Annotated in this window: 71 protein-coding genes (2 of these 71 only partly in view); 21 read left to right on the top strand and 50 right to left on the bottom strand. The window is 48.0% G+C overall.

The window, feature by feature from the left end:
- Together BLS44_RS02865 and BLS44_RS02860 are read right to left on the bottom strand one after the other, a co-directional pair.
- Nucleotides 1–2,056: the 5' portion of a SusC/RagA family TonB-linked outer membrane protein gene (locus BLS44_RS02865; RefSeq protein ID WP_090388482.1), read on the bottom strand. It extends 986 nt beyond the left edge of the window; only the first 2,056 of its 3,042 coding nucleotides appear in the window; the start codon lies at nucleotides 2,054–2,056; the stop codon falls past the left edge of the window.
- Nucleotides 2,057–2,787: 731 nt separating this feature from the next.
- Nucleotides 2,788–3,798 carry a LacI family DNA-binding transcriptional regulator gene (locus BLS44_RS02860; RefSeq protein ID WP_090388481.1) on the bottom strand — a complete coding sequence of 337 codons (1,011 nt, stop codon included), beginning with the start codon at nucleotides 3,796–3,798 and terminating at the stop codon, nucleotides 2,788–2,790.
- 218 nt (nucleotides 3,799–4,016) lie between these two features.
- On the opposite strand from BLS44_RS02860, the gene BLS44_RS02855 reads away from it, so the two are divergent.
- Nucleotides 4,017–4,868, top strand: coding sequence for a DUF5602 domain-containing protein (locus BLS44_RS02855; RefSeq protein ID WP_090388480.1), 852 nt, complete (start codon nucleotides 4,017–4,019; stop codon nucleotides 4,866–4,868).
- 1,490 nt (nucleotides 4,869–6,358) lie between these two features.
- Here BLS44_RS02855 and BLS44_RS02850 read toward each other — a convergent pair.
- From BLS44_RS02850 to BLS44_RS02840, 3 genes are all read right to left on the bottom strand, one after another.
- Entirely contained in the window at nucleotides 6,359–7,087 is a 729-nt protein-coding gene (locus BLS44_RS02850; protein ID WP_090388479.1) for a LytR/AlgR family response regulator transcription factor, read from the bottom strand.
- 369 nt (nucleotides 7,088–7,456) lie between these two features.
- Nucleotides 7,457–7,777, bottom strand: coding sequence for a thioredoxin (gene trxA, locus BLS44_RS02845; protein WP_090388478.1), 321 nt, complete (start codon nucleotides 7,775–7,777; stop codon nucleotides 7,457–7,459).
- Nucleotides 7,778–7,921: 144 nt separating this feature from the next.
- On the bottom strand, nucleotides 7,922–9,181 hold the full coding sequence (locus BLS44_RS02840) for a nucleoside permease (RefSeq protein WP_090388477.1): 1,260 nt from the start codon (nucleotides 9,179–9,181) through the stop codon (nucleotides 7,922–7,924).
- 244 nt (nucleotides 9,182–9,425) lie between these two features.
- On the opposite strand from BLS44_RS02840, the gene mqnE reads away from it, so the two are divergent.
- Together mqnE and BLS44_RS02830 are read left to right on the top strand one after the other, a co-directional pair.
- Nucleotides 9,426–10,565, top strand: coding sequence for an aminofutalosine synthase MqnE (gene mqnE / locus BLS44_RS02835; RefSeq protein WP_090388476.1), 1,140 nt, complete (start codon nucleotides 9,426–9,428; stop codon nucleotides 10,563–10,565).
- Between the two features lie 421 nt (nucleotides 10,566–10,986).
- Nucleotides 10,987–11,421 (top strand): CBS domain-containing protein, encoded by a 435-nt coding sequence (locus BLS44_RS02830; RefSeq protein WP_090388475.1) that lies wholly within the window; start codon nucleotides 10,987–10,989, stop codon nucleotides 11,419–11,421.
- 69 nt (nucleotides 11,422–11,490) lie between these two features.
- Here the strand turns inward: BLS44_RS02830 and BLS44_RS02825 are convergent, their stop codons facing one another.
- On the bottom strand, nucleotides 11,491–12,903 hold the full coding sequence (locus BLS44_RS02825) for an alpha-amylase family glycosyl hydrolase (RefSeq protein ID WP_090388474.1): 1,413 nt from the start codon (nucleotides 12,901–12,903) through the stop codon (nucleotides 11,491–11,493).
- A gap of 320 nt (nucleotides 12,904–13,223) precedes the next feature.
- Between BLS44_RS02825 and gcvP the strand changes: the two genes are divergently transcribed.
- Nucleotides 13,224–16,148 (top strand): aminomethyl-transferring glycine dehydrogenase, encoded by a 2,925-nt coding sequence (gene gcvP / locus BLS44_RS02820; RefSeq protein WP_090388473.1) that lies wholly within the window; start codon nucleotides 13,224–13,226, stop codon nucleotides 16,146–16,148.
- A 272-nt stretch (nucleotides 16,149–16,420) separates the two neighbouring features.
- On the opposite strand, the gene infC is transcribed toward gcvP, so the two are convergent.
- Together infC and era are read right to left on the bottom strand one after the other, a co-directional pair.
- Nucleotides 16,421–17,050, bottom strand: coding sequence for a translation initiation factor IF-3 (gene infC, locus BLS44_RS02815; protein ID WP_090388472.1), 630 nt, complete (start codon nucleotides 17,048–17,050; stop codon nucleotides 16,421–16,423).
- Between the two features lie 165 nt (nucleotides 17,051–17,215).
- The gene (gene era, locus BLS44_RS02810; protein ID WP_090388471.1) at nucleotides 17,216–18,088 is read right to left on the bottom strand and encodes a GTPase Era; all 873 of its coding nucleotides are present in this window, start codon (nucleotides 18,086–18,088) and stop codon (nucleotides 17,216–17,218) included.
- Between the two features lie 311 nt (nucleotides 18,089–18,399).
- On the opposite strand from era, the gene BLS44_RS02805 reads away from it, so the two are divergent.
- Entirely contained in the window at nucleotides 18,400–19,785 is a 1,386-nt protein-coding gene (locus BLS44_RS02805; protein ID WP_090388470.1) for an RNA-binding domain-containing protein, read from the top strand.
- 1,008 nt (nucleotides 19,786–20,793) lie between these two features.
- Here BLS44_RS02805 and BLS44_RS02800 read toward each other — a convergent pair.
- The 12 genes from BLS44_RS02800 to BLS44_RS02730 all read right to left on the bottom strand — a co-directional run bounded on the left by BLS44_RS02800 (nucleotide 20,794) and on the right by BLS44_RS02730 (nucleotide 44,972).
- A complete protein-coding gene (locus BLS44_RS02800; RefSeq protein WP_090388469.1) occupies nucleotides 20,794–23,106 on the bottom strand; it encodes an alpha-L-rhamnosidase-related protein in 2,313 nt (770 codons plus the stop codon).
- Between the two features lies 1 nt (nucleotide 23,107).
- A complete protein-coding gene (locus BLS44_RS02795; protein ID WP_090388468.1) occupies nucleotides 23,108–24,853 on the bottom strand; it encodes a glycoside hydrolase family protein in 1,746 nt (581 codons plus the stop codon).
- A gap of 44 nt (nucleotides 24,854–24,897) precedes the next feature.
- Entirely contained in the window at nucleotides 24,898–27,099 is a 2,202-nt protein-coding gene (locus BLS44_RS02790; RefSeq protein WP_090388467.1) for a hypothetical protein, read from the bottom strand.
- Between the two features lie 85 nt (nucleotides 27,100–27,184).
- Entirely contained in the window at nucleotides 27,185–28,978 is a 1,794-nt protein-coding gene (locus tag BLS44_RS02785; RefSeq protein ID WP_218127678.1) for a RagB/SusD family nutrient uptake outer membrane protein, read from the bottom strand.
- Nucleotides 28,979–29,018: 40 nt separating this feature from the next.
- Complete coding sequence (locus tag BLS44_RS02780) at nucleotides 29,019–32,111, bottom strand: SusC/RagA family TonB-linked outer membrane protein (RefSeq protein WP_090388466.1); 3,093 nt, start codon at nucleotides 32,109–32,111, stop codon at nucleotides 29,019–29,021.
- 36 nt (nucleotides 32,112–32,147) lie between these two features.
- Nucleotides 32,148–34,064, bottom strand: a complete 1,917-nt coding sequence (locus tag BLS44_RS02775; RefSeq protein WP_090388629.1) for a RagB/SusD family nutrient uptake outer membrane protein — start codon at nucleotides 34,062–34,064, stop codon at nucleotides 32,148–32,150.
- Nucleotides 34,065–34,171: 107 nt separating this feature from the next.
- A complete protein-coding gene (locus BLS44_RS02770) occupies nucleotides 34,172–37,618 on the bottom strand; it encodes a TonB-dependent receptor (protein ID WP_218127677.1) in 3,447 nt (1,148 codons plus the stop codon).
- A 190-nt stretch (nucleotides 37,619–37,808) separates the two neighbouring features.
- Complete coding sequence (locus BLS44_RS02765; protein WP_176954288.1) at nucleotides 37,809–39,008, bottom strand: FecR family protein; 1,200 nt, start codon at nucleotides 39,006–39,008, stop codon at nucleotides 37,809–37,811.
- A gap of 74 nt (nucleotides 39,009–39,082) precedes the next feature.
- Complete coding sequence (locus tag BLS44_RS02760) at nucleotides 39,083–39,628, bottom strand: RNA polymerase sigma-70 factor (protein WP_262492840.1); 546 nt, start codon at nucleotides 39,626–39,628, stop codon at nucleotides 39,083–39,085.
- Between the two features lie 1,508 nt (nucleotides 39,629–41,136).
- Nucleotides 41,137–42,531, bottom strand: coding sequence for an FGGY-family carbohydrate kinase (locus BLS44_RS02740; RefSeq protein WP_090388461.1), 1,395 nt, complete (start codon nucleotides 42,529–42,531; stop codon nucleotides 41,137–41,139).
- A 98-nt stretch (nucleotides 42,532–42,629) separates the two neighbouring features.
- Nucleotides 42,630–43,601, bottom strand: a complete 972-nt coding sequence (locus BLS44_RS02735) for a sugar phosphate isomerase/epimerase family protein (protein WP_090388460.1) — start codon at nucleotides 43,599–43,601, stop codon at nucleotides 42,630–42,632.
- A 45-nt stretch (nucleotides 43,602–43,646) separates the two neighbouring features.
- Nucleotides 43,647–44,972 carry a class II aldolase/adducin family protein gene (locus BLS44_RS02730; RefSeq protein ID WP_090388459.1) on the bottom strand — a complete coding sequence of 442 codons (1,326 nt, stop codon included), beginning with the start codon at nucleotides 44,970–44,972 and terminating at the stop codon, nucleotides 43,647–43,649.
- A 319-nt stretch (nucleotides 44,973–45,291) separates the two neighbouring features.
- On the opposite strand from BLS44_RS02730, the gene BLS44_RS26425 reads away from it, so the two are divergent.
- The gene (locus BLS44_RS26425) at nucleotides 45,292–45,663 is read left to right on the top strand and encodes a hypothetical protein (RefSeq protein WP_090388458.1); all 372 of its coding nucleotides are present in this window, start codon (nucleotides 45,292–45,294) and stop codon (nucleotides 45,661–45,663) included.
- Here BLS44_RS26425 and BLS44_RS02720 read toward each other — a convergent pair.
- From BLS44_RS02720 to BLS44_RS02640, 17 genes are all read right to left on the bottom strand, one after another.
- Nucleotides 45,634–46,920, bottom strand: coding sequence for an alpha/beta hydrolase (locus BLS44_RS02720; RefSeq protein WP_090388457.1), 1,287 nt, complete (start codon nucleotides 46,918–46,920; stop codon nucleotides 45,634–45,636). The two genes, BLS44_RS26425 and BLS44_RS02720, sit on opposite strands and share 30 nt — an antisense overlap.
- Entirely contained in the window at nucleotides 46,913–48,115 is a 1,203-nt protein-coding gene (locus BLS44_RS02715; protein ID WP_090388627.1) for an SGNH/GDSL hydrolase family protein, read from the bottom strand. The genes BLS44_RS02720 and BLS44_RS02715 overlap by 8 nt, the downstream gene beginning before the upstream one ends.
- 203 nt (nucleotides 48,116–48,318) lie before the next feature.
- Nucleotides 48,319–51,078, bottom strand: a complete 2,760-nt coding sequence (locus BLS44_RS02710; protein ID WP_176954286.1) for an alpha-L-rhamnosidase — start codon at nucleotides 51,076–51,078, stop codon at nucleotides 48,319–48,321.
- A gap of 39 nt (nucleotides 51,079–51,117) precedes the next feature.
- Nucleotides 51,118–52,896 carry a hypothetical protein gene (locus BLS44_RS02705; protein ID WP_090388455.1) on the bottom strand — a complete coding sequence of 593 codons (1,779 nt, stop codon included), beginning with the start codon at nucleotides 52,894–52,896 and terminating at the stop codon, nucleotides 51,118–51,120.
- Nucleotides 52,897–52,915: 19 nt separating this feature from the next.
- Nucleotides 52,916–53,854, bottom strand: a complete 939-nt coding sequence (locus tag BLS44_RS02700) for a hypothetical protein (RefSeq protein ID WP_090388454.1) — start codon at nucleotides 53,852–53,854, stop codon at nucleotides 52,916–52,918.
- Between the two features lie 24 nt (nucleotides 53,855–53,878).
- Entirely contained in the window at nucleotides 53,879–56,602 is a 2,724-nt protein-coding gene (locus tag BLS44_RS02695; protein WP_090388453.1) for an alpha-L-rhamnosidase, read from the bottom strand.
- Nucleotides 56,603–56,614: 12 nt separating this feature from the next.
- Nucleotides 56,615–58,381: a RagB/SusD family nutrient uptake outer membrane protein gene (locus tag BLS44_RS02690; protein ID WP_218127676.1), complete on the bottom strand. Its 1,767-nt coding sequence runs from the start codon at nucleotides 58,379–58,381 to the stop codon at nucleotides 56,615–56,617.
- A gap of 26 nt (nucleotides 58,382–58,407) precedes the next feature.
- Nucleotides 58,408–61,353, bottom strand: a complete 2,946-nt coding sequence (locus BLS44_RS02685; protein ID WP_090388452.1) for a SusC/RagA family TonB-linked outer membrane protein — start codon at nucleotides 61,351–61,353, stop codon at nucleotides 58,408–58,410.
- Between the two features lie 41 nt (nucleotides 61,354–61,394).
- Entirely contained in the window at nucleotides 61,395–63,206 is a 1,812-nt protein-coding gene (locus tag BLS44_RS02680) for a RagB/SusD family nutrient uptake outer membrane protein (protein ID WP_090388451.1), read from the bottom strand.
- A 20-nt stretch (nucleotides 63,207–63,226) separates the two neighbouring features.
- Nucleotides 63,227–66,415 (bottom strand): SusC/RagA family TonB-linked outer membrane protein, encoded by a 3,189-nt coding sequence (locus tag BLS44_RS02675; protein ID WP_090388450.1) that lies wholly within the window; start codon nucleotides 66,413–66,415, stop codon nucleotides 63,227–63,229.
- Nucleotides 66,416–66,923: 508 nt separating this feature from the next.
- Nucleotides 66,924–67,496: a hypothetical protein gene (locus BLS44_RS02670; RefSeq protein WP_143019637.1), complete on the bottom strand. Its 573-nt coding sequence runs from the start codon at nucleotides 67,494–67,496 to the stop codon at nucleotides 66,924–66,926.
- 9 nt (nucleotides 67,497–67,505) lie between these two features.
- Nucleotides 67,506–68,234: a hypothetical protein gene (locus tag BLS44_RS02665; RefSeq protein WP_143019636.1), complete on the bottom strand. Its 729-nt coding sequence runs from the start codon at nucleotides 68,232–68,234 to the stop codon at nucleotides 67,506–67,508.
- A gap of 11 nt (nucleotides 68,235–68,245) precedes the next feature.
- Nucleotides 68,246–68,581, bottom strand: a complete 336-nt coding sequence (locus BLS44_RS02660; protein WP_090388447.1) for a hypothetical protein — start codon at nucleotides 68,579–68,581, stop codon at nucleotides 68,246–68,248.
- 480 nt (nucleotides 68,582–69,061) lie between these two features.
- Nucleotides 69,062–70,444, bottom strand: a complete 1,383-nt coding sequence (locus BLS44_RS02655) for a c-type cytochrome domain-containing protein (protein ID WP_090388446.1) — start codon at nucleotides 70,442–70,444, stop codon at nucleotides 69,062–69,064.
- A 12-nt stretch (nucleotides 70,445–70,456) separates the two neighbouring features.
- Nucleotides 70,457–70,657 carry a hypothetical protein gene (locus BLS44_RS02650; RefSeq protein WP_176954285.1) on the bottom strand — a complete coding sequence of 67 codons (201 nt, stop codon included), beginning with the start codon at nucleotides 70,655–70,657 and terminating at the stop codon, nucleotides 70,457–70,459.
- A 25-nt stretch (nucleotides 70,658–70,682) separates the two neighbouring features.
- The gene (locus BLS44_RS02645) at nucleotides 70,683–72,152 is read right to left on the bottom strand and encodes a DUF1501 domain-containing protein (protein WP_090388445.1); all 1,470 of its coding nucleotides are present in this window, start codon (nucleotides 72,150–72,152) and stop codon (nucleotides 70,683–70,685) included.
- A 3-nt stretch (nucleotides 72,153–72,155) separates the two neighbouring features.
- Entirely contained in the window at nucleotides 72,156–75,365 is a 3,210-nt protein-coding gene (locus BLS44_RS02640) for a DUF1553 domain-containing protein (RefSeq protein ID WP_090388444.1), read from the bottom strand.
- Between the two features lie 969 nt (nucleotides 75,366–76,334).
- On the opposite strand from BLS44_RS02640, the gene BLS44_RS02625 reads away from it, so the two are divergent.
- Nucleotides 76,335–77,693 carry a Gfo/Idh/MocA family protein gene (locus BLS44_RS02625; RefSeq protein WP_090388441.1) on the top strand — a complete coding sequence of 453 codons (1,359 nt, stop codon included), beginning with the start codon at nucleotides 76,335–76,337 and terminating at the stop codon, nucleotides 77,691–77,693.
- Nucleotides 77,694–78,159: 466 nt separating this feature from the next.
- Here the strand turns inward: BLS44_RS02625 and BLS44_RS02620 are convergent, their stop codons facing one another.
- The 6 genes from BLS44_RS02620 to BLS44_RS02595 form a co-directional block, all read right to left on the bottom strand.
- The gene (locus BLS44_RS02620; RefSeq protein WP_090388440.1) at nucleotides 78,160–78,807 is read right to left on the bottom strand and encodes an MgtC/SapB family protein; all 648 of its coding nucleotides are present in this window, start codon (nucleotides 78,805–78,807) and stop codon (nucleotides 78,160–78,162) included.
- A 78-nt stretch (nucleotides 78,808–78,885) separates the two neighbouring features.
- On the bottom strand, nucleotides 78,886–81,408 hold the full coding sequence (locus BLS44_RS02615) for a DNA gyrase/topoisomerase IV subunit A (protein WP_090388439.1): 2,523 nt from the start codon (nucleotides 81,406–81,408) through the stop codon (nucleotides 78,886–78,888).
- On the bottom strand, nucleotides 81,395–81,763 hold the full coding sequence (locus BLS44_RS02610; protein WP_090388625.1) for a DUF4260 domain-containing protein: 369 nt from the start codon (nucleotides 81,761–81,763) through the stop codon (nucleotides 81,395–81,397). The genes BLS44_RS02615 and BLS44_RS02610 overlap by 14 nt, the downstream gene beginning before the upstream one ends.
- Before the next feature lie 13 nt (nucleotides 81,764–81,776).
- Nucleotides 81,777–82,628 (bottom strand): DUF1835 domain-containing protein, encoded by an 852-nt coding sequence (locus tag BLS44_RS02605; RefSeq protein WP_090388438.1) that lies wholly within the window; start codon nucleotides 82,626–82,628, stop codon nucleotides 81,777–81,779.
- A gap of 114 nt (nucleotides 82,629–82,742) precedes the next feature.
- Nucleotides 82,743–83,903, bottom strand: a complete 1,161-nt coding sequence (dnaJ, locus tag BLS44_RS02600; protein ID WP_090388437.1) for a molecular chaperone DnaJ — start codon at nucleotides 83,901–83,903, stop codon at nucleotides 82,743–82,745.
- Between the two features lies 1 nt (nucleotide 83,904).
- Nucleotides 83,905–84,459, bottom strand: coding sequence for a nucleotide exchange factor GrpE (locus BLS44_RS02595; RefSeq protein ID WP_090388436.1), 555 nt, complete (start codon nucleotides 84,457–84,459; stop codon nucleotides 83,905–83,907).
- Between the two features lie 200 nt (nucleotides 84,460–84,659).
- Here BLS44_RS02595 and BLS44_RS02590 point away from each other — a divergent pair, with 200 nt between their 5' ends.
- The 6 genes from BLS44_RS02590 (at nucleotide 84,660) to recN (ending at nucleotide 94,632) form a co-directional block, all read left to right on the top strand.
- Nucleotides 84,660–87,056 (top strand): hypothetical protein, encoded by a 2,397-nt coding sequence (locus tag BLS44_RS02590; protein WP_090388435.1) that lies wholly within the window; start codon nucleotides 84,660–84,662, stop codon nucleotides 87,054–87,056.
- A 112-nt stretch (nucleotides 87,057–87,168) separates the two neighbouring features.
- Entirely contained in the window at nucleotides 87,169–89,547 is a 2,379-nt protein-coding gene (locus tag BLS44_RS02585; RefSeq protein ID WP_090388434.1) for a hypothetical protein, read from the top strand.
- 263 nt (nucleotides 89,548–89,810) lie between these two features.
- The gene (gene tnpA / locus BLS44_RS02580) at nucleotides 89,811–90,272 is read left to right on the top strand and encodes an IS200/IS605 family transposase (RefSeq protein WP_090388433.1); all 462 of its coding nucleotides are present in this window, start codon (nucleotides 89,811–89,813) and stop codon (nucleotides 90,270–90,272) included.
- Between the two features lie 702 nt (nucleotides 90,273–90,974).
- A complete protein-coding gene (locus BLS44_RS02575; protein ID WP_090388624.1) occupies nucleotides 90,975–92,069 on the top strand; it encodes a Nif3-like dinuclear metal center hexameric protein in 1,095 nt (364 codons plus the stop codon).
- A gap of 50 nt (nucleotides 92,070–92,119) precedes the next feature.
- A complete protein-coding gene (locus BLS44_RS02570) occupies nucleotides 92,120–92,875 on the top strand; it encodes a zinc ribbon domain-containing protein (RefSeq protein ID WP_090388432.1) in 756 nt (251 codons plus the stop codon).
- Nucleotides 92,876–92,976: 101 nt separating this feature from the next.
- Nucleotides 92,977–94,632: a DNA repair protein RecN gene (gene recN / locus BLS44_RS02565; protein WP_090388431.1), complete on the top strand. Its 1,656-nt coding sequence runs from the start codon at nucleotides 92,977–92,979 to the stop codon at nucleotides 94,630–94,632.
- A 387-nt stretch (nucleotides 94,633–95,019) separates the two neighbouring features.
- On the opposite strand, the gene BLS44_RS02560 is transcribed toward recN, so the two are convergent.
- Nucleotides 95,020–95,628, bottom strand: coding sequence for a 4'-phosphopantetheinyl transferase family protein (locus BLS44_RS02560; protein ID WP_090388430.1), 609 nt, complete (start codon nucleotides 95,626–95,628; stop codon nucleotides 95,020–95,022).
- A gap of 168 nt (nucleotides 95,629–95,796) precedes the next feature.
- On the opposite strand from BLS44_RS02560, the gene dcd reads away from it, so the two are divergent.
- From dcd to BLS44_RS02540, 4 genes are all read left to right on the top strand, one after another.
- Nucleotides 95,797–96,333 (top strand): dCTP deaminase, encoded by a 537-nt coding sequence (dcd, locus tag BLS44_RS02555; protein ID WP_090388429.1) that lies wholly within the window; start codon nucleotides 95,797–95,799, stop codon nucleotides 96,331–96,333.
- Between the two features lie 116 nt (nucleotides 96,334–96,449).
- Nucleotides 96,450–97,772: a dihydrolipoamide acetyltransferase family protein gene (locus tag BLS44_RS02550; protein ID WP_090388428.1), complete on the top strand. Its 1,323-nt coding sequence runs from the start codon at nucleotides 96,450–96,452 to the stop codon at nucleotides 97,770–97,772.
- Nucleotides 97,773–98,011: 239 nt separating this feature from the next.
- Nucleotides 98,012–98,851 carry a glycoside hydrolase family 16 protein gene (locus BLS44_RS02545; protein ID WP_245729076.1) on the top strand — a complete coding sequence of 280 codons (840 nt, stop codon included), beginning with the start codon at nucleotides 98,012–98,014 and terminating at the stop codon, nucleotides 98,849–98,851.
- A gap of 75 nt (nucleotides 98,852–98,926) precedes the next feature.
- Nucleotides 98,927–101,152, top strand: a complete 2,226-nt coding sequence (locus BLS44_RS02540) for an alpha-L-fucosidase (protein ID WP_090388622.1) — start codon at nucleotides 98,927–98,929, stop codon at nucleotides 101,150–101,152.
- A 225-nt stretch (nucleotides 101,153–101,377) separates the two neighbouring features.
- Here the strand turns inward: BLS44_RS02540 and BLS44_RS02535 are convergent, their stop codons facing one another.
- The 5 genes from BLS44_RS02535 to BLS44_RS02515 all read right to left on the bottom strand — a co-directional run bounded on the left by BLS44_RS02535 (nucleotide 101,378) and on the right by BLS44_RS02515 (nucleotide 108,357).
- Nucleotides 101,378–102,142: an SDR family oxidoreductase gene (locus BLS44_RS02535; protein WP_090388427.1), complete on the bottom strand. Its 765-nt coding sequence runs from the start codon at nucleotides 102,140–102,142 to the stop codon at nucleotides 101,378–101,380.
- Nucleotides 102,143–102,237: 95 nt separating this feature from the next.
- On the bottom strand, nucleotides 102,238–103,176 hold the full coding sequence (locus BLS44_RS02530; protein ID WP_090388426.1) for a helix-turn-helix domain-containing protein: 939 nt from the start codon (nucleotides 103,174–103,176) through the stop codon (nucleotides 102,238–102,240).
- 84 nt (nucleotides 103,177–103,260) lie between these two features.
- Nucleotides 103,261–103,650 carry a VOC family protein gene (locus BLS44_RS02525; protein WP_090388425.1) on the bottom strand — a complete coding sequence of 130 codons (390 nt, stop codon included), beginning with the start codon at nucleotides 103,648–103,650 and terminating at the stop codon, nucleotides 103,261–103,263.
- A 110-nt stretch (nucleotides 103,651–103,760) separates the two neighbouring features.
- On the bottom strand, nucleotides 103,761–104,165 hold the full coding sequence (locus tag BLS44_RS02520; RefSeq protein WP_090388424.1) for a VOC family protein: 405 nt from the start codon (nucleotides 104,163–104,165) through the stop codon (nucleotides 103,761–103,763).
- A gap of 436 nt (nucleotides 104,166–104,601) precedes the next feature.
- On the bottom strand, nucleotides 104,602–108,357 hold the full coding sequence (locus tag BLS44_RS02515) for a DUF3857 domain-containing protein (protein ID WP_090388423.1): 3,756 nt from the start codon (nucleotides 108,355–108,357) through the stop codon (nucleotides 104,602–104,604).
- A gap of 399 nt (nucleotides 108,358–108,756) precedes the next feature.
- Here BLS44_RS02515 and BLS44_RS02510 point away from each other — a divergent pair, with 399 nt between their 5' ends.
- The 3 genes from BLS44_RS02510 (at nucleotide 108,757) to BLS44_RS02500 (ending at nucleotide 114,266) form a co-directional block, all read left to right on the top strand.
- Nucleotides 108,757–109,332 carry an alpha/beta fold hydrolase gene (locus tag BLS44_RS02510; RefSeq protein ID WP_317039696.1) on the top strand — a complete coding sequence of 192 codons (576 nt, stop codon included), beginning with the start codon at nucleotides 108,757–108,759 and terminating at the stop codon, nucleotides 109,330–109,332.
- Nucleotides 109,333–109,463: 131 nt separating this feature from the next.
- Nucleotides 109,464–111,641, top strand: a complete 2,178-nt coding sequence (locus BLS44_RS02505) for a 2OG-Fe(II) oxygenase (RefSeq protein ID WP_090388421.1) — start codon at nucleotides 109,464–109,466, stop codon at nucleotides 111,639–111,641.
- Nucleotides 111,642–112,118: 477 nt separating this feature from the next.
- Nucleotides 112,119–114,266, top strand: coding sequence for a UvrD-helicase domain-containing protein (locus BLS44_RS02500; protein ID WP_090388621.1), 2,148 nt, complete (start codon nucleotides 112,119–112,121; stop codon nucleotides 114,264–114,266).
- Here BLS44_RS02500 and BLS44_RS02495 read toward each other — a convergent pair.
- A complete protein-coding gene (locus tag BLS44_RS02495) occupies nucleotides 114,186–114,671 on the bottom strand; it encodes a virulence RhuM family protein (RefSeq protein WP_090388420.1) in 486 nt (161 codons plus the stop codon). The two genes, BLS44_RS02500 and BLS44_RS02495, sit on opposite strands and share 81 nt — an antisense overlap.
- A 396-nt stretch (nucleotides 114,672–115,067) precedes the next feature.
- Here BLS44_RS02495 and BLS44_RS02490 point away from each other — a divergent pair, with 396 nt between their 5' ends.
- Nucleotides 115,068–115,343: the 5' portion of a VOC family protein gene (locus BLS44_RS02490; RefSeq protein ID WP_090388419.1), read on the top strand. It continues 162 nt past the right edge of the window; the window shows 276 of its 438 coding nt (coding positions 1–276); the start codon lies at nucleotides 115,068–115,070; the stop codon falls past the right edge of the window.

Genomic DNA, 115,343 nt, shown 5'->3' with positions numbered 1-115,343 from the left:
AGGTTACTCCGGGGTTGCCAATGGCGCCCTGCGCCCACCCGTTTGCCTGTGTCGGATTATTTCCGGTGCCAAACCAATATTGACCCGCTCCGGCCCAGGATGTAAACCAGAGGAACCGCTCGCTTCCCACCTGGTCATTACCCACTTCACCATAAGAGGCCCTGAGTTTTAAAAGATTGATAAAGCTTAGAGCACTATTGTTATCAATAAATTTCTCCTGGGAAATCACCCATCCCCCGGATATGGATGGGAAGAGCCCATACCTGCTTTCCGGTGGAAAGTTTTCCGATCCCATATAGGACCCGTTCAGCTCCAGCATGTACCGGGAATCATAGTTATATTGACCTCTGAACAGGTAGGTCTGAAATGCATAAGGGATCGCAGATCCTGATCTCCTTAGCCTCCGGTTCCAGTTTCCCATTGCGGTAATATTGTGTTTCCCATACTGCCGGAACCAGTTAACCGCACCTTCTACAAAGCTGATACGCTCCAGTCCGCCACCCGAGAAGCTTCCATTGGGATCGATCCTGGAATCGCTGCCAACCTGCACATACCGGTCTATCGTACCGTCCTCCTTGTATACAGGATAGAATACGGCATACCCTTTACCATAACTTACACTCGGGGTAGCTGTATTGTCGTAGGAATAAGACAATTTAACACTGAGGTTCTTTGTCAGAACATCCAGTTTCTGTACGGCAGACAAAGTACCCTGGATGGTATTGTTGAGATAGATCCGGTACCCCCTCCTGGACACTTCCCCCAATAAGTTGGAAGTATAGGTACCGTTCCCAAACAACGAGCTATCCGGGTTTGTGATCGGGTAAATGGGAGGCATTCGGTTCATAATATTCATGATCGTTGCGGCGGAGGTATTGGGATCGGACCGGTTTGTCTGAATACCGGCCAGGTTCAGGCTTACCAGCAGGTCCTTGGTAACATCCACATCCACATTGGCCCGCAGGTTAAACCGTTTCATCACATTATTGGAATTATATCCCTGATCATTTTCCCTGGTATGCTTATAGTTCCCTTCCTGTATATTTAAACCTGCAGACAAAAAATATCGTGCAATATTATTTCCGCCGGAGATGTTTAAGTTGGCATTTCCCACCTGCGACGGTTGTATCAGGAATTTGTAATAATCCGTATTATACCCGGTGCCGTTTTTATAGGATTCCAGTTGTGCATCCGTAAATGCCGGCTGATTACCATCATTCATGAGCGCTTCATTTTTCAGCCGCGCATAATCATAAGAGCCCAGGAATTCAGGGATCTTTGTAGGTTCCTGTTTCCCATAAGTAGTCCTGAAACTCATCTGGGGAGCGCTCCTTTTTCCCCGTTTGGTTGTTACCATTACCACCCCGTTGGCGCCGCGCATACCAAATACAGCAGTGGAAGCCGCATCTTTTAATATGCTAAATGATTCGATATCATTCGGGTCAATATAATCCATGCTCCGTTCTACCCCATCCACAACCACTATCGGGCGGGCATTACCTAAAGTAGCGATCCCCCGGATATAAAGCGCGGAGGCATCAACCCCCGGTTCCCCGCTTCGTTGTGTGGTTATGAGACCCGGAAGCCGGCCCGCCAGCGCATTGGTCAGGTTCGATACCGGGCTTTGCAACAGGTCCTTCGTGGTGATCGTAGATACCGATCCGGTCATGGTAACCCTTTTTTGCTTACCATAACCCACCACTACAATTTCGTTGATCGTACCTTGCTGGCCGATCATTACCACATCCAGTTTTTCATTAACCCCCGGTTTGATTTTCTGTAATTCATACCCTACGTGTGAAAATTGAAGCGTATCGCCTATCGGCACAGCAATGGCATACTGGCCCTGTTCATCGGCGATCACCATGGTAGTGCCGTTGCTGCTGCTCACGGTTACCCCGGGCAGTGGCTGCCGGTTTTCATCCATAATGGTACCGGAAACGTGCATGGTTTCCTGCGTGGCAACCTGTCCGAATACGCTTTGCGATAGAAGCGCGCACAGCAGTAGCAATGCAGCTCCCACACCGTGCAGTCGTTTAGCATTTTGTTCTTTCATACTTTAGTTTAAAATTATTAAGCAACCGATTTCCCTAAGATCCTTTCATTTGCAATCCCAGCAGTCAATGGCCTCATAAGCCATGGGGCTACCCCAACCTGCTTCACTGCAAAAACGTTTTAGTTTCCCCGCCCACCGAGGCCCTCACGTCCCGCGTTTTTCCTGTATCAACTGTATTTCCAATTAAAAAATCCAAGCAATTTAACAAGCTTCCGTTCCCCGCAGCGTTTCATGTACAATACATCCCATCACCAGGTACTATCCAGCCTTAACGGAACCGGGTTATTCCCCCGGTTTGGACCCGGCATCAAAATCAGCATACCAATCACTCAGGTTTTGACTGTTACATCATCTGCTGCAATCATTAAAACGAAGTTATGCTTAATCGTTTAATTTTACAAATTAAATTCATTTGCACTATATTTTATACTCCTTCTCAAAATGAAAACAACCCGGAGCCCTGTTCCCCTATGAGGGTAAAAGCATTCGTGATCCACATCCTGATTTTACCTGGTGGGGCAATCCGTGCGCTGTAACGATTTGTGCATACCGGAAGTAACAGCAATACTCTTTTATGATCAAAGCAACCCGTCCACAAACACCGAAAGCTTATAACAGCCGCTCATCCGAAGGGCCCTCCTACCGGCTCTTTTCCCCCACAACCGGGCCGCACCGCTAAATCGTTTTTGCAATTTAAAATTAGGGCGTTCAAATTAATTAACAAAATTTTTTTAAACGGAACTCCGCAAAATAAGTTCAGGGGCTATCAAAGCGCCTTCTTCCGGCGTTTTTTTTGTTTGCCCGCCCATCTGGTCCAGTAATAACCGCATGGCCTGGGCCGCGATCTCCTGCACCGGCTGGCTGATCACAGAAATGGAAGGAGATGAAAACCGGAACAGGTCCGTATCATCAAAGCTGAATACCGCCACCTGCTCCGGTATGGATATATCAAGGTCCTTTAACGCCTTAATACCGAACATACCCAAATAGTTGGTCGCAAAAATGATGGCATCGATCTCCGGATGTTTCTGCAGGAAGTTCCGGATCCTCGGTTCATACTGGGCTTTGTCCTGGTAATAAGGAAGCCGCAGGAGCCATTTTTTCTGAAAAAGCCCTCGGTCGCGCATCACTTCCACAAAAGCCCGTTCCCGCTCTTTCATCTGTATCTGGTCCATCGCTACATTGACGAAGGCGATGTTTTTCCTGTGTTTTCCAATAAGACACTCTGTAGCCTTACTGACACCACCGTAGTTATCGACAAGCGCAAACGGAATTTCCTCACCCGGAAAATAACGATCGATCAGCACCAGTGGCTTGCGGCTCTTCCTTAAAGCCTGCACGCCGGTTTTCATACCAATAGACGGAGTGATCAAAAATCCGTCGACCTGCTTCACCAGCAGCTGGATCAGGTCGTTCCCCCTGCTGTCATTGTTTTCCGTACTGCCATACACTACCCGGTAGCCTACTTTGGCGGCAACTTTTTCTACCGATTTGGCCATCGACGCGAAAAACGAGTTGGCAATATCCTCCACGATCAAACCGATCACATGCGTTTTTCCCGTTCGGAGGCTTGCCGCTGCACGGTTGGGTATATAGCCTGTTTTTTTGATGATGGCCCGGATGTGCTTCACCATTTCATCGCTGATGCGCATTTCCTGGTGTTTACCGTTTACCACAAAGGAAACAGTAGACGGCGCAACACCGGCAAGCCGTGCAATATCTTTAATCGATAAATGTTTCACTACAGATGATCAAAAAGTTTGATGTTGGGAAATACCCCGTCAACCCGATTTATGATCGATAAAATTAGTTGTTTTTATCGGTTGCTTTTATACCGTTTAAAATTTTTTGTCCGGCTGCTTCCTGAATCACAATTCAGACCGCCTATTCAACACTTCATACAGCAATGTCTGCCAGGCAATAATAATTGGTGTAACCTTTACACATAAAAAAATATATTATGACAAAACTGCTTTTACCCGTAATGGCGGCGGGGCTGCTGCTGAGCTCCTGCGCAAAAGACGCCGGGAAATTAAACGACCAGGCTTCCGGTATTTCTTCCAGGATGGCGGCAGATCTTCTGGCGGGTTCCGCCACCGGAAATTCAAAAGACAAGATCTACAGCGGGCCCGAAGTTTCTTTTAAGAAAGGAAAGATTACCACCCTGTACCAGGTAGACAACATGGAGCGCCCGGTACGCCTTGCTATCAGCATTAATAATGCTGCATGGAACAGCCTCGATATGGCCGCTCCCGGAAACAGCGGGCATGATCCGATGAACAGCGTTATCCTGAAATTTCATCCCAAGGTTGATGCTAAAATTTTCAACCACGCTGAAGTTGACTGGAACCCCCATGGTCATGAGCCGGAACAAATTTATGGGCTGCCACATTTTGATTTCCACTTTTACAATATGAGTGTGGCCGATGTAGAAGCAATCCCCCCGTTTGATGTGGATCCCTCAAAATTCCTCAATGTTCCTGCCCCTGCATACCTCCCTCTTTTCTATTTTAATCCCGGCGGTGGCGTACCGCAAATGGGCTGCCACTGGTTAGACGGAACATCCCCGGAGCTGAACGGCGGTATTTTTGGCCAGACATTTATTTACGGGACTTATAACGGCAGAGTCACGTTCCTGGAGCCCATGATCACCAGGGCATTCCTGGAAGCCAATCCCGCATTCACAAGACCCATTCCCCAGCCGGCAAAAGTGGCCATTACCGGGTACTACCCCACTACCCTGCGGCTGCAGAAAACAGATGATGCGTACCTAATAATACTCGAAGACTTCCAGTACCGGGAAGCGAGTTAGCGGAACCCCGAAGTGGCCGTTTCAAAAGCCTTTATTTTGTCCTGCCATCCCGGGCTATCGCATGCCCGTCAAGAGAAAAAGCGGGTCTATTGCCATAAAATGTAGTATGAATAAGCCTTTGGAAGCTAAAAAGACCTGATCTTTTAATAGCAGGCGCAGCGCGCCGCAAATAATGGTAACAAGAACTCCCGGGGACTTACCCGTAGCCGCAGTGCGGCGGGAATCTTTTCGGGGGAGGCTTATATTACCGGTGCGCTGCACCGCTGCTCCGTCTCCTGTTCGGTACTAATAAGCGCAACGCTGCGCTGCAGCTTTGGCCTTTAACCACTATTCCTAAAATTAACCTGACGCACATGCGGACGATCGGGACTCAAAACCGAATGCTAAAGCTGATCGGCAAAGGGGGTGTTTCTGGTCTACTGTTTAAAGTTTGATGTCAGATCTGTTTTACGCTTGGTGTAATGTCCCGCCCCGGTAACTATCGCATACGCGTCAGGATAAAAAACAGGGCTATCGTCATAAAATGTAGTATGAATAAGCCTTTGGAGGCCGAAAGGGACCTGATCTTTTGATAGCAGGCGCAGCGCGCCGCAAATAATGGTAACAAGCACTTCCAGGGACTTACCCGTAGCCGCAGCGCGGCGGGAATCTTTTCGGGGGAGACTTATAGTACCGGTGCGCTGCACCTCTGGTCCATCTCCTGTTCGTTGCTAATAAGCGCAACGCTGCGCTGCAGCTTTGGCCTTTAACTACTATTCCTAAAATTAACCTGACGCACATGCGATGGTTATCGGGAGCGCTTCAAGATAAAAAACAGGTTTATTGCCATAAAATGTAGTATGAATAAGCCTTTGGAGGCCGAAAAATTTTGGCCGGGATTCCTAAAATTAACCTGACGCGCATGCGATGGCTATCGGGAGCGCGCAAGATAAAAAACAGGTCTATGCCATAAAATGTAGTATGAATAAGCCTTGGGAGGCCGAAAGAGACCTGATCTTTTGGTAGCAGGCGCAGCGCGCCGCAAATAATGGTAACCAGAACTCCCGGGGACTTACCCGTAGCCGCAGCGCGGCGGGAATCTTTTCGGGGGAGACTTATATTACCGGTGCGCTGCACCGCTGGTCCATCTCCTGTCCGTTGCTAATAAGCGCAACGCTGCGCTGCAGCTTTGGCCTTAGTGCACTTGGACTTACCCGTAGCCGCAGCGCGGCGGGAATCTTTTCGGGGGAGGCTTATAGTACCGGTGCGCTGCACCTCCATTCCATCTCCTGTTCGTTGCTAATAAAAGCAACGCTGCGCTGCAGCTTTGGCCTTTAACCACTATTCCTAAAATTAACCTGACGCGCATGCGGACGATCGGGATGGTTTGGGCATCTAAAGTTAGTGATCTGTCAATAAATGCTGATCTCCTGCAGCGGACAGAACGACAATGCGCTATAAGCCACTTTTGAAACAGCCCCTTTTTCTACTCCTTCTATAAGGACCAGCGCTCACTGACCGATCCATCTCTTGAATGCTTTTACTTTTTCCCTGCTTACGAGCAGGTCCTTATTAAAGGCAGGCATCAACTGCAGGCTGAGCCGGCTGCCGGGGAACGGCTCCATTTCCCGTACGGCCCCCGCTGCAACCAGCCAGGCACGGTTGATCCTGAAAAAAGAAGCAGGATCCAGCATAGCGCCAATTTCTTCCAATGTATAATCAACAATGAACTTTTTATTTTCAAAGGTCTTTAAAAAAGTAGCCCGCCTGTCCACGTAAAAATAGGCGATATCCGTAGTTTCGATAGTCGTCCTCCGCGTTCCGGACTTTACCAGGAAGCGCCTGCGGCCCGTATTGCCTCCTGCCTGGTCCTGCATGCCGGCCATCTGGCGGAAAACATTGACTGAGGTAAGGGCCAGGTTTTCAGAAAACGTATTTGCCGTTTCGGGTTTCGCCAGGACCGGCGTCACAGGCATATGAGGTACTTCAAAAGCGCAAAGAATATGTTCATGGTAGGAAGTGGTAAAAACCACAGGGCTTTTAAACGCCTCAAGGCACTGGCCCTTCGCCAGCTTTATATCCATAAATATAAGGTCGGGCGCCGGGTGCCCCCTCAGCCATTCCACGCTTTCCGGAATACTTTTCAGGACCGCCATAATTTCAATGCTGCGGTCCACCGAAAGCAGCCTGGACAATCTTTTAATAGCAAAATTTTCGTCTTCTATTATAACCGTTGTCATTCCCGGCGGGTTTTACAAATGGGATCACCCCGGACATACACCTGCTGCCGCAGGCCCTGTACCTTTCCAATACTTACACCTTTACAGTAAACAGCCGCTGGATAGATTGCTACAGTTAATTTCCGGCCTGCCTGATCGTTGAACCCGGTTTGCAGCGGCCCGTAAAGTTCAAGTCAACATAGTAAGGGATTACCTTACAAAGCTAGTAAAATCTCCGGCGCCAACCAACAGACGCAATATTGAACCGCGGGGGAAGCAGCGCTCTGTAAGCATTTTTCTATACGCCCTGCAACCGCTTACCTGCTCAGCAACAAAAAGCTCCGTGATGAAAACCATCACGGAGCTATAATTCGGTACCAGTCGTTATAATTAATTCAGGTGGGATTCAATTTTCTTTACAAAATTGCCCTTGGGCTGTGCGCCAACCAGCTTATCTACCACCTGGCCGTTTTTAATGAACAGGATGGCAGGAATGGAGGTAATTCCATAGTTCATGGATACCTGGGGATTCACATCCACATTCACCTTCCCGATATTCACTTTCCCTTCGTATTCTTTGGACAATTCTTCAATTACCGGTCCGATCGCACGGCAGGGACCGCACCACTCTGCCCAGAAATCCACCACGGTTAATTTATCAGAGTCCAGCACCTCTGTTTGAAAGTTGGAATCATTAAATTCTTTTGCCATTTCAAATATTTTAGTTGATTAATTGTTTAAAACGAATAACAAATTTAGTTCCCATTTAAATAACAGGCAATATTGACAAAAAGTTGTGCAGAAAATGTCAATACAGGCAACCATCCTGACAAATAACCACTAACAGCCGTTCATTTAGTGTGCAACAAGGCGTTCTGCCGCCGCTGGATTATGCTTGTGTTTGAACAATACCGCAAACAAAACTGCTACAACCAGTGAGTAGGCCGCAAAGCTCAGCCAAATGGAATGCCAGTCCATAGCTCCGCCGGGAGCCGTAAAAAATTTCTGGATCACAATACCGCTGATCACACTTCCCAAAACAGCCCCGATCCCGTTTGTCATCATCATGAAAATACCCTGCGCACTTGCCCTGATGGAAGGACTGCTCTGCGTTTCCACGAACAATGAGCCCGAGATATTGAAAAAGTCAAAGGCCATTCCATAGATAATGCAGGAGAGAATGATCATCCAAAGTCCACCGGCCGGATCGCCATAGGCAAACAGTCCAAACCGCAATACCCAGGCGATCATACTGATGAGCATCACCTGTTTGATCCCGAACTTTTTCAGAAAAAAAGGAATGGCAAGGATAAACAGGGTTTCCGAGATCTGGGATATCGACATAATAATGGCCGGGTATTTTACCGCAATGGTATCCTTATACTTATCGATTTTGGCAAAATCGTGCAGAAAGGTATCGCCGTAGGCATTGGTCAGCTGCAGCGCCGCGCCCAACAACATGGAAAAAATAAAAAACAATGCCATCTTCCGGTTGCGGAACAGGGAAAACATATCCTTCCCCATCCGGGCACCGGCCTCTCTGTTGGACTGGCCTTTTAGCGGCGGCGGACATTTGGGCAATGTAAAAGAATACACTGCCAGTAAAAAAGAGGCGCCCGCAGCTACATAAAACTGGCCTGCTGTTTTCTCCAGGTGCAGGAGGCTGACCGTCCACATTGCTGCAATAAACCCGATCGTTCCCCATACCCGGATGGGCGGAAAATCTTTTACCACATCCCGGCCTGTATTCTTTAACGAGGTATAAGAAACAGTGTTGGCCAGGGAAATGGTAGGCATGTAAAAAAGCATATTGATCAGCATTACCGGGAACATGGTTACCGGGCTGTCGACCAGGGGCACCAGCATCAGCACCAATCCCCCCATCAGGTGGCATAGCCCCAGTAATTTTTCAGCGTTGATCACCCTGTCTGCAAGCATTCCCATTACCGTTGGCATAAAAAGCGCAGAAATACCCATGGTGGAAAAGATGGCGCCAAACTCACCACCCGACCATTTCTTGGTCTGGAACCAGTACGCACCGATCGTGATGAGCCAGGCCCCCCATATAAAAAATTGCAGGAAGCTCAGGACCGTCAATCTGAATTTTAAACTCATAGTAAACTTTAGTTTATTCCCTTGTAATACAGCAATTGAAGATAACTATTAAACCCGAAGTTTTATCAAAATCTGCTTTACAAGTTTCCCCTGTGCCGAATGTCCGGGGCACCGGAACACAGAAGATACAACCAGCACCTCCGCGGCCGTTTCTGCGCCCTTTGCACATCCCCGCTATACAGGGGCAAACCTGTTTCTGTGCTTCTGTAGCAACAAAGCGCTAAATTTGCAAAAAATAAGCAGTATGGCAGCAGTGTTAGAGACATCTATTTTACCTGGAGACCCCGATCTGAAAAACATCGCTCAAAAAGTTTACAACGACCAGCGCATTACCGACGAAGAAGCCCTTCTCCTGTTTGAAAAAGGCAGCCTGGGCTTTGTTGGTTCCCTGGCCAATTTTGTACGTGAAAAATTACATGGTGACATCACCTATTTTAACCGGAATTTTCATATTGAGCCGACCAATGCCTGCATCTATACCTGCAATTTCTGCAGCTACAGCCGGTTATACGCACACCGGGATGAAGCCTGGGAGCTGGGCCTGGAGCAAATGATGGATATTGTAAAAAAATATGATGGAGAACCCGTAACGGAAGTACATATCGTAGGCGGGGTACATCCTAAAATGAACCTCGAATTTTTTGCAGAACTGCTCCGGAAGATCAAAGCGCATCGCCCGGATCTTCATATAAAAGGCTTTACCGCGGTTGAACTGGATTATATGTTCCGGAAGGCAAAAAAAACAGCAGAGGAAGGATTGTTCTATCTTAAAGAAGCCGGACTCGAAAGCCTGCCTGGCGGCGGCGCCGAGATCTTTGCAGAGGACATCCGGAAACAGATATGCCCCGACAAAGTAGACTCAGACGGCTGGCTGCATATACACGGAACGGCACACAGGCTGGGCATGCATACCAATGCCACGATGCTCTACGGCCATATCGAAAGCTTTGCCGACCGGGTAGACCATATGCGCCGTTTAAGGGAACTGCAGGACCAAACGAAGGGCTTCAACACCTTCATCCCGCTCAAGTTCCGCAACAAGGATAACGACATGAGCCATGTACCGGAATCAACCCTGGTGGAAGACATGCGCCTGTATGCCATTGCCCGTATCTATATGGACAATTTTCCGCATCTGAAAGCCTACTGGCCCATGCTGGGCCGGCAAAATGCCCAGATGTCCCTGTCCTTTGGCGTAAACGACCTGGATGGGACCATCGACGATACCACGAAGATCTACTCTATGGCCGGTGCCGAAGAGCAGACCCCTTCCATGTCTACACAGGACCTCGTGGTGCTCATCAAACAAGCCCGGCGCCAACCGGTGGAAAGAGGTACTTTGTACAATGTGATCAAGGATTATGGTGCGGAGGAGCTGGTTTGAGGATCGAGAATTGACGGCGCAGATCCGGCGTTGCTGTGACCAGCTTTTGTGCCAGGAGCTGTCCGGCCTCCCTTCTTATATACTAAAACCCCTCAGCTAACCTCCTATTCAGGGGCAACCGCATCTGATTGCTGCGCTGATCAGCTCCGGAGAAGCGCTGTGTTTATTGCAAATATGCCGTTTTGATCAGCCAGCCTCATTTGAAATTCCGTGTTTGTCGGGTCCTGGCAATTTTTACGCGGCTCCTGCAGGAGCCGGTCTTTTTTCTGTTTAATACCTTGCAGCAAAGGCAGTGTACTTGCAGTGCCTGATAAGGATCCCGGTTCCGCCCTTTGCATTCAATGGGGAGGCTGTTACCCTGACCTCCGATTAGGTTTTCTGCATTATTTTCAATATATTGCTGATCTAAATCATTGCTATTATGGCTAAGGTTTCCAATATTCTTGCCCGTAAGGGGCACGACACAATCAGCATTGCTCCCACTACCTCTGTTTACCAGGCGCTGGAATTAATGGCCGATAAAAATATTGGGGCCCTGGTTGTGAAAAAGGGAGAAAACTACCTGGGGATCATTACCGAGCGCGACTATTCCCGCAAAGTGATCCTGAAAGGGAAACATTCTTCCGATACCACAGTGGAAGAGATCATGTCTACCGACCTGCCCCATATTTCCCCCGAAGATTCGGTAGAGCATTGCATGGAACTGATGAGCGACAAGAACATCCGGTATCTTCCGGTATTCATCAACCTGCAGCTGGCAGGTATTATCTCTATCAGCGATGTGGTAAAAGAAACCATCCTGCAACAAAAAGAAACGATCAGCCATCTACAGGATTATATACACAGCAACGGCTGACAGCCGGTAGCAATCGGCTGCCAGTATTGTTGCGGCTAAAGACTAAGGGCAGATAACCGGATGCCAGCCTTACTTCGCATAGACAAAATACCCGTATGGCTGCACGTCAAAACCTTTTGCAGCAGAAAAGTCGCGGGAAGCTCCGGAAAAAACATCGTTGAACGAACCGGTTAAATGAGCATCCGTGATATCAACATGCAGGTTTGATGCATCAGAAAAATTCAGCACCACCAGCACTTCCTTCGCGCCATTTTTACGCAGATAAGCGAATACTTTATCATCGGCCGTGGTGGTGAGCTTATACGTGGTTACAGCAGGATCGCCTCCCCGCAATGCGGGGTTTGCCGCATGCAGCTGCAGCAATACTTTATAAAAATCGTGCATTTGCAGGCCGTTTATCTGCCGCACATCCTTTGCAGGCCAGGGAATAGGATCACGGTCAAAAAACTTCAGCCGTTTCTCCTTCAAAGGGATCTCCTGGCCACTATATACCAGCGGAACGCCGTTCCAGGTACAGCTAAACACGGCCAGCGCGGGCGCCAGGGCTCCATATTTTTCGTATTCGGTACCATTCCAGCTGTTTTCATCATGATTGGAGGTAAACCAGGCACGCATACTGGAGTCACCGATAACATTGTATTGCTGCAGCAGTTCGTATAAATCGGACAGCGGTTGTTTCTTTTTAAAAAATTCTTCTGTTTTATGCATCCATTTCCAGGAGTAGCTGGCATCAAAGACGGAGCCATAGTCCGGGTTCTCCAACTCATCAAACTCGCCCAGCCAGAACAAAGGTTTCACCGCATCCAGCTGTGGCCGTGCCTCTTTCCAGAAATCCAGCTCTACCCAGGAAGCCAGGTCACAGCGGAACCCATCAATATCCGCCTTTGTGATCCAGAACTTCATTGCATCGATCATTGCCCGGCGCAGTTCCGGGTTGCTATAATCCAGTTCAATGATATCATCCATACCACTGGCAATCTTAAAAGTACCCGTAGCACTATCCTTCAGGTAGTAATCCGGGTGCGTCTTCGTCCATACATGGTCCCATCCGGTGTGGTTGGCAACCCAGTCGATGATCACTTTAAAGCCCATTTCATGGGCCTGCTTTACCAGTTGCTGAAAGTCCTGCAGGGTGCCAAACTCCGGGTTGATAGCCGTGTAATCGGAACAGGCATAATAGCTGCCCAGCGTTCCTTTCATCTTTTCTTTTGCGATAGGCGTAATGGGCATGAACCACAGTGTAGCCACCCCCATGTCCTTCAAACGGGGCAGGGCTGCCGCAAAGGCGTTAAATGTTCCTTCCGGCGTGTATTGCCGCAGGTTTACTTCATAAATATTTGTCGTATGTTTCCAATCTGTAGTGGTCATTGCCGTTGTTTTTGATTTTTCTTCCGATCCTTTCTTATTTTCTGCCGCCCGGGGCATCAGTTTACAGGCCCCGCCTATCAAGAGCAACGTTGCGAATAGGTACCATCGGCTCATGTTACTTCTTTTGATTGAAGATAACTGATTTTTTGAGATTTGGATCCTGTTCCCCGTTGCAGGGCCTAACATTTTTATCGCCGGGTGCGCAACCGTTTGAATCCGATCCTCCCGCTTTTGAAAATTTGCAATAAAACACTTGCTTTAATAAATGAAAAAAAACAAATAAGATCAATAGTTAAACAGCCCATAAAAAAAGGATGCTTTGCAGGCAAGCTACCCATCCGGCCCGCTCCGGGTCCGCAACCGCAATCCATTTTTTTTCACAAAATGCGTGTACCTTTGCACACCTCAATTATACTTAATACCTCAGAAGTTATATGAATATTTTAGACGTTCAATCTACAGAATTTTTAGGCCGCCATATTGGCCCCAATGGGAAAGAAACGGAAAAAATGCTTGCTCAAACAGGCCTTGCCAGTATGGATGCTCTCACGGCGCAAACCGTTCCTTCCGGCATCCGGATGCAGCAGCGTCTGAACATTCCCAAACCTATGAGTGAAAATGAGTACCTGCGCCATATTAAAAATGTGTCGTTGAAAAACAAGATCTTTCACAACTATATCGGCCAGGGGTATTATGGAACGATTACACCATCCGTTATCCTGCGCAATATTTTTGAGAACCCGGGATGGTATACCCAATATACCCCTTACCAGGCAGAGATCTCCCAGGGGCGGCTGGAAAGTCTGTTAAACTTTCAGACGGTTGTCAGCGACCTGACGGCCCTTCCGCTGGCCAATGCCTCCCTGCTGGATGAAGCAACAGCTGCGGCTGAAGCCATGGGCATGTTCTTTCACCTGAAAAACCGTTCTGAGAATATCGGAAAGCCTAGGTTCTTTATTGATACGGAGCTCTTTCCCCAAACCAAGGATGTGCTGTACACCCGTGCGAAACCCTTTGGTATTGAGATCGTAGAGGGCGACTATAAGACTACCCCTATAACGGAGGCGTTTTTTGGAGCACTGGTACAGTATCCTAATAATAAGGGTAGCATCGAAGACTACCGGGCCTTTATTGAAACGGTGCATACAGCCGGCGGCTACGTGGCCATGGCTACGGACCTCCTGGCATTAACCCTGTTAACCCCTCCCGGAGAACTGGGCGCAGATGTGGCGGTTGGCGCAGCGCAGCGTTTTGGTGTTCCGCTGGGGTATGGCGGTCCGCATGCTGCCTTTATGACCGCTGCAGATGAATTCAAACGCACCATCCCGGGGCGTATCATCGGCATCAGCGAAGACGCAAACGGCAACAGGGCCCTGCGCATGGCACTGCAGACAAGGGAGCAACATATCAAACGCGAAAAAGCGACCTCCAATATTTGTACTGCCCAGGCACTGCTGGCCAATATGGCGGCTATGTACGCCGTATATCATGGTCCGCAGGGACTTAAAACCATTGCAGAACGGATAGCCATCTACACCCAGATCGTGGGGGAAGCCATCGAAGCGCGGGGTTTTAAGCTGGTAAGCGATCAATACTTTGATACCATTGTGGTACAGGTACCCCATACGGCATCCATCATCGAAAAAGCAGAGCAGCAAAAAATAAACCTCCGGCAGATCGATCATCAGCATATCGGTATTTCCCTTGATGAAACCGTTATCATCGAGGATCTTTACGACCTGATCAATTGTTTTGAGAACGATTCTGATCCCGTTTCCTTCTCGTTAAGCGCAGGGGAAACCCTACGCCATATACCCGAATCCCTTTCCAGGAGCTCGGCGTATCTGACGCACCCGGTGTTTAACACCTATCACAGCGAAAGCAAGATGATGCGTTATATCAAATACCTGGAGAACAAAGATCTTTCGCTGAACACTTCAATGATCTCTTTGGGAAGCTGCACGATGAAGCTGAATGCCGCTACCGAAATGATCCCGCTGAGCTGGGCACACTGGGCCAATATTCACCCCTTTGCACCCGCCGGTCAGGCAGGAGGGTATAAACAGATCGTTGATGAGCTGAGCCAGTACCTGTGTCAGATCACTGCTTTTGATGCCTGCAGCCTGCAGCCCAACAGTGGTGCGCAGGGCGAATATGCGGGCCTGTTAACCATAAAAGCCTATCACGAGGCCCAGGGGAACCCGCAGCGGGATGTGATGCTGATCCCTATTTCGGCGCACGGTACCAACCCTGCCTCGGCAGTAATGGCCGGCATGAAAGTAGTAGTGGTAAAGGCATTAGAGAACGGTTATATTGATGTGGAGGATCTTAAGGCAAAAGCGCAGCAATACCAGGATACACTGGCCGGGATCATGATCACTTACCCAAGCACTTACGGGGTTTATGAGGAAACCGTAAAAGAGATCACGCAGATCATACACGAGAACGGCGGCCAGGTTTATATGGATGGAGCTAATATGAATGCCCAGGTAGGGCTTACTGCTCCGGGCCTGATCGGCGCCGATGTCTGCCACCTTAACCTGCACAAGACCTTTGCGATACCGCATGGCGGCGGTGGCCCCGGCATGGGGCCCATTTGTGTAAAGGAGCACCTGACCCGGCACCTGCCCGGCCATGTATCCCTGCATAAGGCCAAGACCATTGCGCTGAACGGCAACGGGCAAAACCATCAGCCGGAACACGCCGTGATCCACGAAGGCGCTGTATCGGCCGCACCCTACGGCTCTGCGTCCATCCTGCTGATCTCCTACGCCTATATCCGGATGCTGGGAGCCGAAGGATTAAAAGCGGCAACCGAGTATGCAATTCTTAATGCCAATTATATGCGGGCACGCCTGGCAGAGGATTTCGATATTTTATATACCAACGATAATGACCTGTGTGCCCACGAATTTATTGTAGACCTGCGGCCCTTTAAAAAAACAGCCCAGGTAGAAGCCGAGGACATAGCAAAAAGACTGATGGACTACGGGTTTCATGCACCTACGATGAGTTTCCCTGTTCCGGGAACGATCATGATTGAGCCCACCGAAAGCGAAGACAAGGCCGAGCTGGACCGCTTTTGCGATGCACTGCAGCAGATCCGCAGGGAAATACAAAAAATAGAATCAGGAGTATGGGATGTTAAGGACAACCCGCTAAAGAACGCTCCGCATACCCAGCAGGCTGTTATCACCAGCAACTGGTCTCATAGCTACTCCAGGGAAGAAGCCGCATTTCCCCTGCCGTACGTAGGACATAATAAATTCTGGCCTTCCGTTGCCCGCGTCAACAATACGCTGGGCGACCGGAACCTTATTTGCACCTGCGAACCTGTGGAGGCATATATGGAGGCTTAGGCTTTCAACATCCGAAAATAATACAAGGCTGTTTCAGGATCCATCCGGAACAGCCCTTTTTTTGCTGATCAAGCACGTTCAATAAATTTTATGCAATAGCCTCGCCTATATCCATCCGGATGCTGGGAGCCGAAGGACCAGGGAAGTTATGCGTGTAGCAATCAGCGCAGGCAACCCTGAATTTGGGAAAACAGCTCCTGTCAGGACAAAAAAAATCGCAAAAGCCCCATTGCAGGAACGGGGCTCTTACGATAAAAACAATTAAAAAATCCTTATTTCTTTTTTGCCGGTTTGGGGGCGATCATCGCCAACATACGGCGCCCTTCCAGTTTGGGCAAATTTTCGAGGGTTCCGAAATCGGCCAGCCGTTCTGCAAACTTCAGCAACAGCAGCTGTCCGCGGTCCTGGAACTGGATCGCCCTTCCTTTGAACTGTACATAGGCTTTCACCTTATTGCCATCCTTCAGAAAGCCTTCCGCGTGCTTGGCCTTAAAATCAAAATCGTGCTCATCCGTATTGGGCGTAAAACGGATCTCTTTGATCTCAGTAGCCTTGCTTTTGGCTTTCAGCTCTTTTTCCTTTTTCTTTTTATCGTATAAAAACTTGTTATAATCGATGATACGGCAAACGGGCGGGTCCACTTTCGGTGAGATCTCCACCAGGTCCAGTTCCATATCCTGGGCCATTTTCAGTGCTTCCTGGGTAGGGTAAATGCCCTGCTCTACATTGTCGCCAACGAGCCTTACCTGGGGAACGCGAATGAATTGATTGATGCGGTGTTCTGCTTCCTTTTGCGGTTGAAACCGCCCTTTGAAGAAGCCTTTAGGTCTGTTACTATTGCCGCCTCCCGGCCGGAATCCTGTGCCAGGCGGTCTGTAGGCGGGTTTTTGTGGTACTGCCATTTAACTTTTTAAATTCTCCCCGCTGCTCCACCCGTGAAGCAACGCAAATTTTGTTTTTCGAATGAGCCTTACGGGCAAGGCGAAAAAATATTTAATAACAAATATGATAAAATATTGTCAGTCCTGCAATTTTATTTTTTGGGGATTCTTTAACCTTTAGGCAGATCAGGAGCCGTATCCGTATTCTTTCAGGTACAGTTCATTGTCGCGCCATTTGGGTTTCACCTTTATAAATAACTCCAGAAACACTTTTTGGTTTAAAAACGCCTCAATATCTTTACGGGCAGCCATTCCGATCTTTTTGATCATACTCCCTTTTTCTCCGATCAGGATCGCCTTCTGGGTTTCCCGGTGCACAATGATATCGGCAACGATCTTGATCAGGGTCTGCTTTTCCTTAAATTCCCGGATGAGGACGGCGGTATGATATGGGATCTCATCCTGCGCCAGCTCGTAGATCTTCTCCCGGATCAGCTCTCCCACGAAAAACTTTGTCGGGAGATCGCTGATATCATCCGAATCGTAAAAAGGCGCTCCCTCCGGCAATAATTCTACCACCGGCTGAATAAACTGATCGATCCCCGCCCCCTTCAGGGCTGAAATGGTTGCTATCCTTTTGCAATAGGGCCGGTCCTTAAAATAAGCCACACATGCGGCTACTTTTTCGGCCGGAGCCTTATCGATCTTATTAATGACCAGCACACAGGGCACCCGGAGCCGCAGCCCCGAGAAAAGCTGGTCATTTTCCTCCCAGCTATCATTCACATCTACGATCAGCAGCCCTACGTCCGCATCCTCCAGGGCACTTTTGACCGATTGCATCATTTTCTCATGCAGTTTATATTTCGGTTCTATGATGCCGGGCGTATCGGAAAAGATGATCTGGTAACCCGGTTCTGACAGGATCGCTTTAATACGATGCCGGGTGGTTTGTACCTTGGACGAAACGATGGCCAGCTTCTCTCCCATCAGCGCGTTGAGTAAGGTACTTTTGCCCGCATTGGGCTTTCCAAATATGTTGACAAATCCGGATTTCATGACTGCAAAAATAATCGAAAGCAGCCACCAATGGCGCCGGGATGCCGGGTTTTATGCCGTTCTCAGAAGAAAATATCCTATACCGGCCGGAAAACGCCCCCCGGCAACCGGGAAGCAGCCAAAACACCGGCCTTCCACCCAAAATATATTAGTTTTCAATACCGGATAGTTGTATATTTATTTGAATATTTAACCTCTGAATGATTGGCACTGCCATTTACCACCCCAGGCAGGTGCTTCCCCTTGCTATACAGCGGTTAAAACAGCATCTCAGATAATGGATTACGTGACCGCCAAAAACTTGTTTGCTAATGCCTACTACAATAAAAGAGAGCGAAAACACCGAATTGAAAAGCAGCTTTGGCGACGCCGCTATTGAAACAATTGCCGCCTTTGCTAATACCAGGGGAGGAAAAGTATACATCGGGCTCAATGATACAGGCAGGCCCGTACAGGGTTTTACCATTGGAACGGAGACCCTGCAAAAATGGATCAATGAAGTAAAACAGAAAACGCAACCCAGTATTCTACCAGACGCTGAAACAATAATGGTTGAAGGTACTGCTGTTGGCGTATTGTCCATTAACGAATTTCCGGTAAAGCCGGTTAGTTTCAGAGGCCGCTTCTATCGGAGAAACAATAATGCCAATCATCAGCTATCCACTTCTGAAATCAGCGCGCTGTACCTGGAATCGCTTCAGCTTTCATGGGATTCCTACCCCTGGCCCAATGCAGCATATAAGGACATCAACGAAAGAAAAGTCCTGCGCTTTCTTAAAAAAGTAAATACCAGTGGACGGTTCAGTTTGCCGGCCACCCCGCAAAAGGCCCTGGCAATGCTGAAATTTACCCAGAACGGGAGCCCCTGCAACGCGGCCATGATCCTCTTTTCCAAAGAAAATCTATTTTTCAATGTGCATGTAGGCCGGTTCCGGACCCCGTCGCTTATTATAGATGAAAAAATGATCCGCGGCAGTCTTTTTGAAGTACTTAAGGAAGTGATGCAGTTTATTACTGCTCATTTGAAAGTAGCATTCGAGATCACCGGTATCACCACCCAGCGTACCGAGATCTTTGAATATCCCCGGGAAGCGATACGGGAGCTGGTCCTGAACGCACTGATCCACCGGGACTATACATCCTCCTCGGATGTGCAGATAAAGATCTTTGACCAATCCATAGTATTTTATAACCCGGGCAAATTGTATGGCAATATTTCTGTTGAAGACCTAAAGAAGAACAATTACACTTCACAGCTCAGGAACAAATTGATTGCAGAAGCTTTTTATCTTACCAGGGATATTGAAAAATACGGCACCGGGTTCTCCCGTATACAGGAGGCCATCAGGGATTATCCCACCATGCGTTTTACCTATAGAGAGCAAGGCAATGGCTTCGTTACCCGGCTATACTATTCCAAACAGAAAACCTATATGAAGCAAAAAACTGTGGGAGAAACTGTGGGAGAAACTGTGGGAGAAACTGTGGGAGAAATAGCCCTAAAAATCATTGGTCATATGAAGAAAAACCCTGGCATTACCAGGGAGCAGCTGGCCGGACGTTTGAAGTTGTCGGTACGGGGTGTTGAATATCATCTTAAAAAACTCAGGGACGCACATTTCATCGTACGGATCGGCTCAACCAAAGGCGGGTACTGGAACGTAAACGCACCGGCAAAGAAAGGTTCAAAAAAATAAAAACCGGCAGGGGCTACCCTTAATGTTTCCCCCGTTATGCCTGCTTTCTTATTGAGATCTTCATTTCGTCCGAACCACCGTCTGGTGGTCATAATATATCCGGTCAACTATGCCAGGAGCAGGTCCATCATAATTTACCCCGGCAGTCTCCCTATATGTACTTCCGACGATGGGTCAATAGCAGAAATGTTCACATAAGCCCTGGTTGAAAGGGATCAGGTGAAAAAGTTGGGATCTGCCTGAAATCAGGGGGGGAGCAACTATTGCAGTATTGTTTCTGTGAAAGTCTACGCCACATTATAGATTTTGATATTGGATTTTATAATAACGCTAAAATCGTTACTACCGTTATTGTCAACAATGAACAACGGCGAAAAGAAATGATGGTTTTAGTAAGGCTCCTGATTAGCAACCTTTGCTGCTGAAGGCAATCCCTGGCGCCCAGAGAATTTTCCGGGCCGCCCTGTCCTTCCTTCAAATGTGGCTCAGGCGCATACTTTGTCGAATCACTTTCTTCGGAAGCGGTTATCATCCATCCATCAAAATTCCATGTACGCCCATAGTCTACCGATGTCATTAAACCAATATGACGCAAATTGGTTTCCCTTCAAATTTTTCATTAATGGCATAGCCCGTACCTCCCGTTTTATTATGTATGTAACAGTAAAATTCACCATCGGTATCTATATATAAACCGGGGGGCCATATCTGCCCCCAGTTTAAAATTTAGCGCCGCGCCATATCGGTAATACATCTGAGCCACCGAAGCATCTTTCCATACTTTCAATTCTCCCATGGCAGTGTGCCCAAAAATGCCCCATAACTTACCATTCCGGTCCCTGCACAATGCTAAGCGCCCATCCTGATGAATGCCGTTTGCATTGGTAAAACCTGACCATTTGGAAACAACACAAAAAAAACACCATTGCGATCATCCCCATGACTACTTCCATCTGTTTATTTTTACAAGTGATTCGTAAGGGCACAAGCCTGGACGGAATATTCATTTTATTTGGATGCGCACAGCTCCCATTTTCCCGGTGTAACCAGTACGCTGATATGCCCCGGCGTATCACCCATCATTTGAATGCGATCATTTTTCTTATACCGGCCATTTTCCCAGATCACTTCCTTACCCAGCATGATCCTGCGGTACCCTTTATCCGGGATCCCCACAACAGCCCGGGTACCATCCGGAACTACCGCCGTTAACACAAAGGTTTTATCCGACTGCTTAAATGAGCTGGTGATTTGCCCTGCTACCGATGCCACCGACGCCCTTGCCCGGGTTACCGAGCCTGGCTGCGGCAGAATCTGAAACAATTTATATCCTGGCTGCAAAGGTGCAATACCGCAAAGGAACTGTGACAACACCGTTAACCCACCACCTGTCCACGCATGATTGACCGTTCCACCTCCAAAACCTTCTGCGCCGATGCCCCAGCCTTCAAACAAGGTTGTAAACCCCGGATGATTCACCATGTATGAAAGACGTTTTTTATGCCGCGCGATTGCTTCATCTTCATAACCCATCCTAAACATGGCTTCAAATACATACTTCTCCATATAAGGACTGGCATGTTCTTCTTTCTTAAACAGCTTCAGCAACGCCGGGTATTTATCCTTTCCTGCAACTCCGGAAACCACTGCCAGCGCCTGTACCCGATCATCGGTTGCACCTTTGTAGCCCGGAGAACGATACGCTGTTCCTGTCCAGAACTGCCGGTTGAATGCCTCCCGGAAGGTTTCCAGAAACTGTGCATAGGATCGGGCATCTTCGGTCTTCCCCAATTCATTTGCCGCCAGCTGCATGCCTTTTACACCGAGGCTATACAGCAGGTTATATACCAGCACCGTATCAATCTGGTCACCCCAATCGCCCCAGGTCCAGTCGCCCCGGCGCAGTTTCATGGTTCCCCTGCCATCTTTTTCCCAAAGATCCAGATACTGTTTGGCCCCATCGTAAAGATCAGTCAGCACCTGGCGATCGCCTGAATGGAGATAGAAATTCCAGAGCCCATAGTACCCGATACTGGTTACCGACTGGCAGGGCAACTCACTGACCCAGTTGCCCGCAGGCACCGGTGCGTAAATTGTCCCGTCTTTTTTGCGCCAGTTCACCAGTTCGTAGAGCCATTTCTTACCCAACGAATGGGAAGCCGGAGACAGGGCATAAAAAGCCTGTCCCGATTCGTTCACCGCATCGCCCGTCCAGGCAGCCCGTTCGCGTTCCGGGCAATCCATATAGGTATCGCGCATGGTCACATACAGGGTACGCCGGGCCTTCTCCCAAAGTTTATTCAGAAACGGATCAGAGCTGCTGAAACTACCGTCGAAACGAGTCTGAAAACCAGTCTCACGATAACCCAGATCCAGCACCTTCACTCCTGCCGGGATGAAATAATACATTTTATGTCCGTTCATCCAGCCAGGATTTTCGTATTCCTGTACTCCTTTTTTGGTGATGTATTCCGCCCTGATATTGGTTTCAGGTCCGTAGAACAGGTAGTTATCGGTAGCCATCATTATTTTCTGACCTGCTTCAGCTTCTACCCTGAACCAGGGGGTCAACTGGGCATTATAAGGAAGTGTACATATAATGGTATCGCCGGTACTCACAAAAGGAAAGTTCCTGCTGTCCGGATAAGCACCCCTACCATAATCTTTCCACAGAGGTATGGGCCGGCGCACCAGGTTGTTCCAGGGGCCATCGCCCGCCTGCCCTATTTCCTGCGCCATGGGCATCCATTGGTCATCGTAACCGGTACCCTGCCAGACTCCCGGATCTTTCCGGGCATCATACAAAAGACTGGATTCTGACAAGCGAAAATTCGGATAAGGCTCCCCTGCCGTCTGAAACGCTTTTGCGAGTGCAGCCTTCCAGGTTTTATCACTCAGGACCTCCAGTTCTTCTGCCTGGCAATCGAACAGGAGACCTGCCCGGCCGCTGCTTTTGTGCGAAAACCCATCTTTGCCAAAATACCAGAGCAATACAGCAATGGTATTTGAGCCCGCCCGTAAATAAGGCGCAATATTTACTTCATCGTAGTAAGTATCCGTTGGATTAGGGCCACGTTTCAGCCCTCCTTCAAATACCACCTGCTGACCGTTGATCCATAACCAGTATTTACTGTCTACCGCAATCCTTGTAAAAGCAGTGGCAGGCCTTGCCGTTATCTTTATGGTCTTCCTGTACATCAGCCAGGTATTGGTAGTACTTTGGCTTTCCATTGTGGAAATCCATTTTGCCTTCCATGGCTGCGCGTTCAGCTGCAGGGAAGAAGTCAGTATAACCAGGGCAAATACAATCGATTTTAACATGCTATTTAAGTTCGTTCGTTTTTGAATGAATTGTAAACAAAACCTGGCGGGAATATACGCCAGATTCACGTACTTCCGGAGACAATAAATGATACACCGGCGTCAGCACCATGCCGGTACTGTTTACCATCCAGCTTTCCCGGCCGGTTCTTGTAAATACCGGTACCTGGTCGAGTTTTTTTTCATGCAGGGTGGTGAAGCCCAGTTGCAGCGGTCCATACTGAAAGGAATAGCAGCCTCCCGGATCTTCCTTCTTTGTACCTGCTTGTAATAACGTCGTTTTTACTTCCATGTCAAACGTATAAAGAATAATCATTCCTTCCTGAAGCCGGGTCCGGATATAAGCAAACTGCTGCTTGCGGGTAAATGATACGGGCTTGCCATCTACCCATATCTTTGGGTTGACTGCTCCCTGAGGGATAAACAATGCAAGCGCTACCGCCTGCCTGGCAGAAGACTGTTTCACTTCCAGTTCTACAGTTCCTTCAAACGGGTAACAGGTCCGCTGCTCCAGTACCAAATCGCCACCACCCACCCTGAAGCGGGCTGTATTATTACTGAAAAAGGGAATATTAACCGACCCATCGCCCGTAAAATAGTTGTAACTTATGGCACTTGCCAGGCCCTCGCCTCCCCGCATCGTGCAACACCAATAGGCCTCATAGGTTTTAACCTGCAGCAGGTGCGTAGTATCGCTGGGACAATTGTCGAGGCCAAACCCGCCATTGGCGCGCTGTGTATGTCCTATTGCGTTAAAATAAATATGATGTGCATCTTCCATAAACAGGGGAGTGCGGGTATACATCCACAACTGGTTAGCCACCATATACGCATCAATGATGGCGCAGGGTTCTGTCCACTCCGGCCTTCCGAACCAGTTGTAGTTTTCATAGTTTGCCGTCATTGCCATGTTTCTATACAACAGGTAGCGCGCCTGTGCCTGTTTCAACAGGTTGGCATTGCCGGTTAGTTCATAATACCGGAGCAAGGCGCGGATACCGGTAAGCGTGGCGTGGGTTTGAGCGCTGATGCCCTTCAGGTCCACTTCCAGGAACCGGTTTATCATTTCATCAATGAGTTGTTTTAATTCCGGAGAAGGCACTATACTGTAAGCCTGTACAACCCCATCCATAAAAATAAAATCGCATCCAATGTCTGAAGAAAGGACCCAACGTCCAATGAAAGCCTGTGAAGTGCCCACAGCGCCTCCGGTCGTTCTATTGCGTTGCGAGGGGTCGATGGGATACATTTTATGATACCCCCGGGTGGGCAGCGCCAGGTTTTGAATAATCTGCTCAATATGCTTTTTTACTGCCGGATCTTTTTTCCAGTTGTAGTACTCGCACAATGCACGAAGAAACCATCCATGTCCGGAGAGCTGCTGCTCCCGTATGGAATCTGTCATAACGGGTCCCAAATAGCCCTTCACATTCACTTTCTGCGGTATCAGCCGGATCAATTCTTCGAGATAGCGGGGTGTACGGTGCGTTGCCCTTGCCTGCAGGGTCAGCCCCAGGATGATCCGCCCTTCATAGTCGCCCGGCCAGTCGATAGAGGTTATTTCGTGCTGAACCGGGAACACCTTTTCCGGTGTGTAGATAGCTGATTCGAGCCGGTCGAAATTCTTAAGTGCCCGGGTTCTCATTTCCCCACCCGGCATAATATCTTCGTAGCTTACCGGATGGATGACCTGTCCCTGCGAAGCAATCACCACCAACAGGAACAAGCCGATAACTGTATACCTCATTTCTTTGTAGTATTGTGACTATTTTTTTCTTAAAGATTTTTTCCTCACCGTGCTGCTTTACGGCTTCTCACTGCCTCAACCGGACGGGCACCCCTGACCTTCCCGATCACTTTGAGACTGTCGCTGATCACATTGCCGCTGAAGTTGCGGATAAAGTTTTTGGGAACCAGCAATACCGGCGCCCTGCGTGGCAGGATGGTTCCGGTTCTCTCAATACGATTCCTTTTGACCTGGTAAATATCATTGCTCTGATCCTCCTGAAGATAGCTGTTAATGAACAGCTCCCGGTACATAAACAACCGGTTGTACTGTTGGGTCATTACCCAGTAAAAATCATCCATACGATCACCATAGTAGTCCGTCCAAACCGACAGGATACCGGAACTGGCTGCTGCTACTTCCGGGTTGAGGTATGCAGGAGCCACCCCTGTATGCTCCCAGGTTTCGTTATAACTATTTACCCAAACACTGGCCGGGTTATGTTGCAATACCCGAAGCCAGTGCCGGCGATAAAGTTCTCCGTTTTCCCGGTTGGCAGACAGATTGCCGTTCCAGAAGCCGGGGCTCACATTCATTACCTCATCCCCCACCGGATTGCCCTGTTTCTCTAATATCGGCCACCCGTAGGCGTTCACATTGTCCGGCTGATCTTTAATTTCATTGAACATCCAGCGTTCAGTGAATTGCTGAAAAAAAGGCATCTGCCCGGCGTACTGCAGAATATCATCTTTGTTTGTAGGGAACTCCACAAAGTGCACCAGGAGCGGTTTTCCTTTAAGCACATAATAAGCTTCTTTGTATGGAATATAGAATTCATCCCAGGTACGTTTGGACTCGAGCTCCACCTGGTCAGCAGCCTGTTTGCCCACCATCCGCCGGCTGCCGCCCATGGAAATACAGAAATACATTTTATGCTGATTCCCTTTTAAATGATGGTTCCAGTAAATGATCCGTTCGATCATCCGCCTGGCACGATCATCGACCCAGGAGTTGGCGCCGTTAGTAATATCCAGCATCAGGTAGGTAAACCCGGCATCATGGATCATCCGGAGCTGCAGATCGTTTATCACCGGATCTGCAGCATCATAAGTAGCAGCATGCCCCGGAAATTGCGGCGTGTAAGGGTTGCCGCCGGCATCCCAGGTATCCACCGCATAGGCCTCCACCGGTTTCCGCTTCTGCCCGTTATCGAGCACTAACCAGTCGCCGGCGGAAATGGCACAGGCGCCCGCCACCGTTCCGGAAACACTACCGATCAGCCTGCCTTCCGGCGCTGGCCGGTTACTTCTCGAAACCATCGTTGCCGGCCGGTTCCCCACAACCCATCGCTGGCTCTCATCCGGATCAAAAGCTGACCCAGTGGAATAACAGACCCACCAATCGCCTTCTTTATAATAAGCGATATCCGCCTTATCATCTTTATCCACGTCATAAGCAAGCACATTTTCACATCCCTGCCCGAAGCCCGATCTCCACAAGCCTGCATCCGCCAGCTTCGTGCGGTCAGACAGAGCCACCCTCCAGGTACCATTGATTTTTTCCATTACTACAGCATCTGCTGCGCCATCACCGTTCACATCAGCCATCAGTTGTTCATCAGCAGTATATCCGAAGCGGCATATCCAGCGCGTAAACCTGCCGAAGCCGCCCTTACCGTCCGATAGCCCCACGTACCAACAGCCCTCGCGATCCCTGTTTAAAAAAAACACTGCATCATCTTTACCATCTCCGTTTACATCCGCCAGGAACTGTTTCGCTGAACCTGCGCCATTGCCCGCCGACCATTGCACAGGCGCTGCAAATACCCATCCGTTGGAAACAGCCACCAACCAGTTTCCGGTACCCGGATCAAAAAAAACGGCATCCGCCTTTTTATCACCGTTCACGTCTCCCATCAGGGGCAGGAGTTGATCCGTCAGCGTTACAGCAGCCTTATATATCAGCATATCCCTGGGATTTGTAAAATATACTCCATCTGAAATGGCGGCCTGCCATTTTCCGCCAACATAATAAACCACCGCATCATCTTTGCCATCGCCATTTACATCTTTTAAAAAATAATTGCGGGCATTGGCGCCCCAGCCACTGATTCTTTTATAGGGCGCCGTTTTGGCAAAAATGCTTGAGTAAAATATTCCCGCATTGCGTTGCTGCGCCTCTCCGGTCAGTGGAAATGCGAACCAGGGCAGGACACATAATAAAAAGCGACAGACAACCAGGTGAGGATCGTTAATTTGTTGATTCATTTTTGATTTATATGAGCTGATCAATGAGGGAACCTCCTGAGCAGTGGGGACACTGACCAGGGCGCAGGATTTGCCCCCAAGTACGCTACCACCCAGGGTTTTGCCAGTTTACACCTGAAAGGCCAAGAATTTTATCCACCTCTCCCTTTTCAATGGGGTACATTAGATACTTATCAGTGGCAGCGCCACGGTTCGGGAGTTTGAAACGGGTATACGAAAGAACCCCATTGGTATTGGCAATGCGCATTCCCGTAACGAATGGATCCGTTTGATCCAATACCTTCCAGCGGCGCACGTCAAAAAAGCGATGCTCTTCAAATGCAAGCTCCACGCGGCGTTCATTCCTGTATTTCTTTTCAAAGGCTTCCTTGCTCATCCCTGCCGGAAAATTGGGCATGCCCGCCCTTTTTCTTACAGCATTGATCACATCACGGGCACTCCCGGAAAGACCATTTGCGGCTACAGGAACATCGGGACCAACAGATTGATTGGCTGATTCTGCAAAGTTGAGATAAATTTCGGCCAGGCGGAATAGACGGATGGCCCCATCAGCTTCATTACCTTCGCCCGATTGGGAGTTATTGAATTTACGCGTGTAGTAACCCGTACGCGTGTAACGATTGTTATTGTCCGATATACCATCCGTCCCCCCCACATAAGTCTGCACTTTATACCCCCCGGGATCGTTTAACCGGCGCACCGCACCATTGTAGTAAATGGAAGCGTAAAACCGGGGATCACGGCCATCGTAAGGGTTTACCGGGTCATAACCCGATGCAGGATTTACAATGGGGTTCAAATGCGCCGCATCGCTGTAACCTGTAATGGGGGCTTCGCCATTGGCCATTTCATAAGCGTCTACCAGGTCCTGTGTGGGACAGGGACCGGCCTTGCTCATTTTAGGAGTGGAGGGCATACCGGCATATTTCCATAGCTGCATCTGCCCGCCTACCTGCAGAATGGTTTCCTTATCCACCGCCCGCTGATCATTGGAGCTGGTGATAAAATAGAGTGCGTAAGGGTTTTGCGCCGTTCCGGGCTCCGGAGTCTTATTAAAAAGCTTATAATCATTCAGCAGGCATTGAGTTAAAGCATCTACATTTATGGCCGTAGCATCGGCCCAGGTAAAAGTACCATCATTCCATAAAGGGCTGGCAGCATAAGTAACCGCTTCTGATTTTATGGCATACGGAACCGCGCGGGTCATGATACCAAACTGCTGTTCTTTTAAGGTCCAGGGAAAACCATCGCCCGTATTGGGCGCCGCCAGGGCCGAATCGCAATCAGCAAGAATGAACTTCACAACGTCGCTGAATTTAGCGCGGGCGTCTTTAGAAAAATCATGGTTAAGCCCCAGCGGTTCTCTGAAAACAGGTACCCCGCCGTACCGTTTAGCCAACTGCCAGTAGTACAAAGCCCGCAGCGTATGCGCCTGGGCCACCCATCCCGCCTTTATTTCATCCGACACAATCGCTGTAGCTGTTTTTATTTGTGTTAAAAAGGTATTGCATTTATTGATTCCCTGGAACAGCTGTGCCCAGGGTTGACCGTCCTTGGAATAGCTGCCATATATGGCCGCAGTGATAGCGCCCTTATACCAGATCGAATATTTGGATCCGGAAGTAATATCATCCGCATCCTGCGCCTCATCTGTATAAGAGGCGCGCTCCATCGAAGGCGCAGGACAGTATCCATAACAGGAGTTCAGATACCCCATCGCCCTGTTTTTGTCGGAAAATACCTGTTCGAGGGAAGTGAGCCTGCCATCCGGAGGCAGCTCCAATTGTTTGTTACATCCGCCGGCCAAAACCAGCAAAGCGAGACTGCAGGATATCAGCCAATATTGCTGTATCCTTTTGAATATTGTGTTTGCATTCATATCAAAAAAATTTCATTTCTTTTTAAAATTGTGCTTATGGTCAGAAGGTCACTTTCACGCCCATATTGTACACGCGGTACGCCGGAAACCCGGTATAGCCACTGCCTTCGGGCCCAAAATCTTTTGATTTCATATGGTCCCAGGTAACCAGGTTCTGCCCGCTCAGCAGGAACCGGATATTTTCCGCACCAATTAGTTTTGCTGCTGCCGCCGGAAATGTATAGGCCAGTTCCACATTTTTAAGGCGCAGGTATGACCGGTCGTAAGCTACATAATCCGTAGGCTGCATACTGCTGCTGGAGCCAAGGGTAAGCGCCGGTGCCGTAATTGATAATCCCTGCTCATAGCGCTCCCGGGTCCAGGCATTGCGATGCAGGGAACCAAATATACCGTCGTAGCCGGATTCCCAAACCCCTGCGCCACCTTCGAGCGTGGTATATTGCCCAATGCCCTGGAACTGTACATTCAACTCCACTGCCTTATACTGCAGCCCTCCAGAGAAGGCATATACCTTACGGGGGATCATCCCTGTACCAACAGGCACCGCATCCCCGTCATCTATTTTACCATTTTTGTTCAGATCTGTATATTTAAAATCGCCCAGGCGGGGAGCACCAACCCTGGTATAGTCAATGGTATTGTTGTTCAACTCCTCCTGGGTATTAAAGTACCCGTTGCCATTGCTGCGGTCTATCCGGAAGACCCAGGCTTGCCCCAGTGGAAGGCCTTCTACCCGGTGCCGGTATACATACTCATCCGGCAAAACGGGCTCATTTACATGCACTACCGTATTTTTATTGTAGCTGTACATACCGCCAATATTGAATTTAAGGTCCGGACCAATAGCATGGTGGTAATCCACTGAAATTTCGTAGCCTTTATTCTCAAACCGCCCCGTATTGAACATGGGATAGTCATTTAACGGAACCCCCTGGTATGCCGGTATCAACCCTGTGGCACTTACGACCATATTGTCCATCCGCTCGTGAAAGATGTCCGCAGTAATAGAAAACTTATGAAACAGCCCCAGGTCAATACCCAGGTTTTTAGTAGCCAGGAGTTCCGCACCAATATTGGGATTGGCCCGGGTCCGTTCATCAATGTTATATTGCAGGTACTGCACAGGACCGCCATTGCCAAAGCGGATTTCATTGAGGTAGGCGTAACGATTCAGGCCGCTTTCGTCATTCCCTGCCTTTCCATAAGAAGCTCGCAGCTTTAAGAGGCTTAGCCATTGCTGGCTTTTGAGAAAGGTTTCGTTAGACAGCACCCAGGCCACGGATCCTGCAGGCGTAGCAGCATAACGGTGGGCAGCTCCGTATTGCTCCGATCCGGAATATCCCAGGTCAACCTTGGCATAATAACGGTTATCATAGCCATAAGTAATTTCGCCCCCCGTATGAAAGCGATTATAGGGCAGCAACCAGGGCGCGTCTGTATTTGCTTTTGTAAGATTCTGAAAGAACATATAACCCATTCCGGTAACAGCATGCTTCCCAAATACACGCGCATAATTGAGCATGCCTTTATAGCTCAGGTGATAATAATATTGATTCAACTTACCATAGACAAGCGGTGTATTCTCTCCCCTCAGCAGGATGAGGGTGTCTTTATCAAGCGGACGCAGCCAGCGTTCAAAACCCTGGAATGTATTAAGTCCCCCGGCAGAGTTTGTCTGGTAGGCAAATATGCCGCTTGCCTTTAACCCTTTGGTAAGAAATCCCAGGTCTGCATCCACCCCAAACTGTGAGGTGGTATTGGTGGTAGTGGTCCGCCAGTACCCCGACCTGTTCAGCAAGCCGTAAGTGGGATCCGCGTTCTGTGTAGCCAGTACTTTACCAGGATCCGTTACCTTACCGGTGCTGTCTGTGATTTTAGGCGTAACAGGGCCAAAGGCTACCGGCGGCATATTAAACAGGCTGCTATATACTGCTGCATTGCTTACCCCGGGCGTCCGCTCCCGTTTAACATTACCGGCCAGGCGTACAAATGTTTTAATGTACTTATTGATGACCATATCTACATTCGTACGATAATTCACCCATACATTATTAGTGTTGGGGTTGTATTTTTCCTGATCGGTTTTAAAATACCCTCCCTGATGCATCACATTCACGTTGGAGTAAAATTGCACCCGGTCGTTACCACCTGTAAGGTTTACACTACCCCGCTGCATGAGCGCAAAATCCTTCATGAACATGTTGTACCAGTTGTTATTGGGGAAGGCCGGATCATTACCAGCCTTGTATTTTTCAATCTGTTGCTGTGTAAACGGAAGCGGTCGGCTGTCGTTCATTGCGGCCTGGTTGCGCAGTTCCGCGTATTCGGCCGAACTGATAAAGACGGGCCTGGTTGTAGCCTCCTGCATCGACTGATCAAAGGTAACTTTTGCGATTAAAGGGGTTTTAATTCCTCTTTTTGTGGTAATCACCAATACCCCGTTAGCCCCCCGTATACCGTAGATAGCCTGCGTTGAAGCATCTTTTAATAGGCTTACCGATTCTATTTCATTTGCCGAAATATAATTCAGACTTTCTGAAGATTTGTAGGCCACAGGGATACCATCAATAACCACCAACGGACCATTGGCCTGGGTGCTATGAACACCCCGGCTGTAAAGATCGGTGCTTGCTTTCGACAATTCGGATTTTACTTCTATTGTGGTAAGCCCGGCCAGGCGCCCGGCCAGGGTTTGCGTAAAATTGGCCACCGGAGCACGTTCCAGCACCGCCCCTTTTACGGTGGATACAGCCCCGGATACTTCTTTGCGCAATTGCTGGGTGTAACCCAGGTCCACCTCTTCGTCCTGGTGATGCGGATCGGGTTGTAATATTACATTCATCCGCTCATCCGGGTTTATTTTTACCGTTTGCCGTTGGTACCCGTCTGCACTTATCGTAATTGTGGCACTCTTATCATTCACCTGTAAAATATATTCCCCCGTCTTATCCGCTACCGTGCCGTTCTTACCGTTAGCCGAATTGATGGACGCTCCCGGAATCGGTATGCCGGAGGGGCTGACAACCGTACCTTTTACCAATACCGGGTCCTGCGCATACAGCGCCATACCGCTGCAAACCAGCATGAGCACTGATAACAAGGTTATTTTTATCGTTGCTATTAATTTCTTCATTTTGCTTTGTCGTTATAAGTCAATTAAATCAGTTTATCACCAGCCTGGGTTTTGCCAGTTTTGCCCGGTACTTCCCAACAAACGGCTGGCCTCATTAAGGGGGATGGGCACCCAAAGGAATTTATTGGTATAGCAGGCACGCGGAGTAGACCGTACGGTACGACGGCCATACGTATAAGATCCATTGGGGTTACGCGTAATGGCTGCCGCTGTGATCCACTTGTCGGTTTTAGACAGATCCCCCCCGGGAGTAGTCCAACGTCTTACATCAAAATACCGGTTTTCCTCCAGGGCAAGCTCTACCCGGCGTTCGTTTTGAACACGAACAATCAGTTCGGCCTGCGACAACCCGGTCGGCAAACCGGGCATGCCCACCCTACTGCGGATCTCGTTCACTGCCGCATAAGCATCCTCCGTTTGACCTGCATTGGCCGCAGCCTCTGCAAAATTGAGCAGCACCTCTCCCAACCGGAACAGCTTTGCCGGTGCAGGCTCAATATTGAAATTTTCACCGGAGTTGGGGTGCAGAAACTTACGCTCATAATAACCGGTACGGGTTTTGCTTCTTACTGTGGCGTCGAGACCTGTTTGCGGCTCCCCCATCCAGGTGGCAATAATACGGGTACGTTGCCCTGCTGCGCCGGGAAAGTTCTCTGCAGATTCTGCCACTTCGTTAAACCCCCACCAGCAATTCCGCTTTGACCCATTATAGTAGATCGTTGCATAAAAACGGGGATCCCGGTTGCTATATGGGTCTTGCGGGTTATACAATGTATTGGCCGTATTATAATTAGGCAGCAGGTGCTGCTCGTCTAAATAGGGGTTGCTTAAATTCAAAATAGGCTGACCATCTTTGGTTTCATAGGCATCTACCAGTTCCTGCGAGGGGCAGGTTCCGGATTTATACCCTGCCTGAGCGCCAATACCATCTGTTATCCAGGCAGGACCACCTCCGCCAAGCTGATAAATCGTTTCCTTGTCTACCGGCTGATCCGTATAATCCATAGCCTGGTTAAAATACTCATTGTACAGCGCTGCATGAGGATCCTTATCCGGCCCAATAAACGCTACATCAGACAGGTAGGTCTGTGGAAAGTTCACCTGGGTGTAGAGCGCATATCCATGGTCCCGCAGGTTTTGGAGCGCTATTTTATTGATCTGATAGGCCTCCTGCCAGTAGTTTTGGCCGCCATTGTTGAGCGGGCTGGCGGCAAAGAGGATCATCTTCGATTTAATGGCCTCAGCCATCGCTTTAGTCACACGCTCGCCCTGTGCACCGGTGGTGATCCGCCAGGGAAGCTCTGCTGTAGCCAACGCCGCATCACAATCCTCAATGATAAATTTCACCACTTCGTAATAAGAAGCCTTTTTCAATTTTGAAAAGTCCGTGGTAAATGAAAAGGGCTCCCGCTCTATTGGCAATACGGCGCCAAACCATTTCAGCAGCTCAGAATAATAATACGCCCTGAGCAGGTGCGCTTCCGCCGCCCAGCGCTTCCGGTCGACCTCGGTACGCACGGTTGCTTTATCAATCCGGCTTAGAAAATAGCTGCACATATAAATAGAATTCCAGTAGCGGTCCCAGTAAGCGCCGTTGCGGGCATCGTCAAACTCCAGTATGGGATGGCTTGCAGCAGATGCTACCCCATTATACATGCGCCCCGACTTGATCCAGGACTCAGCCTCCGCATCGGTATCCCAGGCGTCGTCGCACCACTCTACAGGCCCCCGGCTCCAGAAAAAATAATGAAGGCCCTTGAGTGGGATATTCCCATAACAGTTATTCAGATAAGCCCCCGTTTTATCGTGATCGGCAAAGACCTCATCCAGCGAGATCTTTCCATCCGGCGCGGTATCCAGCGCCTTTTTACAGGATCCCAGCGCCAGCAGGAAAAGAACAGCAATAAACAACAGGCCGGGTTTTATGTTAAATTTTATATATCTCAATTTCATCAGCATATACATATTTTTTAATAGTTCGATGTAACGCGCTCCGTATAGATGCTCTTATTCGTAAAAAGCGATACACAGGCGTTTCATCTTTATTGTTTATTCTGAATTTAGAAAGTAATGTTGGCGCCAAAATTTAGCGACTTGGTAATGGGGTACCCCAAAGCAGAAGTACCTTCCGGATCCAGGTGGTTCATGCGCAAACGGTCCCAGGTAAAGTAATTATACGCGCTTACATATACCCGGAAGCCTTGTACGGCGAAGCGTTTCAGCGCGCCAGCAGGCAGTGTATAGGCCAGCTCAATATTCTTTAGCCGGATAAAGGAACGGTCCATTACAAAGAAATCGTTGGCCACATGATTCGTATTCTGATGCGTGCTCAACGCCGGGTACGTAATTTTTTCTCCGTTTGCATAGCGTTCTGCCGTCCAGGCCGTACGTTGATATCCGAAATAAGTGCCGCGGAAGTTGTACTCGTAAGCCCCCTGGTACTGAAAAGGTGCATAATACTGTGTTACTCCCTGAAAGAAAGGAGTCAGCTCCATTCCTTTATAACGCACGGAGAACATAAAACCAAAATTGACGCGGGGAATAGCCGGATACCCGATCGGCGCCAGGTCTTTATCGTTAACCTCCCCATCTCCATTAAGATCCAGGTATTTGAAATCCCCAACCCGTGGTGAGCCAAAGCCATACGTTGTTTTAGCCAGGTAAGCATCCAGTTCTTCCTTTGAGTTAAAATAACCATTACCATTGCCGTAGTCGATCTTGTACCCCCATAGCTGTCCCAGGGAGTATCCCGTTTGCTGGAATTGATACGCGTAAGAACTATCCCGGATGGGCTCGTCAATAAACCTGACGGTATTATGGTTGTAACTGTAATTCCCTTTCACCAAGAGGGAAAAGTCTTTGGAGAACGTTTTATTATAGGTAAGCTCCAGTTCATAACCCTTGTTATCCACAATACCCATATTTACCTTGGGAATATTGCCCAGTGGTACGCCCTGCAATATGGGAACTGATTGCCGGCTAATAAGGATATCACTGCGGTGTTCTGTAAAATAATCAAAGCTTGCCGTCAGGTCCCCGAACAGGCCAATGTCCACGCCAAGGTTTTTCTTTACCGCAGTTTCCCAGGTTATACTGGAATTTCCCAATAGACCCAGGTTTACGCCCCGCCCTAACCCAAGGCTGGGCAAAGGACCGCCGCCCATGGTGATGTTATCTGTATAAAGAAAACGCCTGCCCCCGATCTGGTCATTCCCCACTTTGCCATAAGAGGCCCGGAATTTAAGATTGGTAATCACATCGCGCAAAGGCTTAAAGAACTTTTCATTGCTGACCACCCAACCCAATGAGGCCGCCGGGAAAAAACCAAAACGCTTTTTAGGGGCAAATTGCTCGGAGCCGTTATACCCCATATTCACCTCCGTCAAATACCGGTTGTCAAATCCATAGGTAAACCGGCTGGCAAAACCCACTACATTGTAGGGGATTAACTGTTCTGACGATCCCTGCGGAACTTCCCAGTTGTCCCGCTGCACCAGTACCATACCCGTTACAGCATGTTTTTCAAAGCTGCGGTTATAATTTACAGAACCCTGCAGGTTAATATTATACCGGGAGTCTGCTGCTTTTCCAAGACTTAGCAGCGATTCCGAAGAACGTGCCTCAGCATAACTCAGCCCGTTGGTAGTTGTATTAACAAGAGACCGGTAGAGTCGCTCCAGTTTCTGTCCTTCCGAACCGGTGGTCGCTTTGGCATCATAAGAAATCATTCCTTTCATGCTCAGTCCTTTTGTAACAGCATTACTAAGATCCCATTCGGCGCCCAATGTTGAGTTCAGGTTAGAGCGCAGCTCACTGCGATAGCCCATCCTGTTTATAATCTCAAATGCAGACCGGTCCATATAACGATCTCCATTCAACGTGGGATCCACGATCTGTCCGGGTGCCACACCAAAACCTGCAATAGTCGTAGGTCCTGGCGTAATGGGCAAAATTGACTGCGTCATGTTTATGATATCATTCATCATCCAGTTCGTATTGTACCCATATACCTGTCCGGACTGGGGCATATTCACGCGCTCAATATAGCTACCGATATTCAGAAAACTCTTTAATGAAGCAGTAATCTTATAGTCCAGGTTAGCCCTAAAGCTATAGCGGTCCATCCAGGAAGACGGATCATAGCCCAATACCAACTGGGGTTCAGTTTTCAGGTTTCCTCCCTGGTGCAGATATAATCCATTTACGAAATAGTTGATCTTACTGGTACCGCCGGTTGCGCTGAGGTTTACACGCGTTTGCGGCGAATAGCGAGCGACATATTCCCGGTAATAATCATGATCGGGATACATATATTGCCGCAACTTCACCTGCCCGGCATAATTGGGGTCATTCGGATCCAGGCCTGCCAGGGGATTGGTATAGCGATCTATATCGGCCTGACTAAAAGGTGCCGGATTCCCGTCATTCTCCGCCGCCTCATTTCTCAATTTCATATAATCTACAGAATGCAGACGCTCCGGTTCACGGGTAAATGAAGTGTAGCTCTGATCAATGCTGGCATTGAACGCTATTTTCCCCTCACTGCCCCGCCGGGTGGTTATGAGCATTACACCGTTGGCCCCCCGCACGCCAAACACCGCTGTAGCAGACGCATCTTTCAATACCGTAACCGTGGCTACTTCATTAGGGTCCAGTGTCCGGATATTATCACGGGGCACTCCGTCAATCAGGATTAACATATCCGTGCTATTGGTGGTAGCCGCACCACGTAAATACATAACGGCATCATCCCGTCCCGGCTGTCCTCCACCAGATTGCAGGGAGGTTAAGCCGGTCAGGCGTCCGGCAAGCGCATTGGCCAAACTGGCTGAAGAACTTTGCTTCAACTGCTCCGTAGAAACGGATGATACGGCGCCCGTTACCGTAAGCTTTTTCTGCGTGCCGTAGCCTACCACCACCGTCTCATCCAGGTTGGTAACGGCCATTTTTAAACGGATGACAATACCGGTGGTATTTGCATCTGTTTTATATTGAACTTTTTCGTACCCGATGGATGAAAACTCTATCGGGTCGCCTATATGGGCCTCTATGCGAAAATTTCCGGCTTCATCGGTTTGCGTTGCTATACCGGTACGGATGTTTGTTACCGTTACCCCGCGTAAGGGCCGGTTCTGATCATCCACTACTTTCCCGGAAACAAGCATAGCTGCGGGAGCAACAATTTCTAAAACCTCCTGCTTTTTGACAGGCAGGTCTTTTTCTGTTATTACCACTACTTTATCAACGATTGAATAGGCCAACCGTAGCTCCCTGAAACATTGATCCAGCACCTGCTCCAGCGTTCCGTTTACCACATAAACATTGGTTTTAGACGCTTGCCTGAACAGTTTTTCTTTATAAAAAAACTGGTAGCCCGTTTGCCGCTCAATTTCTTTAAACAGCTTTTTAATGGGGATGTTGTTCCGGGAAATAGTGATCCTCTGTGCAAAACTGCCTGCACTAACCTGCATAAATGTAACAAGCAGGAAAAAAGCAATCATTTTCATGACAAGTAACGTTTTGGCGAGGCCCTGCCTTTTAAAAAAAGGCCTCCCCTGCGATTCTAAATACATACCTTTGTACTGGTTTTGGGTTAAAAATTAGCGTCAACAGCTTTATAATAAGCCTGAGCCTTCCGGCCGGCAGTGTTCCCTCACTACCGGCTTTTTTTCTCAGTTCAGTATTTATACCTTTGTTCTATGATTTTATGATCATTCTTTTGCCATTCTCCTCGATCCGGACATCATTGAGCTTTAGAATATATAATAGTTTTGAAAGCGGCAAGCCTTTAGAAATTTTTCCGGAAAAACCATCCGTTGTAACTTTTCCTTCAAAAACAATGTCCACGTCATACCATCTTGCAACCTCGCGCATCAATGTTTTTATATCCGTGTTGTCAAACCAGAAAAAGCCATCTTTCCAGGCTACTACCTGATCCACATCAACGTCGTTGTATAACTGCATTTCGTTTGCGTCCACCCCTACCTGTTGTCCCGGAGAAAGACGCCTGACCGTTCCCTTGCTCTTTATTTTAACGGCCCCTTCGAGTAACGTTGTTTTTGAAACAGATTCATCGGGGTACGCATTCACATTAAAGTGCGTGCCCAACACTTCTATTTCACATGCCCCCACGGAAGCGGTATTCAATTTTACCCGGAACGGAAGCGCCTGGTTTTTGGCTACTTCAAAATAAGTTTCACCGGTTACTTCAACCGTTCTGCTATCCCCCATAAATGAAGATGGAAATTTGACAGAAGATTCCGAATTCAGCCAAACCCTGCTGCCATCCGGCAATGTAAGCTTATATTGCCCTCCCCTGGGGGTGGAAACCGTATTGTACAAAACCGTTGATGGAGCTGCCGCCCCTTGCGCAGCATAAGTCAGCTCCCCTGTTTTTAATTTCGTTACGTTTGAACCGCCCTGCACCGCCAATACACCGTTTGCCGCACTATCTAACACAATGGTGCTGCCGTCTCCAAGTGTAAGGGTTGCCCTTTCTCCCCCAGGCATAACATCTTTAACAGGTAGTTGTGTCCGGGCAATGGGCGCCAGTTTCTCTATCCGGTTACCAAAATACAACCAGGACAAAACAGACAGCGCCAATAAAACACCCGCCGCAGCCCACCAAACACGAACGGCTCTCATTCGTTTTACCCTGGCTCCAGCCGGCATCCTTTCTAAAAATTTAAGCCAGGCAGCCTGCACATCAGGTTGCTCAAAATCTTTCACCCCCTCCACAAACACTTGCTTGTCAGATAAATGCAAAAGAAAACGCTTATTGCCTTCGTCCTGCCGGAGCCATGCATCAAACTCCTGTTGCTCTGCTACAGTCAACTCCCCTTTAAGGTACTTACCAAGCAAGCGTCCGTATTTTATTGATTCCTCAAACTTGTTCATAGTTACGATTCGTACAATAAAACACATAACCAAGCCCCCTGGGGTGAAAGGATTGGAGATTTTTTGAAAAAAAATCAATTAGAAGAATAGCCCATTACAAGCAAGCTCAGCAAAGCAAAGAATTCCGGGCTTATTTTCAGGCGCAGCAATTGCAATGCCCTGGCCTTTTGTGTTTTGACGGTATTGATGCTAATGGAAAGGTGATTAGCGATTTCCAGGTTACTCAGCCCATCGAGGTACCCCAATCTAAAAACTTTCCGGCATCCCTCCGGCAGTTCATTAATGGCCTTATGCACCTCGCTGAGTGCTTCGGATTGAATGATGGCTTGCAGCACGAAAGAGTCCTGGGCTTCTTTGACTTCATTTGCAGCCAGTATTCTTTTATGGTTTTGCTGTTGCCTCAAATAGTTCAATGAAGCATTTCGTACCGCTATATACAGAAAGGACCGGGCCGCAATTTCCTTATCAAAGTCAGCCTCCCGCCCAAGAAATTTGATAAAAGTATCCTGCACCACATCCTCGGCGGCCTCCGTATCTTTTATAAATTTACGGGCAAAATAAACGAGCGGACGATAATGCTCCATGAAGAAAATTTCAAATGGAGACGATCGCTTATTCATTAACCCCTCAGGTTTCTTTTCCGGATCACGCATCGCGGCCAAATTACTCCATTTTATCCACCGGTCAAAATTTCAGATATAAGAGATGGCCCCGCCCATCAAAATTCAGATTATTAGTTCTTTTACATTGCGTCATCACTACGCTTGATACAAAGAATATACCGACGGTTCTTTTTTAAAAAGTCACCACCTACCAATACCGCGCCATAATCCCTTGCCAGCCGCCTCATTTTTGCTCCTGTTACAACAACAGGACGAAAAATGATCAGGCAATTAAAAAACCTCGATATGACTTTCAAACATGTCCGGCTTTTTACGGCTGTTCTTATTCCGGCCTGTATGATGTTTGCCGGCTTCTGCATTTATTATTGCTTAAAGAAAGTCTATGTACTTGCAAACGGCAAAGCTATCTTGGCAACGGTATCCAGTCACAGAGAAAATATTCCTGTGGAAGCAAGCGATCATATCCGGGCATTTCACGAGAGTTTTTTTATTTGCCCCCAATGACTCCTTCCACAAATCCCCTGCTTTCTTTAAAGCAGGCGACAGATCTATTTGGTAAGGATAGTACTAAATTGAACCCTGTTCAATCCCCTTTAAGCGCACGCTCACGAGAGATTCTACCTTACCCGGATCAAGAAAATATTTTTTTGAATCAGAACCTCGTTGAACGTTCAGCATAGCGATATATGTAGCCGTGCCGCTAAAATATTTGATGGACAGATTGTATGATGGCGACCAGCCCATAAGTTTCGCGAACGCTTCTTTAAAAGGAATTCCGTATGTTGGTTTAAATAGCAACTCTCAGACTTACTCCATATGTTGCAGGCTGCATTCCTCTTTGAACGATGTAGCATTTCCGTTTCCATTTTTCCTACCGGGAATCAAAAATAACAAACCAGGCCCTGCCGGGCTACGAGATTATGAGGAAGGTCATTAGGTTTATAATACATGTGTAAACTATAACATTTTCAAATACTATTGCCCGTTTAAACGGATCAGGTTGAATAAATGGGAAATATTGAGCATTAAGCATAAATGTTAGCGCATCTAAACAGGAAAAAGAGAGCGCTCTTACACCTCTTGCAGCGGCCCTGAAAGCCTTGATTTTTGCATTAAAAGATCCCGTGCGGCATTGGTCCTTCGGTTGTCAAAATAATTAAGGATACTTTTATGGTGGGTCTCAACGGATCGGGCCACGGTACAAAATACTTTCTAAAGATAAAAGAAAAGGATGCGCCTTTGTTGGTCACCCCATTGTAATTTAAGACATTCCAATCTTTTTTGCTGCAGGGGTTTTGAGTTAGGTTGGGCGCATAAGATACCTCTTCTGACCGGGGAGAAATCTGTTCTGCTGATGGGCCGGTTCTGCAAAAAAACGGCATAAAAAATGCCCGCCCGAGCAAAAAAAAGAGGAGTGTTGTTGAGGGCGGCAAACAGCTTCGTTGCCATTAAGGGCACTGAGCAATAATTGCTGCAAAGCAGCCATCGCCGGGCTTCTTCATTCCTTATCCTGAATAATGCATTAACTGAACAAGCGCAGCAGCAAGCGGCTTCCGGTTCCAGTGATGATGCAGCGCAAGCGCTGCTCCCAGTGCCGTGCCCTGAACCATCGTAGCAGCACATACCTTCATTTGAGGGAATGCAGCCGACAATAATTGCATATATAGTTCATTTTTGCAGAAACCTCCGTCAACAAATAATTGCCGGGGACCACCATCGCCCAGCACCATTGCTGAAGACGTTTTTTGTTGCGTAACGATATCCGCAACCAGCTGGTGATACGCCTCCGATGCATTCCGGTATTGCTGCAGGTCCCTGGAACGGAAGCGGGCAGGTGTTGTGGCACTTGTAATAGCCGCCACCTCTTCGCTTATACCAGCAGCAGGCAGACCTGATAAAAGCCCCTCAAAGAGCTCCCGGTCCGGCATAACCGATTGATAGAACCCGGGCGAGCTGTTAAAATACGCCGCGATCCGTTTTACCTGCAGATCATGATCATTACCGGCAAACAACATCGATGCCTTTACGGGCAGGCCGGTATCGCTCAGATAACTCAGAGAGCCCTTTGACAACTCTGTTGCATTGGGCAATGTTTGATTAAAAGGGTTGAGGCTAATCGACCAGGTTCCGGTTGACAGGATCATGAAGGGATCCGGAAAACGCTGCAGGTAAGGTATTACAGCCGCGGAGCTGTCGTGCAAACCGGCTCCTATGGCGATCAGTTCGCCGGTACCTTCATTTTTTACGTTCACTGCATGGCTGCCCGGTGTTATAGGCGCTAACATTTCTATCAGTCCTTCCTCAGCCAGCCAGGTATGATACCGGTTCTTCCTGAAATCCCACATCCCGGAATGGCATCCCAGATGGGTCATTTCCGTCATCATTTTTCCCGTAAGCAGGTAGCTCAGGTACTGCGGAAAATGGAGCACGTGCGCTACTTTTTGCAACAGGTCCTGCTTTTTCTTTTTCATCCAGTACAACTGCATGCCGGCATTCAGATGTCCCATCAGCGGTGTGCAGGTTGCCACGGAAAAGGCCGCTGCATCTCCGCGTTCCTGTTCAAAAGCATTCTGCAGTTCCGCGGGATAGGGCTTCAGGTAATTATACAGATATCCTACCGGTAGCCCGTCTTTATCCAGGTACACCACCGAGGCCCCGTATGTTGAAAAGTTTACGGCTTTTAATTGCAATCCCGGATCTTTTTTTAACAGACCGAACTGTTCCTGTACCCACCGGCCAAGTGCCTCCAGGTCTTCACAGGGGAATCCTTCATCATCCTCAATTTCATCAAAGCGAATGACCTGCTCCCTAACCACATTGTAGTATTCATCAAAAACCAGCAATTTCTTATTGGTCTTCCCTATGTCAAAAACAGCCGTAACCGGCATTCCTGTTCGCATACCTAGTCCGTTTGAATATTATAAACATGGAGCACAGCCGCAATCCGTTACCAGGCCCGCTCCTGCAATACCGGGAACCATTTCCGCAGCCATTGTTCTTAACGGAAGAGCTTCCGTAAGAACCGGGAAGTTTTAACAGCATCATTTTCTTTTATGAGCAGCCCGATCTCATCGTAGTATTCATCTACGATCTGCTCATATTTCTTTACCCACCAGATGCTTTCAGAAATGGCATCCACAGCATCTTCCCGGTAGGGGTACTGGTCCATCGAGATCCACCCTTCGTAGTCCGTTTTCCGCAACCAGAACAACAATTCCACATAAGTGGTAAAATGCACACTGCTTACGATCATGTCATCATCCCAGCTGCCGTGGTTATCATTAAAATGCATGTGATATAACAGGTTGCCCGCACGTTTGGCCAGTACAACCGCCTCTGCCACGTTTTCACCGGCATAAAAGCTATGGCCGGTATCAATGGTGACACCCACGTTTGAGCAGCCGGTTTCCTTTGCCGCCAGGATCGTATCGGCCATCCGTGCATGATAAGAGAAATTGCGGGGTTCCTTTGGTTTGTATTCCAGGGCATACCGGAGTGCCGGAAATTCTGTAGCAACGGATCTGGTACCTTCTGTAAGCCAGTTACGTTCCTGGTCATAATCCGTAGCCAGCAAATAATCGTAGCCGTCCTGGCCCAGCCATAAATTTACGATCCCGCAATCCATCGCCAATGCCACTTCACTCATCTGGCGTAAATAATCCAGGGCAGCCTGCCGCACTTTTGCATCTGTACTGGTAAGGCTGCCTTTTCCAAAAAGCGGGTTCCCGAAAGTATCCGGGATAATGCTGGCACAGGCCACCCCGGCATCATCCAGCCTTTTTTTCATATCCGCCACATTATCCGGCCGGATATCCCAGGTGCCTACCAGCTCAATGCCCCCGATCTGCGGCATCCGCTCCAATGCCTGTTTTAACATTACTTCTGAACTGGGGTTCTGCTTGTACCCCTGGCAAAAACGATCCCGTGTATTTCCTAAGTTTCCCAGTATAATGGCATACCTGTTCTTCATAACAATCTTATTCTATATGGTGATTGAATGCATTGTTGCTGTGTGTTATATTTTCCATTCGTAGTTCTTCCACCGGCTCATGACTTTACCCAGGGCCTCGATCTCGCGGTCCTCTATCGGGATCATTGTTCCCAGTGAAGCAGACAATATTAATGATTTTGCGCTGAATTCCGCCACCTCAAGATAATCAAATGCCTGTAGCAACTTATTGCCCGTAACCACCACGCATTCATTTTTAATGATCATTACCGGCGATTCCGCTGATACAACCGGCAGCAACGCTCCGTCTTCAGAAAACTGGCATCCCTGCTCAATCATCTGCACATCCTGGAGATAGATCCAGGTTTCCGGGATGGTGCGTACATTAAAATTTTCGCCGGTTATGGCAAAGGCCGTCAGGTAAACAGGCTGCGTAATAATGACGGCATTAATGTCTTTATGCTGCTTATAAATTGCCTGGTGCAGCTGTACTGTTTTATCCGGTATCTTCCCCTTTTCCCGTTCGCCGTTCCGGATCTGCACCATATCGCCCGGGGTGAGGTCCCATTTGGAAATATGATCGGGCGTAATGATAAAATCGTTCTCCTCCCATCGCACAGACACAGATCCATACGCACCTAACATGAGCCCCTGCCTGCAGGCCCGGGTAATGATCTTATGCAGTGCAGTTCGCTTTTCCCGGTTGATGACCGAATACGGTTGTGAGGTATCTTCTTCCGGCAGTGCGTTGCAGAACTGCTTTAAATGCTTTTCGATCGCTGTTTCTGCCAGGATCTGCGCCGTCCCGATCCGGCTGCCATGGAGCAGGGATTTTGCGGTGCACTCCATTAACTCAAACTTCTGGTAGGCCTCCGAAATATCCGTTCCGCCGATGACGGTACCATGATTTTCCATAACAACCACCGAAGCGCCTTCCCCAAATTCAGCTGCTATATTTTTGCCCAGTGCTTCTGATCCTGGTAACGCATAAGGCGCATAGCCTATGGCCCCGCAAAGCGCATGCACCTGCGGAAGCACCCGGGTATCGGGTACTTTACGCACAATGCTGAAGGCAACAATACCCGGGGGATGTGCATGGATCACCGCTTTTATATCAGGACGTTTTTTATAAATGGCCTGGTGGAACGGGTACTCTGATGATGGTTTATGTTCACCGATGACGGAGCCATCCCTTTTCACACAAACGATATCAGCGGGCTTCAGCAATCCCTTATCCATACCGGCCGGGGTGATCCAGATATTGCCGTCCTCATCACAAATGGATAAATTTCCTCCGGATGTTGTGGTGAGTACCCGGTCGTAGATCCGCTTCATCACCAAAGTGATCTGGTCCCGGGGATGCATCGTTATCGTATTCAGCAAGGTCGCCATAATTTTCTTTAAATCGTTTAAGTATGAACAAACTTAAAAAAGCTTTTATTGATTACTGTCCTGTATTGACCTGAATAAGCTTTAAGCATTTCCGTTTCCATATACTCAGCAATGATGCTCACACTTATTCAAACACAAATCAAGAACCGAAAGTCGCATGTATCCACTTTACCCAGCTCTTTCACAACTGTAGTAAAACTTTGTTTATATAAGATCATATGATAGACACATAAATGGCGCCCGAGCACCTTGAAAAATACCGGACAATCAGGCTTATCTTTCCGGACAACAGCTGTTACCCCAAAGAAATCAAAATGGGTTGCATCCGCTTTTGCCGGGCAACGCTTTTTCCTACAGGATCATAAACAATATTGGAAACGAACCAATAAAACCGGGTGATGCATATGCCAATATAATTGAAGAATACCAGGTTACGCTGATTGAAAAAACCCAGTCTACATTTTTAAAAACAGGAACGCAGGCCGGTATCATCTCCTATAATGAAATGCCATTTAAAAGAGTAATCTTAAACGGGATCGCGACCATTTCTTTCAACTTTCATGAAATGGGTGTATTGACTGCACAAACAATCATTCCAGGGTCTGCCGAAAAACAAAAAGTATCCTTTCTCCCTGACCTTGCGCCCATCCTTATCATAAAATCATTCCTTAGACAATGCGGTGCCGACTGATTCCAGTCCAAAAAGGTTTACAGTGCTGACCGATAGTTTTCCGCCGTCATTTACAGGATAATGAATCACCTGTCTCATTTCGGGCAACTCAAGGGGATAAGCATTATCCCCATTGGTATCAAATTGCTGATAGGCCTTTGTGGCAGGAAACCGAGCGATCAGCCGGTCATTCCTATAAATATTAAAATGACTAATACCTGATTCTATATCAGCAGCCGCTTTCCAACTTAATACTATAGAATCGCCATGCACCTGCATTCCTTTCAGGTGATAGGGAGCGGGTGGCGGCGTACGGTCAATAACAGTGCCTGTGATCACATATTCCCTCCAGCAGGCAGCTGTTGCAGCATCCGGGAACCATGCCGCGCTCCGCCTATCACCGGGAAAGACTTGTTCCGGATAAATATTGTAATGCAGCGTGTCGCCCAGCCATGCCTTAGAACGGTCTACAGGGTTCATCGCAGCGTATCCTGCTCCAGGCCTGGATGGAAGCCGTTGCCGCAGCACCGCTTCATAAAACGGGATCGCCATATACCGGACGTAACTAAAGTTATGACTCTGGTAGGGCGTACAGGCAATGCCGGCATATCCGTTTGCTGAGCGTAACTTATGAAACTCATTAATTGATGCCCGCCAGCAACAGGCATCTCCTGCCGGACCTGCATGGCGAAGCAGCACCGGTACTTTGAGTGCCGCCGCGGGGTATGTACCCGGCTGAACAGACGGCGAGTATCCAAATACCGCCAGGATTCTTTCAGGATACTGTTTGAGCATAGACAGGGCCCAATAGCCGCCGCCGGAGTGCCCCCAAAGCAGCCAGGGCAGGTTGGCCAGTTCTTTGTAACCGGAGATCCTGCCCATTTCTGCTAAGGTTTTGATCAGGGCTGCACCCGATCCCGACTCCGCATCTCTCCAGTTGCGGCAATTTCCCTTTGCAGCGTACAGATCGGGGCCAACAAGCGCTAAGTTCCATTTTTTTGCAAAGGCCTGGTACTGGAGATCAAAAGCTGTAGCAGCGCCTGTTCCTTCCATAGTGCAGCCATGCTGATGTATAAAAACGCCATTCAGAAAAGGCATACTATCGGGAATAAATATCGTGTACCGGGCTGAATCAAAAGCGTAACCGGGATCCGTTTGTGTACTTACGTAAATCTTACCGCCAGGTACCTGGTACACCGGCACCATTTTCTTTTGAGCCGGAGCTATGAAAGCGATCATCAGCCAGCCCGATAAGATCAACCATTTTAGCTTACTCATAAATTTCAGGAATATCTGTCAGTGTTTGCAGGTACATCAGCCGGGAACCCTTCACATTAGGGTGATGATAGATCTGTCCAAAGTCGTAATCTTCATGCCACATAGTGATTTTGTCCACCACAGCGCCATCAAAATGTAACGAAGTAGCTTTATCAAACCGCGCTCCTTTTATTTTGTATTTTTGACGCACTTTTTCAATGACCGCATTAACCGGCACCTGGCTCCCACTTTCATTGGCCGGAATATTGTTGAGGATGGGTATGGCTCCCTGTGAGCGTATATATTCCACCAGGGTGCTGAGGTTCTGCTCTGTATTTCCCCCGTTGGTGCCGATGGTTATCATTACATATTTTGCCTTTACAAAGGGGAGTTCATTTTTGATCCGTTCCAGTACTTCTTTAATGGTACAACCGCCTCTTCCGCTGGTTACCACTTTTCCGCGTATCTGCTGCCGGACAAGCTGTGTCCAGGAAGCCGGAAAATCAGCAGTAGGGAAATAGCCCTCCGGTTCTGTAATTGAATCGCCATATATAAGTAGGAGCAGGTTACATGCTTTCGAAAGCACGGTCATCTGTTTTACACAGATCCCCGCCCCTTCCAGCAAACCGAAGCTGTAATAGTCGTGCTGAAGTCCTACAGAAAACCCTGGTCCTACCGCACCGGCTCTTTCTCCCCCCGTACCATCCATCGTTACAGTAATACTATCTGATGCACCGGTATGCAAATCGATGAGTTTGAACATTGCTGCCTGGTAATCTCTGTGCACTTCCACGAGGTAATCATGACCCGGATTTAGAAAAGACACCTGTTTCCTTGTCTCCGGCTTTGTCTGGATGCTAATGCTTTTATGCACCATATCCACATAGGCTTTAAAATCTCCCTGGTCGCTTTGAAAAACGGCCCTGGCATCTGCCGAAAAACACACATGATAGCGCACCAGGCGTGCAGCAAGGGAATAATACTTATTCAGCCGGACCAGCTGCCCTCTGCCTGTCAGTTGTAATCCGCCTTTCGCAAAATGGATGCCGGACGCCGGTAAAATGATCTCCGGATTTTTCCCCTTTTCATTAAATACATTATCGTATAAAACAACCGTACCCCCTGCTCCAGTTTTGCCACCGGACCCCGCTTGCGCAGGGCCGGCTGCAAACAAAAAAAACAAGCAATACAAGAACAGGCGCCTACACTTTTTCATACTATTATTTCCCTTTTTGATGTAACACATACCCGTTATCAGTCCATATCTTCTTTACAAGAGCAAGTTTTTTCCTGAAAGCCCCATACGATTTTTTTGTTTTGTGCCGCGTCCGGCCTGCTCCGGCAAGGGCCACAATACCTGGAAAGACCTGATAATACATGCGCTCATCGGCAGGCATAAACGCCCCCACATCCAGGCTCCTAATTTTTCTGCAACCGTACCCTGAAATGATAGGTACCCGAACCCATTTCCACCAACAGCCGGTTTTGCTCCATTCCCCTAATCACCAGCTCTTTCCTGTCCCGGACAGGCTTTCCCCCTTCATCAATCACTCCCGCATCCTGTACCGGAAAATACAGCGCCGCTGTGCTATTGGGCGGAATGGTCACCTGCCATATCAGTTCCTTTTTATCCTTTTTCCAGTGGCTCTTTATAAGGCCATACCTGGATTGGTAGCTGGCATTTACATCATCCAGGCCTTCAGGAAACAGCGGGTTCATGATCACTTTTTTAAATGCCGTTTCCGCATCATCCGATTTTATTCCTGCAAGATACTCGTAATACCACACCAGCAGATCGCCCAATAACATCTGGTGGTTCCAGGAGTTCATCAGCGGATCGGCCGTATTGCCGTTCCAGAGTTCCCAGATTGTAGTAGCACCATGTGCGACCATATAGCCCCAGCTGGGATAACTGCGATTGGTAGCAATGGTATAGGCCAGATCCGGCCGGCCATAATCGCTCAGGCCCCGCATCAACCACATCATGCCCATAATGCCGGAGTTGACGTGATTGTTGTTTGTTTTGATCCCCTTTACAATTTCATCAAAAACGCCGGGTCGCTTTTCTTCCGGCACCAATCCAAAAGTAAGCGGCAGGAGGTTTGCGGTTATCGTATTATTAGCATAGTATCCCTTTTGCGGGTTAAAGAACTTTTGATTAAAAGCCCTCTTCATTTTTTCACGCAGTCCGGCGAACCAGACCACATCCTCCGATAAACTTTGAAGTGCAGCAAACTTTTCCATCAGCGTTGCACAGTAATAATAATAGGCCGCTCCTACCAGGCCCCCATCCGTGGTCCGCTTCGGATCATTGGTCCAGATGGCATCCGACCCTTCGTCCGGGGCCACACACCAATCACCATAAGTGTCTTTTAATACCAGGTCATCCTTTTGGTAGGTGTTCCACATATACAGCATCCATTTCTTCATGTAAGGATAATACTCCCGGAAGGTTTTATCGCCAAACTGTTTGCGCAGCATTTCCGGGATAATGATGAAAGCACTGGGATATGTAACATTGTCCGTATGCTGCAGCCAGTAGCCCGGTACAATGTCCGGAAGGCTTCCATTTTCTGACTGGGCCGCTTTTGCATCGGTCATCCATTTATGATAGAAACGGGCATTATCGAACAGGAAACTTTCGCCATAGGAGCTCATCAGCCGGTCGCCCAGCCAGGCCACCCGCTCGTCCCGCTGCGGACAATCCGTAGGGATACCCCTGTAATTGCCCCGGATGGTCCACCAGGCATTGTGATAAATCTGGTTAATGGTGGAATCGGAAGTTTCAAAATGCCCGATCGACGGTACATGGTCATATACCACTTTACCGGTAAAATCATCAAGCGAGGGTTTCGATGACAGTCCGGATATTTCTACATAACGGAACCCATGATAGGTAAACCGGGGTTCCCAGGATTCCACATCGCCTCCCTTTAAAACGTAGGTATCAGTTACCTGTGCATCGCGCAGGTTGGCAAGGTATAGGGTATCTTTATTTTTAAGCCGCTCCGCAAATACCAGGCGCACCGTATCGTTCTGCCGGCCTTTTACTTTTAGCTGCAGCCACCCCACCATATTCTGCCCCATATCCAGGATATAAGAACCTTTAGATGTACGATGAACCGATCTGGGTTTCACGGTGTCATTGATCCGGATATTCTCATTCCCCTGTGCAAAAAGAGCTCCACCCGGGGCATCCATTGGGTCCGCCTGCCGCCATCCGGCATCATCAAATCCCGCCTGATCCCATCCGGAAAGTTCCATACGGGCATCATAGGTTTCTCCATCGTATTCATTGTTGGCACGGATGGGCCCCTGATCCGTTACTTTCCAGGAAGGATCGGAAACAATATCTGTTGTTGTTCCATCGGCAAACGTAACGCGGATCTGTAACAGCAGGCGGGGAAAACCATAATTCACCTGTTTAATACCCGTAATGGGACTGGGTTTACCCCCAAAATCGCGCAGGTTAAAATAACGTCCGTTTCCTAATATAACCCCGATGGCATTTCTTCCCGTTTTCCACTGGCCGGTAATATCATAACTTGTATAAGGAACCCGTTTGCTATAATCCGTTAACGTAGGGCTCAATACATCCTGACTTATTTTATTACCGTTAATATACAGTTCACCTAAGCCCAGTCCACTGATGTAGGCCGTAACCCGCTTTACCGGTTTCGTGGTTGTCGTTTCTTTTCTCAGATACCGTGCCGCCAAACGGGTTCTTGTTTGCGAAGGTGCATCTGTTACGGAAAATGTATCCAGCCCGATCCACTTTGCCTTCCACTCCAGTGTATCCAGCAAGGCCATGCGCCAGTGCTCCACATCGCTCACTGCAGCATCTCCCCGATTGGTCCATACGGTTACCTGCCAGTAATAGTCTTCATCACTCTTAAGGCCTGCCCCTTTAAAAACAACATCCAGGCTTTGCGCCGATGGCACTCTGCCACTATGCCAGATATTACCGTTGCCCTGCTTCAGCAGTTCCGGGGAACTGGCAACTTTTATCTCGTAGGCAACCTGTTTCACTCCTTTTTCTTTACCTGCCTGCAGCTGCCAGCTCAACCTTGGCTCCGGCGTTTGCACGCCGACAAAGGCGCTCCGGCCTTCAACCTTAAGCTGCTGTACTTTTAGCTGTTGTTTTGTTGTACCGCAAGAGAGCAGAATCAGCAGTAACAAGCAGCAACAATTCCTGTATCGATGCATAATCATTTACAATTAATTTAAAGAATACAAATAGGCCAGTCTCCCGATAGGGGCACTATCGCCGGTTATATAATAGTCCATAATATCGGCATTGCGCGTTACATTGTCCGCTACTTTTATTCCAACCGTTCCGTGATGATTCAATTTAAGCATGCGCAGCGGGATGGATACCTGCATATGGTTCCCCCATATATGCATACGGGCTTTCCCGGTATCCGACCACCGGCCGCTGCCGACAGAACGTTCAACAGAGGTGGTTCCGCCCGTGCCAGGCCTGCGATTGACAATATAGCTGAAGCCCCCGAAATCCTGCTCATGATGACCTGTACTGAGCAATATATTCATCCAGTTCCGGTCGGTTACGTTATAAGCCGTAACCGGCAAGGCCGTTTCTACAAGAATATAGAGGTTTTTTTTATCGTTGGTTACTTTAATGCTGACAATATCATTCCGGGCACTGCTGTCCCAATAGTGAACAGAAGGTGCAAAACCGGCGAAATTTCTTGGAATTGCGTCTCCCCGGAAATCCTGAAACCATGCAGCTGCTTTATTCCATTGGTGCAGCGTCGTATCAAGGATCCGGATCCTGGTCTTATTACCGCCTCCCCCCCGCTCTTTATAGTTGTACTTAAACTTACGGATATTGGCAATAGTCTGCAGATAGAAATCATCTCCGTATCCATCCTTCATCATTTCAATATCCCTGGAGAATGCTTCATTAAAGGCATCTACAAAAAAGATTCCTTTTTCGTTCTTCATTTTTATAGCGACCCATTCATTCCACCCAGTAATAAACACATTGTTGACCCGTTTTTCGTTCTTAAAAACCGTTTCCCATTGGCTTTGGTAATTTTTACCGGACCGGACGCCCGCAGTGGTATTCTTTTCTGCCAGCACATCATAGCCTCTGCCCTTGGTATGCAGCGTATCGGAGAACACGATGGTTGCCGGGCCATGCTGTGCCACGGAAACAGAAATAACACCTCCTTTATGGATCCGCTGCGGATAATCCCAGCTGATCCAGGGAAAAGCGGCTTTATTATAGATCCCCGTCGGCCATTGCGCCTCCCGCACATCGAAATATTGCTCCAGGTCCTTTGATACCACATCCTTAAAGTTGCCCGACAGCGTTTGATCCGAAGCCTTCCGGTTATGCTCCGTGATGCCAATGATCAGGGGCTTTCCGCCGGGGCTATACCAGCAAGACTCGTGCTTTCCGGACGCGTAAAACCGTTTATAAATATGGGACACTGTGGTTCCGGAAGCAGAGTTGGTATAAAAAGCAATTTTGGGTACCGGCCATCCCTGGCTCCGGAAAAAAGAAAGCCGGTCCAGCAGCGTTGTTACTACTTCGGGATAATAAAAACTATTGGTGGCATCCAGCATCAGATAATCGATACCCGCCATCGTCAGCAACTCAATATGCCGGGTAATGACCCAGGGATCGGCGCTATTGTAATAACCGTATAACGGTTCGCCCCAAAAATGATATTGGCCCAGGGGGCTATGCCTGCTGTCATCGGCCCGGTACAGAGCTTCCGGGTTTGTTTGCAGCAGTTGAGAAATATTATAGATTCCCTTTTGCCCACCCGGATGCTGCCCCAGCCAGGTAAAGTAAAACAGCCCTACGTCATGGGTGCCTTCTTTTTTCTCAGGCATCCCGGCTACAGGTTGTGCAGATGCAGTTGTGTGTGCCACCGTATATGCACCGCCCTCCGGTGTTTTATCCGCGCTGTCCTTATCCGGAGCCGGTGTCCCCCATACACTCATCAATATAAACAAACTGATCATACTACACAAAATGCATCAACTATTTATCCTCCATAATCCGCATCGCGTTTATATAATAAAACCCGAAAGCATTGTTATTATTTTCTCCGGCGGTTATGGTAAGCAGGATATCCCCGCCTGCATCCGGCTGCACGCCCCCGGCACAAACAATATTATTTACATTACCGGATGCATTGAGCCTTGCTACGGCCTGGTTACTGCCGGTAATGGTGTATTGGGTCTCCCTGTTATCACCCACGCCCATCCTCGACGCGTAAAAACAATACCGATATTTTTTAGTTTTGTCCATCCCGCTGAACCGGATAACGCTTTCAGTAGCCACAACCCCCGAAAATTCTGCTTTTGCATTGCCATAATAGCCATCGAAGGAAACTTCATCGGGCATTTTCAACTCCGTATCGGTATTGGTAGCGCCGCTTGCCCCCCGCAGGTTGAAACGCTTTTCTACTTTCAGGGCGATGCCGGTATTACGGCCTGTTTGTGTATGCAGATCGGGTATAAACCCGTCAATACGCATATTGTCTTTTACACTGTTCCATTCCGCACCTGCGGCCCCATCGCCGAAATTGATCAATATAGAGGGCGGGGGTTCTACAACAATCGTGCAAACCTGCTCCAGCCCCCCTCCATACTTTGCACTAAGCCGCACTTTTGTACTGCCTATTTTACGCCCGGTGACCGTTACGGTAAAGTCTTTGTTCATATAAACCGAAGCAATAGCCGGGTCATCGGAGGTCCAGCTGTATTTCCCCGCAGGGATCGTCACTTCCCCATCATCAAAGATGGGTTTGATCGTTGTGGTTGTTCCCTGCTCCATAATTGCCTCCGACCGGTCCAGCGCCAGCTTTTTTTCCTGCGGGCCATTCTGCGCCGGCTTATCTTTTTTACAGGAACCTGCTACTGTTAAAAGAACAGCCAGCACTCCCAACAGGTAACCTGTCTTAAAAATTGTATTCATAAAACTCCGTTCATTTGTTTTTAATTATTGAACCGAAATAAATGCATAGCTCCCGGAGGTCACTTCAAAAACGGCTCGGCCTTCTTCCCTGCGCAGAAACCGCAGGTGCGTATTCTCACTATAAGGCCTTCCATTGACCATGATCTGCCCGGATTTTCCTGATGGCACATATACTTCTGCGACGCTGTTTGCAGGAATGCTCAGGTTTAACAGGATGCGTCCTTTTTCCTGCTTCCATCCGCTGCGGATCACTCCTTTTACCGAATGAAACGATCCATTGCAGCTTTCCAGATCTTTGGGAAAACGGGGCCTGATGATAAAGCGTTCAAAGCCTGGGGAATTTTCGTTGGGAAGGATGCCCAGCAGGTACTTGTAAAACCAGGATCCCACCGACCCCATCATCGGATGGTTGTGAGAGTTCATTGAACTCCCGGTCTGGTATTCCCAACGCTCCCAGAGCGTGGTGGCGCCCTTTTCCAGCATGTACCCCCAGCTGGGATAAGTAGTTTGTGTGGCGATGCTATATGCCACATCCATCTGACCACGTTCACTTAGTACTTCCAGCAGATATTTGGTACAAATATTTCCCGTGGTGAGATGATAACCCTGTGCTTTTACATCCTTTACCAGGTTTTGGAGGGTACGTTCCTGTTGCTCACTATTACCCATTTTCAGGAATAATGCAAAAGCATTACAAGCCTGGTTATTGGAGCCATACCCCCCTGTGGAAGCATTCCAGAAGCGGTCATGAAAGGCGATCGCAGTAGCTTTCGCCAGCGATGAATAACTCCAGGCATCTCCGGTACGACCGGTAATGGTTGCCATTCGTTCCATCAGCTTTGCGTAATAATACAGGAAACCGGTAGACATCAGCGCGCCGGGTGTATTTTTTGAGACCGCACCATAGCCCACCCCGGAAACGCCCAGCTCAGCCGGCGGCGACCAATCTCCATAATAACTATATTCAAGAATACCGTCTTTTGTTTGTGATTGCAAAAAGTTTACCCAGGCTTTAAACCCCGCATAATGTTTTTCGATAATGGTCCTGTTCCCGTAATATTCATAACATTTCAATGCCAGCAATAAATAACTGATAGAAACCGGATCAGCCGGTCGTCCCCCAACTTTATAGGGAGCGGTATCCCCTATACGTCCCTCTTCATCCTGCCCATCACTGATATCATCTAAATATTTTGGATAAAAGCGCGACATATCAAAATTGTAGATCGCCTGATCTATCCGAACAGTCATATCATTGAGCCAGCCCATGCGTTCATCCCGCTGCGGGCAATCCGTAGGAATGCTGTGCAGGTTGCTGGCTTCTGTACGCTTCACCATTTGATGAATTGCATTGAGCAATTTACTGGAACTGGTAAAGCTCCCCGTTTCCGCCACATCGGAGCGCACGCGTTTTATGCTGAAATCAGTGCGTTTGGGAGTATAGGGCAATCCCTCTATCTGTATATACCGGAATCCGTGATAGGTAAAGGAGGGTTCCCACATTTCTTCTTTACCGGCACCTTTTGCAATGTATACATCCGTTGCCCGCGCTGTGCGGAGGTTTTCCTGGTTTACGCTTCCGTCCGGGTTGAGGGTCTCAGCAAATTTCATTACAATTCCGGTACCTGCTTTTGCCCGTGTTCTCAGCTCCAGCCAACCGGCCAGGTTTTGCCCCGCATCCAGGACCTGCACGCCCGGTCTTACTTCCTTCACTGAAACCGGATGAAACGCTTCTACCACCCGGATAGGCTCCTGGTGCTGGGCTACCATTTTTCCACCGGGCGGCTCTACAGTTAACGCATATCCCCATTCCTGATTGGGTAAACCTTTGATAATCGTATCAGAAGGAATATCCCACTGCTCAAATTTTTCAAGGCGTGCATCGTATTGCTCACCATCCAGCACCCCCGCGCTTACCACGGGCCCTAATGTAACCCTCCGAATCTCTGTGGAAGAGAACTGCTGAACGCTGCCATCGGTATAACGGATATCCGCTTGCAACCTCAACTTTGGCATACCATACCAGCCGGGGGCCACTGCAATCAACAGCACATTCTGTTTATGTAACTGCGCCGTTATATCATAGGTGCTGTAATATACACGCTTTGCATAATCACTGTTGGCAGGGTCCAGCACCTGGTTGCCTACTTTATGCCCGTTGAGCCGGACCGTGTTATAACCGATACCAGCCAGATAAATGCGCGCCTGCGCCACCGGCTTTGCGCAGTCAAATACATGCCGGAAATAAAGCACTTTTCCCGGCCAGCCAAAGGAATATCCTACCCAATCGCCGGTCCACGCTTTAGGGTCCAGCAGTCCTGTTTCAAAAAAAGATATGGGGCTCCACCGGCTGGCCGGAGCCCCCCCCATCCGTACCTGCACTTTCCAAAAATAACGGGTGCGGCTTTTCAGCGCACGGCCACTATATAAAATGCCTGTGGACTGCGCAGAGAGAATTTGCTTGCTGTCCCACATATTGGCATCGTCATTACTCAGTCTTATACTATCATCTGAAACGAGCACCCGGTAGGACTCCTGCCGGGCTCCCGGCTGCACAGATGTAATCATCCAGCTGAACTGCGGTCGGGCAATATCCATCCCCACCGGCCGGTCTGCATATTCGGTTTTCAGTCCTGTTATCGCCGGGCTGCCCTGAGCCCGGGCATTTCTTGTGAAAAAACAGCACAGCAGCAGGCAACTTATAAGACAACCGCGCAAAAATCCGTTATACCCCATCTGTTGATCCATTTTTACTCTGTTTTACCATCCGGGATTTTGCCAGTTATCACCAGTAATCTTTTGCAACTTGGTGACTTCATTTGCCGGAAGGGGGAAGATAAGATATTTGTCTGCAAACGCCGCCCGGTCATTTTTAACCAGGAACCGCTGGTACGTGAACCCACCACTCCCATTGGCAACCGGACGCATACCGGTAACCACTTTACCATTATCGTTCAGGATTTTCCAGCGCCTAAGGTCATAAAAACGGTGTTCCTCCCAGGCTAATTCTATCCTGCGCTCATTCCGTATCCGCAAACGCATGGCTTCTTTTGAAAGGGCCTGAGGAAGAGCTGGCATCCCGGCACGTATCCGAACGGCGTTAACAGCATCTATAGCCTCCTGCGGAGCGCTGCCGGAAGCTGCTTCATTGGCTGCCTCCGCAAAATTCAGGTATAACTCTGCCAAACGGTACAGCTTGAAGAAACCATCGTTGTTGGAATTCCGGTCGGAAGTAAAGTTGGAAAATTTGCGCAGGTAATATCCTGTACGTGTATTGCGGATATCGGTAGCCGATATAGGCGCATTCCCGTTCGCATCCATCGTTACCTTGCTACCGGCACTACCCAGGTTAAATGCAGCCCCATGATAGTAAATGCTAGCCCGGAGCCTCGGATCCCGTTTGGCAAAGGGGTCTGCAGGATTATAAAGTGTATTGGCTGAATTGTAATTGGGTTGCAGGTGATCATTATCCAAATAGGGTCGCGCCGGATCCAATACGGGCTGCCCATCGATAGTTTCAAATGCATCTACCAGCTCCTGGGAAGGATTATCCCCCGAAGAAACGATGCCGGCGGTAAAGGGCAGGCCGTTGTAGTTGTATACCTGCAGGCGCTGGTTCAACTCAAATATGGTTTCTTTATCCCGCACCCGGTTTACATCCGAACGGGTGCGGAAGTAAATATCAAAAGCATCATACCCGTTCGTAACCGGCGGTGTTACATCATAGAGTTTAAAACCATTTTGAAGGCAGATCGTTAATGCCTCCCTCGTGTAGCCCGCCGCCATCTCCCAGGTTACCGAACCATCATTCCATAAAGGACTCGCCGCATAAAGCGCAGCCTGCGATTTCAAAACAGCAGCAACGGCCTTATAAAACATACCCCGCTGAAATTCCGTTTCTCCCTGTATCCAGCCCATGGCAGCATCCGGAACGTTTTTTAACACATCATCACACTCCTCAATGATGAACAACGCTACTTCTGAAAAGGAAGGTCGCTTTTCGCCCGAATAATCATAATTAACCGGAAGTGGCTTTGTATAAACAGGAACTCCCCCATAGCGCTTTATTAACTGCAGGTAATAAAAGGCACGCAACAACCGGGCCTGGGCTTTATATCCGGCACGTATGGTCTGACTGGCAACAGCAGCAGAATCAATATTTTCCAGGAAAACATTACAGTAGCGGATCCCTTCAAAATTACCGGTCCACCAGTTGGTGTTATTGGAATTCCCGCTCTCAACAGGGTTGAAAAACGGAGTTAATAACCCACGGTGCCATTGCTGTTCCATGCTATTATTAATCTCCGAAGCCTGGTAGGCTTCATCGCTGTAACCGGCCAGAAAGCCGCCCCCCGCATAGGAACTGCCATAGGGCTGAATTTTTGTATAACAAAGATTCAGGTATCCCGCCGTTTTTTTATAACTATCAAACACTTCTTCATAAGATACCCTTCCATCTGCATACTCCGGCATCTTGGTACAGGAGGCCAATAAATAAACCGCAAGCAGGGCGTGAAAGTATTTCATATACGTTCTATTCATGATTGTCTGCATTAAAATTGAATATTTAATCCCAAATTATAGGTCCTGTAAACCGGGTAGGAAGCGAAGGCGTTTCCCTCAGGGTCCAGTCCGTCAAATTTGGATTTGTGGAAGGTGAGCAGGTTCTGTCCGCTCCCAAAGAGGCGCAGGTTCGTTGCGCTTGATTTGCCGAAAATATGAGTAAAAGTGTACCCGATCTCCACGGTCTTTAACCGCATATAATCAAGCCGGTTTACAAAAAAATCATTGACGCGGGTACTTGATGAAGACTGGGTAGAAAGAGCGGGATACCCGATCTCCTCGTTGTTCGCGTAGCGCTCCGGGGTCCAGGCCGTCCGGTGTATGGGAAAATAGGTTCCACGCCCGTTATTATCCATCACTCCAATGCCCTGCAGGTAAGCACTGGTGCGGCCAGCGCCTTGAAGCAGTAGATAAAAATCCAATTTTTTATAGTTGAAACCCGCTGACACTCCATATGACAGTTCGGGAATGGAGGTAAAGCCCATTGGTGCCATATCTTTTTCATCTACAGTACCATCCCCGTTCAGATCCTGGTAGATAAAATCTCCCGGGCGGGGCTGCGCCCCGGAATACACGGGCTTCCGGTCGGTAATTTCCTGTGGACTATTGAAGTAACCGTTCCCATTACTGTAGTCGATCCGGTAACCAAAAGGTTGCCCGATCGGATAGCCCGTTGACCTGTACGGATAATTGTAACCACTACCCGACAGATCCAGCTCTCCCAGATCAACCACTTTACTTTTATTATACAGGATATTTCCTGAAAGAAACAGTTTCCAGTCCTTATTCAATACTTTATCGAATCGAACGTCGGCTTCCAACCCTTTATTCACAATTAAACCGGTATTGATATAAGGAAAAGCAGCTGGAGGAACGCCCTGCATAGAAGGCACCATATTACTCTGGACGGAAATATTTTTCTGCGCCTGCCGGAAGGCATCCAGCCGAAGTGTGAACATTTTCAGCAATTCCACATCGAGCCCTAAATTCAGCTGCTGCTGTTTTTCCCAGGTAGCAAAGGGGTTGGCGATATTATTCTCCTGGATCAGGCTACCAATATACAGGCCCGCAATGGGCCCTCCCGAAGTGGCTGTTATATTATCCATATAAGAAAAACGGGGATTGGGCAGCTGGTCATTACCGGTTAAACCAAAGGAGCCGCGTAGCTTTAGAAAGCCGATCCACTGCGCCGCCGGCTTCATAAAGTGTTCCTCTGAAGCGATCCATGCTGCAGAAACTGCAGGGAAGAGCCCCGCCCTTCTCCCGGGAGCAAACTGGTCTGAACCTGTATACCCGGCTACAAACTGCGCGATATAACGCGCTTTATACATATACCGCACCTTTCCAGACAGAGACAACCGGTCATACGGAATGACTGTTTGAATCGACATCCCGCTTGTGTATACAGGCACATAGTTCTGTGCAAAATAATTTACAAACCCTTCCACTGTATGATCGGTATTGAAGACGCGCTGGTAATTCAGCATCCCATTAAAATTAAGGAAATAGCCGAACAGGGAATTCCGCCCCATCCCCAGTGGCGTTTCCGTATTTTCCCCGTAAGGCTTGTAGATAATGCTGTCTCTGCCATCTGCCGTTTGCGCAACACCATCCCGGATAAACCGGGGATAATCCTTTGTGCCGGAGCGCGTGCCATAGTACTTGGTTTCAAATGCCATATAACCGGATGCGCTTAAGCCCTGTGTAATAAACTTCAGATCCAGGTTTACCCCCAGCGTTCCATGGTAATCAGTAATCATTTCTCTCAGGTACCCGCTTTTATTAATGGCTCCATAAGGAGGGTTATTATTGTAAAGTGTGGCGATCACGTCCCCTTCGGGTGCTAACGGGCCGTTTTCTGTAGGCGGCATTGTGAGTATATTCTGTAAGATGCTGCTCATACTTGTAGTTGGCCGGTTTCTCCGGTCAATATTTACAGACTGGTACAAAAACGCGCTTAAATTTTCCAGTATTTTCATTTCCACATTTGCCCTTACGGTAAACCGCTGCAATGCATACTCGGGATTATACCGCTCCTGCTTTACGGTACGCAACAGTGATCCCTGGCGCAGGTAACCCGCATTTAAAAAATAATTAACTCTTTGGCCGGCGCTACCCACCGAAACATTGTACCGGTCTAACACCGCCTGGTCTTTCATAAAAAGCCCGTACCAGTTATTATCCGGATAGACCTCCCTGTTAGCCGCAGGATCCTTAAATTTTTCAATATCCGCTTTTGTGAAAGGCAGCGCATTAAAGAGGCCATCATTCATATAAGCCTGGTTGCGGAGTGTGGCATATTCCCAGGAAGGGAGTATGGTGGGACCCGAAACCGCCTGCTGCACCCCATGGTTCACGGATGCCGTAATTAAATTATCGCTAAGGCCCCGTCCCTTCTTTGTGGTGATCAGCAATACACCATTAGAAGCCTGGTATCCGTAAATCGCCGTCTCCGCTGCATCCTTTAAAACGGTAACGGATGCTATTTCCTGCGGGTTGATCACACTGATATCCAGCAATGGTGAAGGCACCCCATCTAAAACGATAAGCGGATTGCTTCCATTGACGGTGCTGCGCCCTCTTATATAGAGGGAAACGCCATCTGCATAAGGTTGCTGAGTACCTTGTTTTACAATAACCCCGGGCAGTCTTCCTGCCAGGGCAGATGCCAGGCCCGGCGCCGGTGTTTTGACGATTTCATCGCCCTGTACACCGGCAACAGCGCCCGTTATATATTTTTCCGGGCTGAACTTTAATACAGGCAACGGCAGTATTTCCCCGGAAGTATCTGTATTGCTTAATTCCACTACCGGTATCGTATCCTGCATGGTGCGGGGCAAATTACCGGCAGCAGCGCTGGCTGTGCCTGCCTGTAGAAGTGTGCCGGTAAATAGTGCAATAAAACCTGTACGTATCTTATGTGTTGTCATTTCCATTTTTATCTTATTATCATTTGCAAATGAGCTGCATCAACAGATTACCAGCCTTTATTTTGCCATACTTCTCCCGTTGCTGCTTCCAGCTTGATCACTTCCTTCTGGGGAATGGGATAGAAATGCCATTTCTTCTGGTAGTTGGATTTACTGGGCGCTCCGTTTCCGGGTCCCAGTACAAAGCGCTCGTATTTAAAGGAACCGTCCGTATTTTTGGTAATCCGCATACCGGTAACAAACTTTTCTTCTTTCATATCCTGGTCCCGGGGTGTCCAGCGGCGTACGTCGAAATAGCGTGCCTCTTCGTAGGCCAGTTCTACTCTTCGTTCACTTCTTACGATACGGCGGGCTTCTTCTGCAGAAGCGGCTACTTTATCCACCGCGGGCGCAAAGCCGGCACGACGGCGGATCTTATTTACGTAATCCATAGCTTCCTGCACCCTACCCGTTTCCGCCGCGCATTCCGCCAGATCGAGGAAAGAGCGTCCCAGCCGGAAGAAGCGGGGTTTACCATCTGCAAAACGAAACACAGCCGGCCAGTAAAGTGTGAAGTATGATTTACGTGAATAATAGCCCGTATGGGTATGCTTGGCATTGTTTAAATTCAACCCACAGTTCCCCCCCACAAAGGTTTCAATAGGAGCAATATTGTCAGAACCATAACCCGCAACAATATAGGTACTGCCATTATAAAAAGTAGACGCATAAAAACGGGGATCTCTTCCCTCGTAAGGCTTTTGGGGATCATATCCCGATCCGGGCAGATAGTTGGGCTGTAAGTGCTGCTCATCCAGATAGGGTTTTACCGGATCCAGTACAGGCTTGCCGGTAGCCGCCATGTCATAAGCGTCAATCAGCTCCTGTGTAGGCACATTACCGGCAAAGGAGCCTCCTAAAATAGGTAATGTTTGTATGTCAAAAAAGTCCATCGACGCCCTGAAGTTTTCCATGATGGTCTCTTTATCATTAGGCGTAGCCGAATAATCGGGATTCTGCGCAAAATACTCCTGGTATGCACTGGAATAATTGCCCCCTACCTGGTAGTCGGTATAAAGCTGATAGCCATTTTGCTCCAGCAACGCTACGCTTTCTTTATTGACCTGGTAGGCCCATTCCCATAAATTTTCTCCGTTGTTATTGGCCGGACTGGCCGCATAAAGGGCTGCCTGGCCGCGCAAAGCAGCGGCGATCCCCTTCGTCATCCGTTTCTGCTGATTGCCATCGATCAGGCGCCAGGGCAGGTTCTGAGAAGCAAGGGCAACATCACAATCCGCTACAATCTGGCGGCAAATATCGGCATAGGAGGCCTTTTTAATTTTTGAATAGTCGTCTCCCACCTGCATTACAGATGTGGTTAGTGGAACAGGGCCATACCATTTGATCAGCTCCATATAAAAAAAGGCCCGCAGCAAATGGGCTTCTGCCGTCCACCATTCCCTTTCCTTCTCTGACTCCACTTTTGCCTGGCCTATATTCTGTAAGAAAAGATTGATCCTTCTTATCTGCTTAAAATAGGAAGCCCAATAATCGCCATCCCAGGGAAACCCCAGCACTCCAGTCATTTCAAGGCTGTTATTGGCCGCAGTGACGCTGCCGTTATAAGCATCTGCCAGGGGACCATCGGTTCTTGTATACCACGATTCATCAGAAAGCCCCACAGGGTTATTCGCAAAAAAGAAATAATTGAGCCCCTTCAACGGCAGGTTATCAAAACAGGTATTGAACATGGCTTTCACTTTTTCTTTGTCCTGAAATACATCGTCGTAAGATATTCTCCCATCAGGCGTGGCATCTAAAGCTTTCTTACAGGAAATAAGGCAGCAAAGACTCATTACAATAAATACAGCGCGCATCATTTGTTCAGTATTTAAACGAATTAGTTAAAATTGATATTAACACCCAGGTTATAATTTTTCATCAGTGGGTACACAAATCCATTGGCCTGCTCAGGATCAAAGCTGTCCATTTTCAAACGATCCCATGTAAGCAGGTTGGTGGCATTTACATACACGCGTACGCTCCTGGCAAAACGCTTTGTAAAGGGCTGTGGGAGAGTATAGCCCAGCACCACATTGCGCAGGCGCAAATAGGAAGTATTCATAATATAGTAATCGTTAGCGATATGGCTGGAGGAAGCGGTAGTGGCCAGACGGGGATGGTTAATGACCGCATGCTGCTGGTATCGCTCCGCCGACCACCGGTTTAGTTGCCAGGGATAGAAACTGGCAGAGCCCATTTCCTCAAAAACCCCGGGGCCTTCATAATATTTTGAGGACCGGCTCACCCCCTGCATCAACAGGGAACAATCAAAGTTCTTATACTGAATATCCACCTGCATTCCATAGGATATATTGGGCAGGTTGGCCTGACCGATGGGTACCATATCTTTTTCATCGATAATGCCATCTCCATTCTGATCCGTATAAATAAAATCACCGGGCTTTGGTGTACCCACTAAATAGTTCAGGCCTGACTTGGTGATATCTTCCTGGCTGTTAAAAAATCCCGAGCCATCTTTCCCTTTGGCCGGATCAACGGAGCGGTCTATACGATAGCCCCACTGCTGACCCAACGAAAACCCTTCAATACGTTTGCGGTACACATAATCTTCACCTCTCAATGGTTCATCATAAAAGAGCACCTTATTTTTATTATAACTAAAATTGACACTGGTATTCAATGAAAAATCTTTGGTAACGGGCTTCTTATATCCTAATAAAAATTCCATCCCCCTGTTATCAATTTCCCCCAGATTCAATACCGGCAATACGTCCTGAGGCAGGCCCAGTACATCGGGCACGGTCTGAGGCCTTAACAGGATTCCTGTTCTGTTTTCCTGGTAAAAGTCTGCGGTGAATGACAACCCGTTTACAAAAGACAGGTCCATGCCCGCATTCTGCTTCTTTGCACGCTCCCAGGTTATATCCGGGTTACCGATCATAACTTCATTAATCTTATTACCGGCACCGCCAAGCGTTGGCACGTCAGCTCCGTAAAGACCGGTGCCTCCTATTACGACGTTATCCAGGTAAAGGAACCTTGAAGCACCCAACAAATCATTACCCACAAAACCATAAGAGTAACGAAACTTCAAGTTGCTGATCGCGCGTACCTGTTTTAAAAAAGCCTCATTAGAAACCACCCAACCTCCTGATAAGGCAGGGAAGAAACCAAATCGCTTCTTTGGAGAAAATTGTTCAGAGCCATTATACCCGACATTGAACTCCAACAGATAACGGTTGTCATATCCGTAGGTTGCCCTGCCTGACAGACCTATGATATTAAAAGGCAGATACGGGGCTTCATAACCTGATCCTTCACCAGCTTCCCAATAATCCCGCTGGAACAGAACCAGGCCGCCTACTGCATGTTTTCCAAAATTCCTTGAATAATTAAACTGCCCCTGCAGGTTCACCCGTATAGAGCTTGCAGATGACTTGCTTAGCGACAGGGGATTATCTTCTGTTTCATTTCCACGGTTGACGACATACACCCTTCGGGGTTCGTTGTTCAGTGTAATATCCTGGTAATTGAATACCACATAATTTTTAGAAGCCGTCATCCGGGTAGAGCCGAGGGATGTAAGTGCAGCCGAAGCGCCAAATTTGAGCCCCGGGGTGATGGCATCCAGATTATAATCCAGCCCGAATTTTCCATCAAAACCGGAGCGGGTACCTAACGTGTATCCGCTTCGGTTCAGATCACCATAAGAAGAACCGGTGCCGTATTTATCTGCCACAATCCGGCCGGCAGACAGTGGCTGCAACTCGCTGTTCATATACACCGGAACGCCTTCTTTGGATAGCGGCCCTACATCGGTTGGCCTGCTTGTTAAGGCATTTACAAATAAGGTTGCAAAGCCAAATTGTCCGTTCAGCAGATTAGAATTGTTTACGCGTTCTATATCGCCCGAAAGGTTGGCATATAATTTTATGGCTTTTGTTACATCAAAATCAACGTTTGCCCTGAAGTTGTAGCGATTTACTTTGGTTTGCGCATCATATTTCAGATAAGATTCCGGTTCCACGTTGAATAAACCCGACTGCGTAAGATAGCCTACGCTGGCAAAGTACCGCAACCGTTCTGTACCTCCACTCAGATTCACATTGGTCCGGGACAACGGCGCGTATTTTCTAAACAAAATGGCTACCCAGTTATTATCCGGATACCAGTAAGAATCTGCTGGCTTCCCGGTCTTCCAGCTTTCATATTGGGCAATATCTGCGGCGCTGTACTCTGCAGGCATTCCATCATTAGCCAATGCTTCATTGCGCAAATGCACATACTCGTAAGAAGGCAGCCGGTCAGGCAGGTAAGCCATCTGTTGGAGGCTTTGTTCGGTAGAAGCGCTGACGGTCACTTTTCCGGCTTCTCCTCTTTTTGTAGTAATGATAATAACGCCGTTGGCACCGCGCACCCCAAAAACGGCTGTTGCCGATGCATCCTTAAGCACGCTTACGCTTGCAACAGAAAAGGGATCCAGCTGGCGTAGCCGGCTCATCTCCGCAAACACACCGTCAATCAATATCAGCGGGTTTACCCCGTTAGTCGTAGCCACACCCCTGAGATATAATGCCGCATCATCGTCACCGGGCATCCCGGTCCCCTGCACCACCGTAAGACCCGGAAGTAATCCCTTTAAAGACGCCCCGAAATCAGGTGATAATTGTTTTGTCAGCTCTGATCCGCTAATCGATGACACAGCACCTGTCAGCGTCATTTTTCTCTGTTTGCCATACCCGACAACAACAACTTCTTCAAGCCCCCTCCGATCTTCAGACATGACCACTTCGATCTCCCCTATGTCATTTAACAACAGCTCTTTATTTTTATACCCGGTATGAGAGAAGAGAAGGGTTTGCCCCGGCTTTGCCTCCAGCCGAAAGACCCCGTCTTTGTCGGTAAAGGTGCCCATGCTGCTGTTGTCTCTGATAGATACAGAGACGCCCTCAAGAGGCCCGTTAATATCCTTTACTGTTCCTTTGAGCCCCTGCCCCAATACAGCTCCGGGCGCTACAAACATTGTCAGAAATACAACGAAAAATATAACTATCTTTTTTTTCATATTACTACATTACTTTTGGAAGACTTCTTAATAAAGCATACCTGTTCAAGGACGCAGCGTCAGATACACGTGTATCCGCAGTGCTGCGCAGCAACCTTTTATTTTCATATTCGATTTAACGATGTATTCTTCCGCAATCGTTATTCACCATTTCAAAAATTAGTCCTGTTGATATCTGATGTGAATTTAGGGCGTTATTTTTTCTCCACTGACCTGCCTTATCCTGATCGCCTGCTTTTTTTTATGGCCTTGCTTCTAAAAGTTATGATTACGTTTATGGAACATTTCCCGAATGCGGCAATAATTTATTGAGTAAGCAGAAAATCAGCTTCCTCCCGGCTGAGCAGGCTATTGAAAGTAAAAGTCATATTCATACCTCCCGAGCATAGCATAACAACCGGCCTGAAGTGCTATCTAAAGTTGACGATATCACTCATAATGACGGCCTGATTTATGGCAACTGGAATCAAATTGTTTATCACTGCCCGAAATTTAAAAGAAGAGCCACTTAGAAGTACAACCTTGCTCTTATAAAGAGATATATAATCAGGGAGCTCCTCTGCATGAGCAATAGCATAGTATAGCATAAATACCTCACTTCGTAGTATAGCCCTAATACCAACAGGACAACGGATCTATTCCAGTAAGTGGCAACGGATCTGTTGTCTGCGTTCCGCATATGCCCTGCAACATATACATCGCCATTGCTCATGGTGACTGCCGTAGCAACCGCTTCTTTAGTCCCATTCGTTAGTCTTACAGCGGTGTCATTTTTCCAGTACACAGCCGCTGCTATAGCGCCTACGCTTTCGAACCCGGCAGCGTAACCATCTTTACCATTGACAACTAAGGAATAGACAGCAGCATCGGCAGTTCCGTTGGAGAGTAGCGTTTCTTCGTCGTTTTTCCAGTATTTGGCAATGAGCTTGCTGTTGCTGCCCAGCTCCCACCCGGCAGTGTACACTACGGTTTTTAATTCAATTGGAGGCTTACCCGCTCCACGGTCTTTGGAGCATGACATGAAGGCCCCAATCATTAACAGCGATGTGCCGGATAAAATATTACCGCAAATTGTTCTCATCTGATCGTTTTATTTACATTGATATTCGAGGGTATAAACCTTGATACCATTTACCGATACGGTGGTGATCTTTCCATCGCTGTCGAAGTTGTAATCGATCAGCGCGCTTCCATCGCCCTTAAACAGGTTTTTGTTCCGGATTATACTGCTGACGGGGAGTCCCGTATTGATTGTCCATGCCACGTTAAAATAATCGCCCTCCTGAAAAGGTTTGTCAAGATGATACTCCCTAAAAGAAACACCTGTTTCGCCCGACACCGAAACGAGGTTTCCATCGCTCCAGGCAATAGTTGACGCTATAGGCGTGGGATGGGTCGACGCCGGAAAGACGACAGTCTCTTTGGACAACTGTATTCCGTTATACTCATACACCGTGTTGTCCCAGCTGGAAGGGGCGCTCCTTCCCGGCGGATCGTAATACTCCCGTCTCATCCCATACACAAGCCCCTGGCTGTTACGCGCAAAAGTTGTTTTTCGAATTAATTTATCACCTGTATTGGTAGTAGTGGCAATAACAGAGCCACTGGTATAGTCAAAGCTGGTAGTAGTGTTCGTTATCCCATCCTTTATGATCCTGTAGCTTCCGTCTCCATTATAGGTAATGAGCACTTCTTTGCCACTTTCATTTATAATTTTACTAATGCGGCAACCGGCATCCGTTTTTTTTGTACCATTTTCTTTTTTACAGGCAATAAAACCAAGCGATAACACAACTATTGCCCAAACTGTATTTTTCATTTTCATTTCTTTTATTCACTTAGTTGTGTATACATTTCCTGTGAAAAATAGATCCGGAAAAGCGTTACCCAGTTCCGGTCTTTAAAGAGGGCCAGAAAAGGTATCTGAGAATCATAAAAAGGCTTTAGTATTACTACCTGGTTCAGTTGCCGCAAGAAAGTCTGCTCCAGTTCTCTCTTTAAAAGATCGGTATTTTCCGCATAGCCGTCTTTTTTTGTCAACATAAAATAGCAGGTAAGAATATCCGGAAAAAACCACGCTACTTCATTTAAACGAATATCCTCTGTAAGTGTTACGGGGCACTGTCCCGCAATAAAAGCAACAGCCTTCTTTACTTTCACTGTCATACACGCCGGTCAATTATTATTTTTAATCCGCCGGCACTAAGGTAGGCGCCATTTCAGCCTTAAAAAAGGATGAACCCGTATGCGGCAGCTTAATCCGGTGAGCGGTTTGCTTCAGTTTGTATCCGGTAATTTCCCATCCTTGTTGGTATTATGTTGTGGTCTGAGGCTGAGAGACGTATCAACAAACGGATGAGACGCTTCAGATATTAGCAGGATTTGCCGGTGTGCCATATTGGTTTTATCTACCTGTATTCATGCACTCTACATCAACAACAGTTTCGAAAAAAAATATTAAATCCGGGGCACTCCCCCAGGAGAAGCCCCAGCCAAACCCGTCGCTGTTAAAAGCAATTTTCTGCTGAGCATCGCTTAATGTTTTTCGCTAAACTATTAACAACAGAAGATGAAATGAACATCTCCTACGAAAAGCAGTATTGGTCATTGGCCTGAAAAACGATGGATTAAAAGGCAAAACTGCAGTTACTTCACTACAGACCTCCCCTTTAAGGCGCTGACCAATGCTTCCCCGCCCTGTGCGGTTAACGGGTTTTGCCATACGTTCAGCGTTCTTAAACCTGCCATTTTTTTAAACACTTCCAAACCTGCATCGGTAAGGTTGTTTTGCCCTATGTTTAACAACTCCAGTTGCTGCAATTCTGCCAATGGTTGTACCATCTCGCTGGTCAGGTTGCATTTCTGCAGTTCCAGCCGGTGCAGCCGGTTAAACCCGGAAATGATCTTTATTCCTTCGCCATTCAGCTGGCAGCCCGCCATATTTAACCGGTACACCTGTGGCGCCAGTGCAGAAAGCTGCTGCAGCAGCCGGGTAATTTCAGAAGCATCGGAATGCTGTTTCATAATAAAGGAAACTTCAAGCAAATTGCTATTTAACGCAACCGGGCTAATGAGCAGTCCGGATCCTGAAAGCGCCTGTGCGGCAGCCGCGTTGGCCACGGGCGCCGCCGGCAAAACAATTTCTTTATCGTTTTGTATGGCAATGCCCAGATAAGCTGCTATCAAATAGCGCTTTTTTTCGTCGGCTTTTTCCTGTGCTATATTCTTTTTTTCGTCGGCGCCGGAAAGGATCCATTGTTGTATCAGGCCGATCTCGACAGGCTTTAAGGGAGCGTTATCGAGCGGCATCATTTTTTTGCTGGCAGCAGGTAATGTTATACGGGCAAACAGTTCGCTTTTTTGGGGATCGCCTGCCACAACCGCCTTACCGCTTTTACCTCCTTCTGCAAGCCCCCTGGCCGAGCTAAGGTCCAGGTTCCCGCTCCGTTTATCCGGATTATGACAACCAATACATTTCTCCTTTAAAAGCGGCTGAATAATATCCCGGTAAACCACCACTGAATCTAAGGGCGGCGGAGGCTTTTCTTTTAGCATGGACGTTTCTGCCCCCAACAGCGACTGCAACGACCCGGGCATATAGCGGGTTAAATACCCGTTGCCGTGGGTAAGTATGCCGCCAAAATGCCCGCCAATGGTAATGAGGATAATACAAATGCCCAGCAACCAGCCGCTGAGCCGCAGTTTCCAGATATACCTGTCGGCTTTTTTGCCCCGCAGCCACCAGGCTGTAAAAAGGATAACGGTCATCGCGATGCCCGTCCATTTATGCACAGCAATTGTACGAGCGCTATAGCTGCCGTTTTGCGAAAGCAAATACCCCGATACTGCTGCCAGTACAGCGCTGATACCGCCCGCCAGCATCGCTACAGAAACGGCGCTGTTGAGTACGGTATTTTTTTTGTACGCCGATAAAATACTGAGCAATGCTGCAAACAATATAATACCGATGGGAAGGTGAATAAATAACGGATGAAACCGCCCTAAAAAATGAGCCCAGTCTGTAAGCATAAAACTATTTTTTTATACGCGTTCTAATTTTACAGGGTATGTTTTATCAGCATTCCATTGACATACATACAGATTTCCTTCATCGTCAATGCAAACATCGTGTCCATGATAAAAAATATTTCCTTCTGCAAATAAAGGCTGTAATTCGCCATTTTTATATTCGGGTATATTCCCCCCGGGGTTGGAGATACAACGGTTATTTTTATTTTTCATTTACTTTTTTTTAATCCTACCCCATCTATGCGATGATGCCCTGCACTACTTTGCCCGCTACATCTGTCAGGCGAAACGGTCTTCCTTCCGACTCATAAATCAGTTTTTCATGATCAATGCCCAGCAGGTACAAAAGCGTTGCCTGAAAATCGTGCACATGCACCGGGTCTTTTACAATATTATAGCCAAATTCATCGGTTTCGCCGTAACTCAGACCGGGCTGTATGCCTCCGCCTGCCATCCACATACTAAAGCTGGCCGGATGATGATCGCGGCCATAGTCATTCTTTGTTAGTTTTCCCTGCGAATAGTTGGTTCTGCCAAATTCTCCACCCCAAACTACCAGCGTGTCATCCAGCAGGCCCCTTTGTTTTAAGTCGGTTACGAGAGCTGCCGATGCCTGGTCCGTAGCCTTACATTGATTGGGTATGATCGCCGGTAAGCTGCCATGATTATCCCAGCCCTGATGGTATAACTGTACAAACTTTACATCTTTTTCCAACAGCCTCCTGGCCAGCAGGCAATTGGCGGCATAAGTCCCCGGTATGCGGGCATCTTCGCCATACAAATCGAACACCCAATCCGGTTCGTCCGACATATCAGTCAGCTCAGGCACAGAGGCCTGCATCCGGAAAGCCATTTCGTACTGGGCCAGGCGGTTATTGATTTCCGGATCGCCAAAGATCTTTAACTGCTCCTGGTTCAAATCCGTCAGAGCATCCAGCATCTGGCGGCGGTCGGCTGCTTTATACCCTTCGGGGTCTGTAAGGTACAGCACCGGGTCAGCGCCGGAGCGAAACTGTACGCCCTGATATTTGGAAGGCAGAAACCCATTTCCCCATAATCTTGCGTACAGGGGCTGATCTTTAGGAGCATTGTTAGATACCAAAACGATAAAGGCCGGCAGGTTTTCATTATCGGACCCCAGACCATAGCTGAGCCAGGAGCCGATACTCGGGCGGCCCGGCAGCTGGTTGCCGGTTTGCATAAAGGTAAGCGCCGGGTCGTGATTGATTTGTTCGGTGAACATAGACCTGATGATGCAGATATCATCGACGACACCGCCTATATGAGGCAGCAGCTCGCTGACCCAGGCTCCGCTTTGTCCTTTTTGTTCAAATTTAAAATGAGAGCCAGCCAGCGGCAATGAGGATTGATGGGCGCTCATGCCGGTAAGGCGCTGACCCTTTCGTACTGAATCGGGTAGCTCCTGTCCGTGCATTTTTTCTAACAGCGGTTTATAGTCAAATGTTTCAAACTGCGAAGGGCCACCGCTTTGACAGAGGTACACTACCCGGCGGGCCCGGGCGGCAAAATGCGGCCCACCCAAACTACCATTTCCGCTGATAACCGGCTTTATTATTTTTTTTGCCGTTTCGCCCTGGCCCCACATTAAGGAGCCCAAGGCTACGGCACCAAGCCCCATACCGGCTTTTTGTAAAAAAGACTTCCGGCTGATGTTATTAGCTATCAGTTGATGTAGTTCTTTGTTCATTGCTTATCGTTTTGTTATATACGCATCCGAATTCATGATCGTAGTTGCCATAACGGCCCCTGCGGCGATCTGCCGGGGATCTGTTTTTTCTTTAATCCTGTACTCCCCCATCGTAAGCCAGCCTTTCGCCTTATCAGGATGGGTTTTAAATTTTTCAAATTCGCTGTTATACAGGTTTTCTAAAATGTTTATTTCCTTAGCCGACGGGCTCCGGCCGGTTAAAGCCCGGTAGCAGTACAGCACTTGTTCCGCCAGGGTATTATATTTTTGTAATGCAGTATAAAATAAAACCCTTGCTGCTTCAATATACTGGGGATCATTGAGCAGCACCAATGCCTGCAGCGGCGTATTGGTTTGTTGCCGCTGCACCACGCAACTGCTCCTGAGTGGTGCATCAAATGTGTTCATAGAAGGCGGCGGATTGGTGCGCCGCCAAAAAGTGTAGAGGCTTCTTCTATATAAATTAATGCCGCTATCCCGTACATATTCAACGCTGTTGATGGCCCATACACCCTCAGGCTGATACGGTTTTACGGGCGGGCCGCCAATGGAGTCGGACAGGAGACCGCTGGCTCTTAGCACGCCGTCGCGCATCATTTCGGCGGTAAGCCTGGATGCCGGGCCACGGCCCAGCAGGTTATTATCCTTATCTTTTTCCAGCTGCCCGGCAGTAGCATAAGACGACTGGCGATAAGTAGCCGACATTACAATAAGCTTTTGCATAGCTTTTACATCCCAACCCGATTCCCGGAAGGTGACAGCCAGCCAATCGAGCAAATCCAGGTGCGTGGGTATGCTTCCCTGGTTGCCAAAATTATCGGCTGTTTTCTGAATACCTTTTCCAAAATAGGTTTGCCAGTAGCGGTTTACGATTACCCGGGCGGTCAGCGGGTTTTTAGGATCCAGCAGCCAGCGGGCCAGCCCCAGCCGGTCTTTACGTAAGCCATCGGGATAAGGCAGTATGGCATTGGGCACATCAGCGCTAACGGCTTTGCCGGGATTATCGTACACCCCGCGTTCCAAAATATGTGTTTGGCGCTTTTGTTTCATTTCTTCCATCACCATCAATTCGGGAACAGCCGCTGTGGTCTTATTTCGCTCCTGCCTTAGCGCCTGCAACGCCTGTTGTGTTTGCTGCCATGCTGCAGAAATGTTTGAAAAATAATATTGCTGCAGGTAAACATCGGGAACAGCAGCAGCGCTGTATTGCGCAGCCTGTTTGTTTTGAGCCCTCATCTGCACCTCAAAAGGGTTGAGCTCCCGGGTATATACAAAAAGTTCATCCACCAGTCCACCTTTGAAACCCGTGCCCCGCCAGTCGGCGCCCACCTGCAAACCGGGTTCATTTGTCCTTCCAAAAAGTATATCTTTATATAAATGATCCTTTACGGTAACCAGGGACAGGAGCCTGCCATCCAAATATAAATTAGCACCGGCGGCCTTGCCCGATCCATTGTAAGTAAGAGCTATATTGATCCATTTTTCTTTTGGCAATGGCTGTTCGCTCCTTTTTAAAAATTCGTTACCGGGCCATACATGCGCCATCAAAAATTCGGCCTTACCGTCTTTCAGGTTCAGGTAATATCCCCTAAAGCCATAGGTAATATCTCCATCACCCTTATGAAAAATCACCGCTTTGTCCACTCCTTTGGGAATGTAGATCCAAAGGCTTATGGAAAAAGGATCGTAACGGCCAAAAATGCCGGCCTTCCCCAGTTTTAGTATATCATCCCCGTTGGATTTAAATGCTTCGCCTGATTTGCCCGGCACCAATACGGCATCTGCCACAACACCTTTGTTTGCCGGGTTTACCTGGTCTGTAAACGCGCCGTTCTCCAGCTTATCGAAAGAAAAATGCGCCTGAAGTCCCTGCTGCAAATCAAAGGGGACAGTGTTGCCAATGGTTTGTTTCCATGTTTGATAGTTGCTTTTTTCCTGTGCCTCTATGCGTTGTTTTTCCGCAATGGTTTGGTTTTCCTTTTGGGCTAAATAGGCCAAAACAGCATCCTGCGCTTTGGTGGTGAGCATAATGGAAGGGCCGGGTGTGGCATCATTGAAAGATATTTGCCCGGCTTCATCTACATTATTAAAAAAGCTATACAGGCTGTAAAAGTCTTTTATCGAAATGGGATCAAACTTATGATCGTGGCAGCGGGCGCAGCCAACAGTCATTCCCAAAAATGCCGTGCCTACCGTACTGGTCCTGTCTACCACGTATTCATTTCTAAACTCTTCATTGATGATGCCGCCTTCCATATTTTGCGCATGGTTCCGGTTAAAGGTAGTCGCAATCATTTGCTCACGGGTGGGGTTCGGCAACAGGTCGCCAGCCAGTTGCCAGGTGGTAAATGTATTAAAAGGCATATTTTCGTTAAACGCTTTTATCACCCAGTCTTTCCAGGGCCAGGTATCCCTGTAACGGTCAACCGTATAGCCATGTGTATCGGCATAGCGGGCCACATCTAACCAGTCCACCGCCATTTTTTCCCCATATTGTTTTGATTGCAGCAGGCGGTTTACTACTTTTTCGTAGGCATCCGGAGCTGTATCGGCAAGAAAAGCATTCATCTCCTCTACAGAAGGGGGCAGTCCTGTCAGATCGAGGCTGACCCGGCGCAGCAGGGTTTCTTTATCGGCCTGCGGCGAAGGCTTGAGGCCGTTTTCTTCCAACTTATTCAGTACAAAATAGTCAATGGGATTTACGGGCCATTCTTTGTTTTTTACTTCGGGCAAGGGCTTTTTTACCGGGGGCGTAAAGGCCCAATGCGGTTTATATTCCGCCCCCTGCTCGATCCATTTTACAAGGATCGCTTTTTCGTAACTGGTAAGCGTGCGGTTCGATTCTTTTGCGGGCATTACCAGGCTTTCTTCAGTGGTAGTAATGCGATGATACAACTCGCTGCGGGAAAGGCGGTGTGGTACAATGGCCCGGTGGCCGCTTTCTAATTTGGCCGTAGCGGTTTCGGCAGTAGAAAGATCAAGCCCGGCTTTTTGCCCTTGCCCCTTGTCTGGTCCATGACAGACAAAGCATTTATCAGAAAGAATGGGTTTTACATGAATATTGTAATCAATGATGGCCGGCAGCGAGTCCTGGAGGCGGGCGATGTCCTCAGGAATTTTTACAGAACCGGGAGTGGCCGCTACAATAGCAATAACGCCACCTACAATTGAAAGAATAATCCAGGACTTATTATTTCCAAAAAATTTTCGCATGGCGGCATTTATATTAAACAGTGTTTAGGGGTTAAGAAGCGGTCTCCACTACTTCCCTGGCTTTTATACTCCCAGGGCGAAAAACGGCCTTCCTGCAAGTTTACACTTTTTTTTACATCAATATGCCAAAAGCCCATCACAACAAACAGGACCCATTTTATATCATTACCAGGCAAGGTAAAAAAAGCAGTCCGCGGCACCATGGATTATAGTGCTATTCTTTTGTACAATTTTATTACAGGACATCATCGTTACCCCCGTTTGGATGCTGCGATCTCCGTTATTTCAAACTGCAGATCAATTACGTGTTGAAACCGCATTTCGCTTATGTAGTCCCGGGGGATCAACATACTGGTCCCTGCCAAAAACTCCCTTTTTTCCAGACCGCTGCAGGAGTCATTTATTTTCCGGCGGGGTTTGATTGATGGTCTCAAAAGCTCAATGCCTTTCAGTTTCCTTTTCCTGAATATTGTTAGATTTTTTTTACCACGAGAAGCGCTCTCTGGTCTTTTACCGGCCCTTTGTGTAACCGCAAAACGCTGATAGGTACTACTTTTAGATCTTATAAAAAAGCAACGGAAGCAATCCACCCAGTAATATGTCCAAAGCAAAATAACCGATGTTGTCAAATACAACTTAGTAATACCGGAAAGTATCCAAAAAAAAATAAGAGGGGGTACGATGATCTGAAAAGATCCGGTAGCCCACTCTTAAGCCCTCTAAACCGGCATAAAAGTAGGAGGCTTAACGTTCAGTTTTAAATCTATTCGGTGAAAGGCCCGGTTTTGAAGCCAGGATCATTAAAAAAAGGGATGAAGAAAAAAGACGGGGCATTATCCCGCACAATGCCCCCCGAAAACGTTATAGCAAAATACCCGTGTTTTATGCACCATTATTCGGCTTTGTTAGTTAAATTTAAGCCTGCAGTGATCCAGTAATCATTTTTGATCCGCATTAAAACAAAGCCATATGTCCGATTCAAGAAGAAATTTTATCAAGAAAGCCGCGCTGGCTTCAACCGGCACCTACCTGGCCTCCATGGGTTTTTCAGCAAAAAGCTACGGGAATATCCTGGGCGCCAACGACCGGGTACGCGTAGGAATCGTAGGATTTTCCGACAGGTTTCGTGGTTCCCTCTTTCCCTCCTTTATGAACCACTATAAAAAACTGAACTTTGATATTACCGGTGTATCTGACCTGTGGAATTACCGGCGCGACCAAGGCACTTCGTTCTTATCAGAAAAGCTGGGGCACCCCGTAAAAGGTTTCCGTAATAACGAGGAGCTCTATGCTGCCAAAGACGTAGACGCCGTAATCATCAGTACCGCAGATTTTCAACATGCGCTGTGCGCTATCGAGGCCGTAAGTGCTCAATGTGACGCTTACGTAGAAAAACCGTTTGCCGAGACCATGGAGGACAACCGGGCCGCGCTAAAAGCCATTAAAGCTTCCAAGCAGATCATCCAGATCGGCTCTCAGCGCCGCAGCGGGGCCAACTACATGGCGGCCGAGGAATTTATTAAATCCGGCAAGTTTGGCGATATCAATATGGTAGAACTTACCTGGAATGTAAACCAGCCGGGGCGCTGGCGCCGGCCGGAGCTTGTTGCCAGATTAAAAAAAGAAGATACCGACTGGAAGCGGTTCCTGATGAACCGCCCTTATGAAGACTGGGATCCGCGCAAATACCTGGAGTATCGCCTCTTCTGGCCTTACTCATCCGGAGCTTTTGGTCAGTGGATGAGCCACCAGATTGATACCGTGCATTGGTTCAGCGGACTAAAACATCCCCGTAGCGTAACCGCAAACGGAGGTATTTACCAGTGGAAAGATGGTCGCAGGAACTGGGATACGACCACCGCAGTCTTTGACTATGGCCCGGAAAATGATGCATCAAAAGGTTTCCAGGTGGTGTTTATGAGCCGCATGACCAACGGAGATGAGCGGCCGGCAGAAGTGTACTACTCCAATGGCGGCGAGCTGAACCTTATTACCAATAAGGTCTCACCCAGGGGTGGGCTGGAAGAAAAGTTTGCCAAACCCATGGGGATGAAAGCGAACCTGCTGCCTGAATTTTCCCTGACCGAAAAGGCGGAAAAAGTGGAAGCATCTGCCAATACCGGTGCAGATCCGCTTACCAGCAGCCACATGCTCAACTGGATGGAATGTGTGCGCAGCCGCAAACAGACCCATGCACCTGCTGAGGCCGGATACATGCATTCCATTGCCAATATTATGGCCACCGCGGCTGCCCGCACTGGTATGAAGGCTACTTTTGATGAAAGAACCCAGGAAGTTATGGCCGGGGGCAAAATATTCAAATATTAAGAGCCCGTTTAAAATTCATTCAATGGCTTTATTATGGCTGTTTTGGGCTGCAACTGCGTTAAATTTTTCGCCATAGTGGCCTACTATGCCTGCAAAATTTTCCTTGTTTCGCTCCAAAATAGCTTCATAATAAATTCCATCAATAAAATTTAAACAGGCTCTAAGTTACGGGAATCTCATTTCTAAAAGAAAAGCGGGCACCGACAGGGCAGCCCGCTTTTTAGTATGTTGTTGTGTACTAAAAAAACGGTACTTTTTCTCCAGCCATGGAGAATGGCGTGTTTTGCAGGAACAGATCAGTTGTAGACATCCGGGTTGTAGATATTTAAAATTTCTACAACGACGTTGTCTGCGGCCGGCCCGGCCTGCACTGCGGGTCCAAAGTTCAGGATTTCATATAGAGGTGATGGTACTCAAACCCAGGAGCCAACCATGCTACCCGGTTGTCAATACCACCCGTTAAAGGCTACAGCTCAAAACTTTCGATCCGGTGCTCCTTAACAAGATATTCTTCCAGCTGTGCCAGTTTTTTGGTCGGGATCATAAGGTTGAGGGATACGATCATTTTCTCCGGGAAGGATTCCAGTTTAACTTGCTCAAACCGGCTGATATAAGGCTGAAGGTTCCGGATAATTTCGTCTTTTACACTGGTATTATTATGCAGCAATACGATCTTTAATACCCGGCTGGTCTTGCCGGAAAAAAGCGCCAGGTTCAGGTACCGTCCCGTATAAATGATCAGCAGGCAGGCGGCTAAAAAGATAGCGGCCACGTAAATCTTCCCAAATCCGATAGACATCCCAACAGCCGCAGCCATCCAGATGACGCTGGCGGTTGTGAGTCCGGACACACCGGCGCCATCCTTAAAGATCACGCCGGCACCCAGGAAGCCGATACCACTGACCACATAAGAGGCGATCCTTGCGCCATCGGCATCAGGCCCCATGATCTTTATGGATAACACCGAAAACAAAGCGGAACCCAGGCAGATGACGGAAATGGTCTTCAGCCCCGCAGCTTTATCCTTAAGCTCCCGTTCCAGCCCAAGAATGACCCCTGCGAGCAAGGCTAACAGGGCTTTGTACAGATCTGTTATTTCAAAAATATCGGTCATTGTTTTAATCGTCTTAGGCGATAGAATAATCGAACGACACTTTAAATGCTATACGAAACTTTAAGCTTCATATAGTGCTTAAAACAATTCCTGCTGGTTGGTTGGCTTCTCATTTTCGACCCACTCCATCACTACCGATTTATTATAATCGGTCAGTTTTGCACCTACAGCCTTCCACCCCATTACATCTGTGATCTTAGCCAGTTTAAATTTCGCGCTGCGGATCTGGCTCCCTTTGCCACTCTGCACCATCAGCACCGGTTCTTCCATCGTGGTGGCACATTCCAGGTAGTTACCCTCGCCTTCTTTTATAAACAGGAATTTATTCTTCAATGTGGAGGTTTCGATCTTAAACCGTTTTACGTTAAACTGCAGCATCTTCTGATCCACATACACGGCAGTGATGATCTTTTCCGGATCAAACCGTTCAATCAGCAGTACTTTATCAGCATCAAACTTCTGGGTCATTTCCTGGTCGGTAATTTCATAATGACCATCCGTATACAGCACCAGTATCCGGTCGTCCGGTTCAAACATCCCCAGGTACTGTCCTTTTTCCTCAGCACTCAGCCTTCCGAATTTATCGTCAAACCAAAGCTTTCTTCCACTCAGTGTGGCCCGGCCGGCTTCTTTGAACTTAACGGACCGGATGGGGTATTTGGTTACCTGGTTGCCCATACTGCTGCGCCCTTTAATGGCCAGCTCCTCAAAATAAAAATCAAGATCCTTGATCCGGGCCGATGAGCTCGGGCTCAGGGTGATCTTTACTATTTCGGCCTCGCCGTTGGGGTTTACCGTAAAATAATGCACTTTGCTTTTATCATCGCCCCTGGTAAGATCGTAGACTTTATCCCTGGTGATGCCGGTAACATTAAAACGCTTCGCGTAGCTGACCCCTGTTTTTCCATCCACATAGATCATATTATAGGTGGTACGCTCGTCATTTTTTAAGAACACGGCCGCGTGCAGGATATCCTTGCCAACAAAAGTTTTATCCGAGACCTTGATCACCTTCATGATCCCCCGCTTGGTAAACACGATGACATCATCCAGGTCTGAACAATCGAAGAGGAACTCTTCTTTCTTCAGCCCTGTGCCGATAAACCCGCCGGAGCGGTCCATATACAGCTTGGTGTTTGCGATAACCACATTCCGGGCTTCGATCACCTCAAACTGCCTGATCTCGGTTTTACGCTCGCGGCCTTTGGCAAATTTCTTCAACAGGTTTTCGAAATAAGCTACGGCATAATCTACCAGGTGGTCCAGGTCATATTTTACCTGCTTGATCTCCGCTTCCAGTCCTTTGATCTGGGCATTCAGCTCATCAATATCCAAACGGTAGATACGGCGTACCGGCTTTTCGGTCAGCTTCAGTATATCTTCACGGGTAATATCCCGCTTCAGTTGTTTTTTAAACGGTACAAAGGCTTTATCGATCGCATCGATCACCTTATCCCAGGTTTCATGCTTTTTCTCCAGCTCCTTGTAGATCTTTTCTTCAAAGAAGATCTTTTCAAGCGAGGTATAATGCCACTTTTCATTCAGTTCGGCCAGCTTTATTTCCAGCTCCTTCTGCAGCAGGTCCTTGGTATTGTCTGCCGAGATCCGCAACAGCTCCGGAACCGACAGGAACCGGGGCTTCTTGTCTACGATCACACAGGCATTGGGAGAAATAGAGATTTCACAGGAAGTAAATTTATACAGGGCATCGATCGTAATATCCGGAGAAATACCCGGCGCCAGGTCCACCTGGATCTCAACATTTGCCGCGGTATTATCTGTAACCTTTTTGATCTTGATCTTTCCCTGGTCGTTGGCTTTTACGATCGACTCGATCAGCTGGTCGGTGGTTACCGCATAAGGAACGCTTTTGATCAGCAGCGTCTTTTTATCCAGCTCCTCGATATGCGCCCGCACTTTTACCTTACCCCCTCTTTTTCCCTGGTTATAATCTGCCACGTCGATCATCCCCCCGGTCTGAAAATCGGGATACAGCTCAAATTTCTTACCCCGCAGGTATTTGATCGATGCTTCTACCAGTTCTATAAAATTGTGAGGCAGGATCTTCGTTGATAGCCCTACAGCAATCCCCTCTGCCCCGTGTGCCAGCAGCAACGGGAACTTCATGGGCAGGGTAATGGGCTCATTGTTCCGCCCGTCGTAACTCAGCTGCCAGTTGGTGGTCTTGGCATTAAATGCCACTTCCAGCGCAAACTTGCTCAGGCGCGCTTCAATATACCGGGAGGCGGCTGCATCATCCCCCGTCTCAATATTCCCCCAGTTACCCTGTGTATCGATCAGCAGGTTCTTTTGCCCCATGTTTACCAGGGCATCCCGGATACTCATATCCCCGTGCGGGTGATAGGACATCGTTTGTCCCACAATATTGGCCACTTTATGCAAACGGCCGTCATCCATCTGCTTCATCGAATGCAGGATCCGGCGCTGCACCGGTTTTAATCCGTCTTCAATGGCAGGCACTGCCCGTTCCAGTATTACGTAGGAAGCATAGTCCAGGAACCAGGTTTTAAATTGTCCCTGGAGTCCGGTGATCTCATTGTCTTCAAATGTTCCTTCTGCTGTTGTGCTATCGTCTTTCATGTTCTTTCTTTCCAATAAGTCCTAAATGCGTATAATTAAATCCTTGTTTTAACTTCAGTCCGTACCCCAGGATCCGGTCCAGCGATGCGTGGCCAAAGAGAATGATCCCCGAAAAAATCAATACCTGGTTGGTCAGCGCAACGCCGGCAAGATAAAGCAAAATGGCCACTGTTTTGTGATGAAAAAGATTATACAGAACAGCGCCTGCCCGGTTGTTGATCAGGTACCCCGTCATACTGATATCGGGTCCGAAAAGCAGTAGCATATAGATCCACCAGGGCGCCTGGTAATGATACAACCCAACGACGGCCAGCAAGGCCATCCCGATCTCTTCAAGAGTAAGGAGCGTTTTCATTGTTTTTTCCGGTTTAGGACCCGGCATCCGCGGCCAGCTCCGCTGCTGTTTCCTTTTTACCGGCCAGCCGCACGTCAAAGCTTTTCCAGTCTTTATCGATATCGCCTTCCGCCTGTATTTTTCCTGCGGCTACCAGCTCCTTAAGCCGCCACATAATAAAGATATCCCCGGTTTTGATCTTCATCCGGTTTAGTGTATTTGATAAAACCCGTGTGGCTTTTTGCCATTCACCGGTAAGGTTCTTTAAAATTTCGTCATCATAAAAGGTCACCTCCTTGCCGGCAATTTTCTTTCCGCCTTCCAGCAGGCGCACCAGGCTGTTTTCCTGTACCAGTTTATTCCATTCATCCGGATCAATTTCAAATTCGCTCAGCGTTACCGGCCGGGCCAGTCTTTTAGCTTTGAGAAATTCAGCAGGCCGGATCTCCCATAGCCAGGAAGGATAAAAGATCAATCCCTTTTCATTAATAAACGGCAGGTTATTGAGATAAAGCACCATTACCCGGCCCTGGAATTCCTTCAACTGCGGAATGAGCCAGTAGTATCCGGTTACATCATGCTGGTTTTGTCCCATCCAGATCCAGATCTGCTCCCCCGGCTCAGCAGTGAGCTGCGCCTTCAGGGCCGCCACGGTCTTCCGGTCATCAAAGCTGCCCACCTGGTCCTCGGGGTAGGGTGCGCCTTTCGAAAGTCCGCGCCACCAGTCCAGCCGGGTCTGCCATCCCTCCTCCGTATCCAAACCAGATAAGGGCCCCACAGCAAAATCATCCCGGATCTGCACCACAGGCCCCTGCAGGGTTTCATCCAGCGCCATTACCTGTTGCATCAGGTCCACCTCTACCTGGTTAAATACAATATGGATCATTTTTTGTGTTTTATAGTGGCGCAAATCTAAAACAAAACAGCCTCAAACCCAAGACGGTCTGAAGCTGTCGTAAAAATTTCCGGTCCGGCATCCCGCTACCGCCCCGGTATATCATTAGCTGAACAGGTCTCTTATTTTATCAAAAAAGCCTTTCTCTGCCTTTTCAGGCTGAGGCTTCAGGTTGGGAGCATCGGACAGCTTTTCAAGCAATTCTTTTTCTTCTTCGCTTAATTGCTGTGGGGTCCACACATTTACCTGGATCAGCTGATCACCTTTTTCGTAATGGGAATGTACATTCGGAAAGCCCTTCCCTTTCAGCCGGAAGATCTTCCCGCCCTGCGTTCCGGGAGGAATTTTGATCTTTGCCCTCCCGTCGATGGTAGGCACTTCCAGGCTGGTGCCAAAAACGGCATCCGTAAAGGAAATATACAGGTCGTAAGCCACATTAAGCCCCTCGCGGTGCAGCTCCTTATGTGCCTCCTCCTCTATCAAAACGATCAGATCACCGGCCGTGCCGCCCCGTTCCCCGGCATTTCCCTTGCCACTTACGCTCAGCTGCATACCGGCCTGCACACCGGCCGGCACATCAATGGTAATGGTTTCCTCGGCATAAACCCGTCCTTCCCCTTTACAGCTGCCGCATTTTGCTGTTATGGTAGTGCCTTCTCCGTTACAGGTAGGACAGGTAGTAACAGTCTGCATCTGCCCCAGGAAAGTATTTTGCACACGCCTTACCTGGCCCGATCCCTGGCAGGTGCCGCAGGTTTGTACGCTTCCCTTATCCTTTGCCCCGCTGCCCCCGCAGGTAGTACAACTTACATATTTTTTAACCTTAATATTCTTGGTAACACCCTTTGCAATTTCTTCATAGCTCAGCTTCAGCTTCACCCGCAGGTTACTGCCTCTTACACCCCGGGCACGTTGCCCCTGCCGGTTGCTGCGGCCACCGCCAAAAAAGCTCCCGAATAAATCCTCGCCAAACACATCTCCAAACTGGCTGAAGATGTCGTCCATATTCATGCCTCCGCCGCCAAACCCACGGCCATTACCACTTACACCGGCATGACCAAAGCGGTCATACTGCGCCCGCTTATCCGTATCGCTCAGGATCTCATAGGCCTCAGCGGCCTCCTTAAACTTGTCCTCTGCCGCTTTATCCCCGGGGTTACGATCCGGGTGAAACTGCATGGCTACTTTACGATAGGCTTTTTTTATTTCCTCTGCAGAAGCAGATTTTGAAACCCCCAGGACCTCGTAATAATCTCTTTTTGACATGTTATTTTCCTACTACAACTTTTGCGTGACGGATAATTTTATCATTCAGATAGTAGCCTTTCGTTACTTCATCCACCACTTTACCCTTCAGGTCACCGGTAGGTGCAGGAATTTCGGTAATGGCCTCAAAAAGGTCCGGATCAAAATCTTTCCCAATGGCATTCATCGGCTTTAACCCTTTTGACTGCAAAATATTCCTGAGTTTATTAAAAACCAGCTTTATACCGTCTTTCAGAGCGGCGTTATCATTCGATTTTTCGAGTTCTGCCTGTGCCCGGTCTGCGTCGTCCAGTACATCCAGCAGGTCGGTGATCACATCCCTTCCGGCCGTTTGGAACAGTTCCACCCGCTCCTTCGCCGTTCTTTTCCTGAAATTATCAAACTCAGCCGCCAGCCGGATATATTTATCCCTGCTTTCCCGTAACTCGGTCTCCAATGCCTCCTGGTCAGATTCCACCAATGGGTCTGTCAAATGTTCCGTTCCGCTAACATTTTCATCAGCATTGATATTCAAACCATTATTCTCTTCCTCCGGAAGTTGCGTTTTTTCATTCATATTTTTTACCTATTTAGTTGGCAAAGCTATGTTGTCAATAATACTGCCAATACTGTTATAAAGACAAAATGGCGGTTTCATTGCTTCTTTTCCTGTTCAAAAAGGGGTTTTTGAAAAAAACGCCCTCGCTTTTAAGCTTTTATACTGTTTGTAAGTCAAAAAATCAGTAGTTTCAATTCCCAAAAATAACACGAATCTCAATGATACTGAAAAAGCTGATCATTTTGACCATCGCCCTGGGCGGCCTGTTTACTGCAAATGCGCAAACACCGGAACAAACACTTGATAGCTGGGCGCAAAAAAACACTATTCAAAAGTTATACCTTCATCTTGACCGGGAGACCTATATCGCCGGCCAGCCGATCTGGCTCAAGGGGTACCTGATGAATGATTATATCCCCAGCTTAAAAAACTCAACGATCTACGTAGAACTGCTCGACAACAGGTCCACCGTGCTTGTCCGCAAGATCTTCCCCGCTTACCAGGGTGTTTCACTGGGGCAGCTGGAAATACCGGAAACTTTTTCCACCGGATCTTACCAGCTGAGAGCTTATGCCCCGTTAATGCTGAACCAGCCGGGGTTTGTGTACAGCAAACGGATCCTGATCTTTGGCGCAGCACCCAAAAATGCCAAAGCAAAAGAGACCGGCAATAGTATCGATCTGCAGTTTTTTCCGGAAGGAGGCAACATGGTCAATTCGCTGCTCGGCAATGTGGCCTTTAAAGCCGTGGACGACAAAGGGTATCCCGTTTACGTTTCCGGCCAGCTGAAAAACAATAAAGGGGAAACGATCTCAGCCATCACGGCCCTGCATGACGGCATGGGCACCTTCACCCTGGTGCCGCGGGCAGATGAAACCTATTACGTAACGCTGGACCAGGTTCCGGCCAAACAATTCCCGCTCCCCGCAGCCACCGGCAAGGGCATCAGCTTTAACGTAACCGGCACTTCCAAAGGCAAGCAGTTCAGGATAGAACACCCTGCGGGGCTCCCGGCCGAATTCCATGCAGCCTACCTGATCGGACAAATGGGCAACCAGGTGCTCTTTAAACAGCCGCTGCAACAGGGCAAAGACCTCATCGGCGGAGTTATCCAGAGTGGCGGCCTGCTATCCGGCATCCTCCACCTTACTGTATTTAACAAGGACAATATGCCCCTGGCGGAGCGGCTCACCTTTGTCAACAACAGGGAGTACATCCTCCCCGGTGAGCTGGTGGCTGACACCGTTAATACGACTGCCCACCAGCGGAATCATTTCAGCATTCATTTAAAGGACACTATCATCGGCAATTTCAGTGTGGCTGTTACCGATGCAGATTACGAAACGGAGCCCTACCGCCCGCTCAATATTTACTCCTACTTCCTGCTCAACAGTGATCTGAGGGGATACGTTAATAACCCCGCTTACTATTTCCGTTCGGACGCCGACTCTGTAAGCAATGCGCTGGACCTGGTCATGATGACCAATGGCTGGACCCGCTTTAAATGGAGTGAAGTGGCCGGCAACACGCTTTCCCCCGTCCTTTACAAAGACCAGGGATACATTCACCTGGCAGGTAACGTAGGCATCGAAGGTACCCGGAAGGCATTTGCCAATAAAGACCTCATGCTGATGATGCGCCCCGTAGATACGCTCCAGGGAAAGGTAGGCCCTACAAAGATCATTCAAACAGACTCCACCGGCAGCTTCCGGATGGATTCGATGATCTTTTATGAAAAAATGCGGGTGCTGTTCTCCGATATCAAGGGTTCCAAAAGCAAATATATCAAAGTAAAAATGGATGCAGACTCCCTGAACCGGGATTACAAAATACCCGTCCTCAAGATCCCTTTCGCCGATACCGCATCTGCGCAGGCAGAAGAAAAAATGTCAGCCGCCTACAACGATTACCTGAAAGCAGAAGGACTTACGCTTAAGAGTGTAACCGTAAAAGGCCGGCAGAAATCAGACCGGGAAAAACTGGAGGATGAATATACCAGCGGAATGTTCTCGGGCGGTATCAATTCCAAGATACTGGATCTGCGGAATGAGCCCGGGGGCGGTACGAATATTTTCGAATACATACAGGGCCGGATAGCGGGCGTTACCGTTTCCAGGAACCAGGATGGCCAGTACGTGGTCAAATACCGGGATGCCGGCCTGGGGGGCAGTACGATGGCGCTCTACCTCGATGAAATGCAGACCGATGCCGCTTTTATTGAATCCATCCCCGTAAACCAGATCGCCTTTATAAAAGTAATGGGTAGCTTTATCGGTACCCCCGGCAACGGCAGCGCACTGGCCATTTATATGAAAAAGGGAGCAGATCTGAATGCGGTGACCGAATCGGCTACCGACATTATTGTATACAAGGGCTATTCCATTATCAGGCAATTCTACGCGCCCGATTATGATCTTAAAAATGTAGACCCTTCCAAGCCCGACGACCGGCTTACACTGGCATGGCTCCCGGATATCTACCTGGCAAATATCAGCCCCAAAGTGCCTCTTGTTTTTTATAATAACGACCGCACCAAGCGTTTCAAAGTGGTTGTTGAAGGACTTACTAACGATGGCCGGATGCTGATGATCGAGAAAATCATCGGGGGAGAATAATAATCTGCAGCACCGGTTGTGTAATAGATGAAGAAAATACATCGTTAATAATAGCTGCAGATACAGAACCATTTGCAGATTCATTTGTAATTTTCTTATAAAACATCTGGTAATGACGCGCTTTTTAAAACCCGCTGCAGCGTTGTTGATAATACTGGGCGCTGCCCCGGCATCCGGCCAGGATCTTACTACCCGGCTGGAGACCTGGAACGAAAAAAATCCCATTGAAAAGGCCTATCTCCACCTGGACCGGGAAACTTATTTTTCGGGGCAAACGATCTGGTTCAAAGCCTACTTTATGTCCGGGTTCCTGCCTTCCGCAGCCAATTCCACCCTGTTTGTTGAATTGCTGAACAACCAGTCAGCCCTGGTCATTAAAAAGATCGTTCCGGTATTCGGTGCACTTTCCTATGGCCAGTTCGATCTGCCCGATTCGCTCCCCACCGGCTCTTACCAGCTGAGGGCCTATACCCCCCTGATGCTGAATTTTGATAAGGCCTACCTGTTTTCGCAACGGGTAATGGTCTATGGGCGTAATAAACTGCGTGCAACGCCCCCCTCGGTAGCAGCAGTCGCCAGTCTTCGTTTTTTTCCTGAAGGAGGCAATCTTGTTTCTGGCCTCCCGAACAATATCGCCTTCAGGGCCACTGACCCAAACGGGCTGCCCGTCAGCGTTTCGGGAGAGATCCGGGACGAAACGGATAAGGTCATCACCACTTTTACCAGCAGTCATGATGGCATGGGACAGTTGATACTAACTCCTTCCGCAGGAAGGCAATACCATGCTTCAGTAAAAGAGCGATCTTTTGAGCTGCCGCAAAGCAGTACGGAGGGACTGGTACTCCGGCTAACCAATAACAATAATGCCAAAGCCTTTACCCTCGATTACAGAGGCTCCCGGCATATCCCCGCCTATATGGTGGGGCAAATGCAGCACCATATCGTATTGAAGCAAGCCCTTACACCGTCAGCCGGTAACCGGGTAAGTGGCATCATCCAAACCACAGACCTTCCTTCAGGCGTGTTACAGGTAACCTTTTTCAATAAAGACGGTATGCCCCTTGCAGAGCGGCTCACTTTTATCAATAATAAAGAGTATATCCTTCCCGCAACGTTTAAAGCGGATACGTTGAATAACGGAGCACGCAAAAAGAATCATTTCAGCATCGGGCTCCCGGACAGTATTACGGGTAATTTTTCCGTTTCCGTTACTGATGCGGATTATGAAGCGGTGCCCTACCGCCCGCAAAACATTTACAGTACCTTCCTGCTTACCAGCGATATTCCCGGCTACGTGCATGAACCACGCTATTATTTCAGCAATACCCCCACTGCTGCAGCAGCTGTTGAGCTGGTAATGCTTACCAACGGATGGCGCCGGTTTAAATGGACCGATGTAGCCGCCAATACCCTGCCGCCGCCCCTGCACAGGGACCCGGGCTTTATCAGTCTTTCCGGCAAAGCCACCATTACCGGGTCGGGCAGATCCTTTGCCGACCGCGACCTGCTCGTATGGGTAGCTACCGATTCCGGGCGCAGTCTGCAAATGGTAAAAACCGATCCGGAAGGCCGTTTCAAAATGGACTCCATGATCTTCTTTAACAAGGCAAAAGTCCTGTTCAGTGATGTGATGGGAAAGAAAAACAAATTTCTCACCATTAAACTGAATACCGATTCCCTTACCCGCTCTTACGCCCTGCCGCCGCTGCAGCTGCCGCTGAACCCCAAGGCAGGTACCTCCGGTACTCTTCCTGCAAAAATGAGCACCGCTTATTTTGATTACGCCCGCGGTGAGGGCCTGATGCTGGACAGTGTAGTGGTGCAGGGCACCAAAACACGGCTGCAAAAACTGGAAGAACGCTATATGAGCGGACTGTTCGCCGGCGGCATCAATGCCCGCACACTCGACCTTACACGGGAGTTTATCCCCAATATGAACATCTTTGATTACCTGCAGGGCCGTATTCCCAGCCTGACCATTGAACGCGGTGGCCGGTTTGGAAATTACCGGTTATTTTACCGGCAGTCCGGCGCCCGGCAACCCATGCAGCTATACCTGGACGAGGTTCCGGCTGATGCAGATATGATCGCCTCCATTCCCTCCACAGATATTGCACTGGTAAAGGTATTTCCCAATTTTATAGGTGCCGCCGGGGGCGGGGCCAACGGCGTACTGGCAGTATACACCAAAAGGGGCGATGAGCTCAATAATGCCATGGAATCTTCCGCCACCATCGTAGACTATGAAGGTTACAGCATCATGAAGGAATTTTATGCTCCTGACTACTCCACACCTGCAGCAAATCCATATAATGACTACCGGCTTACCCTCGACTGGAAACCAGAAATATTTGTTTCAGGAAATGCCCAACGCATCCCTATCATTTTCTACAATAACGACCGCACCAAACGGTTTAAGGTGGTGGCCGAAGGCATTACCAGTACGGGAAAATTACTGATGCTGGAGCAATATGTAGAGCGGGGAAATTAAGCAAGGCACCCTCAAAATATATTACCGGTGCGCTGCACCTCCGGGTCGGCTTCGACGCTCATTGCTATCATTATCAGCACCGCTAACGCGGCTAACATCGTTTTTATTTATCGCACCAATTTCCCAACAGTTGCAGAGGTGCAGAGCACCGATAACCGCTGTAACAAAAACCCACAATCTCAGTATCAAAGCCGCAGCGCGGCGGTAATATTCAAATTTCATATACCCGGTAAATTCAGTACTTTTATTGAAACATAATTCCTATGGCGAACACCTACACCCAATGCTACGTGCATCTCGTCTTTGCCCCTAAAAACAGGGAAGCATTAATCAAACGGCAATGGCACAATGAACTGGAAAAGTACATTACAGGCATCATTCAAAACCATAAGCACAAATTACTCGCTATCGGCTCAATGCCCGACCACATTCATATTTTCATTGGATATCATCTAAATCAACTGATCCCGGACCTGGTAGAGACCATAAAAACCTCTACCACCGCATGGATCAAATATAATGGGCTTTTACACTCTAAATTCGAATGGCAACGTGGCTACGGAGCCTTTACACATTCCCATTCCCAGGTGAAAACAGTTATCAACTATGTTCTCAACCAGGAAACACACCATAAAAAGAAAACCTTTAAAGACGAATATTATGAGCTGCTCAAAGAGTTCGAAATCACATTCCGGGAAGAATACTTATTTGACTTCTTTGATTGAGCCTCGGTTATTCCGCACCGCTGGGAAACCCCATAAAACGATTGACGGTCTACCTCAACAGCCCCCCTGCGTTTGTATAAGAAAACGATCAACGCTTTATCACAATCGATAAATTACTGACGCCGAAGCAATATGTGGAGCCCGAAAATCAAGCAAGGCACCCTCAAAATATATTACCGGTGCGCTGCACCTCCGGGTCGGCTTCGATACTCATTGCTATCATTATCAGCACCGCTAACGCGGCTAACATCGTTTTTATTTATCGCACCAATTTCCCAACAGTTGCAGAGGTGCGGAGCACCGATAACCGCTGTAACAAAAGCCCACAATCGCTGTATCAAAGCCGCAGCGCGGCGGCAATATCTGTAACATCCTGTGGACTCAATGGTCACCTTTGTTAACCCAGCTAAGACAGCTCTTCCGCAGAGCCCTCAACGCTACCAAGGTGCAGAGCACCAATAACCGCTGTAACAAAAGCCCACAATCGCTCTATCAAAGCCGCAGCGCGGCGGTAATATCTGTAACATCCTGTGGACTCAATAGTCTCCTTTGTTAACCTAGCTAAGACAGCTCTTCCGCAGAGCCCTCAACGCTACCAAGGTGCAGAGCACCGATAACCGCTGTAACAAAAGCTCACTATCGCTGTATCAAAGCCGCAGCGCGGCGGCAATATTACTTATCTTTATCGCCAAACATTCTGATATGACCATCCGTTCAGTTATAGACATCCTCGAAGCCATTGCGCCCCCCACCCTGCAGGAAGGCTACGATAATGCGGGACTGCTTACCGGTCAGCAAAACTGGCACTGCACCGGCGTCCTCTGCTGCCTGGATGCTGTTGAAACCGTGGTGGACGAGGCCATCGAAAAAAACTGCAACCTCGTAATAGCCCACCACCCCATCGTTTTTGCAGGACTGAAAAAGATCAACGGTAATAATTATGTGGAGCGCACCATCATCAAGGCCATTAAACACGATATTGCCCTCTATGCCATTCATACCAACCTGGATAATGTGCTGCAGGGCGTAAACGGGATGATTGCCCAACAGCTGGGATTGACCCGTCTTCGCATACTGGCGCCAAAAGAACGGCAGCTGGAAAAGCTCTATTTCTTTGTGCCCCCGGATCATGCAGAAAAAGTAATGTCCGCCATCTTTGCCGCCGGTGGTGGCCAGATCGGCCATTACCGGGAATGCAGTTTCAGTGCCGGCGGCAAAGGCACTTTCCTGCCCGGCAACGATGCCCGGCCCTTTACCGGGGAAATTGGCAAACGTCATGAAGCAGAAGAACAGAAAATAGAGATCCTTTACCCCTTTTATCTTAGAAATAAAATATTGAAGACGCTGCGCGAAAATCACCCCTACGAAGAAGTTGCATATGAAACCATTACATTAAACAACCTTCACCAGGAAGTAGGCGCGGGTATCACAGGCGAGTTTCCGGAAGCCCTGGAGGAGACCGTTTTCCTGCAAAAGCTCAAATCGGTATTCCATCTTCCCCTTATCCGGCATACCGCGCTCCTGGGCAAAAAGATCCGGACCCTAAGTATCTGCGGCGGGGCCGGAAGTTTTTTGACAAAAGCCGCAATCAATTCAGGATCAGACGCCTATGTAACCTCCGACATCAAATACCACGAATTCTTTGATGCAGACGGAAAGATCCTGCTGGCAGACATCGGCCATTACGAAAGTGAGCAGTTCACCATAGATTTGCTGCATCGCATTTTACAGGAAAAAATCCTTAACTTTGCCGTCCTTAAAACAGCGGTAAATACCAATCCCGTATACTATCAGTAATGTGGATTTTATAAGCTGCTTTTAACTAATAGTCAAACAGTAAGAAATATATGCCACAAATTAAAGAGTTTTCAATTGAAGAAAAACTGGGCTCCCTGATCAATCTGCAAAAGATCGACAGCAAGCTGGATGAGATCAAAATTTTAAAAGGAGAGCTGCCAATGGAGGTAGCCGACCTGGAAGATGAGATCCACGGACTGCGTTCCCGGCAAACCCGGATCGAAGAAGAGATCAACGGTGTTACAGAATTCATTGAAGAACGCAAAGGGGCAATCAAAGATGCTGAAGAGCTGATAAAAAAATACGAAAAAGACAGCGAGAACGTAAAAAACAACCGCGAGTTTGAGGCCATCAATAAAGAGATCGAAATGCAGCAGCTGGAGATCAAACTGGCCGAAAAACACATCAAGGATGCCAACGAAGAGATCGCTGATAAAGTGATCCTGCTCGAAAAAGCCAAGAAGAACCTTGGGGCAAAAGAAGGGGTATTGGAACTGAAGAAAGCAGAACTGGAAAAGATCATTTCTGCCAACGAAAAGGAGGAGAAAGAATACCAGAAACTTTCGCAATCAGCGAAGGAAGGGGTTGAACCCCGTCTGCTTGCCAGTTATGAAAAGATCCGTGGTAACTTCCGCAATGGTCTGGCGGTGGTACCGGTAGTGCGTGATGCCTGTGGCGGATGTTTTTATGCCATTCCTCCGCAAAAGCAGAGCGAGATCAAACAACATAAAAAAATCATCGCTTGTGAGAACTGCGGCCGCATCCTGGTAGATGAAGAGCTGCACAACAACATTGAAGTAAAATAAATTCTTTTTTCCTGTCTGCCTGCAGACAGGCTTTTTTTATTTTCCCCCATTTGCAAGAATGGGGGTTTTTCTTTTCAGCCTTTTTCTTAATTTGCCTTCCGATGCTGAAACAATTACATATCAGGAACTACGTGATCATCGATGCACTGGAGATCCATTTCTCCAACGGGATGAATATTGTGACCGGTGAAACCGGTGCGGGAAAATCGATCATACTGGGTGCCTTATCGCTTATACTGGGCGAGCGGGCCGATACCGCCGCCCTGGTAGACAAAGAAAAGAAATGCATTATTGAAGGATTGTTTACCCCCGGAACAGTAAGTGAGATCACCCGGTTCCTGGAAACCAACGACCTTGACCCATCTCCTGAAATCACCATCCGGCGGGAGATCGGCGTCAATGGCAAAAGCCGTGCATTTATTAATGATACCCCGGTGAACCTGGCACAGCTACAGCAACTCAGCTCATTGCTGGTAGACCTGCATCAGCAATTTGACACCCTGCAGCTGGGTGATACCGATTTTCAGGTGCATGTACTGGATGCACTGGCCAGTAATACAAAGCTCATCAATGACTACCGGCTGAAATTTGCCGAATGGCAGCAACATAAAAAAAGACTGGAACGCTTAAAAGAACAGCAGGCCCGGATGGACCAGGAAAGCGATTACAATCAATTCCAATACGATGAACTGGCTGAAGCCAACTTACAGGAAAATGAGCTGGAAGAGATCGATGAAACATTGAAACTATTGTCTAACTCCGAAGGCATCAAAGGGGCACTGGGCAAGGCCTACAACGAACTGGAAGAGGGCGAGCAGCCATTGGTGCAGCAACTAAAAACTATTGCGCAGCTGCTGGGCAATTACAGCAGCTTTCATAAGGACCTCCCCGACCTGGTGAGCCGGCTCAACAGTGCACAGGTAGAGTTGCAGGATATTGCTGTGGAACTGGAACATATCAGCAATGGTATTCACTATGACCCGGAAAAAATAGAAACCCTCAGCGACCGGTTATCCATAGGATACCGGCTGCAGAAAAAACACGGCGTACAATCAACCAATGAGCTGCGGGCTCTGCAGCAGCAACTGGAAGAAAAGCTACAGGGGGTAGCCCATATCCAGGACGACATTGCCGCACTGGAAGCCACCACGGAACAGCACTTCCGGCTGGCCGAAGCGCTCGCCCAAAAAATTTCAGAAGCCCGCAAAAAACAGATAGCCCCGTTTGAGAAAAAAGTAGAAACACTACTTACCCAGGTAGGCATGCCCAATGCCGCGCTCCGCGTTTCTTTTGAAAAAAGGCCCCTGGGTGCACAGGGCGCTGATGCGGTTGACTTCTTATTTGATGCGAATAAAAGCGGACAATTCAAACCGGTTAACAAAGTAGCCAGTGGCGGCGAGTTAAGCCGTCTTATGCTTTGTATTAAAAGCCTGGTAGCCCAGCGCATGAACCTTCCCACCCTCATCTTTGATGAAATTGATACGGGCATCTCAGGAGAAGCGGCAAAACAGGTGGGCATTATCATGAAAGACCTGGCCGCCAGCCGGCAGGTGATCTGCATTACCCATCAGCCGCAGATCGCCGGACGTGCCGATGCACACTATTTTGTATATAAAGAAGTATCCGGGAAACAGGTACGCACCGGTATGCGGCAACTGGATACCGAAGAACGGATCACTGCCATTGCGAAAATGCTGAGCGGAGAAAAACCGACAGCGGCGGCGTTGGAGAATGCAAGAGAAATGGTGCAGAACTAATTTTTTTGTTCCAGGTCCAACGTTTAATGTTTCACGTCAGATCCATTTGAGGCTTGTGGAGCATTACTGATACCGGATACCATTCGCTTAGGTTTTTGTTCCGGATTTCAGGTTTAATTTCATTTGATACTTGCGTTTTAGAACTTCAAACAAAGTCCCCTCCTGGCTTGAAGCTGAATTTCTGATTTCCATCGGTATCAACTGAAAATTGATAGCTGCCAACTGATGGCTTAGGAGGACAAAGAGACTGGGAGGAGACAGAAGTTGAGTCTATTGCCAATGCTCAGTCGCAGATCCAATACACCTACACTGAAAATTTAAAGTTCCAGGTCAGATCTCTTGTATCCCTATGGTACGCCTCAATTCCCACATTCACAAATTTTCAAATTACTCCGACACCACATAACTCAGGCAAAGCCCCGAAAGCTGCTGCAGCTGCACTTTCAGCCGGCTGTCAGTCAGTGTAAAATGACAATCAAAGGCATCCCGGGCCTCATTATAACCGGTAAACCGGATATGCTCCCGGAAATCCACTTTGCCTAAACCATACCATTTATACACCGCTTCTTTGGCGGACCATACCTGTGTATACTCCTCCATGGAAAGCGGGTTCAGTAATTCCATTTCTGAGGAGCTCATGAACTTATGCCGGATGGTCACTACTTTTTCCACCGGGATTTCAATATCAATACCCGCCCGCCGCTCCCGGCTTACAATGGCCGCCGCATAATCGCCGCAATGGGAAATGGAAAAATGAAAAGCCTCGTCCGGAAGGAAAGGCTTCCGTGTTTCTGCAATCTGTATCAGGTGGTACGGAAAACCAGGGAACAGGTATTGCAGCAAAAACCGGCCGGCAAGATGCTGTAACATCTTATGCGGATGTGTCACCGCCCGGTGTACCGGCACCTTTTCTCTAAAGAATCCAGGTTCCTCCTCAATCTTCCAGATCCCCAGCCTTGTAGAATTGTTAATTTCTTCTTGAAAAATAACGGGCATAAATAATCGGATTCGCTTAATTTGTGCAAGTTAAGGATTTCATAAGGGGGATCCCGTTTGCAGCGATGATTTATAAAAGAACAAAAGGATGCCTTGGTACCGATCTGCCGGTTGGCGGGCAACTCAGCCGCAATATTTTAAAATACCCCTGTTTTCAAAGCACGAATCATGATCTTATCAGACCTTCGCATACTGGAAGAAATAGAAAAAGGGACCATTCTTATTAACCCTTACGACCGGGCCTGCCTGGGCAGCAATTCCTACGATGTGCACCTGGGCGCCTGGCTGGCTACTTATAAAAATCACCAGCTGGATGCAAAGCAGCACAATGAGATCGCTTATTTTGAGATCCCGGATGAAGGTTTTGTACTCTATCCTCACATCTTTTACCTGGGTGTTACCCAGGAATATACCGAGTCTCATGCACACGTGCCGTTCCTGGAAGGTAAATCCTCCACCGGCCGCCTGGGTATCGACATCCATGCCACTGCAGGTAAAGGCGACGTGGGCTTTTGCGGGCACTGGACCCTGGAGATCTCGGTGAAACAACCCGTCAAGATCTATAAGGGCATGCCTATAGGCCAGCTGATCTACTTCCCTGTTGAAGGAGAGATTGAAGTAAAATATAACCAGAAGAAAAACGCCAAATACAGCAGTCAGCCCGACCGGCCCATCGAAAGTATGATGTGGAAGAACAAGTTTTAACCCCTTCACTTCAGGCCACTTACAGATGCTAACAAACGAAAGTTAGGATCTAAATCACTATTTTTGCGCCGGCTGGCTATTTTAAACTACATTTATTTAATAAATACAATTGTTCTATGGCTTTAGAGGATCTGGTGATGCCCAAGTTAGGAGAAAGCATTATGGAGGCAACTATTTTAAAATGGTTGAAGCAGGTGGGCGATGCCGTGGAAATGGACGAAACTGTTCTGGAGATCGCTACGGATAAGGTAGACAGCGAAGTGCCCAGTACGGCCAGCGGGGTTATCGAAGCCATTCTTTTTAGCGAAAATGACGTGGTGCCCATTGGTACCGTTATTGCCCGCATCCGCACGGAGGGCCTGGCAGAAGAGACGATTACCCCCGAGCCTGCTGTTACCCCTCAACCAGTGCCGTCTGTTCCGGAACAGGAACAGGAAGCTGAAGTTATTTCCTCCACCATCAAACCGGAAACCTCCGGATCGGCTCCCTCCAGATTTTATTCTCCTCTTGTACTGAATATTGCCGCCAGCGAAGGTATTTCCATGAGTGAGCTGGAAAAGATACCCGGCACCGGCAAAGAAGGCCGGGTAACCAAGAATGATATACTGGATTATGTGGCCAGCCGCTCCCGCCGGCAGGCGCCGGCAGCCTCCGTTACACCGCCCGCCGTTACCTTGGCACCGGCAAAGGAAGCGCAGCAGGCCGGCCCCCTCGATATCAGCCGCCACGGTGGCAATGTGGAGATCATTGAAATGGACCGCATGCGTAAGCTTATTGCAGAGCATATGGTACGCAGCAAACAGACCAGTCCGCACGTGACCAGCTTCTCCGAAGCGGATGTAACCAATATGGTCATGTGGCGGGAGAAAGTAAAAAAAGATTTTGAAAAACGGGAAGGCACGAAGATCACTTTTATGCCCCTGTTTATCGAAGCCATTGCAAAATGTATCAAACGCTTCCCCCTGATCAACAGTTCGGTGGAGGGCGATAAGATCATCATCAAAAAAGACATCAACATCGGGATGGCAACAGCCCTTCCCAATGGGAACCTGATTGTACCCGTTATTAAAAATGCCGACCAGCTTAACCTGACCGGTCTGGCCAAACGGGTAAACGGCCTGGCCGATGCCGCGCGTAACAATAAGTTAAAGGCTGAAGATACACAGGGTGGCAGTTTTACCATTACCAACGTGGGTACTTTTGGCAGTCTTGCCGGTACCCCAATTATCAACCAGCCCCAGGTAGCCATCCTGGCAGTAGGTGCTATTAAAAAACGCCCCGTTGTAGTGGAAACACCGCAAGGCGACAGCATTGCCATCCGGCACATGATGGTGCTCAGCATGAGCTACGATCACCGTGTGGTAGACGGCGCCCTGGGAGCAACCTTCCTCAGTGCTGTTGCGAAAGAGCTGGAGAGTTTTGTTCCGGTGGAGGTTTAGCAGGTTCCGGGTTTAACATTTAAAGTTTCAGGTTAGATCCGTTTCATACCTGGTATCAAATCAGTTTTCAGCCATTAGCCATCAGTCTTCAGTTATTGGCATTGTACATCAAGCATAGAATCTAACTGAAATATCAAACCTTAAACGTTAAACGGCCCCGCGCCTGCGCATCCGTTTGCACATCCGGGCCATTTCTCCCTCCGAGTGGTTATCTTGCGGGTATTATCAATCACCTGCTCATGCCATTGACAACAATAAAACAGATCGTTTTCCTCCCCCTTGTGCTCCTGCTGCTGGCCACAGCATGCAGCAGGCCCTTTACACGCTCCGCCGGGTATGTATATCTCCAGAAGGACGGGCGGACCGAAAAAAAATGGAAACTGGTGTGGAAGGACGATTTTAATGCGCCCATCCTGGATACCAGCAAATGGACCCGGATTCCACCCGGCAAATCGGACTGGAACAGGCATATGAGCACCCACGACGACTGTTTCCGGCTCGACAGCGGGTATATTTACCTCCGTGGCATCCGTAACCCGGACACTACCGCTGATCCGCGTCCCTTTATCACGGGTGGCATTTACACAAAAGGAAAATTTGCTTTTCAGTATGGGAAAATTGAAATAAGGGCAAAGCTGGAATGTGCTACGGGCGCCTGGCCGGCCATGTGGATGCTGGCAGAACAAAATAAATATGGTGCTTATCCCAAAAACGGGGAGATCGACATCATGGAGCATCTGAATTTCGAGCACAAGGTTTACCAAACCACTCACTCCTATTACACGCTCGATCTCAAACAGACCCAAAAGCCGCCGCACTCCGGAACAGCTCCTTTTAACAGAGACGGATTTAATACATTTGGCATCAAATGGACCCCGCATAAGATCGTCTTTACCGTAAACGGCAAAGAAACCTTTACCTACCCGCGCATAACCGGCGTGGATGCCAGTCAGTGGCCCTACGATCAGCCATTTTACCTGCTGATAGACCAGCAGCTGGGTGGCAGCTGGGTTGGCAAGGTAGATCCGCAGCAGTTGCCGGTGCAAATGATCGTTGACTGGGTAAAGCTCTATCAATAAAGTTCTTTAATGTGTGCAGGCCGCTTCGGGCTTGCCGGAAAACCTCTGTGCAAATCATTACTATTAAAAATCAGCATGCATATCAAAACACTTTTCCTCCTGTTGTCCATCCCTGTAACCATACAGGCATTTTCGCAAAATGTTACACCGGCCAACACTATTCCAATCCTGCCGGGCGATTCAAAAGAAACCATCATCAGCAAAGCAGCACAGGTAGTGCCCACGGCCAACCAGTATGCAGCTCTTCGCAATGAGTTCATCGCCTTTGTGCACCTGGGGCCCAATACCTTTACCCAAAAAGAATGGGGTAACGGGATGGAAGATCCCAAAATATTTGATCTCAAAACACTGGATACCGATCAGTGGTGCGCCGCCATGAAGGCCGCTGGAATGAAGATGGTGATCATTACCGTAAAACACCACGACGGGTTTGTGCTCTGGCAAAGCCGCTACACTACGCATGGCATCATGTCTACGGGCTTCCGCAATGGAAAAGGCGACATTCTAAAAGACCTCAGCGCTTCCTGCAAAAAGTACGGACTAAAGTTGGGTATCTATCTTTCTCCTGCCGACCTGTTCCAGATCGAAAGTCCGGACGGACTTTACGGCAACCTGAGCCAATACACCATGCGTACCATTCCCCGCCCGGTGGCCGGTCGCCCTTTTAAAAACAAGACCCGTTTTCAGTTCGAAGTTGACGACTACAATGAGTATTTTATGAACCAGCTGTTTGAACTGCTTACTGAGTACGGTCCGGTAGATGAAGTATGGTTTGATGGTGCACATCCTAAAACCAAAGGTGGCCAGCAATACAATTACGCTGCATGGAAAAAGCTCATCCAGACCCTGGCCCCCAAAGCCGTTATCTTTGGTAAACAGGATATCCGCTGGTGTGGTAACGAGTCCGGCAAAACCCGGAATACGGAATGGAATGTGATTCCTTTTAACGATGATCCCGATCGGATGAACAGCTACCCGGATCTTACCGTCAATGACCTGGGCAGCCGGGAACAGCTCTACAAAGCGCGGTACCTCCATTACCAGCAGGCAGAGACCAATACCTCCATACGAGAAGGCTGGTTCTACCGTAATGAAACTACGCAAAAGGTACGAAGCGCGGATGATGTATTTGATATTTATGAGCGTTCCGTCGGCGGCAATTCCACCTTCCTGCTCAATATCCCCCCCAATCGCGAAGGTCGTTTGTCAAACGAGGATGTATCCGTATTAAAAGAAACCGGCGCCCGGATCCGTGAAACCTACGGAATCAACCTTTTTAAAAATGCAACCGGGCCCAAAGCTGTCCTGGATGTAAGCCCACAAAGCTTTCTGCTGCTCAGGGAGCCCCGGCCGGAAATCATTATCCACACTCCGCAGCCCGTTACCATCAACCGCCTGGTTTTACAGGAGGCTATCAGCACCCATGGCGAGCGGGTAGAGCAGCATGCGGTGGACGCCTGGATCGGGGGCCGGTGGAAAGAAATTGCGGCGGCCACCAATATTGGCTACAAGCGTATCCTGCGTTTTCCCGAAACCACCTCCAACCAATTTCGGATCCGCATCCTCGGTTCCCGGGCCGCACCAGCCATCAGCAATATTACCGCGCACTATTATAAAATGCGGCCACCGCAATTGGAATTATCACAAAGTGTAAATGGCATGGTTACCATCGCCCCCTACCAGCCGGAATTTAACTGGAAACCCCATGGAGAAAATACGCTGCAAAACCTGGGCTCCGGTACAGAGATCCACTACACAACCGATGGCAGCACACCTACCCTGTCATCGCCCGTTTATACGGCACCCTTCCCCGCAGTTCATGGCCTGGTAAAAGCCGTGGCTTTCAGTAAAAACAGCACCGGCCCCGTGGCCAGTCGGATATTTGGTATATTAAAACAAAACTGGAAATTGCTGGCTGCAAGCGGCGATACAAAACAGCACGGCGCGGCACTGGCTTTTGATGCCGATAAAAAAACATGGTGGCAGTCAAAACCAGCCTCCGGCAACGGATTTATAGTCCTGGACCTGGGCAAGGTCTATACCCTCAAAAGTTTTTCCTATACGCCACATACGCAAAACAAGGAGGGGCTCATGAGCAAAGGAAAGATCCAGATCAGCGGGGATGGCAGCAACTGGACTGATGCCGGTAGCTTTGAATTTGGCAACCTTATCAATGATCCGGTTACCCGCCTGCATCCCTTCCCGCGGTCCTTAACAACGCGGTACATCCGTATAGAAGCTACGGAAACTGCCGCGCAGGATAAAGGACTATCCATCGCAGAGCTGGATTTTTTCGAGTGATCTTTCTGATCGAACAGAACCAACAAAGGCATTTATACGAAACAGATATTTATTCTGGACCAAAATATTCCCGTATAGTGCCGATGTGATCAGCCCTTAGGCCAATAAAATGGGTCTATTACGGATGTCCAATCGGCATTAAATCTTATATAAGCGTCTTTTAATACTCCGGTTGGATCCGAAACGGTCCGGTCACTTTGGGGTATGCTCCTGAAAGGATGAACGTTATAAGGACTGCCCGCCAGACGCTTCGATCCGCTGCCCCGTGATCCAGCGGGCGTCGTCCGTACACAGAAAGGCCACTACCCCGCCGATATCATCCGGAAGGCCCACCCGTCCAAGTGCGGTCACACCGGCTATCTGCGCATTAATCTCCTTGTTATCGCGGGTACGGCCACCGCCAAAATCGGTTTCAATAGCACCCGGCGCCACTACGTTCACACGGATCTTCCGGCCACCCAGTTCCTTTGCCAGGTAGCGGGTCAGCACTTCCACAGCGGCCTTCATAGAGGCATACACGGAAGAGCCGGGAATGGTAAACCGCGCCAATCCCGAAGAGATATTGATAATACCGCCGCCATCATTAATAAACGGCAACAGCTTTTGGGTAAGAAAAAAGGCACCTTTGTAATGAATGTTCATCATCGCATCCAGCTGCGGCTCTGTTGTATCTGCTGCAAGAGCATATAAGCCCGTGCCCGCGTTATTGATCAGGAAATCAATATTGGAGCTGCCGGTCTGCTCCTGTAAATAGTCCGTTACCTGTTTGACGAAATCATCAAATAACGCCACATTGCTGGTGTCCAGCTGAAAGGCAACCGCCTGCTGTCTCAGTGCCTGAATTGCTGCAACGGTTGCGTCTGCTGCTTCCCTGTTGCTGTTATAGGTGAGCACTACATCTATGCCTTTTTTTGCAAGGCTGATGGCCATATTCCGGCCCAGGCCACGGCTGCCACCGGTTACCAGGGCGATCTTGTTTTTCTCTTTCATATTTCGGATCATTTTTATCTTACAAAATTGCAGCAACTTACCATCCGGGTTGTTGCAATCATCAATCCATTCTTTGCAAAAATCAAATAAGTCAGTCAGGAACGAAAAGCCACCGGTGTAACGGCAGTTTGCTTTTTAAAGAAGTTTGAGAAATGGGCTACTTCTTCAAAACCAAGGCTGTAGGCGATCTCCGAGATCGTCCAGTCGGTTTGTTTCAATAAGATCTTCGCCTCCTGCAATACCCGGCTGCTGATCAGGGCCGTGGTGGTCTTACCGGTGTTTTCTTTTAGTACTTTATTAAGATGGTTTACATGCACCGCCAGGCGGTTGGCATAGTCCTTGGCGGTACGCAGCAGGAGTTGTTGCCGGGGTGATTCAACCGGGAATTGCCGCTCCAGCAGCTCAATAAACAGTGCTGTGACACGGGCTGCCGCATTGGAACTGGCTGCCAGGGCGGTGGACGGTTGCAGCTTTTGCCCGTAATGGATCAGCTCCAGCACATAGGTGCGCAGCAGGTCGTATTTAAAGGCATAATCGGATGCGATCTCCTTTTTCATTTTTGCAAACACCTGCCCTATTTCTGCCGCCTGCTCATCCGTAATTTCGAAAACCGGGTATCCGCCCGGCTGAAAGATCGGCAGCTCTTCCAATACCACACCGCTTTTATTCTTGACCAGGAAAGCATCTGTAAATACACAGAACTGTCCGCGCTGGTCGGGGTCCTGCGGTATCCAGTGATAAGGTACTTTAGGGGTGGCAAATAACAGGGCATTATTGGTGATCTCAATCACCTTATCCGCATATTCCGCCCGGTTCTTCCCCCGTATAAGGCTGATCTTATAATAGGCCCTCCGGTTGTACGGCATAGCCTTTTTCCGCCTTACGGCTTCTATCGTGGCAGCAATATCAAAAACATTAAAATGCCCCACATCCTTACTAATACCGGAAGGCAACAGCGCATCCACCTCCATCCCGCTCCACGCAGCAGCCTCTTCATAAAACGCTTCCAGCGAAGTGGGTTTCATAACATTCATACAAGATCCCTGTTTGCAAAATTCAATCAGCAAGTTACATAAAAAAGAAATTGATTGCTGAATACACAGGCAGATACCTGCGGCCTACAGCCGCTGCTGCAGCTGCCAGTAATGTCCAAAAGGATCTTTGACTGTGCCCTGGCGGTAGCCATAGTCATAATCCTGCGCCGGGCTTATTTCGGTGGCACCGGCAGCAATAGCGCTTTTCATCATGTGATCCACATCCGCCACAAAAAGGCCGATGCAAACAGTAGTGCCGTGATGTGCATCGGGTGAAAAATAATACGGCTTTGCCGTAACCTCATGCAGGTGCAACATAGCACCATCAATGCTTAGTTCAGATACATGGATGCTGCCGTCCTCATTGGAAAAGCGCCGGAGCTCCACCGCCCCGAACGCTTTTTCATAAAAGGAAATATCGTGGATACCGTTGGGGATAAAGAGTTCGGGAGCGAAGAAAATGCTGCTGTTCATAGGCATAAATTTAGCAAAAAACTGCGCTTATAACAACAAAAGGATCCGCGCTACTCAGGAGCAGATCCTTCCCTGTCATCAATAGGGCGCAGAACCGGCTTTACCTTCGCCTATTCTTTTGGGAACTTGCTCATATCCATAAAAAACAGCTCCCAGGTATGGCCGTCATAATCTTCAATATTCCTTGTTTGCATAAAACCATAATCCTTTGCCGGTACGGGTTCTGTGCCCCCCGCTTTCAGCCCGTTCTCTGCCATTTCATTTACCTGGTCCATACTGTCAAGGCTTAGTGCAAATAACCCGGCAACATTCGTTTTGGTATCCGCAATGGGCTTGTTCACAAAACTGCTAAACTTCTCGTGGCTCAGGATCATCAGGAAAATATGTTCGCTCCATACCATGCATTTTCCGGAATCATCAGAAAACTGCGGATTATTGGTAAATCCAAATTTTGCGTAAAACTCCATCGACCGGTTTACATCCTTTACGGCCAGATTGATAAACACTTGTTTCATTTGTTGATTTTTTGTTTCCTGCTAAATTAGTAAATCTCCAAAAAGGTATTGTTTGTTAATCCGACAATATATATGGGTTGTTGCGACAACTACCCGAACATTTTCTATTTTGGAAATAGTTGGGGGCGAAAACTATATTTTCCCGTATTATGCCTGACTGGCAGTACGCCTTTTGTACAAAGTGTTGCATTGCCGTTGCATATGGTTATTTTATATTGCTTACAGCGATCATCAGTCTTTTAACTTGTGCAGTTTCTGCACAAGCTGTTTCCTGGGAACATGCTAATTAAATAAACAGACCTGATAAACCTGGATTTCCGAACGTTCCAAAATAGAACGCACAGAACCTGTTTTATTTTTTAAAGCTTATGCATTTTTTACATTACCCTACCCTTCTTATCAACAACAACCCTCTTCACTAATCCGGAGACCTTCATTATTTCTGATACCCGATAAACTTCTGCTCCGCTTTTACAATTTTTTCAAAAAAAGACCGCAAACCATCATAATCTTCCGCCGCATAAAATTGCTGCCGGTTATTGGTAAATTTACGGGTAACCTGCAATTTGGCGGGTGAAATCAATTGAAACTGCAGGCTGTATTCCAGGTCTTTAAATGTTAAGGAAACCGATGCTGGAGATGCAGAAAATTTCATACCTGCTGGTGCAAAAACGGTTACTCTTGTTTCATACGCATCCGTATTCTCGTAATTCCAGTACTCAACCGGCTGTGTTCTTTTTTCCGCAGGAAACTTATCCATCGTGGCCACCACATCATGATAATTGATCTTAAAGGCACTCATGGGGCCCACTTCCGAAACCTGGTCATTTACCAGGTAGGAGAACTGGTAGGTTACGGAATCCGTCAGGTCTTCCAGGCCGGAGAACTTCAGGTCCTTTAACTTCAATCCCGTGGAATAGCCGCCTGCCAAAGACTCCTCCATATCCTTTAATCGCTTTTCCTCATCACTGTGCCGGAAATCGGCACGTATAGCTGATGCCAGGTGTCCTGTTCTGACCACTTTATTGGAATACGCGAGGTCCGATCCGCTGGGGCGGATCTCTATATACCGGAAGGTTTTATCCCTGGACCGGTTGGGTGTATGCAGGAAGGTAACGCCGGAAGCGGATAAAGCCGGGGTTCGCGGAATATCCAGCATCAGGGCGCCGTTAAGGCTATTGGGCAATGCTGCAAAAGGGAGATTATTATCGGTAAGCTCAATAAAATATTCCTTATTATCCAGCACGGCTTTGGCAATGCAATGGTTAAAATCCATCGCAGGCAGCAGCATGCTCTTTGTACCGTTGTTACGCGTGTCAATCAGCACCATATTGGCGGCGATCTCCGCCTTATGACACAATGCTACAAAGAGCCGTGACAGATCCTTACAATCGCCCAGTTGTGTGTTGAGCGTAACAGAAGGTTTTTGCGGCACGTAGCCGCTCTGCCGGAAGGCAACGGAGCTATAATGAATGTTATTTTCAATATAATTATAAATACGCCGTGCTTTTTCAAACTGGCTTTCCGGTTTTGAGCCGGCGGGGAATAGCGTATTGTATACATCCGTCACCTCCTGCTCAACATCGTTGTAATTGACCACATCCGCATACCAGGAAACGATGTTGTTCCAACCGGCAATGGTAGAAACATGTAATACATTGGCCACGTCTGCAAGACCCGGCATTAATGGCTCATCCTTTTCGGGTAAAGAATGCAATACCTCCCAGGAATATTTTTTAAAATCCTCTGCCCTGCTTATTTGCGGGGGGATACTATCCTTACTAAACCGGAAACCGATCTTTGCATCTGGTGGGGCCAGCAGGGTATACCGGGAGGCATAGCAATAAACATTCCCTGAGAAAAAATACCGGTCTGTAATGTCTTTTGCAAAATGTCCATCAGCAAAGGTCCGCAGCCGGTACCGGATAAATACCACATCCCCCGGTTCCAGGTTCGTAAATACAATATCGCCGTCTTTTTTGTCGCCCTGCACCCGTTTGTCTTTTTTGATCACTTCGGCTTTTTCTATAAGCAGGGACTGGTTATTATCATAACTCAGCGATACCTCTTTATACCGTTCAATGCCTTTTTCATTTACAATCCTGATCATGGAGGTAATGTATTGTTCGTTACCTCCGTCTGGGTATAAGATCATATCCCGCTGATCCAGTAAAAAATAATAGCCGTCTTTTTGCTTGTCTGCTCCCTTATAATCATCGCTGCTGATGATCTTATCTTCTTCAACAGCAGGTAACAGTTTATACGCCTCGCTCCGGCCTTCCAGTTTCCGCACCGTATTGATCAGTTCATATTGGTTGGCATTGTACTTCAGCGCCGTATGATAAGCTTCCAGTGCACCGGCTGTTTCATTCTTTTGCTTCCGGATATCGCCCAGCAATTTCCAGTAAGCATCGGCATAAGGCGCTATTGCAAGAGCCTCCTTTACATATTTTTCAGCGCTGTCATACTGTTTTTCCAACAGAAAAAATTCAGACAGCGCAATAGAATACTGGGGCACATATGGAAATTTTCTTATCAACTCTTCCAGTAACGACCGGTATTCCTTTTTGTTACCGTTATCCTGCAGCGCAGCAAGGTATTGGGAAGCTACCCTGTGGTGATAATTATTTTTAAAAAACTGCCGGTACACCTCAAGAGCGCTATCCGCACTTTTCCCCGTAGATTTTCGTAACTTATATATGCCCGCTTGCAGATCGGGATTATCCGGATAGCGCCGGTACATGTTCTCTGCGATAGTGATGATCTCCTCCAGTTTTTCATCCTTTGCCTTTAGCAAAATATACTGACCATCGGTCACCTCGTTTTCCCCATATAGCTGTATATACTCGTTCCGCTTATGTTCCAGTTCGGTATATTTTTGATTTTTGTTCAGCTGCTGCATGGACAGGACCATGGCTTTTTCACTGCTGCTATCGAACCGCATCAGGCGTTCATTCTCCGTTTCCACAAGCGCGCTATTTCCTTCGGCGGTAAGGACATTGATGTATATACTCCTCAATAAAGAGTTATCAGGCGCTTTCACCAATGCCCGGTTAATGATCTGCCGGGCCCGTTCCGTCTTATTACTGCGCAAATAACAGTTGGTCAGCAGTACATAGTTGAGCAGGTTGGCAGAATCCGCTGCCAGCCGGGTTTCGAAATACTGTTCCGCAAAATGCGGCAACAGGTCCGGCAGGCGCGCCGCTGCCTCCCGTTTTGGATACGCCTTATACCCGGCAGTGCTGTTTAAATCGATGGCTTTACCATCCTCATCCAGGACCCGAAGGGTAAAGTTGGGATATTTTTCATGGGTATACCCAAGCTGTATCAGAATGCGGTTGGTTCCCTTTTTTAATACCCCTTTTACACAATAAGCATCAAAATCGGTAACCCGCTCCCTGGGTTCGGAGATCATCAGCTCATCGTTCAGCCAAAGCTTCAGATTCCCGGCAAACCCCATGCCCAGTATTACGCTTTTTTCTTCCGGCACATCCACAAAAGTCTGAGCGTAAATAATGGCGCTGGTTTCTGTTATTGAAAAACCGGTCTGGAGCCACCCATCGTTGTTTTCAAAAGCCGGTGTAAACCATTTTATATTGTTACCCGATGCATTTTTAAAAACAGCATCCGGCCCGGGATATTTCAGCGGGTCATATTCCGTATAAAAACCGCTCCCCGAAAGGTTCTCAAAAGCCCCGGCTAATTGCCAGTTGCGTACCGAGTGAATCGTTTGTATATAAGGCGCGCTGGCTGCAAAGCGACCAGACAGTACCTCGTTTCCTGCCAGCACGTAGTTGGCTGATGTTCTTAATAAAACGGGGGCCTTACGGTCTGCACTAAGTTTTTGCAACATTGCTACCTGGTGCGGCTTTTTTTTAACCCCAAGCGCACCGGCAACGGCCTTATTAAACCACAGGGCATAGATATAGGGATAGGGATCTTCCATTTGTGTATAAACAGAATCCGCAAAATGAAGCATGCCCGCTTCATTGCGGTTAAACGACCGCAACAGCAGGTTGGTAATAAATGCCTGCCCCCGGGTGGCGGCGTCTTTTTCTGCTTCCTTTAAAAAACGCGTAGCGGATATTCTGTCGTTGCGGTTCAGCGCCGTCCATGCTTTTTGATAATTGTTTTGGCAAAAGGCGGTTACACAGGTGATCATGCACACTATAAGCAGTAGCTGTTTTCTCATTATTTAGTCTTTTCAGTAAAGTGGTATTATGTTTTACAGGTTATCCTTAAAAACCGCAACAATATAGGAAATTATTTGATCGCTCGCCGCATAAATATTTTGCAGGAACCGTTGGATCTGACGGGATATCGCTCCGGGAGTGCACCAATCCAATAATCTGTTAGTGACCAGGAAATTACATATAAACGATCCATCTCATCCACCCAGCATCAGTTCCGGCAGACTGCGTTTGTCCGGATACCCTTAATATAACAACCATCCGGAAGGATGCACACCCGGTGCGGCGCTGATCAGTTTCGCGGCAACCTGCGGGCAGCTATTTTACCTATCTTTATAAAATGCCGGTGGTTGTTTTAATAATGTGTCTTACCGGGTCTTCATGTTGTGTAACCCAATTACATCCAGATAAATCAACAGGTCATTTTTATACAGGGCGGCGGCAACGGCGGCTACAAAGCCGATATACCAATGGTGGGCTCCCTGCAGGCCGCACTGGGTACCGGTTACCAGGTGCATTACCCGCAAATGGTCGCCGATGAAACCACGCCGGACTTTGCGCCGCAATGGCTGCACCAGATCGGCAAACAGATTGCTGCCGCTAAGGATGGATTCATATTGGCGGGTCACTCCCTGGGTGCTTCCCTGCTGCTGAAATACCTTTCAGAAAACACCGTTAAAACAAGCATTGCCGGCGTATTCCTGGTGGCCCCACCTTTTTGGAATGGCGATGCAGACTGGGTACAACCATTAAAATTGCAGAAAGGTTTTGCAGCGCAATTGCCCGGGAACATCCCCCTGTTTTTCTATCAGTGCCGGGATGATGAAGTGGTACCGTTTGATCATTTCACCCGCTACCGGCAGCAACTGCCGCGGGCCGTTTTCCGGGAGCTGGCAAGCGGTGGGCATCAGTTGAATGATGATTTGTCGGTGGTAGCAGCGGATATAAAACAACGCACGATGTACAAAAACGGATAAAACTGTTTTCTTTAGTCAGGCGCCTTCCCGTAATATACAACGGTTGCTTAAACGACTTTGATTACCATAGATTCGCTTTACTATTTCAGGATTTAAGGACTAAATTGTGCAGAAATCTTTACAATTATTCTATGCACCAGATCAAACAAAACATACTTGAAACGCTCCTTCAGTTAAAGGGCAGCGGAAAGTTCGCCAGTATCGGTACAGCTGATTTTGTCTTTCCCGGATTAACAATAGAAGGTATGGAAGAAATTGCCTTTCCCATAAACAGCATCCAGGCACTGGCCCTGATCGGGACGGCACAAAAAGCCCCTTTTGGCCAGGGCCGGAGCACCATTTATGACGACAACGTAAGAAGTGCCCGGGAGATAGATGCTGCTAAAATTACTTTCAAAAATCCTGCATGGGAAAAGCTGATCAAAAAGGTGCTCACAAATGTAAAAGCAGATCTTGGCCTGGAAGACTACAGCATTGCCGCAAATCTCTATAAACTGCTCATTTATAAAGAGGGCGATTTTTTCCTGCCGCATAAGGATACCGAGAAAGAAAAGGGCATGTTTGGCTCCCTGGTCATCGGGCTTCCCTCCTCCCATACCGGCGGGGAGTTGGTCATCCATTTTGAAGGCGTGAAAGAAACAGCAGACTTTGCCCGCAGCGCGGATCCTTATGCCATCAATTATGCTGCTTTTTATGCCGATTGTGATCATGAAGTAAAGCCCCTTGGTGCCGGCTGCCGGGTTTGTTTGGTGTATAACCTCGTACAGGAAAAGGCAGGCAAAAAAATAGCCTTGCAATCCGTACAAACACATGCTGCCCGGTTGGCAGAACTGCTTTCCCAACACCAGGCACAGGAAGACCCGCGGCCGGCGATCGTTTTACTGGGGCACCAGTATACGCCCGAAAACTTTTCTTATGACGCCCTCAAGCTGAATGACCGTGCCAAGGCGGAAGCCTTGCTGCAGGCCGCACAAAAAGCGGGCTATTATGCCCGGGCCTGCCTGGTAACCTCCTACCTTTCCGGAGCCCCTGCTTATGACGGTTATTATGACGATGAGGAGGACGATAGTGATGCGGAGATGGAGGAAGTATACGACGATTCACTTTCTATTGAACATTGGACAAAAAGCGAATTACCCACCCCGGATAATGTACCATTTGAAGAAAATGAGCTGATCACTTCTTTTGCATTGGATGAGGGCGAACCCATCATAAAAGAATCAACCGGCTATATGGGCAACTACGGTCCGGACCTGATGCATTGGTATCATTATGGCGCAGTAATGATCTGGTCTCCGGACGTCAATGCCCGCCTGCTGCTGACGCAAGGTGCAGCGAGCCAGCTGAGCTGGATCAGCTATTTCAATCGTACAAAACAAATAACAGCTGCAGAAGCCACCTCTATAGAATTTATCGTATCAACCGGATTCAATAGCGATCACCGGACTGAAAAAGAAGTCAATTACAATGCTCTTGCAGACTGGCTGGTAAACAGGAACGATAAAGCCTTCCTGCTACAATTGAATACCGGGCTGTTGCAATCCTATTTTATAAAGATCGATCCGGCCAAATGGGTCACCATTTTTAACAATATCCCCGCGGACGTAACAGCCGGAACTTTTGAAAAACTTACAGAGACCATCACACTTCCCGTGCTGAAGCAGCTGGTAGCTGTGCTGCAGGAAATGGCTGGCGATAAGAAGCTGCACTCCATTGCAGCGGCACAAACTGGTGATTTGCCCGGTTATTTTAAAAGTGTGTATAGCCGAGATCCTGGCCGTGTAGATGCCGGAACACTTCATCACCTACTTTGGATGGCGAAAAAGGCGTCACCTGTCGCTGCATGGATACAGGAAATCTTACCAATTCTTACAAAGGACCTTCAGCGATCGTATGTACACAAAGTTTTAGCCCCCTTGCTGCTGCAGGTAAAAGACGGCTCAAAGCTTACAGACGGGCTGCGGCAATCCTGCAGGGATTATTTACAGCAAAGGGCAGATCAACAACCACAGCCACCACCGGATTGGAGTCGTCCGTTGCCCGATACTAAACAGTACTCCAAAGAGTGGCAGCTATTAAAAACCTTTTTAGAATCTCCAACCGAGCAGGTCTTCAATTTCCGGAAGAACCAGGCCGAAAGAACGGCTTTGGAGCATGCCATCAAAAATGCAACCATCGATTTAAAAACAGAAACCATAAAAACGGGATCACCGCATACCCTTCGGATCACGAAAACCCAGGCAACCTACCAGCGCCAGATGAAGGATTGGAAGGAAGATGTGGTTTTATTGGAAAAGTTGAAAAAATAAAAGGCCCTACCATTTTTCATTGGCTATATCGCCTTTTACCAGGTACTCCTTAAGAATCTTATTGGCCAGGGTGCCCGAAGCGAATACTATTTTCTGTTTCGCCTTTACGTAACCTGATATTTGGCTGCCTACAGGGCAACCCTATCTAAATTAGAAGCAATAGTAGAATGAGGCATCGCCTCGAAAAAATGTTTCAAATACGGGTCTTAACCCGTTTGAAGAGCACCCAAACTGGGTAGAGAACCGTAGGTTCGGCACATGATGTTCCGTGCTGATGGCACTCCACTCAGCGCTTTGTGCACGAAGCCGCGCTGAAGCACGGCTTTGAAATAACAAAACGAGCCGATGGCTCTAAAAAAGTCAGATGTGTTGCCCTGCGCCTGTTGTTGAAAAATAACTATAAAAGAAAATTTACATTAATTTTGGGCAGATGCGCAGATAAGACCAGACATGATCTATGACCATCAAATCCTGAAAATGGGGGAAAGTAAAACGGATTTAACGGCGTTAAATGAAAAACAGCATCAGGCTGTAATCAGCGAAGAGAAGCGCATTCTTGTGCTGGCAGGCGCCGGTTCCGGAAAAACCAAAACCCTGCTCCAGAAGCTTATTTATCTGATAGAAGAAAAAGGAGTCAATCCTTTCAATATCCTGGCTATCACCTTCACAAAAAACGCAGCCAATGAAATGCTGGACCGGTTAATCATATCCGCAGACGATACGGAAGAATATGCCGAGATCCTGGCCGATAAGAACAGAACGCCGAAAGAAAAAAATACCGAACGTTATTTCTTTACAAAAAAACATAAATGGATCGATCATCTGACATTGAAAACATTTCATGGGCTGTGTTATGGCATTCTCCGGAACTTTGGTGTAAACGAGTTCGATAACAAATTCAAAATCATTGGCGATTCCAAAGGAGCGAAAGGTGAGTTCAGTAATGCAGCCAGCGAAACTATTTTTGAAGTGGTTCATAAGGTTTTGCTGGAAAATTGTCAGTCGAGTGAATATCTGCTCCATTTAAAAAGACACATCCTGGACTATCAGGTTGACAAAATTCACCTGCAAAACGAGAAAGGAACCGCACCTACAAACTATGCCAAACCTTACACCACACTGAATGGTATTAAAGTACGTTCAAAATCTGAACAGTATATTGCAAACTGGCTTTTCCGGCATAATATTCAATTTGAGTATGAGCTTGAAGTAAATTTCAGCGACTTTAACTTCAAGCCAGATTTTTATATTCCTGAAGCCAATGTTTACCTGGAGCATGTTAGTGAGAAGAGTTATCCGCTTAAAAACAAGGAGCAGCAATTTAAAGTTGCCAATAAAGTTTTAGCCAGAACCTATGAGCACCAGGCTCAGGACACCGCCGTTTTCAACCGGGAACTCGAAAAGATCATCAAAGACCGGCTCCCGGCAAACTACAATTTCAACGTAGCCTTATCTTTTGAAGAAGAGTTTGATTCCTATCATAAAGAAATAAAAGATTTTCTCCGCCAGATAATCCGAGTAATTGATATAATAAAGGCGGAAAATATTGCAGCCAGCGAGGTACTGGCCGGTGCACAGCAGGATCAGCACCAGCGGGTAAGGGACTTTTATACCTTGGCAATCCCTGTAATTGAGCAATATCAGTCCTATTGTATCAATAAGTCGTATCTCGACTTTAACGATATGATCACCACGACCATCTCGCTTTTTAAAAACCATAATGAAATAGCAAATAAATACCGGGATCAATTCAAATACATATTGGTGGACGAGTTTCAGGATGTAAACAATCTGCAGGTTGAATTGATCAAATTATTTTTAACCAATGAAAACCAGCTATTCTGTGTTGGCGATGATTGGCAGAGTATCTACGGCTTCAGAGGCTCCAATGTGGATTATATTATCAACTTCGCCAGACATTTCAAAAATGCCGAGACCATAAAGTTGAATATAAATTATAGGAGCACTGAGAATATCGTAAATGCCAGTAATGAGGTGATCCGCCACAATAAATTTAAAGTAGATAAAGAAGTTTTATCCAACAAAAAATCAAATAGGAAAATCCATATACATGCAGGAAAAAATGAAGCTGAAAACATTCAATACGTGCTTGGACAGATCCAGAAGCTAAAAGAAAAAGGATATACTAAGGAGGATATTCTATTCCTCTATCGCAGAAGCAAAATGTATGCTCCTTATAAGGAGCGGTTTGAGCAGGCCGGGGTTTCTGTATCAGGCAATACCATTCATGCCTCAAAAGGGCTTGAAGCGAGGGCCGTCTTTATCATCGGGCTAACCGAAGGATCTGGCGGTTTCCCGGATATTTGGATGGGAGACCGGATCTACCAGGTGATACGTGAATCTAACCATGATCTATTGCTCGAAGAGGAGCGGCGCCTCTTTTATGTTGCCATAACGCGGGCAAAAGACGACTTATTCCTGATTACAGAAAAAGGAAATGAGTCGAGCTTTTTAAAAGAAATACCAGATGATTTTACTTTCAAAATAAGCCTCCCCTTTAAGTCAGTAATAGATACGATAAAATTATGCCAGGGATGTAATGCCCGCCTGGATGAAGCATTTACATACTGCCCACATTGCGGCAGAAAGCTGGAATCCGACTAAAACAGAAAGAGGGCGATGCCTTTGTTCCTCTAATCGCTTCTCATTGATGGCATAGCCTTTTACCAGGCACTCCTTAAGGATCCTGTTGGCCCAGATGCGGAACTGCGTTGCATTTTTTGAGTTAACACGGTAGCCTACTGATAATATGACATCCAGGTTATAAAATTTTGTTTTGTATTTTTTCCCGTCCAGGGTAGTATGTTCCAAAATGGAACTAACTGAATCTGTACTGAGTTCACCAGAGTTAAAGATATTTGACAGATGTTTTGTAATTGCAGGACGTTGAGTATTAAATAGTTCCGCTATTTGTTTCTGCGTCAGCCAAATGGTTTCCTGTTCCAGCTTTACATCAATAGATGTTTGCCCGTCTGCGGTTTGGTAAATAACGATTGCCCCTGTTTCCATCTTTTCAAGTTACGGTGTTTTTCCGGATTGGGAGACCATTAGTCCATAACATTCAGCCCACCACGTCGCCCCGAAGTGCCTGCCCGACCGTGGCGGAAAGACGTCTCTGCGAAATGTTGCTCTGTTAGGCAGATCTTTTAATCCTCCTTTACGACAATGCCCTCGTAGAGCTTCCCCCGCTGCGGTCGGAACGACGGAGGAAAATTATCGTCACGTCGACCAAAGTGGAGACGTCTAACCGCAGGTCAGAAAAAAGGGCCCGGGCCTTTCTATAAAAAACTTAAATTTGAACCTACGCACAATAAGGGTGCCGGAGATACCCGGGTAAGGCAGAAAGAAACCATTACGGCGCCTGAATATCTGGAATAAAAATAATCGCTTAAAAAAATATCAATTATGGCAGTGATCAATCCGCACATTAACTTCAACGGAAATGCAGAAGAAGCATTCAACTTTTACAAATCAGTATTTGGCGGTGCATTCGCAAAAGTTATCCGTTTCAAAGACCTGTCAAGCGCCGGATTTCCTGTGGCGGAACATGAAGCGAATAAGATCATGCATATTGCTTTGCCCATTGGCCAAAATATGTTGATGGCGAATGATGTGCCCGAAGTTTTAGGCCGGACTAACGAAAATGAAAACAGGAGTAAAATTTCAATCAATGCAGCAAGC

The sequence above is a fragment of the Niabella drilacis genome (genome assembly GCF_900101395.1).
GTDB classification, from domain to species: Bacteria; Bacteroidota; Bacteroidia; order Chitinophagales; family Chitinophagaceae; genus Niabella; species Niabella drilacis.
This window is presented reverse-complemented; position numbering and strand designations above follow the sequence as displayed.

Bases quoted from the DNA above. Each gene is read 5' to 3' on its own strand.
- BLS44_RS02500 (WP_090388621.1), top strand. From the start codon at position 112,119: ATGGGGGAAAGTAAAACGGATTTAACGGCGTTAAATGAAAAACAGCAT.
- BLS44_RS02765 (WP_176954288.1), bottom strand. From the start codon at position 39,008: ATGAACAAGTTTGAGGAATCAATAAAATACGGACGCTTGCTTGGTAAG.
- BLS44_RS02560 (WP_090388430.1), bottom strand. From the start codon at position 95,628: ATGCCCGTTATTTTTCAAGAAGAAATTAACAATTCTACAAGGCTGGGG.
- BLS44_RS02830 (WP_090388475.1), top strand. From the start codon at position 10,987: ATGGCTAAGGTTTCCAATATTCTTGCCCGTAAGGGGCACGACACAATC.
- BLS44_RS02605 (WP_090388438.1), bottom strand. From the start codon at position 82,628: ATGATCCATATTGTATTTAACCAGGTAGAGGTGGACCTGATGCAACAG.
- BLS44_RS02720 (WP_090388457.1), bottom strand. From the start codon at position 46,920: ATGAGTAAGCTAAAATGGTTGATCTTATCGGGCTGGCTGATGATCGCT.
- trxA (WP_090388478.1), bottom strand. From the start codon at position 7,777: ATGGCAAAAGAATTTAATGATTCCAACTTTCAAACAGAGGTGCTGGAC.
- BLS44_RS02730 (WP_090388459.1), bottom strand. From the start codon at position 44,972: ATGGCGACCTTGCTGAATACGATAACGATGCATCCCCGGGACCAGATC.
- BLS44_RS02685 (WP_090388452.1), bottom strand. From the start codon at position 61,353: ATGGAAATGACAACACATAAGATACGTACAGGTTTTATTGCACTATTT.
- BLS44_RS02715 (WP_090388627.1), bottom strand. From the start codon at position 48,115: ATGAAAAAGTGTAGGCGCCTGTTCTTGTATTGCTTGTTTTTTTTGTTT.
- dcd (WP_090388429.1), top strand. From the start codon at position 95,797: ATGATCTTATCAGACCTTCGCATACTGGAAGAAATAGAAAAAGGGACC.
- BLS44_RS02840 (WP_090388477.1), bottom strand. From the start codon at position 9,181: ATGAGTTTAAAATTCAGATTGACGGTCCTGAGCTTCCTGCAATTTTTT.
- BLS44_RS02690 (WP_218127676.1), bottom strand. From the start codon at position 58,381: ATGAAATACTTTCACGCCCTGCTTGCGGTTTATTTATTGGCCTCCTGT.
- BLS44_RS02495 (WP_090388420.1), bottom strand. From the start codon at position 114,671: ATGGAAACAGGGGCAATCGTTATTTACCAAACCGCAGACGGGCAAACA.
- BLS44_RS02650 (WP_176954285.1), bottom strand. From the start codon at position 70,657: ATGAAAAATAAAAATAACCGTTGTATCTCCAACCCCGGGGGGAATATA.
- BLS44_RS02770 (WP_218127677.1), bottom strand. From the start codon at position 37,618: ATGAAAATGATTGCTTTTTTCCTGCTTGTTACATTTATGCAGGTTAGT.
- tnpA (WP_090388433.1), top strand. From the start codon at position 89,811: ATGGCGAACACCTACACCCAATGCTACGTGCATCTCGTCTTTGCCCCT.
- BLS44_RS02640 (WP_090388444.1), bottom strand. From the start codon at position 75,365: ATGCGAAAATTTTTTGGAAATAATAAGTCCTGGATTATTCTTTCAATT.
- infC (WP_090388472.1), bottom strand. From the start codon at position 17,050: ATGGCAGTACCACAAAAACCCGCCTACAGACCGCCTGGCACAGGATTC.
- BLS44_RS02545 (WP_245729076.1), top strand. From the start codon at position 98,012: ATGCCATTGACAACAATAAAACAGATCGTTTTCCTCCCCCTTGTGCTC.
- BLS44_RS02740 (WP_090388461.1), bottom strand. From the start codon at position 42,531: ATGCGAACAGGAATGCCGGTTACGGCTGTTTTTGACATAGGGAAGACC.
- BLS44_RS02535 (WP_090388427.1), bottom strand. From the start codon at position 102,142: ATGAAAGAGAAAAACAAGATCGCCCTGGTAACCGGTGGCAGCCGTGGC.
- BLS44_RS02855 (WP_090388480.1), top strand. From the start codon at position 4,017: ATGACAAAACTGCTTTTACCCGTAATGGCGGCGGGGCTGCTGCTGAGC.
- gcvP (WP_090388473.1), top strand. From the start codon at position 13,224: ATGAATATTTTAGACGTTCAATCTACAGAATTTTTAGGCCGCCATATT.
- BLS44_RS02695 (WP_090388453.1), bottom strand. From the start codon at position 56,602: ATGGATCAACAGATGGGGTATAACGGATTTTTGCGCGGTTGTCTTATA.
- BLS44_RS02660 (WP_090388447.1), bottom strand. From the start codon at position 68,581: ATGACAGTGAAAGTAAAGAAGGCTGTTGCTTTTATTGCGGGACAGTGC.
- BLS44_RS02515 (WP_090388423.1), bottom strand. From the start codon at position 108,357: ATGAGAAAACAGCTACTGCTTATAGTGTGCATGATCACCTGTGTAACC.
- BLS44_RS02550 (WP_090388428.1), top strand. From the start codon at position 96,450: ATGGCTTTAGAGGATCTGGTGATGCCCAAGTTAGGAGAAAGCATTATG.
- mqnE (WP_090388476.1), top strand. From the start codon at position 9,426: ATGGCAGCAGTGTTAGAGACATCTATTTTACCTGGAGACCCCGATCTG.
- BLS44_RS02780 (WP_090388466.1), bottom strand. From the start codon at position 32,111: ATGAAGAAATTAATAGCAACGATAAAAATAACCTTGTTATCAGTGCTC.
- BLS44_RS02595 (WP_090388436.1), bottom strand. From the start codon at position 84,459: ATGAATGAAAAAACGCAACTTCCGGAGGAAGAGAATAATGGTTTGAAT.
- BLS44_RS02805 (WP_090388470.1), top strand. From the start codon at position 18,400: ATGCCTACTACAATAAAAGAGAGCGAAAACACCGAATTGAAAAGCAGC.
- BLS44_RS02590 (WP_090388435.1), top strand. From the start codon at position 84,660: ATGATACTGAAAAAGCTGATCATTTTGACCATCGCCCTGGGCGGCCTG.
- dnaJ (WP_090388437.1), bottom strand. From the start codon at position 83,903: ATGTCAAAAAGAGATTATTACGAGGTCCTGGGGGTTTCAAAATCTGCT.
- BLS44_RS02645 (WP_090388445.1), bottom strand. From the start codon at position 72,152: ATGAACAAAGAACTACATCAACTGATAGCTAATAACATCAGCCGGAAG.
- BLS44_RS02800 (WP_090388469.1), bottom strand. From the start codon at position 23,106: ATGTTAAAATCGATTGTATTTGCCCTGGTTATACTGACTTCTTCCCTG.
- BLS44_RS02790 (WP_090388467.1), bottom strand. From the start codon at position 27,099: ATGAATCAACAAATTAACGATCCTCACCTGGTTGTCTGTCGCTTTTTA.
- BLS44_RS02540 (WP_090388622.1), top strand. From the start codon at position 98,927: ATGCATATCAAAACACTTTTCCTCCTGTTGTCCATCCCTGTAACCATA.
- BLS44_RS02700 (WP_090388454.1), bottom strand. From the start codon at position 53,854: ATGAATACAATTTTTAAGACAGGTTACCTGTTGGGAGTGCTGGCTGTT.
- BLS44_RS02760 (WP_262492840.1), bottom strand. From the start codon at position 39,628: ATGAATAAGCGATCGTCTCCATTTGAAATTTTCTTCATGGAGCATTAT.
- BLS44_RS02785 (WP_218127678.1), bottom strand. From the start codon at position 28,978: ATGAATGCAAACACAATATTCAAAAGGATACAGCAATATTGGCTGATA.
- BLS44_RS02505 (WP_090388421.1), top strand. From the start codon at position 109,464: ATGCACCAGATCAAACAAAACATACTTGAAACGCTCCTTCAGTTAAAG.
- BLS44_RS02850 (WP_090388479.1), bottom strand. From the start codon at position 7,087: ATGACAACGGTTATAATAGAAGACGAAAATTTTGCTATTAAAAGATTG.
- BLS44_RS02620 (WP_090388440.1), bottom strand. From the start codon at position 78,807: ATGACCGATATTTTTGAAATAACAGATCTGTACAAAGCCCTGTTAGCC.
- BLS44_RS02735 (WP_090388460.1), bottom strand. From the start codon at position 43,601: ATGAAGAACAGGTATGCCATTATACTGGGAAACTTAGGAAATACACGG.
- BLS44_RS02610 (WP_090388625.1), bottom strand. From the start codon at position 81,763: ATGAAAACGCTCCTTACTCTTGAAGAGATCGGGATGGCCTTGCTGGCC.
- BLS44_RS02530 (WP_090388426.1), bottom strand. From the start codon at position 103,176: ATGAATGTTATGAAACCCACTTCGCTGGAAGCGTTTTATGAAGAGGCT.
- BLS44_RS02675 (WP_090388450.1), bottom strand. From the start codon at position 66,415: ATGAAAAAAAAGATAGTTATATTTTTCGTTGTATTTCTGACAATGTTT.
- BLS44_RS02665 (WP_143019636.1), bottom strand. From the start codon at position 68,234: ATGAAAAATACAGTTTGGGCAATAGTTGTGTTATCGCTTGGTTTTATT.
- BLS44_RS02705 (WP_090388455.1), bottom strand. From the start codon at position 52,896: ATGATCAGTTTGTTTATATTGATGAGTGTATGGGGGACACCGGCTCCG.
- BLS44_RS02655 (WP_090388446.1), bottom strand. From the start codon at position 70,444: ATGCTTACAGACTGGGCTCATTTTTTAGGGCGGTTTCATCCGTTATTT.
- BLS44_RS02680 (WP_090388451.1), bottom strand. From the start codon at position 63,206: ATGATGCGCGCTGTATTTATTGTAATGAGTCTTTGCTGCCTTATTTCC.
- BLS44_RS02670 (WP_143019637.1), bottom strand. From the start codon at position 67,496: ATGAGAACAATTTGCGGTAATATTTTATCCGGCACATCGCTGTTAATG.
- BLS44_RS02575 (WP_090388624.1), top strand. From the start codon at position 90,975: ATGACCATCCGTTCAGTTATAGACATCCTCGAAGCCATTGCGCCCCCC.
- recN (WP_090388431.1), top strand. From the start codon at position 92,977: ATGCTGAAACAATTACATATCAGGAACTACGTGATCATCGATGCACTG.
- BLS44_RS02625 (WP_090388441.1), top strand. From the start codon at position 76,335: ATGTCCGATTCAAGAAGAAATTTTATCAAGAAAGCCGCGCTGGCTTCA.
- BLS44_RS02570 (WP_090388432.1), top strand. From the start codon at position 92,120: ATGCCACAAATTAAAGAGTTTTCAATTGAAGAAAAACTGGGCTCCCTG.
- BLS44_RS02520 (WP_090388424.1), bottom strand. From the start codon at position 104,165: ATGAAACAAGTGTTTATCAATCTGGCCGTAAAGGATGTAAACCGGTCG.
- BLS44_RS02795 (WP_090388468.1), bottom strand. From the start codon at position 24,853: ATGAGGTATACAGTTATCGGCTTGTTCCTGTTGGTGGTGATTGCTTCG.
- BLS44_RS02585 (WP_090388434.1), top strand. From the start codon at position 87,169: ATGACGCGCTTTTTAAAACCCGCTGCAGCGTTGTTGATAATACTGGGC.
- era (WP_090388471.1), bottom strand. From the start codon at position 18,088: ATGAAATCCGGATTTGTCAACATATTTGGAAAGCCCAATGCGGGCAAA.
- BLS44_RS02775 (WP_090388629.1), bottom strand. From the start codon at position 34,064: ATGAAATTGAGATATATAAAATTTAACATAAAACCCGGCCTGTTGTTT.
- BLS44_RS02525 (WP_090388425.1), bottom strand. From the start codon at position 103,650: ATGAACAGCAGCATTTTCTTCGCTCCCGAACTCTTTATCCCCAACGGT.
- BLS44_RS02825 (WP_090388474.1), bottom strand. From the start codon at position 12,903: ATGAGCCGATGGTACCTATTCGCAACGTTGCTCTTGATAGGCGGGGCC.
- BLS44_RS02615 (WP_090388439.1), bottom strand. From the start codon at position 81,408: ATGAAAGACGATAGCACAACAGCAGAAGGAACATTTGAAGACAATGAG.